Annotated in this window: 103 protein-coding genes, 5 tRNA genes and 2 pseudogenes (2 of these 110 running past the window's edge); 82 read left to right on the forward strand and 28 right to left on the reverse strand. The window is 74.4% G+C overall.

Annotated features, from left to right (window positions below; translation table 11 throughout):
* The 23 genes and pseudogenes from dnaK to ACOQFB_RS09905 all read left to right on the forward strand — a co-directional run.
* Nucleotides 1-321, forward strand: the 3' end of a protein-coding gene (gene dnaK / locus ACOQFB_RS09795) for a molecular chaperone DnaK (protein WP_059437766.1). Its footprint begins 1578 nt before the window's first position; only the last 321 of its 1899 coding nucleotides appear in the window; the start codon falls outside the window, past its left edge; its stop codon occupies nt 319-321.
* A 120-nt stretch (nt 322-441) separates the two neighbouring features.
* Nucleotides 442-1383, forward strand: a complete 942-nt coding sequence (locus ACOQFB_RS09800) for an ATP-grasp domain-containing protein (protein ID WP_059437765.1) — start codon at nt 442-444, stop codon at nt 1381-1383.
* Between the two features lie 42 nt (nt 1384-1425).
* A complete protein-coding gene (locus tag ACOQFB_RS09805) occupies nt 1426-1851 on the forward strand; it encodes a hypothetical protein (RefSeq protein ID WP_421610932.1) in 426 nt (141 codons plus the stop codon).
* Between the two features lie 5 nt (nt 1852-1856).
* Complete coding sequence (gene rlmB, locus ACOQFB_RS09810) at nt 1857-2627, forward strand: 23S rRNA (guanosine(2251)-2'-O)-methyltransferase RlmB (protein WP_059439631.1); 771 nt, start codon at nt 1857-1859, stop codon at nt 2625-2627.
* 104 nt (nt 2628-2731) lie between these two features.
* A tRNA-Thr gene (locus tag ACOQFB_RS09815) sits at nt 2732-2804 on the forward strand.
* Nucleotides 2805-2850: 46 nt separating this feature from the next.
* A tRNA-Tyr gene (locus ACOQFB_RS09820) sits at nt 2851-2933 on the forward strand.
* A 63-nt stretch (nt 2934-2996) separates the two neighbouring features.
* Nucleotides 2997-3072: transfer RNA gene (locus ACOQFB_RS09825), tRNA-Gly, on the forward strand.
* 22 nt (nt 3073-3094) lie between these two features.
* Nucleotides 3095-3167: transfer RNA gene (locus ACOQFB_RS09830), tRNA-Thr, on the forward strand.
* Between the two features lie 65 nt (nt 3168-3232).
* Nucleotides 3233-4423 (forward strand): elongation factor Tu, encoded by a 1191-nt coding sequence (tuf, locus tag ACOQFB_RS09835; RefSeq protein ID WP_494492550.1) that lies wholly within the window; start codon nt 3233-3235, stop codon nt 4421-4423.
* Nucleotides 4424-4438: 15 nt separating this feature from the next.
* Nucleotides 4439-4597 carry a 50S ribosomal protein L33 gene (rpmG, locus tag ACOQFB_RS09840; RefSeq protein WP_011420641.1) on the forward strand — a complete coding sequence of 53 codons (159 nt, stop codon included), beginning with the start codon at nt 4439-4441 and terminating at the stop codon, nt 4595-4597.
* 15 nt (nt 4598-4612) lie between these two features.
* Nucleotides 4613-4688 (forward strand) — tRNA-Trp (locus tag ACOQFB_RS09845).
* 63 nt (nt 4689-4751) lie between these two features.
* A complete protein-coding gene (gene secE / locus ACOQFB_RS09850) occupies nt 4752-5144 on the forward strand; it encodes a preprotein translocase subunit SecE (RefSeq protein WP_421610982.1) in 393 nt (130 codons plus the stop codon).
* Between the two features lie 110 nt (nt 5145-5254).
* On the forward strand, nt 5255-5794 hold the full coding sequence (nusG, locus tag ACOQFB_RS09855; RefSeq protein ID WP_059438151.1) for a transcription termination/antitermination protein NusG: 540 nt from the start codon (nt 5255-5257) through the stop codon (nt 5792-5794).
* An 86-nt stretch (nt 5795-5880) separates the two neighbouring features.
* Nucleotides 5881-6327 (forward strand): 50S ribosomal protein L11, encoded by a 447-nt coding sequence (gene rplK / locus ACOQFB_RS09860; protein ID WP_059438152.1) that lies wholly within the window; start codon nt 5881-5883, stop codon nt 6325-6327.
* Nucleotides 6328-6343: 16 nt separating this feature from the next.
* Entirely contained in the window at nt 6344-7048 is a 705-nt protein-coding gene (gene rplA, locus ACOQFB_RS09865) for a 50S ribosomal protein L1 (protein ID WP_059438153.1), read from the forward strand.
* Nucleotides 7049-7318: 270 nt separating this feature from the next.
* On the forward strand, nt 7319-7843 hold the full coding sequence (rplJ, locus tag ACOQFB_RS09870) for a 50S ribosomal protein L10 (protein ID WP_059438154.1): 525 nt from the start codon (nt 7319-7321) through the stop codon (nt 7841-7843).
* A gap of 92 nt (nt 7844-7935) precedes the next feature.
* A complete protein-coding gene (rplL, locus tag ACOQFB_RS09875; protein WP_059438155.1) occupies nt 7936-8310 on the forward strand; it encodes a 50S ribosomal protein L7/L12 in 375 nt (124 codons plus the stop codon).
* Nucleotides 8311-8533: 223 nt separating this feature from the next.
* Nucleotides 8534-12800, forward strand: a pseudogene (gene rpoB / locus ACOQFB_RS09880) (DNA-directed RNA polymerase subunit beta).
* A 100-nt stretch (nt 12801-12900) separates the two neighbouring features.
* Nucleotides 12901-17085 (forward strand): DNA-directed RNA polymerase subunit beta', encoded by a 4185-nt coding sequence (rpoC, locus tag ACOQFB_RS09885; RefSeq protein ID WP_059438157.1) that lies wholly within the window; start codon nt 12901-12903, stop codon nt 17083-17085.
* A 428-nt stretch (nt 17086-17513) separates the two neighbouring features.
* Nucleotides 17514-18239 (forward strand): sigma-70 family RNA polymerase sigma factor, encoded by a 726-nt coding sequence (locus ACOQFB_RS09890; RefSeq protein ID WP_011420650.1) that lies wholly within the window; start codon nt 17514-17516, stop codon nt 18237-18239.
* A 178-nt stretch (nt 18240-18417) separates the two neighbouring features.
* A complete protein-coding gene (locus ACOQFB_RS09895) occupies nt 18418-19020 on the forward strand; it encodes a FliH/SctL family protein (protein WP_421610981.1) in 603 nt (200 codons plus the stop codon).
* Complete coding sequence (locus tag ACOQFB_RS09900) at nt 19017-20324, forward strand: FliI/YscN family ATPase (protein WP_421610980.1); 1308 nt, start codon at nt 19017-19019, stop codon at nt 20322-20324. The genes ACOQFB_RS09895 and ACOQFB_RS09900 overlap by 4 nt, the downstream gene beginning before the upstream one ends.
* Entirely contained in the window at nt 20321-20797 is a 477-nt protein-coding gene (locus ACOQFB_RS09905; RefSeq protein ID WP_494492551.1) for a hypothetical protein, read from the forward strand. The genes ACOQFB_RS09900 and ACOQFB_RS09905 overlap by 4 nt, the downstream gene beginning before the upstream one ends.
* A 17-nt stretch (nt 20798-20814) precedes the next feature.
* Here the strand turns inward: ACOQFB_RS09905 and ACOQFB_RS09910 are convergent, their stop codons facing one another.
* The 3 genes from ACOQFB_RS09910 to ACOQFB_RS09920 all read right to left on the reverse strand — a co-directional run bounded on the left by ACOQFB_RS09910 (nt 20815) and on the right by ACOQFB_RS09920 (nt 22332).
* Entirely contained in the window at nt 20815-21177 is a 363-nt protein-coding gene (locus tag ACOQFB_RS09910; RefSeq protein ID WP_421611020.1) for a response regulator transcription factor, read from the reverse strand.
* Nucleotides 21178-21182: 5 nt separating this feature from the next.
* On the reverse strand, nt 21183-21656 hold the full coding sequence (locus tag ACOQFB_RS09915; RefSeq protein WP_421611019.1) for a hypothetical protein: 474 nt from the start codon (nt 21654-21656) through the stop codon (nt 21183-21185).
* 64 nt (nt 21657-21720) lie between these two features.
* Nucleotides 21721-22332, reverse strand: a complete 612-nt coding sequence (locus ACOQFB_RS09920; RefSeq protein ID WP_494492552.1) for a 1-acylglycerol-3-phosphate O-acyltransferase — start codon at nt 22330-22332, stop codon at nt 21721-21723.
* On the opposite strand from ACOQFB_RS09920, the gene ACOQFB_RS09925 reads away from it, so the two are divergent.
* From ACOQFB_RS09925 to ACOQFB_RS09935, 3 genes are all read left to right on the forward strand, one after another.
* Nucleotides 22324-22449 carry a hypothetical protein gene (locus ACOQFB_RS09925; RefSeq protein WP_494492553.1) on the forward strand — a complete coding sequence of 42 codons (126 nt, stop codon included), beginning with the start codon at nt 22324-22326 and terminating at the stop codon, nt 22447-22449. The two genes, ACOQFB_RS09920 and ACOQFB_RS09925, sit on opposite strands and share 9 nt — an antisense overlap.
* A gap of 129 nt (nt 22450-22578) precedes the next feature.
* The gene (locus ACOQFB_RS09930) at nt 22579-23511 is read left to right on the forward strand and encodes a pseudouridine-5'-phosphate glycosidase (RefSeq protein WP_421611018.1); all 933 of its coding nucleotides are present in this window, start codon (nt 22579-22581) and stop codon (nt 23509-23511) included.
* Between the two features lie 58 nt (nt 23512-23569).
* The gene (locus tag ACOQFB_RS09935; RefSeq protein ID WP_059439484.1) at nt 23570-24436 is read left to right on the forward strand and encodes a ribonuclease D; all 867 of its coding nucleotides are present in this window, start codon (nt 23570-23572) and stop codon (nt 24434-24436) included.
* A 9-nt stretch (nt 24437-24445) separates the two neighbouring features.
* Here ACOQFB_RS09935 and ACOQFB_RS09940 read toward each other — a convergent pair whose 3' ends face one another.
* A complete protein-coding gene (locus ACOQFB_RS09940) occupies nt 24446-26737 on the reverse strand; it encodes a lytic transglycosylase domain-containing protein (protein ID WP_421611017.1) in 2292 nt (763 codons plus the stop codon).
* A 184-nt stretch (nt 26738-26921) separates the two neighbouring features.
* Between ACOQFB_RS09940 and ACOQFB_RS09945 the strand changes: the two genes are divergently transcribed.
* Nucleotides 26922-27146, forward strand: a complete 225-nt coding sequence (locus ACOQFB_RS09945) for a hypothetical protein (RefSeq protein WP_041453424.1) — start codon at nt 26922-26924, stop codon at nt 27144-27146.
* Between the two features lie 4 nt (nt 27147-27150).
* Here ACOQFB_RS09945 and ACOQFB_RS09950 read toward each other — a convergent pair whose 3' ends face one another.
* A complete protein-coding gene (locus ACOQFB_RS09950; RefSeq protein WP_494492554.1) occupies nt 27151-28806 on the reverse strand; it encodes a CAP domain-containing protein in 1656 nt (551 codons plus the stop codon).
* Between the two features lie 5 nt (nt 28807-28811).
* Entirely contained in the window at nt 28812-29144 is a 333-nt protein-coding gene (locus ACOQFB_RS09955; RefSeq protein ID WP_494492555.1) for a DciA family protein, read from the reverse strand.
* Between the two features lie 95 nt (nt 29145-29239).
* Here ACOQFB_RS09955 and ACOQFB_RS09960 point away from each other — a divergent pair, with 95 nt between their 5' ends.
* The 3 genes from ACOQFB_RS09960 to trxA all read left to right on the forward strand — a co-directional run bounded on the left by ACOQFB_RS09960 (nt 29240) and on the right by trxA (nt 31695).
* On the forward strand, nt 29240-30598 hold the full coding sequence (locus ACOQFB_RS09960; protein WP_059439493.1) for an ATP-binding protein: 1359 nt from the start codon (nt 29240-29242) through the stop codon (nt 30596-30598).
* Nucleotides 30595-31152 carry a response regulator transcription factor gene (locus ACOQFB_RS09965; RefSeq protein ID WP_011420663.1) on the forward strand — a complete coding sequence of 186 codons (558 nt, stop codon included), beginning with the start codon at nt 30595-30597 and terminating at the stop codon, nt 31150-31152. The genes ACOQFB_RS09960 and ACOQFB_RS09965 overlap by 4 nt, the downstream gene beginning before the upstream one ends.
* 147 nt (nt 31153-31299) lie before the next feature.
* Nucleotides 31300-31695, forward strand: coding sequence for a thioredoxin (gene trxA / locus ACOQFB_RS09970; RefSeq protein ID WP_059439492.1), 396 nt, complete (start codon nt 31300-31302; stop codon nt 31693-31695).
* Between the two features lie 82 nt (nt 31696-31777).
* On the opposite strand, the gene ACOQFB_RS09975 is transcribed toward trxA, so the two are convergent.
* Nucleotides 31778-32548, reverse strand: a complete 771-nt coding sequence (locus tag ACOQFB_RS09975) for a hypothetical protein (protein WP_494492556.1) — start codon at nt 32546-32548, stop codon at nt 31778-31780.
* A 274-nt stretch (nt 32549-32822) separates the two neighbouring features.
* Here ACOQFB_RS09975 and ACOQFB_RS09980 point away from each other — a divergent pair, with 274 nt between their 5' ends.
* From ACOQFB_RS09980 to ACOQFB_RS09990, 3 genes are read left to right on the forward strand one after another with little or no spacing between them, the layout of a single operon-like run.
* Entirely contained in the window at nt 32823-33521 is a 699-nt protein-coding gene (locus tag ACOQFB_RS09980; protein WP_421611027.1) for a hypothetical protein, read from the forward strand.
* Entirely contained in the window at nt 33511-35199 is a 1689-nt protein-coding gene (locus ACOQFB_RS09985) for a Y-family DNA polymerase (RefSeq protein ID WP_494492557.1), read from the forward strand. Before ACOQFB_RS09980 ends, ACOQFB_RS09985 begins: the two co-directional genes overlap by 11 nt.
* A 15-nt stretch (nt 35200-35214) precedes the next feature.
* Nucleotides 35215-38622 (forward strand): error-prone DNA polymerase, encoded by a 3408-nt coding sequence (locus tag ACOQFB_RS09990; RefSeq protein WP_059437203.1) that lies wholly within the window; start codon nt 35215-35217, stop codon nt 38620-38622.
* 326 nt (nt 38623-38948) lie between these two features.
* On the opposite strand, the gene ACOQFB_RS09995 is transcribed toward ACOQFB_RS09990, so the two are convergent.
* A complete protein-coding gene (locus ACOQFB_RS09995) occupies nt 38949-41726 on the reverse strand; it encodes a vitamin B12-dependent ribonucleotide reductase (RefSeq protein ID WP_082100178.1) in 2778 nt (925 codons plus the stop codon).
* 481 nt (nt 41727-42207) lie between these two features.
* Between ACOQFB_RS09995 and lepA the strand changes: the two are divergent.
* The 8 genes and pseudogenes from lepA (at nt 42208) to ACOQFB_RS10035 (ending at nt 50161) form a co-directional block, all read left to right on the forward strand.
* Nucleotides 42208-44011 (forward strand): annotated as a pseudogene (gene lepA / locus ACOQFB_RS10000) (translation elongation factor 4).
* A 7-nt stretch (nt 44012-44018) separates the two neighbouring features.
* Nucleotides 44019-45038 carry a signal peptidase I gene (gene lepB, locus ACOQFB_RS10005; protein ID WP_059437205.1) on the forward strand — a complete coding sequence of 340 codons (1020 nt, stop codon included), beginning with the start codon at nt 44019-44021 and terminating at the stop codon, nt 45036-45038.
* A gap of 18 nt (nt 45039-45056) precedes the next feature.
* A complete protein-coding gene (locus ACOQFB_RS10010; RefSeq protein WP_059437206.1) occupies nt 45057-45530 on the forward strand; it encodes a hypothetical protein in 474 nt (157 codons plus the stop codon).
* 8 nt (nt 45531-45538) lie between these two features.
* Complete coding sequence (gene pyrR / locus ACOQFB_RS10015) at nt 45539-46075, forward strand: bifunctional pyr operon transcriptional regulator/uracil phosphoribosyltransferase PyrR (RefSeq protein ID WP_059437207.1); 537 nt, start codon at nt 45539-45541, stop codon at nt 46073-46075.
* Nucleotides 46072-47013: an aspartate carbamoyltransferase catalytic subunit gene (locus tag ACOQFB_RS10020; protein WP_082100179.1), complete on the forward strand. Its 942-nt coding sequence runs from the start codon at nt 46072-46074 to the stop codon at nt 47011-47013. The genes pyrR and ACOQFB_RS10020 overlap by 4 nt, the downstream gene beginning before the upstream one ends.
* Nucleotides 47014-47043: 30 nt before the next feature.
* On the forward strand, nt 47044-48345 hold the full coding sequence (locus ACOQFB_RS10025; protein WP_059437208.1) for a dihydroorotase: 1302 nt from the start codon (nt 47044-47046) through the stop codon (nt 48343-48345).
* Nucleotides 48342-49463, forward strand: coding sequence for a glutamine-hydrolyzing carbamoyl-phosphate synthase small subunit (gene carA / locus ACOQFB_RS10030; protein WP_421610554.1), 1122 nt, complete (start codon nt 48342-48344; stop codon nt 49461-49463). The genes ACOQFB_RS10025 and carA overlap by 4 nt, the downstream gene beginning before the upstream one ends.
* On the forward strand, nt 49460-50161 hold the full coding sequence (locus tag ACOQFB_RS10035) for a DUF7986 domain-containing protein (RefSeq protein WP_059437210.1): 702 nt from the start codon (nt 49460-49462) through the stop codon (nt 50159-50161). The genes carA and ACOQFB_RS10035 overlap by 4 nt, the downstream gene beginning before the upstream one ends.
* 8 nt (nt 50162-50169) lie before the next feature.
* Here ACOQFB_RS10035 and ACOQFB_RS10040 read toward each other — a convergent pair whose 3' ends face one another.
* The gene (locus ACOQFB_RS10040; protein ID WP_421610553.1) at nt 50170-50709 is read right to left on the reverse strand and encodes a bifunctional nuclease family protein; all 540 of its coding nucleotides are present in this window, start codon (nt 50707-50709) and stop codon (nt 50170-50172) included.
* A 145-nt stretch (nt 50710-50854) separates the two neighbouring features.
* Here ACOQFB_RS10040 and ACOQFB_RS10045 point away from each other — a divergent pair, with 145 nt between their 5' ends.
* The 11 genes from ACOQFB_RS10045 to ACOQFB_RS10095 all read left to right on the forward strand — a co-directional run bounded on the left by ACOQFB_RS10045 (nt 50855) and on the right by ACOQFB_RS10095 (nt 62451).
* Nucleotides 50855-51982 carry a PAS domain-containing sensor histidine kinase gene (locus tag ACOQFB_RS10045; RefSeq protein ID WP_421610552.1) on the forward strand — a complete coding sequence of 376 codons (1128 nt, stop codon included), beginning with the start codon at nt 50855-50857 and terminating at the stop codon, nt 51980-51982.
* A gap of 63 nt (nt 51983-52045) precedes the next feature.
* Nucleotides 52046-52720, forward strand: a complete 675-nt coding sequence (locus tag ACOQFB_RS10050) for a carbohydrate deacetylase (protein WP_059437213.1) — start codon at nt 52046-52048, stop codon at nt 52718-52720.
* A gap of 145 nt (nt 52721-52865) precedes the next feature.
* Nucleotides 52866-54179, forward strand: coding sequence for an NADP-dependent isocitrate dehydrogenase (icd, locus tag ACOQFB_RS10055; protein WP_421610551.1), 1314 nt, complete (start codon nt 52866-52868; stop codon nt 54177-54179).
* A 31-nt stretch (nt 54180-54210) separates the two neighbouring features.
* Nucleotides 54211-55149 (forward strand): malate dehydrogenase, encoded by a 939-nt coding sequence (gene mdh, locus ACOQFB_RS10060; protein WP_011420682.1) that lies wholly within the window; start codon nt 54211-54213, stop codon nt 55147-55149.
* Nucleotides 55150-55226: 77 nt separating this feature from the next.
* Nucleotides 55227-56393 (forward strand): ADP-forming succinate--CoA ligase subunit beta, encoded by a 1167-nt coding sequence (sucC, locus tag ACOQFB_RS10065; RefSeq protein WP_059437215.1) that lies wholly within the window; start codon nt 55227-55229, stop codon nt 56391-56393.
* Between the two features lie 42 nt (nt 56394-56435).
* The gene (gene sucD / locus ACOQFB_RS10070) at nt 56436-57464 is read left to right on the forward strand and encodes a succinate--CoA ligase subunit alpha (protein ID WP_059437216.1); all 1029 of its coding nucleotides are present in this window, start codon (nt 56436-56438) and stop codon (nt 57462-57464) included.
* 103 nt (nt 57465-57567) lie between these two features.
* Nucleotides 57568-58011: a nucleoside-diphosphate kinase gene (ndk, locus tag ACOQFB_RS10075; protein ID WP_059437217.1), complete on the forward strand. Its 444-nt coding sequence runs from the start codon at nt 57568-57570 to the stop codon at nt 58009-58011.
* A gap of 174 nt (nt 58012-58185) precedes the next feature.
* On the forward strand, nt 58186-59544 hold the full coding sequence (locus ACOQFB_RS10080; RefSeq protein ID WP_237757879.1) for a hemolysin family protein: 1359 nt from the start codon (nt 58186-58188) through the stop codon (nt 59542-59544).
* A gap of 12 nt (nt 59545-59556) precedes the next feature.
* Nucleotides 59557-60675: a dual-specificity RNA methyltransferase RlmN gene (gene rlmN / locus ACOQFB_RS10085; RefSeq protein ID WP_059437219.1), complete on the forward strand. Its 1119-nt coding sequence runs from the start codon at nt 59557-59559 to the stop codon at nt 60673-60675.
* A 47-nt stretch (nt 60676-60722) separates the two neighbouring features.
* Complete coding sequence (locus ACOQFB_RS10090) at nt 60723-61667, forward strand: PfkB family carbohydrate kinase (protein WP_059437220.1); 945 nt, start codon at nt 60723-60725, stop codon at nt 61665-61667.
* 49 nt (nt 61668-61716) lie between these two features.
* Nucleotides 61717-62451 (forward strand): metallophosphoesterase family protein, encoded by a 735-nt coding sequence (locus ACOQFB_RS10095; RefSeq protein WP_059437221.1) that lies wholly within the window; start codon nt 61717-61719, stop codon nt 62449-62451.
* A 21-nt stretch (nt 62452-62472) separates the two neighbouring features.
* Here the strand turns inward: ACOQFB_RS10095 and ACOQFB_RS10100 are convergent, their stop codons facing one another.
* Nucleotides 62473-64707 carry an outer membrane protein assembly factor BamB family protein gene (locus tag ACOQFB_RS10100; protein WP_421610550.1) on the reverse strand — a complete coding sequence of 745 codons (2235 nt, stop codon included), beginning with the start codon at nt 64705-64707 and terminating at the stop codon, nt 62473-62475.
* A gap of 138 nt (nt 64708-64845) precedes the next feature.
* Between ACOQFB_RS10100 and ACOQFB_RS10105 the strand changes: the two genes are divergently transcribed.
* The 11 genes from ACOQFB_RS10105 to thiC all read left to right on the forward strand — a co-directional run bounded on the left by ACOQFB_RS10105 (nt 64846) and on the right by thiC (nt 75088).
* Nucleotides 64846-66750 carry an HTH domain-containing protein gene (locus ACOQFB_RS10105; protein WP_421610549.1) on the forward strand — a complete coding sequence of 635 codons (1905 nt, stop codon included), beginning with the start codon at nt 64846-64848 and terminating at the stop codon, nt 66748-66750.
* 38 nt (nt 66751-66788) lie between these two features.
* A complete protein-coding gene (locus tag ACOQFB_RS10110; protein ID WP_421610548.1) occupies nt 66789-67655 on the forward strand; it encodes a HEAT repeat domain-containing protein in 867 nt (288 codons plus the stop codon).
* Between the two features lie 54 nt (nt 67656-67709).
* Complete coding sequence (locus tag ACOQFB_RS10115) at nt 67710-68297, forward strand: hypothetical protein (RefSeq protein ID WP_421610547.1); 588 nt, start codon at nt 67710-67712, stop codon at nt 68295-68297.
* Complete coding sequence (locus ACOQFB_RS10120) at nt 68297-69622, forward strand: homoserine dehydrogenase (protein ID WP_421610546.1); 1326 nt, start codon at nt 68297-68299, stop codon at nt 69620-69622. The genes ACOQFB_RS10115 and ACOQFB_RS10120 overlap by 1 nt, the downstream gene beginning before the upstream one ends.
* 66 nt (nt 69623-69688) lie before the next feature.
* Nucleotides 69689-70111, forward strand: coding sequence for an acyl-CoA thioesterase (locus ACOQFB_RS10125; RefSeq protein ID WP_059437611.1), 423 nt, complete (start codon nt 69689-69691; stop codon nt 70109-70111).
* 3 nt (nt 70112-70114) lie between these two features.
* Entirely contained in the window at nt 70115-71080 is a 966-nt protein-coding gene (glpX, locus tag ACOQFB_RS10130) for a class II fructose-bisphosphatase (protein ID WP_059437610.1), read from the forward strand.
* A 16-nt stretch (nt 71081-71096) separates the two neighbouring features.
* Nucleotides 71097-71540, forward strand: a complete 444-nt coding sequence (locus tag ACOQFB_RS10135; protein WP_059437609.1) for a type II toxin-antitoxin system RatA family toxin — start codon at nt 71097-71099, stop codon at nt 71538-71540.
* A 261-nt stretch (nt 71541-71801) separates the two neighbouring features.
* Nucleotides 71802-71981, forward strand: a complete 180-nt coding sequence (locus tag ACOQFB_RS10140; RefSeq protein WP_059437608.1) for a hypothetical protein — start codon at nt 71802-71804, stop codon at nt 71979-71981.
* A gap of 1 nt (nt 71982) precedes the next feature.
* Complete coding sequence (locus ACOQFB_RS10145; protein ID WP_272946348.1) at nt 71983-72108, forward strand: hypothetical protein; 126 nt, start codon at nt 71983-71985, stop codon at nt 72106-72108.
* An 88-nt stretch (nt 72109-72196) separates the two neighbouring features.
* A complete protein-coding gene (gene eno / locus ACOQFB_RS10150) occupies nt 72197-73486 on the forward strand; it encodes a phosphopyruvate hydratase (RefSeq protein ID WP_421610545.1) in 1290 nt (429 codons plus the stop codon).
* Between the two features lie 198 nt (nt 73487-73684).
* The gene (gene thiC / locus ACOQFB_RS10155; RefSeq protein ID WP_421610557.1) at nt 73685-75088 is read left to right on the forward strand and encodes a phosphomethylpyrimidine synthase ThiC; all 1404 of its coding nucleotides are present in this window, start codon (nt 73685-73687) and stop codon (nt 75086-75088) included.
* Between the two features lie 169 nt (nt 75089-75257).
* On the opposite strand, the gene ACOQFB_RS10160 is transcribed toward thiC, so the two are convergent.
* Nucleotides 75258-75542: a rhodanese-like domain-containing protein gene (locus ACOQFB_RS10160; protein WP_059437614.1), complete on the reverse strand. Its 285-nt coding sequence runs from the start codon at nt 75540-75542 to the stop codon at nt 75258-75260.
* 130 nt (nt 75543-75672) lie between these two features.
* Between ACOQFB_RS10160 and ACOQFB_RS10165 the strand changes: the two genes are divergently transcribed.
* The 14 genes from ACOQFB_RS10165 (at nt 75673) to ACOQFB_RS10230 (ending at nt 89779) form a co-directional block, all read left to right on the forward strand.
* Nucleotides 75673-76599, forward strand: a complete 927-nt coding sequence (locus tag ACOQFB_RS10165; RefSeq protein ID WP_421610544.1) for a hydroxymethylglutaryl-CoA lyase — start codon at nt 75673-75675, stop codon at nt 76597-76599.
* Nucleotide 76600: 1 nt separating this feature from the next.
* Nucleotides 76601-77374 (forward strand): enoyl-CoA hydratase-related protein, encoded by a 774-nt coding sequence (locus ACOQFB_RS10170; protein WP_059437605.1) that lies wholly within the window; start codon nt 76601-76603, stop codon nt 77372-77374.
* A 50-nt stretch (nt 77375-77424) separates the two neighbouring features.
* Entirely contained in the window at nt 77425-78999 is a 1575-nt protein-coding gene (locus ACOQFB_RS10175) for an acyl-CoA carboxylase subunit beta (RefSeq protein WP_421610543.1), read from the forward strand.
* An 8-nt stretch (nt 79000-79007) separates the two neighbouring features.
* A complete protein-coding gene (locus ACOQFB_RS10180; RefSeq protein WP_421610542.1) occupies nt 79008-80147 on the forward strand; it encodes an acyl-CoA dehydrogenase family protein in 1140 nt (379 codons plus the stop codon).
* 66 nt (nt 80148-80213) lie between these two features.
* Nucleotides 80214-81527 carry a hypothetical protein gene (locus tag ACOQFB_RS10185; protein ID WP_421610541.1) on the forward strand — a complete coding sequence of 438 codons (1314 nt, stop codon included), beginning with the start codon at nt 80214-80216 and terminating at the stop codon, nt 81525-81527.
* Complete coding sequence (gene meaB / locus ACOQFB_RS10190) at nt 81527-82561, forward strand: methylmalonyl Co-A mutase-associated GTPase MeaB (RefSeq protein WP_421610540.1); 1035 nt, start codon at nt 81527-81529, stop codon at nt 82559-82561. The genes ACOQFB_RS10185 and meaB overlap by 1 nt, the downstream gene beginning before the upstream one ends.
* Nucleotides 82562-82576: 15 nt before the next feature.
* Nucleotides 82577-83734, forward strand: a complete 1158-nt coding sequence (rnc, locus tag ACOQFB_RS10195; protein ID WP_421610539.1) for a ribonuclease III — start codon at nt 82577-82579, stop codon at nt 83732-83734.
* Between the two features lie 55 nt (nt 83735-83789).
* Nucleotides 83790-84482: a peptidylprolyl isomerase gene (locus tag ACOQFB_RS10200; RefSeq protein ID WP_421610538.1), complete on the forward strand. Its 693-nt coding sequence runs from the start codon at nt 83790-83792 to the stop codon at nt 84480-84482.
* A gap of 59 nt (nt 84483-84541) precedes the next feature.
* Nucleotides 84542-85048 carry a peptidylprolyl isomerase gene (locus tag ACOQFB_RS10205; RefSeq protein WP_421610537.1) on the forward strand — a complete coding sequence of 169 codons (507 nt, stop codon included), beginning with the start codon at nt 84542-84544 and terminating at the stop codon, nt 85046-85048.
* 77 nt (nt 85049-85125) lie between these two features.
* Complete coding sequence (gene era / locus ACOQFB_RS10210) at nt 85126-86058, forward strand: GTPase Era (protein ID WP_059437597.1); 933 nt, start codon at nt 85126-85128, stop codon at nt 86056-86058.
* Nucleotides 86055-87452, forward strand: a complete 1398-nt coding sequence (der, locus tag ACOQFB_RS10215; protein WP_059437596.1) for a ribosome biogenesis GTPase Der — start codon at nt 86055-86057, stop codon at nt 87450-87452. Before era ends, der begins: the two co-directional genes overlap by 4 nt.
* 112 nt (nt 87453-87564) lie before the next feature.
* A complete protein-coding gene (locus ACOQFB_RS10220; protein ID WP_421610536.1) occupies nt 87565-88296 on the forward strand; it encodes a tetratricopeptide repeat protein in 732 nt (243 codons plus the stop codon).
* The gene (locus ACOQFB_RS10225) at nt 88293-89384 is read left to right on the forward strand and encodes an outer membrane protein assembly factor BamB family protein (RefSeq protein WP_421610535.1); all 1092 of its coding nucleotides are present in this window, start codon (nt 88293-88295) and stop codon (nt 89382-89384) included. The genes ACOQFB_RS10220 and ACOQFB_RS10225 overlap by 4 nt, the downstream gene beginning before the upstream one ends.
* Complete coding sequence (locus tag ACOQFB_RS10230; RefSeq protein WP_421610534.1) at nt 89381-89779, forward strand: (deoxy)nucleoside triphosphate pyrophosphohydrolase; 399 nt, start codon at nt 89381-89383, stop codon at nt 89777-89779. Before ACOQFB_RS10225 ends, ACOQFB_RS10230 begins: the two co-directional genes overlap by 4 nt.
* Nucleotides 89780-89786: 7 nt before the next feature.
* Here the strand turns inward: ACOQFB_RS10230 and ACOQFB_RS10235 are convergent, their stop codons facing one another.
* Together ACOQFB_RS10235 and ACOQFB_RS10240 are read right to left on the reverse strand one after the other, a co-directional pair.
* Nucleotides 89787-90443, reverse strand: a complete 657-nt coding sequence (locus ACOQFB_RS10235) for a hypothetical protein (RefSeq protein ID WP_421610533.1) — start codon at nt 90441-90443, stop codon at nt 89787-89789.
* A gap of 80 nt (nt 90444-90523) precedes the next feature.
* Complete coding sequence (locus ACOQFB_RS10240) at nt 90524-91930, reverse strand: cytochrome c3 family protein (RefSeq protein ID WP_421610532.1); 1407 nt, start codon at nt 91928-91930, stop codon at nt 90524-90526.
* Between the two features lie 195 nt (nt 91931-92125).
* On the opposite strand from ACOQFB_RS10240, the gene ACOQFB_RS10245 reads away from it, so the two are divergent.
* Entirely contained in the window at nt 92126-94030 is a 1905-nt protein-coding gene (locus ACOQFB_RS10245; protein ID WP_421610531.1) for a hypothetical protein, read from the forward strand.
* A 17-nt stretch (nt 94031-94047) separates the two neighbouring features.
* Here ACOQFB_RS10245 and ACOQFB_RS10250 read toward each other — a convergent pair whose 3' ends face one another.
* The 3 genes from ACOQFB_RS10250 to ACOQFB_RS10260 all read right to left on the reverse strand — a co-directional run bounded on the left by ACOQFB_RS10250 (nt 94048) and on the right by ACOQFB_RS10260 (nt 96098).
* Nucleotides 94048-94284 (reverse strand): hypothetical protein, encoded by a 237-nt coding sequence (locus tag ACOQFB_RS10250; RefSeq protein WP_059438352.1) that lies wholly within the window; start codon nt 94282-94284, stop codon nt 94048-94050.
* Nucleotides 94285-94557: 273 nt separating this feature from the next.
* Nucleotides 94558-94920 carry an NAD(+)--rifampin ADP-ribosyltransferase gene (gene arr, locus ACOQFB_RS10255; protein ID WP_494492579.1) on the reverse strand — a complete coding sequence of 121 codons (363 nt, stop codon included), beginning with the start codon at nt 94918-94920 and terminating at the stop codon, nt 94558-94560.
* A gap of 488 nt (nt 94921-95408) precedes the next feature.
* Complete coding sequence (locus ACOQFB_RS10260) at nt 95409-96098, reverse strand: helix-turn-helix domain-containing protein (RefSeq protein ID WP_421610530.1); 690 nt, start codon at nt 96096-96098, stop codon at nt 95409-95411.
* A 166-nt stretch (nt 96099-96264) separates the two neighbouring features.
* Between ACOQFB_RS10260 and ribA the strand changes: the two genes are divergently transcribed.
* On the forward strand, nt 96265-96939 hold the full coding sequence (ribA, locus tag ACOQFB_RS10265) for a GTP cyclohydrolase II (protein WP_082100273.1): 675 nt from the start codon (nt 96265-96267) through the stop codon (nt 96937-96939).
* 24 nt (nt 96940-96963) lie between these two features.
* Here the strand turns inward: ribA and ACOQFB_RS10270 are convergent, their stop codons facing one another.
* From ACOQFB_RS10270 to ACOQFB_RS10285, 4 genes are all read right to left on the reverse strand, one after another.
* Nucleotides 96964-98124 (reverse strand): acyl-CoA dehydrogenase family protein, encoded by a 1161-nt coding sequence (locus ACOQFB_RS10270; protein WP_421610529.1) that lies wholly within the window; start codon nt 98122-98124, stop codon nt 96964-96966.
* An 80-nt stretch (nt 98125-98204) separates the two neighbouring features.
* Complete coding sequence (locus tag ACOQFB_RS10275; RefSeq protein WP_421610528.1) at nt 98205-99347, reverse strand: acyl-CoA dehydrogenase; 1143 nt, start codon at nt 99345-99347, stop codon at nt 98205-98207.
* Between the two features lie 73 nt (nt 99348-99420).
* Entirely contained in the window at nt 99421-100203 is a 783-nt protein-coding gene (locus ACOQFB_RS10280) for an enoyl-CoA hydratase-related protein (protein WP_059438357.1), read from the reverse strand.
* Nucleotides 100204-100215: 12 nt separating this feature from the next.
* On the reverse strand, nt 100216-101073 hold the full coding sequence (locus tag ACOQFB_RS10285) for a 3-hydroxyacyl-CoA dehydrogenase family protein (protein ID WP_059438358.1): 858 nt from the start codon (nt 101071-101073) through the stop codon (nt 100216-100218).
* Between the two features lie 213 nt (nt 101074-101286).
* Here ACOQFB_RS10285 and ACOQFB_RS10290 point away from each other — a divergent pair, with 213 nt between their 5' ends.
* Nucleotides 101287-103404, forward strand: a complete 2118-nt coding sequence (locus tag ACOQFB_RS10290; protein WP_421610527.1) for an ATP-binding protein — start codon at nt 101287-101289, stop codon at nt 103402-103404.
* A gap of 102 nt (nt 103405-103506) precedes the next feature.
* On the opposite strand, the gene ACOQFB_RS10295 is transcribed toward ACOQFB_RS10290, so the two are convergent.
* The 7 genes from ACOQFB_RS10295 to ACOQFB_RS10325 form a co-directional block, all read right to left on the reverse strand.
* On the reverse strand, nt 103507-104070 hold the full coding sequence (locus tag ACOQFB_RS10295) for an outer membrane beta-barrel protein (protein ID WP_059438359.1): 564 nt from the start codon (nt 104068-104070) through the stop codon (nt 103507-103509).
* 204 nt (nt 104071-104274) lie between these two features.
* Nucleotides 104275-106038: a hypothetical protein gene (locus ACOQFB_RS10300; protein ID WP_421610526.1), complete on the reverse strand. Its 1764-nt coding sequence runs from the start codon at nt 106036-106038 to the stop codon at nt 104275-104277.
* Between the two features lie 2 nt (nt 106039-106040).
* Nucleotides 106041-106610 (reverse strand): protein-tyrosine phosphatase family protein, encoded by a 570-nt coding sequence (locus ACOQFB_RS10305; RefSeq protein ID WP_421610525.1) that lies wholly within the window; start codon nt 106608-106610, stop codon nt 106041-106043.
* Nucleotides 106611-106689: 79 nt separating this feature from the next.
* Nucleotides 106690-107034 (reverse strand): hypothetical protein, encoded by a 345-nt coding sequence (locus ACOQFB_RS10310; protein ID WP_059438913.1) that lies wholly within the window; start codon nt 107032-107034, stop codon nt 106690-106692.
* On the reverse strand, nt 107031-107522 hold the full coding sequence (locus ACOQFB_RS10315; protein ID WP_059438914.1) for a hypothetical protein: 492 nt from the start codon (nt 107520-107522) through the stop codon (nt 107031-107033). Before ACOQFB_RS10315 ends, ACOQFB_RS10310 begins: the two co-directional genes overlap by 4 nt.
* Before the next feature lie 15 nt (nt 107523-107537).
* Nucleotides 107538-108623 (reverse strand): Mrp/NBP35 family ATP-binding protein, encoded by a 1086-nt coding sequence (locus ACOQFB_RS10320; RefSeq protein ID WP_059438915.1) that lies wholly within the window; start codon nt 108621-108623, stop codon nt 107538-107540.
* A 54-nt stretch (nt 108624-108677) separates the two neighbouring features.
* Nucleotides 108678-109079, reverse strand: a complete 402-nt coding sequence (locus ACOQFB_RS10325) for a hypothetical protein (protein WP_421610524.1) — start codon at nt 109077-109079, stop codon at nt 108678-108680.
* 76 nt (nt 109080-109155) lie between these two features.
* Between ACOQFB_RS10325 and ACOQFB_RS10330 the strand changes: the two genes are divergently transcribed.
* Nucleotides 109156-110100 (forward strand): magnesium transporter CorA family protein, encoded by a 945-nt coding sequence (locus tag ACOQFB_RS10330; protein WP_059438917.1) that lies wholly within the window; start codon nt 109156-109158, stop codon nt 110098-110100.
* A gap of 6 nt (nt 110101-110106) precedes the next feature.
* On the opposite strand, the gene rtcA is transcribed toward ACOQFB_RS10330, so the two are convergent.
* Nucleotides 110107-111222 carry an RNA 3'-terminal phosphate cyclase gene (gene rtcA / locus ACOQFB_RS10335; protein ID WP_059438918.1) on the reverse strand — a complete coding sequence of 372 codons (1116 nt, stop codon included), beginning with the start codon at nt 111220-111222 and terminating at the stop codon, nt 110107-110109.
* Nucleotides 111223-111310: 88 nt separating this feature from the next.
* Between rtcA and ACOQFB_RS10340 the strand changes: the two genes are divergently transcribed.
* Nucleotides 111311-112039, forward strand: the 5' portion of a protein-coding gene (locus tag ACOQFB_RS10340) for an ArsB/NhaD family transporter (protein ID WP_421610523.1). 513 nt of this gene lie beyond the right edge of the window; the window shows 729 of its 1242 coding nt (coding positions 1-729); it begins with the start codon at nt 111311-111313; its stop codon lies off the right edge, out of view.

Below are 112039 nucleotides of genomic sequence, written 5' to 3' on the forward strand. Positions count from 1 at the left end.
GAGCAGCGGAACCGGGCGGAGAACCTCGCCTACCAGATGGAGAAGCTGCTCAAGGAGAACAAGGAGAAGCTCGCGGCCGCCACCGTGAAGGAGATCGAGGAGGCGGTGCAGGAGGTCCACAAGGTCCGCGAGAAGGGCACCGCGGCCGAGGTGAAGGCGGCCATGGAGCGCCTGGAGAAGGCCAGCCACAAGGCGGCCGAGGAGCTCTACAAGACCGCCGCGCCGGGCGGTCCGGCCGAGGGCGCGCCGCCCCCGGGCGGCCCCGGGGCCGAGGAGAAGCCGAAGGACAACGTGGTGGACGCGGAGTTCAAGCAGGTCTAGCGGGGGCCACCGCCCCGCGGAGACGGGCCGCCTGGCGCAGCCGGGCGGCCCGTCGTGCGTCCGGCGTCCGCGCCCCGGCGCGCCTCGCTTTTCGGGCGCCCCCGCCTTAATCTCGCGCCCGTGCACCTCACGGTCCTGTCGCGCTCGAGCGAGATCTACACCACGCGCCGCCTGGTCGAGGCGGCGGGCGCCCGCGGGGTCCGCGCGCGCGTCGTCGATCCGCTCGAGGTGGAGATGGGGCTGTTCGACGAGGCGCCGCAGGCCTACTGGCGCGGCAAGCGCTTCCCCCGCACCGACGTGGTCGTGCCGCGGATCGGCCTGTCCATCCACCAGTACGGCCTCTCGGTGGTGAACCAGCTCGAGCTGCTCGGCATCCCCGCGCTGAACGGCGCCTACGGCATCGCCGCCAGCCGCAACAAGATGCGCAGCCTGCAGATGCTCTCGGCCGCCGGCGTGCCGGTGCCGCGCACCGTCATGGCGAGCGACCCCTCCGGGCTGAAGGACATGGCGCGGCTGGTGGGCGGCGTCCCGGTGCTCGTGAAGCTGCTCTCCACCAGCGAGAAGTCGGGCGTGATGATCTGCGAGACGCTCCAGTCGCTGGAGGCGGCCCTGGAGGCGATCCTGGGCCTCGGGCAGAACATCGTGGTGCAGCAGTACCTGAAGGGCGCGAAGGGGCGGGACCTGCGCGCGCTGGTGGTGGGCGGCGAGGTCGTCGCGGCGATGCGCCGCCGGCCGCCGGTCGGGCGCTTCTCGCGCAACCTGCGGCGCGGCGCGCAGTTCGAGCAGGTGAGCCTGCCGCCCGCGTACGCGCGGGCCGCCGCGCAGGCCGCCCGGGTGCTCCAGCTCGAGGTCTGCGCGGTGGACATGCTCGACGTGAAGGGCACGCCGCGGGTGTTCGAGGTGAACTCCTCGCCGTCCATCCGCGAGGCGGAGAGCGCGTGCGGCGTGGACGCCGCGGGGCGGATCGTGGAGCGCGCCATGGCGCTGGTGCGCCGGGGGCGCGCCCCGGCGGGCGCGGGGCGGCGCCGCCGCGACGGCGCGGCCGCGGCGGCGCGGCCCTGAATGCGTGGCCGGCCCCGGCCGTCCCTGGTATAGAGCCCGACCATGCGCACCCTCGCACTCGCCCTCGCGCTCCTGCTCGCCCCCCTGGCGTCGCGCGCCGACGCGGCCGCCGACGCCGCCGCGAAGAGCTACCGGATCGACACCGAGGGCACCACGCGCTCGATGAAGGCCGGCGCGGCCGGCAAGCTGGTGATCTCGATCGTCCCGGTGGCGGGCACGCACGTGCACCCGCAGGCGCCGCTCAAGATCACCCTCTCGGCGACGCCGGGGCTGACGCTGTCGAAGGACAAGCTCGGCCACAAGGACGCGGTGGACCCGAAGGCCGAGGGGCCGCGCTTCGAGGTGCCGTTCACCGCCGCCCAGGCCGGCGCCCAGGAGGCGCGGGCGAGGGTGGACTTCTTCATCTGCTCCGACCAGTGGTGCGTGAAGCAGGCGCGCGACGTGTCGGTCCCGGTCAAGGTCGAGTAGGCGCGATGCGCGTCGTCTACGGCGTGAACCCGGTGCGCGAGCTGCTCCGCGCCGGGGGCGGCGACGTCGCCGAGCTGTGGCTGGCCGAGGGCGGCACGCGCGGCGCGGCGTTCGCGGAGCTGGAGCGGCTCGGGCGAGGGGCGGGCGCCAAGGTGCGCGCGGCGCCCCGCGCCAAGCTCGACCGGCTGGCCGGCACCGACCGGCACCAGGGCATCGTCGCGGTAGTGGCCGACTTCCGCTACGCGGAGCTCGAGGAGCTGCTCGCGCGCGCGCAGGCCGGCGGGCGCCCGCCGCTCCTGGTGGTGCTCGACGGCGTCGAGGACCCGCACAACCTCGGGGCCATCATCCGTTCGGCCCACGCGCTCGGCGCGCACGGCGTCGTCATCCCGCGCGACCGCGCGGTGGGCGTCACGCCGGCGGTGGCCAAGGCCTCGGCCGGCGCGGTGGAGCGCTGCCCGGTGGCGCGCGTCACCAACGTGGCGAAGACGCTCGAGCGCCTGAAGGAGGCGGGCATCTGGTCGGTGGCGTTCGCGGCGGACGGCGAGCGCCCCCTCGGCGAGGTCGATCTGAAGGGGCCGACCGCGCTCGTCCTGGGCAGCGAGGGGGAGGGGCTGCGGCCGCTGGTGCGCCGCACCTGCGACCTCTCCGCGCGGATCCCCATGTCGGGTGATCTCGACAGCTTGTCGGTGTCCGCGTCGGCCGCGGTCGCCCTGTACGAGGCCGCGCGGCAGCGCGCGGGCGCGCCGTCGAAATCAGCGGTCGAAATGCGTCCTTGACAAGATGGGGCCACTCATTTTAAAGACCGCGCTCCACAACGGACGGCGGTGGTTCGCCCGAGCCGTGCCCGAGGGATGGCGGTCGTGGATTCGGGAAGGATTTTGCTGGCGTAGCTCAGCTGGTAGAGCAGCTGCCTTGTAAGCAGCAGGTCGCGGGTTCGAATCCCACCGCCAGCTCAGCGCGCCGTGGGGTTCACGCAGCGTCATCGAGGTGAAGACATCAGGAGGGGTTCCCGAGCGGCCAAAGGGAGCAGACTGTAAATCTGCCGGCTTACGCCTTCGGTGGTTCGAATCCACCCCCCTCCACTGAGCAGCACCGGTAGCAGCGGCCCGCTGGGCGAGAAGCGAAGAAGAGGTTCGGGAAAACTTGCGGGAATAGCTCAGTTGGTAGAGCGTCAGCCTTCCAAGCTGAATGTCGCGGGTTCGAATCCCGTTTCCCGCTCCAGTGAGGTCGGATCAAAGGAATTGCCCTCGTAGCTCAGTCGGTAGAGCGCGTCCTTGGTAAGGACGAGGTCTCCAGTTCAATCCTGGACGAGGGCTCTCAGTCACTCCGTCGCGGTAGCCGAGTCATCCGGCGCACGCGCCAACAGCAGGGAGCGTACCCAATGGCCAAGGAGAAGTTCGAGCGCAGCAAGCCGCACGTGAACGTCGGGACGATCGGGCACGTGGACCACGGCAAGACGACGCTGACGGCGGCGATCACGAAGGTGCTGGCGCAGAAGGGCGGGGCGCAGTTCCTGGCGTACGACCAGATCGACAAGGCGCCGGAGGAGCGGGAGCGCGGGATCACGATCGCGACGGCGCACGTGGAGTACCAGACGGAGAAGCGGCACTACGCGCACGTCGACTGCCCGGGCCACGCGGACTACGTGAAGAACATGATCACCGGGGCGGCGCAGATGGACGGCGCGATCCTGGTGGTGTCGGCGGCGGACGGTCCGATGCCGCAGACGCGCGAGCACATCCTGCTGGCCCGCCAGGTGGGCGTGCCGTACATCGTGGTCTTCCTGAACAAGGTGGACATGGTGGACGACAAGGAGCTGCTGGACCTGGTGGAGCTGGAGGTCCGGGAGCTGCTGAGCGAGTACGACTTCCCGGGCAACGAGATCCCGATCGTGAAGGGGTCTGCGCTGAAGGCGCTCGAGGGCGACAAGGGCGAGCTGGGAGAGCAGGCGATCTTCAAGCTGATGGAGGCGGTGGACGCCTACATCCCGACGCCGCAGCGCGCGACGGACAAGCCGTTCCTGATGCCGGTCGAGGACGTGTTCTCGATCTCGGGCCGCGGGACGGTGGCGACGGGGCGCGTGGAGCGCGGGATCATCAAGGTCGGCGAGGAGGTCGAGGTCGTCGGGCTGAAGGCGACGGCGAAGACGGTGGTGACCGGCGTCGAGATGTTCCGCAAGCTGCTGGACGAGGGGCGTGCGGGCGACAACATCGGGGCGCTGCTGCGCGGCCTGAAGCGCGAGGAGGTCGAGCGCGGGCAGGTGCTGGCGAAGCCGGGGTCGATCACGCCGCACACGAAGTTCAAGGCCGAGGTGTACGTGCTGACGAAGGAGGAGGGTGGCCGTCACACCCCGTTCTTCAACGGCTACCGGCCGCAGTTCTACTTCCGGACGACGGACGTGACGGGGTCGGTGCAGCTGCCGCAGGGAGTCGAGATGGTGATGCCGGGCGACAACATCGGGATGGAGGTGGAGCTGATCACCCCCATCGCGATGGAGAAGGAGCTCCGCTTCGCCATCCGCGAGGGCGGCCGCACGGTCGGCGCGGGCGTGGTCGCCGAGGTCATCCAGTAAGGAAAGAAGGACGTCATGGCCGGCAATCGCAGCATCATCACGCTCGAGTGCAAGACCTGCAAAGAGCGGAACTACACGACCACCAAGAACAAGAAGAAGACGCAGGACAAGCTCACGCTCTCCAAGTACTGCCCGCGCTGCCGCAAGCACGTGGAGCACAAGGAGACGAAGTAGCCGCGAGCGGTACCTAGGCCAGTAGCTCGAACGGTAGAGCAGCGGTCTCCAAAACCGCGGGTTGGGGGTTCGAATCCCTCCTGGCCTGCCAGACAGAACGGGGCGGGGCCGTCTGCGGGCGGCCCCGCCCTCCAGAAGCCGAAGGTCGAGGGTCATGGACAACGTCGGCGGGGTCGATCAGCCGAAGCGCGTCGTAGCGATCTTCTACGTGCTCGCGGCCATCGCGCTGGGGATCTTCCTGGAGAAGGTCCTCGAGCTGGCGCTCGGGTACGCGGGCGTCAACGACTTCGCGGTGTTCAGCGACTGGACGCTGTCCACGGTGGTGGGCTTCGCGCTCGCCATCGCGACCGCGGTGGTGGTCTGGCGGATCCCGAAGACGCAGCAGGTGTCGCTGGAGGTGGCGCTCGAGCTCCGGCGGGTCACCTGGCCGACCATGCGCGAGACGCGCGCCGCCACCGTGGCGGTGATCGTCGCGTCCACCGTGGCGGCGGTCATCCTCGGTCTCTTCGACCTCGTCTGGAGCTGGCTGAGCTCGAAGATCTACTGAGGTCCCCGCGTTCTTCGCGGCCGGGACGGAGCCGCGGCGGTTGGGGGCCGCCAGCACGGCTCCATCGGCGTTTTCTGGAATCGACGCGCGGGCGACGGAACGGAGCGGTCATGGCGAAGAAGTGGTACGTCGTCCACACCTACTCGGGGTTCGAGAACAAGGTGAAGAAGTCGCTCGACGAGCGCATCCGGCAGCACGCGCTGCAGGAGTCGTTCGGCGAGGTGCTCATCCCGATGGAGGTGGTCCAGGAGATGGTGAAGGGGGAGAAGAAGACCTCCAAGCGGAAGTTCTTCCCCGGCTACATCCTGGTGAACATGGAGATGAACCTGCAGACCTGGCACCTCGTGAAGGGGACGCCGAAGGTCACCGGGTTCGTGGGCAACGCCAAGACGCCGGACCAGGTCCCGGCGGTGTCGGACCTCGAGGTGCAGCGCCTCACCACGCAGATCTCCGAGGGCTCGCTCAAGCCGAAGCCCAAGGTGCAGTTCGAGGAGGGCGACTCGGTCCGCGTGACCGACGGCCCGTTCTCGAACTTCAACGGCACCGTCGAGGAGGTCAAGCCGGACAAGGGCAAGCTCCGGGTGCTGGTCTCGATCTTCGGCCGCGCCACGCCGGTCGAGCTCGACTTCATGCAGGTGGAGAAGACCTAGCCTTTGCAGGGCCCGCGGCGTCCGCCGCGGGGGGAACGACGGCGTGGGAGAGCGATGAGCTCGCTTGCACCACGCGAGGAGCAACGATGAAGAAGGTCACGGGACAGATCAAGCTGCAGCTCCCCGCCGGAAAGGCGAACCCGGCCCCGCCCGTGGGCCCGGCGCTCGGCCAGCACGGCGTCAACATCATGGAGTTCTGCAAGCAGTTCAACGCGGCGACGCAGGCTCAGGCGAAGGAAGCCCTCATCATCCCGGTCATCATCACGGTGTACCAGGACCGGTCCTTCACCTTCCAGCTGAAGACCCCGCCCGCCGCGATCCTCCTCAAGAAGGCGGCCGGCCTCCACACGGAGAAGAAGAAGGGCTCCGGCGCGCACAAGCCCGGCAAGGAGAAGGTCGGGCAGGTGACGCGCAAGCAGGTGGAGCAGATCGCGAAGACCAAGATGCAGGACATGACGGCGGGCACCCTGGAGGCCGCGATGCGGACCGTCGAGGGGACCGCCCTGTCCATGGGCATCGAGATCGTCGGCTAGCCGGGAGGACACGCACATGGCTCACGTTGCGAAGAAGTACAAGGCGGCCGCCGAGAAGGTGGATCGCACCAAGCGCTACAAGCTCGACGAGGCGATGAGCCTCGTGAAGCAGACCGCCACCAAGAAGTTCGACGAGACGGTGGACGCGTCCATCAACCTGGGCGTGGACCCGAAGCACGCCGACCAGGTGGTCCGCGGCGCCGTCGTGCTGCCGCACGGCATGGGCAAGACCGTCCGCCTGGCGGTGTTCGCGAAGGGCGACAAGGCCAAGGAGGCCCAGGAGGCCGGCGCGGACATCGTCGGCGCCGAGGACCTGGCCGAGAAGATCCAGGGCGGCTTCATGGACTTCGACAAGCTCATCGCCACCCCGGACATGATGGGCGTGGTCGGCCGCCTCGGTAAGATCCTCGGGCCCCGCGGCCTGATGCCGAACCCGAAGGTCGGCACCGTCACGATGGACCTCGCCCGCGCCGTGAAGGAGCAGAAGGCCGGCAAGGTCGAGTTCCGCGTCGAGAAGGCGGGCATCGTGCACGTGCCGTTCGGGAAGGCCTCCTTCGATCCGGACAAGCTGAAGGCGAACTTCAGCGCGATCATGGAGGTCATCTACAAGGCGAAGCCGCAGACGGCGAAGGGCGTGTACGTCAAGAACGTCACGCTGAGCACCACCATGGGCCCCGGCATCAAGCTGGACCTGGCGGAGCTCGCCGCGCAGCACGCGTAAGCGCTTCAGGAGTTCCCGGCGGCAATCTCGCCGCCGGGGTTCTGGTCCAAGACAGCGGGCCCGCTGCCACCGCTCCGGTGCGAGCGCAGTTCGGAGCGGACAGCGGCCAAGCGGATCCTCGCGGATCCGACCCGCCGAGACGGGAACTGCGATTCACCGCAGCGTCCCCTGCTTGGCCAGGGGGTTTTCGTACCGGACGTCCGGTCCGAGACCCGAACGACGCCGAGCCCGGCGCGACGCGCCGGCCGGCCGGAGAGGTGGTGAGTCAACTTGAACCGGACGGAAAAAGAGCAGGTCATCGGTGAGCTCCACGAGAAGATGGCGAAGGCGAAGGCGGCCATCGTCGCGGAGCCGAAGGGGCTGAACGTCGCGGTGGTCACGGATCTTCGCAAGAAGCTCCGCGACGCGAAGATCGACTACCGCATCGTGAAGAACACCCTCGCCGCGCGCGCCGCCAAGGGCACGCCGGTGGAGCCGGTGGCGGATCGGTTCGTGGGGCCGACGGCCCTCGTCATGTCGTACGACGACGTCGTCACCCCGGCGAAGCTCCTCGCGGACTTCATGAAGGACCGCGAGAACTTCGTCATCAGGACCGCGATCGTCGATGGCAAGATCATCGACGCGAAGGGCGTTCAGGCCCTCGCGAAGCTGCCGGGGCTGAAGGAGCTCCGCGGCCAGATCGCCGCCATGATCGCGCAGCCCGCGACCAAGCTCGCGCGCCTCGTCGGCACCCCTGGCCAGCAGCTGGCCCGGGTGGTCGGCGCGCGCCGCGAGCAGCTCGAGAAGCAGGGTTAAACGGTACGTGAACCGCCCGCGCGCGGTGCGCGGGCCAAAGAGACGCATCGGGCCGTCAGGGACGGTCCAGCGGAGAGAAGAGGAAGAAGCACATGGCCGATCTGAATGCGATCGTTGAGCAGCTCTCGGGCCTCACCATCCTGGAGGCCGCGGAGCTGGTGAAGCAGCTCGAGGAGAAGTGGGGCGTGTCCGCCGCCGCCGCGCCGGTGATGATGGCCGGTGGCCCCGCCGCCGCCGCCGCGCCGGTCGAGGAGAAGACCGAGTTCACGGTGGTCCTCGCCGACGCCGGCGCGAACAAGATCAACGTGATCAAGGAGGTCCGCGCGATCACGGGCCTCGGCCTCAAGGAGGCCAAGGACCTGGTCGAGGGCGCGCCGAAGGAGGTCAAGGCCGGCGTCGCCAAGGCGGAGGCCGAGGAGCTCAAGAAGAAGCTCGAGGCCGCTGGCGCCAAGGTCGAGGTCAAGTAGGACCGTTCGCCGTTGCTGGGCACGGCGGGGCGGGGTTGCAAGCCGCCCCGCCGTGACCCACGTTGGAATCTTTGACGGGCGAGGGTCGAGCCGTTACAAACCCCCATCCCATCAACGATTCCTGGATTTCCGGCCGCTCGGCCGGGCGACGCAGGATAGCCGGCCCGGCGGCCGGCTAGACCCTTTTGTGGCGGGTCTCGTTGGGGAAAGAGGACCGAAATCGATGGCGACGACGATTCAGAACAACTTCCGGATCCGGCGGAACTTCGGGAAGATCAACAAGATCGCCGAGATCCCCAACCTCATCGCCATCCAGAAATTCTCCTACGACAAGTTCTTGCAGGCCGACGTCCCGCCGGAGAAGCGGGACGATACCGGCCTCCAGGGGGTCTTCAAGTCCGTCTTCCCCATCAAGGACTTCAACGAGACCAGCTCGCTCGAGTTCGTGAGCTACCACCTCGAGAAGCCCAAGTACGACGTGGACGAGTGCCACCAGCGCGGGATGACCTACTCCGCGCCGATCAAGGTGGTCGTCCGCCTGGTCGTCTGGGACAAGGACGAGGAGACGGGCGCGCAGTCCATCCGCGACGTCAAGGAGCAGGAGGTCTACTTCGGCGAGATCCCGCTCATGACGGAGAACGGGACCTTCATCATCAACGGGACCGAGCGCGTCGTCGTCAGCCAGCTCCACCGCTCCCCGGGCGCGTTCTTCGACCACGACAAGGGCAAGAGCCACTCGTCCGGCAAGCTGCTCTACAACGCCCGGATCATCCCGTACCGCGGCTCGTGGATCGACTTCGAGTTCGACCACAAGGACATCCTCTACGTCCGCATCGACCGGCGCCGCAAGCTGCCGGCCACGGTGCTGCTGCGCGCGCTCGGCGCGACGCCGGACACGGCCAAGAAGGACCCGGTGGAGTTCCACGGGTCGGCCGAGGAGATCCTCAAGTACTACTACGACACCGAGACCATCCGGATCGAGGGCAAGGGCAAGTACGAGAAGGACCTCGTGCCCGACCTGCTCAAGGGCCAGCGCGCCACGCGCGACATCCGCGATCCGAAGACGAACGAGGTGATCGTCAAGAAGAACCGCAAGTACACCGAGAGCGCGATCAAGAAGCTGGTCGCGGCCAAGATGAAGTCGCTCCCGGTGGAGCCGGAGGAGGTCTACACCAAGATCTCCGCCGAGGACGTGGTGGACGAGACCACGGGCGAGGTGCTCCTCGAGGTGAACGAGGAGGTCACCGAGGCCAAGGTCGAGGAGCTGCGCAAGCGGAACATCGGCGAGTTCAAGGTCCTCTTCATCGACAACCTGAACATCCTGCCCGCGCTCCGCGACACGCTCATGCAGGACAAGATCTCCACGCCCGAGGAGGCGATCATGGAGATCTACCGCCGCCTCCGCCCCGGCGACCCGCCGACGCCGGAGACCGCGACGAACCTCTTCGTCAACCTGTTCTTCAACGCCGAGCGCTACGACCTGTCGAAGGTCGGCCGCCTCAAGCTGAACTACAAGTTCGGCATCGAGGAGCCGCTCGAGAACACCGTCCTCACCAAGCGCGACATCCTCGAGGTCGTCCGCTTCCTCATCGACCTCAAGAACGGCAAGCCGAACAAGGACGTCGACGACATCGACCACCTCGGCAACCGCCGCGTCCGCGCGGTGGGCGAGCTGCTCGAGAACCAGTACCGCATCGGCCTGGTGCGCATGGAGCGGGCGATCAAGGAGCGCATGAGCCTCCAGGAGATCGAGACGCTCATGCCGCACGACCTGATCAACGCGAAGCCGGTGACCGCGGTGATCAAGGAGTTCTTCGGGTCGAGCCAGCTCTCGCAGTTCATGGACCAGACGAACCCGCTCTCCGAGGTCACGCACAAGCGGCGCCTCTCGGCCCTCGGGCCGGGCGGCCTGACCCGCGAGCGCGCCGGCTTCGAGGTGCGCGACGTCCACTCCACGCACTACGGCCGCATCTGCCCCATCGAGACGCCGGAAGGCCCGAACATCGGCCTCATCGCGTCGCTGTCCACCTACGCCCGCGTGAACGAGTACGGCTTCGTCGAGACGCCGTACCGGAAGGTCGAGAAGGGCCGGGTGACCGACGAGGTGACCTTCTACTCCGCGCTCGAGGAGGAGAAGCACATCATCGCCCAGGCGAACGCGCCGGTGGACAAGAAGGGCAACTTCACCGAGGCGAAGGTCTGGTGCCGCAAGGAGGGCGAGTACATCTACGTCCGCCCGGACGAGGTGGACCTGATGGACGTGAGCCCGAACCAGCTCGTGTCCGTGGCCGCCTCGCTGGTGCCGTTCCTCGAGAACGACGACGCGAACCGCGCGCTGATGGGCTCGAACATGCAGCGCCAGGCGGTGCCGCTGCTCCGCACCCAGGCGCCGCTGGTGGGCACCGGCATCGAGGCCATCGTGGCCCGCGACTCCGGCGTGACCACGGTCGCGAAGCGCGACGGCGTGGTGCAGTCGGTGGACGCCTCGCGCATCGTGGTGAAGGCCGACGTGCCGACCTCGGCGACCGACGTCGCCAACGAGGTCGACATCTACAACCTCATCAAGTACCAGCGCTCCAACCAGAACACCTGCATCAACCAGAAGCCCATCGTGAAGCCGGGCGAGCGGGTGAGGAAGGGCGACGTCATCGCCGACGGCCCGGCCACCGAGATGGGCGAGCTCGCGCTCGGCCAGAACGTGGTGGTCGCGTTCATGCCGTGGCAGGGCTACAACTTCGAGGACTCCATCCTCCTCTCCGAGCGCCTCATCAAGGAGGACGTGTTCACGTCGGTGCACATCGAGGAGTTCGAGTGCGTCGCGCGCGACACCAAGCTCGGCAAGGAGGAGATCACCCGGGACATCCCGAACGTCGGCGAGGAGGCCCTCAAGGACCTCGACGAGTCCGGCATCATCCGCATCGGCGCGGAGGTGAAGCCCGGTGACATCCTGGTCGGCAAGATCACGCCGAAGGGCGAGACCCAGCTCTCGCCGGAGGAAGCTCCTCCGCGCCATCTTCGGCGAGAAGGCCGGCGACGTCCGCGACAGCTCGCTGCGCGTGCCGCCGGGCGTCTCCGGCACGGTGATCAACGCCAAGGTGTTCAGCCGCAAGGGCGTCGAGAAGGACGAGCGCGCCAAGGCCATCGAGGAGATGGAGGAGGCGAAGCTCCTCAAGGACCAGAACGACGAGATCCGCATCATCCAGGACTCGGCGTTCCAGAAGATCCGCCGCCTGCTCCTCGGCAAGGAGGTCACGGCCCGCCTGGTGGACGACAAGGGCGAGCAGCTCCTGAAGAAGGGCGACGTCCTCGACGACGCGCTGCTCGACACCGTCCCGCAGCGCTACTGGGGCGAGATCGCCGTCGCCGGCGACGTGCAGGACCTGGCGCGGAAGATCATCGAGAACTTCGAGGAGCAGAAGGAGCTCGTGAAGCTGCTCTTCGGCGAGAAGATCGGCCGCCTGAAGAAGGGCGACGAGCTGCCGCCGGGCGTCATCAAGATGGTGAAGGTGTACGTCGCCATCAAGCGCAAGCTGGCCGTCGGCGACAAGATGGCCGGCCGCCACGGCAACAAGGGCGTGGTCTCGCGCGTGCTGCCCGAGGAGGACCTGCCGTACCTCGAGGACGGCACCCCGGTCGACATCGTGCTCAACCCGCTCGGCGTGCCGTCGCGCATGAACGTCGGGCAGATCCTCGAGACGCACCTGGGCTGGGCCGCGCGCAACGTCGGCCTCCGGCTGCAGGAGATGATCGAGAAGCAGTACGGTCCCGAGCAGCTGCGCAAGAAGCTCCGCGCCGCGTTCGCCGGCACCGAGGGCGGCCCCGCCAGCGAGCGGCTCGCCGCGCTCATCGACGACGTGCCCGAGAAGGAGCTGCCGAAGCTCGCGCAGAAGCTCCGCCGCGGCATGCACGTCGCCACCCCGGTGTTCGACGGCGCCCGCGAGGACGAGATGAAGGCCCTCATGGAGGAGGGCTCCGCGACGCTGCAGTCCATCCTGTTCGACGGCCGCACCGGCGAGCCCTTCGACCAGGACGTGACGGTGGGCGTCATGTACATGCTGAAGCTGCACCACCTCGTGGACGAGAAGATCCACGCCCGGAGCATCGGGCCGTACTCGCTCGTCACGCAGCAGCCGCTGGGCGGCAAGGCCCAGTTCGGCGGCCAGCGCCTGGGCGAGATGGAGGTCTGGGCGATGGAGGCCTACGGCGCGGCCTACTCGCTCCAGGAGTTCCTCACGGTGAAGTCCGACGACGTGGTCGGCCGCACCCGCATGTACGAGGCCATCGTCAAGGGCGAGAACACGCTCGAGTCCGGGCTGCCCGAGTCGTTCAACGTGCTCATCAAGGAGCTCCAGAGCCTCGCGCTCGACGTGGAGCTGCTCGAGACGCCGGAGGCGCAGGCGGCGCGCGAGGCCGCCGAGCGCGACCTCGGCGGCGGCCCGCTGGGCGCGCCGCGCGGCGCGGTCGCGTCGGGGGAGAAGAGCAGCGCGTAGCGCGCGCGTCCGGGGCCGCGCCCTCCCTCTCCCCGCACGGGCGGGGAGGGGGCCGGCGCGAGGGTGCTGATCAGGTTTCCCAGCTTTCCAGGGAGTCGACGTGAAGGACATCTTCAATTTCTTCGAGAAGCCGAAGGACCCGCTCTCGTTCTCGGCCATCCGGATCTCGCTCGCGAGCCCGGACAAGATCCGGCAGTGGTCGCACGGCGAGGTGAAGAAGCCGGAGACCATCAACTACCGGACGTTCAAGCCGGAGCGGGACGGCCTCTTCTGCGCGAAGATCTTCGGCCCGGTGAAGGACTACGAGTGCAACTGCGGCAAGTACAAGCGCATGAAGCACCGGGGCGTGGTCTGCGAGAAGTGCGGCGTCGAGGTGATCCAGTCCAAGGTGCGCCGTGAGCGGCTCGGCCACATCACGCTGGCCACGCCGGTCGCGCACATCTGGTTCCTCAAGTCGCTGCCCAGCCGCATCGGCAACCTGCTCGACATCACGCTGAAGGACCTGGAGAAGGTCCTCTACTGCGAGTCGTACATCGTCATCGACCCGAAGGAGACCACCTTCCAGCGCGGCGAGCTCCTCTCCGAGGACCGCTACCAGAAGGCGCTCGACGAGTTCGGCGACGACGCGTTCTCCGCCGGCATGGGCGGCGAGGCGGTGCTCGGCCTGCTCCGCGGCGTCGGCCCGGTGAGCAAGGAGCACGGCGAGGGCATCCCCGGCCTCGGCAACGAGCTGCGCGCGGAGATGAAGGAGGCCACCAGCGACGCGAAGCGGAAGAAGATCGCCAAGCGCCTGAAGGTGGTGGAGGCGTTCGTCGCCTCCGGCAACAAGCCGGAGTGGATGATGCTGGAGGTCATCCCGGTGATCCCGCCGGACCTCCGCCCGCTGGTCCCGCTCGACGGCGGCCGCTTCGCGACCTCCGACCTGAACGACCTGTACCGGCGCGTCATCAACCGCAACAACCGCCTGAAGCGGCTCCAGGAGCTGAACGCCCCCGACATCATCATCCGCAACGAGAAGCGGATGCTGCAGGAGGCGGTGGACGCGCTGTTCGACAACGGCCGGCGCGGCAAGACCATCACCGGCCCGAACAAGCGGCCGCTGAAGTCGCTCTCCGACATGCTGAAGGGCAAGCAGGGCCGGTTCCGCCAGAACCTGCTCGGCAAGCGCGTGGACTACTCCGGCCGCTCGGTGATCGTGGTCGGCCCGGAGCTCAAGCTCCACCAGTGCGGCCTGCCCAAGATCATGGCGCTCGAGCTGTTCAAGCCGTTCATCTACAACAAGCTCGAGGAGAAGGGGTACGTCACCACCATCAAGAGCGCGAAGAAGATGGTGGAGAAGGAGCGCCCCGAGGTCTGGGACATCCTCGACGAGGTGATCCGCGAGCACCCGGTGCTCCTCAACCGCGCCCCCACGCTCCACCGCCTCGGCATCCAGGCGTTCGAGCCGGTGCTGATCGAGGGCAAGGCCATCCAGCTCCACCCGCTGGTCTGCACCGCCTTCAACGCCGACTTCGACGGCGACCAGATGGCCGTGCACGTGCCGCTCTCCATCGAGGCGCAGATGGAGGCCCGCGTGCTCATGATGAGCACGAACAACATCCTGTCCCCGGCGCACGGCAAGCCGATCATCGTGCCGTCGCAGGACATCGTGCTCGGCATCTACTACATGACCCGCGAGCGCGCGTTCGCGCGCGGCGAGGGCAAGGTGTTCGCGAGCCCGGAGGAGGTCCGCGCCGCGTACGACCAGGGCGAGGTGGACCTGCAGGCGAAGGTCTGGGTCCGCATGGACGGCAAGCGGGTCGAGACCACCGTCGGCCGCGTGCTGCTCTACGACATCGTCCCGCGCCGGCTGTCCTTCGACTCCATCAACAAGGTGATGGACAAGAAGCAGCTGCAGGGCCTCATCGACCTGACCTACCGCCTCTGCGGCGAGAAGGAGACCGTCCTCCTCGCCGACCGCGTCCGGTCGATGGGCTACGGGAACGCCACCCGGGCCGGCATCTCGATCGCGCTCGACAACATGGTGATCCCGCGGAAGAAGGTCGACCTGCTCGAGCGCGCCACGCGCGAGGTGGACGACATCCAGGCCCAGTACACCGAGGGCCTCATCACCATCGGCGAGCGGTACAACAAGGTCATCGACATCTGGGCCCAGGTCACCGAGGAGGTGGCGCAGGAGATGATGGGCGAGATCGGGACCGAGACCGCGGTGGGGACGGGCAAGGACGGCAAGCGCGAGGAGCGCCGGCAGCCGTCGTTCAACCCGATCTACATCATGGCCGACTCGGGCGCCCGCGGCTCCGCCCAGCAGATCCGGCAGCTCGCCGGCATGCGCGGCCTGATGGCCAAGCCCTCGGGCGAGATCATCGAGACCCCGATCACGGCGAACTTCCGCGAGGGCCTCAACGTCCTCCAGTACTTCATCTCGACGCACGGCGCCCGCAAGGGCCTCGCCGACACGGCGCTCAAGACCGCGAACTCCGGCTACCTGACCCGCCGCCTGGTGGACGTGGCCCAGGACGCGATCATCACCGAGTACGACTGCGGCGCGATGGACGGCATCACCCTCGGCGCGCTGGTCGAGGGCGGCGAGATCATCGAGCCGATGGGCGAGCGCATCCTCGGCCGCGTCGCGCTCGACGACATCCTCGACGCGTTCTCCGGCAACGTGCTGGTGAAGGCGAACGAGGAGATCGACGAGGGCAAGGTCAAGCTCATCGAGAACTCGGGCATCGACAAGGTGAAGATCCGCTCGGTGCTCACCTGCCAGGCGCGGCGCGGCATCTGCGTCGAGTGCTACGGGCGCGATCTCGCCCGCGGCCGCAAGGTGAACATCGGCGAGGCGGTCGGCGTCATCGCCGCCCAGTCGATCGGCGAGCCGGGCACCCAGCTGACGATGCGGACGTTCCACATCGGCGGCGCGGCGTCGCGGCGGGCCGAGCAGTCCACCATCGAGAACCGCAACGCCGGCCTCATCAAGTTCCACAACGTGAGCGTGGCCAAGAAGCACGACGGCACGCTCATCGTGATGAACCGGAACGGCGAGATCGTCGTCACCGACGACCAGGGCCGCGAGCGCGAGCGCTACGGCGTGGTGTACGGCGCCAAGCTGCTGGTCCGCGAGGGCCAGAAGGTCGAGGCGAACCAGCTGCTGGCCGAGTGGGATCCCTACTCGATGCCGATCATCACCGAGGTGGCCGGCCGCGTGAAGTACGGCGACCTCGTCGACGGCGTCACCATCAGCGAGCAGGTGGACGAGATCACCGGCCTGGCCCGCAAGGCGGTCATCGCCTCCAAGGACCCGGACGCCCGGCCGCGCATCTCGATCAAGGACGAGGAGGGCAAGACCAAGAAGCTCGCCAACTCCGACGCCGACGCCCGCTACATGCTGCCGGAGGGCGCGAACCTGGTGGTGAACGACGGCGACGAGGTGGACGCCGGCGACGTCATCGCCAAGATGCCCCGCGAGACCACCAAGACCAAGGACATCACCGGCGGTCTCCCGCGCGTCGCCGAGCTCTTCGAGGCCCGCAAGCCCAAGGAGCACGCGGTCATCTCCGAGATCGACGGCGTGGTGGCGTTCGGCAAGGACACCAAGGGCAAGCGCAAGGTGGTCATCACGCCCGAGGTGGACGGCAAGCTCCGGCCCGATCTCGCGAAGGAGTACCTGATCGGCAAGGGCAAGCACATCTCCGTCCACACCGGCGACCGCGTCCGCGCGGGCGAGGCGCTCATGGACGGCGCCGCGAACCCGCACGACATCCTGCGGGTGCTCGGGGAGAAGGAGCTCGCGCGCTGGCTGGTGGACGAGGTGCAGGAGGTCTACCGGCTCCAGGGCGTGAAGATCAACGACAAGCACATCGAGACGATCGTGCGGCAGATGCTGCGCCGCGTGCGGATCGTGGACGTGGGCGACACCGAGTTCCTGGCGGACGAGCAGGTCGAGAAGTTCGCGTTCGAGGAGGAGAACGAGCGCGTGCTGAAGGCCGGCGGCCGCGCCGCCCAGGGCGAGCCGCTGCTGCTCGGCATCACCAAGGCGTCGCTCTCGACCGAGTCCTTCATCTCGGCCTCGTCGTTCCAGGAGACCACGAAGGTGCTGACCGAGGCCGCCATCAGCGGCAAGGTCGACTACCTGCGCGGCCTGAAGGAGAACGTCATCATGGGCCGCCTGGTGCCCGCCGGCACCGGCCTCGGGGCCTACAAGCACCTCGACATCGAGGTGGAGACCCCGGTGGACGCGGTCGAGGAGGCGGAGGAGGCCCTGGCCGTCGGGGCGGAGGAGTAGCGAGCCGCCCGGCGAACGCCTCGCCGCGACCAAGGGTCCGGTCCCAGAAGGGGCCGGGCCCTTTCCTTTTTGATCCGGCGCATGAAGTTGTCCGGGCAGTAAGCACCCGCTTAACGGCTGTGGTTGGCTGCCGCGCCTCGGCCGCCCCGATCGGAGTTCGGTTTCGACTTGATCTGCCGCAAGCCCAGTGGTTTGACGTGGGACAGGCGGGCGCTCGCATGGGACCGGAATGCGGAATTCCGGCTCATGTTCATATTGGCGGAATCCGGAGGCGGCGGCGCAGCGGCAGAGGAGGGGACGGCGAAGAACCCCGTCCTGTCGGTCGGTTCCGGGCTACTTGACTGATTCGGTCCATTAATCTAACCTGACGTTACGTAACCTCCCCGAGATGGATTGACGCAGGACAGGACAGGTAGAGAGGCAACGGAATGAGGACGGCGAGCACGCAGAGAGGCAGCAAGGAGTTCGATGAGCTGGCCCCCTACCTCAAGGCGGTCCGCGACTTCCCGCCGCTCACCCGCGAGGATGAGCACGCGCTCGCCATCCGCGCGCGCAAGGGCGAGGTGTCCGCGAAGCAGAAGCTGGTCCGCCACAACCTCGCGTTCGTGGTCGCGATCGCGCGCAAGCAGCGCCGCGGCACGGTGCGGCTGGACGACCTGATCCAGGAAGGCAACGTCGGCCTGATGCGCGCCGTCGAGAAGTTCGACCCGCACGCCGGGACGCGCTTCTCGACGTACGCGGTGTGGTGGATCCGCGCCTACATCGGGAAGTACCTCAAGGAGGCGCGCTCCACGGTGCGGCCGCAGAGCGGCACCGTCGCGCAGCCGGACCTGTCGCTCGACAGCGCCATCGACGAGGAGGGGGACGCCACCCACCTCGAGCGCATCGAGGACGACGGCCCCGGGCCGGAGGACACCTACCTCTCCGGCGAGGGCGACCGCGAGGTCCGCGACGCGCTCGGCAAGGTCCGCAAGCGGATCGGCGAGCTGGGCTGGGACATCGTGCACAACCGGCTCGAGCAGGACCAGCCGCGCACGCTCGAGGAGATCGGCAAGCGCTGGGGCGTGTCGCGCGAGCGCGTCCGCCAGGTCGAGCTGAAGACGAAGCAGTTCCTGCACCGGTACCTCCAGCCGGTCGAGCGCGACGCCGCCTAGCGCCGCGCGAACCTTCCGCGCCGCGTCCCCGGCGCACCAGAGGCCCGCCCCCGCTCCGGAGGCGGGCCTCGTCGCGTCCGGGGCCCGCGGCGCGCCCGGCGGCGCGACGGCGCCCCTTCGCGCACGGTGCGGGTCCGGGCCTCACGCGTAGTAGAATCGCCCCCGGCGCGGAGGGCGCATGTCGAGGGTGCTCAAGGACGGGCCGGGCGGCCGGCGCATCGAGGGGGCGATCTACGAGGCGGGCGCCCGGGCACGCGCGCTCGTGGACGACGCGCGCGCCGAGGCCGCGCGGCTCGTCGAGGCGGCCGCGGCGGAGCGGGAGGCGATCCGCGCCGAGGCGGTGCGCGAGGGCCGCGAGGAGGGGATGGCCCGCGCCGCGGCGGCGCTGGCGACCGCCGGGGAGGCCCGCGCGGCCCGCCTCGCCGGGCTGGAGCGCGAGGTGGCGCGCCTGGCGCTCGACGTGGCCCGCCAGCTGCTCGGGCGCGAGCTGGCGGCGGCGCCGGAGGCGGTGGCCGACCTCGCCGCCCGCGCGCTGGCGCGGGCGAAGGACTGCCGCGAGCTGGTGCTCCGGGCGAGCCCGGCGGACGCGGCGCTGCTGCGCGCCGAGCCGGCCCGCTCGCGACTGGCCGCGCTGCTCGCGCGGCCCGAGGGGCCGGCGCTGCGCGAGGACCCGGCCCTCCCGCCGGGCGCGGTGGTGGTGGAGACCGAGGCCGGGCGCATCGACGCGCGCGTGGAGGCCCAGCTCGCCGCGCTGGAGCGCGCGCTGGAGGAGGCGCCGTGACGGTGGACCTGGGGCGGGTGCGCGCCGCGCTCGGGGAGGCCGCGCCGCTCCCGCTGCGCGGGCGGGTGACGCGGCTCACCGGCCTGGTGCTCGAGGCGGCGGTGGGCGGCGTCCGGCAGGGCGAGGCGGTGGAGATCCGCGCGCCCGGGCGCGAGCCGCTGCTGGCGGAGGTGGTCGGGCTCCGCGACGACCGCGCGGTGCTGGTGCCGTTCGGCGAGCTCGCCGGCGTCGGGCTCGACGCGGAGGTCGTCCCCACCGGCCGGCCCCACGCCATCCGCGCCGGGCCTGGGCTGCTGGGGCGGGTGCTGGACGGCCTGGGCCGGCCGCTCGACGGCGCGCCGCTCCCGGCCGGGCTGGAGGAGTGGGCGGTGGACCGGCCCGCGCCGAACCCGCTCGCGCGTCGCCCGGTGGCGGCGCCGCTCCCGCTCGGCGTGCGGGTGCTCGACGGCCTCCTCACCGCCGGGGAGGGGCAGCGGATCGGGCTGTTCGCCGGCTCGGGCGTGGGCAAGTCCACGCTGCTCGGCCAGCTCGCCCGCGGGGCGCGCGCCGACCTGTGCGTGGTGTGCCTCGTCGGCGAGCGCGGGCGCGAGGTGCGCGAGTTCCTGGAGGGCCCGCTGGGCGCGGAGGGGCTGGCGCGCAGCGTGGTGGTGGCGGCCACCAGCGACGCGCCGGCGCTGGTCCGCCTCAAGGCCGCGCACGTGGCCACCGCGGTTGCGGAGTGGTTCGCGGAGCGGGGCGACCGGGTGCTCCTGCTGGTGGACTCGGTGACGCGCTACGCCCGCGCGCTCCGCGAGGTGGGGCTGGCCGCGGGTGAGCCGCCGGCGCGGCAGGGCTACCCGCCGTCGGTGTTCGCGGCGCTGCCGCGGCTGCTGGAGCGGGCCGGCAACCGCGCCCGCGGCGGCATCACCGCGGTGTACACGGTGCTGGTGGCGGGCGGCGACCTCGAGGAGCCCGTCGCCGACGAGGTCCGGGGCATCCTCGACGGCCACGTGGTGCTCGACCGCGCCGTGGCGGCCGGCGGCCGCTTCCCGGCGGTGGACCCGCTCCAGAGCCTCTCCCGCGTCATGCCCGCGGTGGCGGGCCCGGGGCACCTGGCGGCGGCCGGCCGGGTGCGGGCGCTGCTCGCGGCGCACGCGCGGGTGCGCGACCTGGTGGCGCTCGGCGCCTACCGCGCCGGCGCGGATCCCGAGGCGGACCTGGCCCTGGCGCGGCTGCCGGCGATCGAGGCGTTCCTCCGGCAGCCGCTCGGCGAGCCGGCGCCGTTCGAGGAGACGCTCCGGCGGCTGGAGGCGCTGGCCGGGTGAGCGGCGAGGCCTTCCCGCTCGCCGCGCTGGAGGCGCTCCGGCGGCGCGAGGAGGACGCGGCGCGGGCGGCGGTCGCCGCCGCCCGGGCAGCGCTCGAGGCCGCGGAGTCCGGGCGGGCGCGCCGCGCGGCGGCGCTCGAGCTCGCGCGCGGCGCGGCCGCGGCGACGGGGCGGGCGGTGCCGGCCCCGGGCTCCGCGGCGGCGCTCGCCGCGGGCGCCCGCCACGCGGCGCGGCTGCGCGACGAGGCCGAGGCGCTCGCGGCCGCGCACCGGGGCGCGGAGGCGGAGGTGGCCGCGCGGGCAGGGGCGCTCGAGGACGCCCTGGCCGCGCTCGCGGCCGCGTCGCGCGCCCGCGAGGTGCTGGAGCGGCGGCGCGCCGCCTGGGAGGCCGACCGGCGGCGGCGGGCGGACCGGGCGGCGGAGGCGGAGCAGGACGACCGCGGCCCCGCCGGGCGGCCCGGCGGCGAGGCGTGACCGGCGGTCCGGACGGCTCAGGCGGCGGCGAGCAGGCCGCGCAGGCAGTCGATCAGCTCGGCGTTGTCGAACGGCTTGCGGACGAAGCCGCTCGCGCCCGCCTCGACCGCCTTGCGCGGCAGGTCCGGGCCGGGCCGCGCCGAGACGACCAGGATCGGCCCGCCGAACCCGGCCGCGCGCATGCGCCGGCACAGCTCGAGCCCGTCCACGCCCGGCATGGCCACGTCGAGGAGCACCGCGTCCGCGTCCGCCAGCGCGCCGAGCGCCTCCTGCGCGCCCGGCGCGATGCGGGGCAGGAGCCCCTCCAGCTCGAGCAACGTGGCGAGGAACTCGCAGATGGCGGCGTCGTCGTCGACGAGCAGGACGCGGGGCGTGGGCACGCGCGTCACCTCTGCGCCAGCGGCGCGTCCAGCTTGCCCTCGCTGCACTCCACCCGGAGCGAGCGCGGCTTCAGGTGCGTCGGGGCGGGCGCGCCGTCCTTCTCGAAGCGGCTGGTGGCGACGACCAGCTTCTGCCCGTCGCGCACGGTGGGCGTGCGGTAGCTCCAGCCGCCCTCCAGCGTGAGCACCACGTCGGTCCAGATCCGGTCCGACGCGTTCCACACCATGATCTGCGTGCCGATGACCTCGTCGCTCATCCGCACCTCGGCGCCGAGCGCGTTGCGCGGGCCGGAGGACGGGCACGCCACCCACACCGTGCCGAGCGAGAGGAGCGCCCACGAGGCGACCACCGCGGCGCGCAGCCGGAAGCCGCGGGTGGACTTGCGGTAGCCGTCGGCGACGTCCTGGGCCAGGTCGCGCGCGAGGTGCGTCACGCGCTGCGCGGCGGCGACCGGGTCGGGGCGGAGCGTCTCCTTCATGGCGGGCGAGCCTACCGCCCGCCGCCGCGGCCCGACAAGCGGGTAGGCCCGCGTCCGCCGTGTCTCACACGCCCTCCATCCCCACCGTGGCGACCGCCGTGGCCTCGTCGCCGCCGGCGCCGCCGATCCGCCGGTGCAGCGCGATCACGCGCCGGCGCACCTCGGTGAGCAGCGCGGTCCGGTCGGGGAAGTCGGCCGGGCTGACCGGCTCGCCCACCGCGACGCGGATCGGCCCGGGCCAGATGGCGATGATGCGCTTCGGCGTCACCTTGCCGCTGCCGGAGATGGCCACCGGCACCACCGGCACGCCGGCCTCCATCGCGACCACGAACGGCCCCTTCTTGAACGGGTGGACGCGGCAGTCCAGCGAGCGCGTACCCTCGGGGAAGACGATGAGCGAGGTCCCGGCGCGCACCACCTCGCCGGCCTGGCGGAGCGACTGCACCGCCTGCCCGTGGTTGCGGCGGTCCACCGGCACGTGGCCGCCGAGCCGCATGTACGCGCCGAACACCGGGAGGCGGAACAGCTCGGCCTTGGCGATGAACCGCACGCTGCGCGGGAGGACCTTGAACAGCACCCAGATGTCGAGCGCGCTCTCGTGGTTGGACGCGAAGATGAGCGGCCCGTCGGGCAGCGGCGGGAGCGGCTCAGGTGCACGCGGGAGCCGGTGAGCCACAGGCACGAGGGCGACCAGGCGAACCGCGCGAACCAGATGGGCAGGTCCCCCGAGCCGGTGAGGAGCATCACCGGCAGGCTGACGAAGAAGAAGAACGCCATCGAGATGGCGCAGTAGACGAGGACGACGAAGCCGCGGGCGCGCGCCAGCATGGGTGCCTCTCGAGACCGGGGCCCGGCCGGGCGGGGCGGGGCGGGGGGTATATAGCACGCGCCCGGCCCCCTTCCGCGGCGCTAGACTGTGGCGGTGAACCCTCCCCTGAGGCTGGCCGAGGAGGTCCGCGCGGCGCTCGCCGCCGGCGGTCCGGTGGTGGCGCTGGAGACGAGCGTGGTGGCCCAGGGCCTCCCGCCCCCGCACAACCTGGAGGCGGCCCGCCGCTGCGCCGCCGCGGTGCGGGCCGCGGGCGCGGTGCCGGCCGCCGTCGCGGTGGTCGCGGGCGAGGTCGTGGTCGGCGCCGACGACGCCGCGCTGGAGCGCCTCGCGGATCCGGCGCGGCGGCCGGCCAAGGCGTCGCCGCGCGACCTCGCCGCGCTCTGCGCCGCCGGGCGGGACGCGGGCACCACCGTGGCCGCGACCGTCGCGGTGGCCGCGCTCGCGGGCATCCGCGTCTTCGCGACCGGCGGCATCGGCGGGGTGCACCGGCTCGCGCCCGGGGAGCCCGCCGCCGGCGCGGCGGACGTCTCGGCCGATCTCGCCGAGCTGGCGCGGGCGCCGGTGTGCGTGGTCTCCGCCGGGCCGAAGGCCATCCTCGACCTGGCCGCCACCGCCGAGGCGCTCGAGACGCTGGGCGTGCCGGTGCTGGGCTGGCGCACCTCGGAGCTGCCGGCGTTCTACTCGGACGGGAGCGGCATCGCGCTCGAGCACCGCGTGGAGGACGCCGCCGCGGCGGCGCGGGTGCTGCGGCTGCACTGGGACGCGCTGCGCCGGCGCGAGGGCGTGCTGCTCGCGGTCCCGCCGCCCGAGGCGGTGGCGCGCGAGGTGGTGGAGGCGGCCATCGCCGCGGCGCTCGAGGACGCGCGCGCGCGGGGGATCCGCGGCAAGGCGGTGACCCCGTTCCTGCTGGAGGCGGTCTCCCGGGCCACCCGCGGCCGCGCGCGCGCCGCCAACCTGGCGCTCCTGGAGCGGAACGCCGCCGTCGCCGGGGAGGTGGCCGTGGCGCTGGCGGCCGCCGCCGGCTGAGGATTTCGGGGCGAATCGCGAGCCGCGCAGGCCGCGCTCCTCTAGAATGCCGCGTCCGATGTCCGCCGCCCCACGCCCCAGCCCCGTCTTCGTCTCCGATCCCGACGCGCTCTCCCGGCTGCTCGACGCGCTGGCGGGCGAGCGGGTGCTCGCGCTCGACACCGAGTCCAACAGCTTCCACGTCTACCGCGAGCGGGTGTGCCTGCTGCAGCTCTCCACCCGGGCGCAGGACTTCGTGGTGGACCCCATCTCGGTGGACGTCCGCCCGCTCGGGGAGATCCTGTGCGACGGGCGCGAGGTGGTGCTGCACGGCGCCGACTACGACGTCCGCTGCCTGCACCGCGAGTACGGCTGGCGCATCCCCCGGCTGTTCGACACCATGGTGGCGGCGCGGCGGCTGGGACGGCCCGGCCTCGGCCTGTCGGCGCTGGTGGAGTCGCACTTCGGCGTGCGGCTCTCGAAGGCGTTCCAGCGGTCCGACTGGGGCCGGCGGCCGCTCACCCCGGACCAGCTCGCCTACGCCGCGCTGGACACGCACTTCCTGCTGCCGCTGTTCGACCTGCTCACCGGCGAGCTGGCCGCGCGCGGCGCGCTCGAGGAGGCGTGGAAGGAGTCGCAGCGCATCGCCTCGGTCGTGGCGCGCGAGCGCGTGTTCGACCCGGAGGGCTGGCGGCGCATCAAGGGGGCCCGCGAGCTCGACGCGCCCGGCAAGGCGGTGCTGCGCGCGCTCTGGATCGCCCGCGAGGACCGCGCCCGCGCCTCGGACCGGCCGCCGTTCAAGGTGCTCGGCGAGCCCGCGATGCTGGAGATCGCCCGGCGGCGCCCGGCCACGCGCGAGGCGCTCGCGGCCATCCCGGGCGTCACGCCGTCGGTGCTCGGGCGCATGGGCGAGACCATCGCCGCCGCGCTGAAGGCGGCCGGCTAGGCGAGCCCGCTAGAACCCGACGCCCTGCGCCGGCGCCGCCACCGCCCGCGCCGGGTCGATGGGCGCGGGGGCGCCGCCGGAGAGCCGGCGGTACACGTCCCAGTCGGACAGCACGACCTTCACGTACTGGCGCGTCTCGCGGTACGGAATGCACTCGACCCACGCGTCGAGCGGCATGCCGGCGCGCGCCCGGGCCCACTCCGACGCCGGCCCCGGGCCGGCGTTGTAGGCCGCGAGCACCACCGCCGGGTCCGTGAAGCGGGCGCCGAGCAGGCCGAGGTAGTGCGCCCCGAGCGCCACGTTCACCTCGGGCCGGTCGAGCCGGTCGCCGACGCCGCCGGGCACGCCCAGCAGCGCCGCCAGCCGCTCGGCGGTAACGGGCCGGAGCTGCAGCAGCCCCTCGGCCCCGGCGCCGCTCCGCACCGCGCGGCGGAAGCTCGACTCGCGCCGCATCACCGCCAGCACGAGCGCCGGATCCACGCCGAACGCCCGGGCGCGGGCGGGGAGCAGCTCCGGGTACGGCTCGGGGTGCGACCAGCGCAGCGTGCGCGCGCTCTGGCCGAGGAAGTCGCGGGCCATGCGGAACGGCAGCTCCGCGTCGCCCGCGTGGGCCGCGAGCTGCGCCACGAGCGGCGCGGCCGCGCGGGCGGCGCCGCCCCGGGCGAGCTGCCGGAGCTCGTCGAGCCCCGCGTCCTCGAGCCCGAGCCCCATCAGCTCGGCCGCGACGGCGAGCTGCCCCGCGGCGGCGGCGGGCGCGGCGTCGGGCAGCGGCCGCGGCGGCGCGGCGGGCGGCGGCGGTGACGCGATCCCGTCCGCCTCGAGCCGGGCCCGCGCGAGCAGCGCGTACCAGGGGTCGGCGCCTGCCGCCGCCGCGCGCAGCAGGCGGGCGCGGCGGCGCGGGTCCTTCGCCAGGCGGCCCTGCCAGTAGGCGGCCGCGTCGGCGAACGGCCCGCGCGACAGGCGGGCGAGGGCGCGCGCGGCGTCGGCGGGGCGGCCGAGCCGGTAGCGCGACCAGGCCGCGAACCAGAGCGCCTCGTCCACGCGCCGCGAGGTCCGGCGGTAGGCGCGCGCGAACGCGTCCAGCTCCGAAGCCGCGCGGCGGTAGTCGCCCGCGTCGTAGTGGAGCCAGGCCGCCAGGTAGGCGGCCTCGTCGCCCAGGTCCCGCTGGCGCCAGTCGGGCAGGCCGGCGATGGGCGCGTCGGATGCGGCCACCTCGCGGTAGCGCCGGCTGGCCTCGTCCACGCGGCCGGCGCGCGCCGCGGCCCGCGCCAGCGCCAGGCGCGCCGAGCGCTGCACCCGCGGGTCGGGATCGTCCGCGAACGGCGCCGCCACCCGCGCGGCCTCGGCGTGCCGCCCGAGGCCGACGAGCGCCGCCGCGCGCAGCACCTCGACGCGGCCCGCCGGCACCTCCGGGTCCGCCTCCCGCGCCGCGGCGAGCTCCTGGAGCGCGTCCTCGGGCCGGGCGGTCGCCACCAGCCGCTCGGCGCGCGCCAGGTGGTCGTCCGCGGAGGCGAGCGGCACCGGGCCGCCCGCGGCGCGCCAGGCCGCGAGCAGCTCGCCCGCGCTCCGAGCCTGCGGCAGGTCTGCCTCGAGCCAGAGCGCGCGCCAGCTCTCCACCGCGCGCGCCTCGTCGTCCGCGGCGCGCAGCGCGCGGCCGAGCGCGAGCCGCGCGGCCGGGGCGGCGGGATCCGAGGGCCAGGCGCGCAGCGCCGCGTCGAGCGTGGCCACCGCCTCGGCGGCGAGCCCCGCCTCGACCAGCGCCTCGCCGGCGAGGAAGCGGGCGCGCCGCGCCACCGCGAGGCGCGGGTCGGCGCCGGCCTCCTCGAGCAGGCGCGCCGCCGCGTGCGGCTCCCCGGAGGCGAGCAGCGCCTGGCCGCGGAGGAACGCGAGGTGCGGCCGCGCCGGCGCGATCGCCGGGGCGAGCGCCACCTCCAGCGCCTCGGCCGCCTCCGAGGGCTGGCCGCCGTCGGCGAGCGCGAGGCCGAGCGCCGCCTGCGCGCGCGCGCCGGCCGCGCCGCGGGGCCGCGCCGAGAACGCCCGGCGCGCCGCCGCGGCGGACGCGTCGGCCTGCCCGCCGGCGAGCGCCTGGGCCGCGTCGCCGATCCCGGCGAGCCAGTCGGTGAGGGGCTCGGGGACGGTCCGGGCCGCGCAGGCGGGCCCGGCCGCCAGCAGCAGGGCGCAGGCCAGGAGCGCCCGTCCACCGCGCCCGCCGGCCGGGTAAGCCCAGGGCCTACGGATGCTTTCCGGGGAGGTGGGAAGAGGGACCCCTAGGGGGGATGTGGGGGCCTTGACGGGCTGCATCGGGGAGCGCGATATAGCGCGCGCAGCCTGGCCGCCTGTCGGCCGGGCGAGAGCTTCGAGTCTTTCAACTTCGGAAGGCGGCGCGCCATGCCTCGGGGAGGGGCCCTGGCGCTGGACGGGTGGCGGTCTCGGCGCCCCGTCGCGTCGCCGGGGGCCGGCCGCGGGGCCGGTCAGAGGAGTCCACGTGCTCGCCAAGCCTTGTCCCACCGAGCTCACCGCACCCATCAACCCCGATCGCGGCGTCGAAGGCCACCGGAACCTGTTCTGCAACTTCTACGACAGCTGCCTCGACGAGGCGGTGAAGCGCGGCTGGAACAGCTGGACCTGCACGCGCTGCCAGCTCCACGCCGTCGAGCCGGAGGTCGAGGGCGGCATCGAGAGCTACGCCACCCAGCGCCGCCTCGTCTGATCCCTCAGTCCGTGTAGATCACCGCGACGAACAGCCGCCCCGGCCCGAAGCGGCGGCTGTCGCCCTGGACCGCGCCGACGCCCACGCGGGCGAAGCGCGCGTCGCCCACGTTCGCGGACCGGGCCGCCTCGCCCGGACCGCTCACCACGAACACGTCCACCGCGGCGATGCGGCGCCCGAGCCGCAGCGCGCGCACCTCGACGTCGCCCGGATCGGTCTCGTCGCGGGCGCGCATGCCGACCGCGGCCTCGCGCGCGAGCGCGTCGAGGCGCAGGTCGGCGGTGAGCGGCGTCCGCCCCAGGCGCGCGCGCTCGGCCCAGATCGCCTCCCGCACCCGCGCGTCCGGCGTGAGCCGCGAGCCGGCGCCGTCGTCGGGCGGCTCGACCAGGATCTCGGTGAGGTAGACGGTCGGGTCGCCGGACGACAGGCGGCCGCGCGCGATCCCGACGCCCACCCGCGAGACGCCCGGCTGGAGCAGGTTCCCGAGGTGCGCGGGGCTCTCCTCCGCGGCCTCGTGCGCCTCCAGCGCGGTCGAGGCGCGGGCCACGTTCTCGTACGCGCGCCGGTAGGCGATGCGCGCGCGGGAGAGGCGCTGGACCAGCTCACCGGTGCCCGGGAGCACGTGCGCCACCTTGCCCTGCGCGAGCATGTTCGCGCTGTGCGCGCGGGCCGCCTCGGTGAGCTGCGGCGCGGCGGTCACGGGCTGCAGGCCGCGGGCGGCGCGGAGCGCGTTGATGGCGCGCACCACGCCCGCCTCGGCGGCGGCGGCGTCGCCGGGCTCGGGCGCGGGCCGGCGCGCGGGCACCGGCTGCGCGGCCGGGACCGCGGCGGCGCCGGCCTGGACCTCGAGCAGCGCCGCGACCTCCGGCCCGCCGCGGCCGTGCCCGAGCACCTCGACCACGTGGCGCCCGGCGGCGGCGAACGCGACGCGCGCCCGGAAGCCGTCCGGGCCCCCGGAGACCGCCTCCTCGTGGACGGCGCCGGCGGGCGAGGTGACGAAGACGCGCGGGCGCGACAGCCCGCCCAGCAGCTCTCCGGCGATCACCGTCGAGGCGCCCTCGGCCACGCGGCGGGGCACCGGCTCGAGGTGGGCCTTGCGGTCCGACGCCAGGACCGCGACGAACACCGACCCGTCCGCTTGCGCCGCGCCCGCGCCCACGTGCGTGGCGGCGCCGCGCGGGATGACGTCGGCGAGGGCCGCGGCCGCGCGGTCGGGCGCGGCGCGCACCAGGTAGGCCGCCGGGGCGGGGTCGTAGGCGCCGGCGCGCGCCAGCGCGGCCCGGAGGTGCTCGCGGGCGAGCGGCTCCTCCGCGCCGGAGGCGGCGAGCGCGGCGAGGTCGCGCGCGGCGAGCGAGAGGGCCGCCGAGGTGCGCGGCGCGCCGCGCGCGGAGAGGCGCTCCCCGGCGGCGCGGAGCGCGTCGGCCTCGACCCGGGTGGCCTGCACGGCGGGCTCGCGGCCGTAGGCGGTGCCGGGCGCCTCGGCGACCGGGGGCGCGGGCGACGGGGCAGCGGCGCGCGGTGCGGACGGAGGCGCGGGCGGCGGCACCGCGCCGGGCGTGGGCGCGCGCGCCGGCCCCGCGCAGGCGCCCAGCGCGGCCGCCAGCGCGGCGGCGAGCGCGGCGCGCGCGAGGGGCGGGCGGGCGGGGCGGGCTCGCCGCATCCGGCTCAGCGCTCCGGCCCGATCCGGATCTCGAGGCCGAGCGCCACCGCCCGGCCCATGCGCGCGTTCACGCGCTCGCACAGCGCCGCTGCCAGCTCGTTGACCTGGGTCGCCCATTCGGGGGAACTTACCAGCACCAGGAGGCGGCCGTCGCGGAGACGTCCGCGCATCGAGACCTCGCGGGAGAGCCGGGGCCCGCAGGCCTCGGCGAAGGCCGCGGCGAGCGCGGCGGACTGCGCCTCCGGGCGCCGCGCGAGGGCTTCCGCCAGGGCGGCGGCGACGGTGCGGCGGCGGCCACGCATGGCGGCGACGTTAGGGGGATGCTTGGGCGCCGTCAAGCCGTGGTGCGACACCGGGCCGCGCCGTGCTCCGGCGGGGACCCCCTGTGCTAACCTCTCGTCGTTCTCGGGGGATTGCCGTGGCGCAAGGAGAGATGGCAGCGGGGGACCTGGGGGCGGCGGCCGGGACGGCGCCGCACCCGAACCGGGCCCCTGCGCGCAGCGCCGCCGGCGACGAGCGCGGCCGACTGAACCTGTCGTGGCTCGTCCAGCTTCACTGGTGGGCGATCCTCGGCCAGGCCACCATCGTGGTGGGCGCGCAGTCCTGGACCCACATCGGCCTGCCCATGGGCACGCTGGTGGCGGTGATGGTCCTGGAGGTCATCGCGAACATCGTGCTGGGCGCCTGGGCGCGCCGCGCGCAGGTGACCGACCGCGACATCGCGCTGGTGATGCTGATCGACGCGGCGGTCCTGACCGTCCTGCTCGACCTGACCGGGGGCGCGTCCAACCCGTTCTCGACGCTCTACCTCGTCAACGTGGCGCTCGCCGCGGTGCTGCTGCCGGCCGCCTGGTCCTGGCTGCTCATGGCGGCGAGCCTGGCGGGCTTCGCGTCGCTGTTCGTGCACGAGCACTTCGCCGGCGTGAGCCACCACATCCGCACCCACATGGACCACGCGCAGACCATGGCCGCGCACCTGCGCGGCATGTGGGTCGCGTTCGCGCTGGCCGCGGTGTTCGTGGTGTTCTTCGTCCAGCGGGTCACGCGCGCGCTCGCCGCGCGGGAGGGTGAGCTCCAGGCCGCGCGCTTCCAGGCGCAGCGGCGCGAGAAGCTCGCCTCGCTGGCCACGCTCGCCGCGGGTGCGGCGCACGAGCTCTCCACCCCGCTCTCCACCATCGCGGTGGTCGCGAAGGAGCTGCAGCGCGCCATCCCGGCCGACGCCTCGAGCGAGCTCCACGACGACCTGCAGCTCGTGCGCGACCAGGTGGCGCGGTGCCGCGAGATCCTCGACCGGATGGCGGCGCACGCGGGCGAGAACGTGGGGGAGCCGTTCGCGCAGATGCGCGCGCGCGACTGGGTGGACGCCGCGCTGGACGGGTTCCGCTGGCCGCAGCGCGTGGACGTGCGGATCGACCCGAGCGCCGAGGCCGCCTCGCTGGTGGGCCCTCAGCGCGGGCTCGCCGAGGCGCTGCGCGGCCTGCTCAAGAACGCGGTCCAGGCGTCGCCGCCCGACGCTAGCGTCACGCTCCTCGTCACCGCGCCGCCCGGCCGCATCCAGGTCACGGTGCGCGACCGGGGCCGCGGCATGACGCCCGACGTGCTGTCGCGCGTGGGCGAGCCGTTCTTCACCACGAAGGTCCCCGGGGAGGGGATGGGGCTGGGCCTCTTCCTCACCCGGGCGCTCGCCGAGCAGCTCGGCGGCGAGTTCAACATCACCTCCACCCCGGGGGACGGGACGGAGGCGCGTATCGAGCTGCCGGTGTCGACGGCCGGCGAGAGGAGCAGCCCATGAACACGATGACGCCCGAAGTGACCCGCGAGTCCTTGCCGAGCATCCTGCTGGTGGACGACGACGAGGTGCTGCGCGAGCGGCTCGCCACCGCCATCCGCGCCCGCGGGTACGAGGTCCGGACCGCAGGCTCCGCCGAGGAGGCGATGCGCGAGGCGACCCGCGACTCGCCGGAGATGGCGGTGCTCGACCTGCGCATGCCCGGCGGCTCGGGCCTGGAGATCCTGCGCGAGCTGCGCCGCCAGGACCCGTCCACCCGCGTGCTCATGCTCACCGGCTACGGGAGCATCGCGACGGCGGTCGAGGCGGTGCGCGAAGGCGCGGTGGGCTACCTGCCCAAGCCCGCCGACGCGGACGAGATCCTGGCCGCGCTGAACGGCACCAACACCGCCAAGGAGAAGGGCATCGAGACGCCCTCGCTCGCCCGGGCGGAGTGGGAGCACATCCAGCGCGTGCTCACCGACTGCGGCGGCAACATCTCCGAGGCGGCGCGGCGGCTCGGCATCCACCGCCGCTCGCTCCAGCGGAAGCTGCACAAGTACCCGCCGGCGAGGTAGCCGCCTCGCCCGCCGAGGCCGGCCCACCGCGCGCCCTCCCGTCAGGGCGGGGGCGCGCGGCGAACCCTTTTCCCCTCGGCGGGGTCGAACTCCGTGTCAGGCGCCCCGGAGGCCGATGGACGGCGGGGGGCGGAGAGGCACGGAGACATGGCGCACGCGACGGTCGAGATCACCTCGCAGAACTTCAAGGACGTGGTCGAGAAGGACGGCATCGTCCTCGTCGACTGGTGGGCGCCCTGGTGCGGCCCGTGCCGGTCGTTCGCCCCGACGTACGAGAAGGTCGCGGGCAAGCACCCGGACCTCACCTTCGGGAAGGTGAACACCGAGGAGCAGCAGGAGCTCGCGGCGGCGTTCGACATCCGGTCGATCCCCACGCTGATGATCCTGCGCGACAAGGTCCTGCTGTTCTCGCAGGCCGGCGCGCTGCCCGAGGCCGCGCTGGAGGACCTCATCCGCCAGGTGCGCGCGCTCGACATGGACAAGGTCCGCGCCGACGTCGCCGCGCAGGAGGCGGAGGCGGCGAAGCGCACCGCGTCGGCCTGAGCGCCTTCCCCGGCGCCCGCGCAAAGAGAAGGGCGGATGGCCGCGAGGCCACCCGCCCTTCGAGCCTCCGGGCCCCGCGGGGCTACTTCGTCCCGCCGGTGCTCGGGGTGCTGCTGCCCGAGGTCCCGCCGCCGGAGCCGGCCGCGCCGGTGCCGGAGGTGTCGGTCGAGGAGCCCGAGCCGGTCGAGCTGCCGGAGCCGGTCGAGCTGCCCGAGCCCATGTCCGTGCTCGAGCCGGAGCCCGTGGTGCCGGAGCCGGTGGAGCTGCCGGACCCGCTGGTGCTGCCGGAGCCGTAGCTCGAGGAGCCGCTGCTGCCCGATGACCCGGCGCTCATCACCTCGAGCGTCTTCACGGTGACCGTGTCGCCCGCTCCCGAGAAGCTGGCGCGGACCTGATCGCCCTCCTGGATGTCGGTCAGCGTGGCCATCTGGCCGTCCTTCGTGACCTTGGTCTCGTCGCTGATCCGGAGCTTCCTGTCGGAGTTCGCGAGCGTCAGCTCCTTCGTGTCCTTGTCGAACTTCTGGACCGTCCCGGTGAGCTGGTGCGTGCGCTTCGCGCTGCCCATGGTGGACGCCGACGAGCCGGTGCCCGACGACGAGGTGTCGCTCGAGACCCGGTGCCGTAGCTCGAGCTGCCGGAGCCCGTGCTGCCCGAGGTGGCGCTGTCGCTCGAGCCGCTGCCGGTCGTGCCGGAGCTGCCCGTCCCCATGCTGCCGCTGCCGGTCGAAGCGCCGGTGCGATCGCGATCGCTGGTCGAGCCCGACGTCGTCGAGCCGCCCGTGGCTCCCTGCGCGCTCGCCGGCTGCGCCGCGACGAGCAGCCCGGCCATGCCGAGGCCGGCCACCGTACCCCATCCGAAATACCTCATTGGATCTCCCTCTCTGCTCTGGTTCGGAGCCCGGCGGTCGCCGTGGCTCTCGTGTTGGCTTCCGATACGGTAGTGCCGGGGCACCTGTGCGGAAGGGTTGCGCCCCCGGTTGAAGGCGCAGGAAGTGCCGTGCGCACGGGCAGTTGCGCAGGGCCCAGGCCCTCGCCCCCCGCACCGCGCGCCGCCCGCCGGCCCCCGTGTCAGACCGCCTTGCTACCTGAACACGCGAGCAGCTAAGTTGCGGGCAGGAGCCGCCGGCCATGTCGCAGCCCAGGGAACGCCACCTCGTCCTCGCGCACCTGCGCGACGAGATCCGCCGCATCGAGCGCCGCCCGGCGCGGCGGGAGGGCTGCGTCCCGAGCGGCCTGGCGGAGGTGGACGCGGCGCTGCCGGGCGGCGGGTTCCCGCGCGGCGCGCTGTGCGAGCTCGCGGGCGGGCCCGCCAGCGGCAAGACGGCGGTCGCCCTGTCGCTGCTCGCCGGCCTCGGCCCGGAGGCGCTGTCCGCGTGGGTGGACGTCCGGGGGGATCTCTACCCGCCCGCCGCAGCGGCGCGCGGGGTGGACCTCGCGCGCCTGCTCGTGGTGCGGCCCGGGTTGCCCGCGGGGTCGAGCACGGCGTCGGGCGCGGGGGCCGGGCCGGCCCGGGACGGCGACGCCGCGCGCGCGCCGGCGGTCACGGCGCTGTGGGCGGCCGAGGCGCTGCTCGCCTCGGGCGCGTTCGCGGCGGTGGTGGTGGACGTGCCGGCGGCGCGGCTGGCGCACGGCGCGGACGCGATGGCGCGGCGGCTCCAGGCCGCGGCGGAGAAGGGCGGGGCCGTGGGCCTCTGGCTCGCGCCCCGCCGCGCCGCCCTGCGGGTGCCGGCCGCGCTCCGGCTCGAGCTCTCGTCCGAGGGCGGCCGCGTGGTGGCCCGCCGGGCGGTGGGCGGCGCGGTGGCGGGGAGGGCGGGCCATGCCGCGTGAGCCGGCCGCGCCGCGCGTGGTGGCGCTGCAGCTGCCCGACCTCCCGCTCCAGCGGGTCCTGCGCGGGCGCGAGCGCTCCGCCGGCGGCGGGCCCGCGGCGCCCCTCGCCGCCCTCGCAGTTCTCGACGACGGGCGGGTGGTGTGCTGCACGCCGGCGGCGCGCGCCGCGGGCGTGCGGCCAGGCCAGTCCGCGGCCGAGGCGCTCGCCGCCTGCGGCCGGCTGGAGGCGGTGGTGCGGGACGCCGCCGCCGACCTGGCCGCGCTGCGGGCGCTCGCGGAGGTCCTGCTCGGGATCGCGCCCGCCGTCGAGGTGGCGGCGCCGGACGTGCTGCTGCTGGACGCCGGCGCCGCGCGCCTGCTCGCGGCCGGCGCCGGCGCGCCGGCGCCCGGCGGGGCGTTCGGGCCGGGCGAGGAGCGGCTGGCGCGCCGGGCGGTGCAGGCCGCCGCGGACATGGGCTACGCCGCGCGCGCGGTGGTGGCGACCGGGCGCGGGCCGGCGGCGGCCCTGGCGCGGCACGGGCGCTTCGACGGCGCCGTCCATGGCGTCGCGCCCGGGGGCGCCGCGGCGGCGGCCGCGCTGGCGGGCCTCCCGCTCGCGGCGCTCGGCCTCGCGCCGGCGGTCGCAGGCCGGCTGGCCGCGGTGGGGGTGGCGGACGCGGGCGCGCTCGCGCGGCTGCCGGAGGGGACGCTCGCGCACCGGCTCGGGCCGGAGGGCGTGCGCGCCGCGCGGCTGGCCCGCGGCGAGGACGCGTCGCCGCTCGTGCCGCACGTGCCGGAGACGCTCCCCCAGGAGTCGCTGGAGCTGGAGGCGCCGGCGGAGGGCGCCGAGCCGCTGCTGTTCGGGCTGAAGCGGCTCGCGGATCGCGTGGCGGCGCGGCTGGCCGGGCGGGGCCTCGGGGCGACGCGCCTGCGCCTCGTGCTCGCGCTCGACCCGCGCGGCGAGGAGCGGATCCAGGTGCCGCTCTCGCAGCCCAGCGCCTCGGCGGCGCGCTGGCTCGTCCCGGTGAAGGAGCACCTCTTCACGCTCCGGCTGCCCGGCGCGGTCACGGCGCTGCGGCTCGTGGCCGCCGAGGTGGCGCCGGTGGCCGCCGAGCAGCTCGCGTTCGGAGACCGGCCCGAGGCGGTCGCCGCGCTGGAGGGCGTGCTGGCGCGCCTCGCGGTGCGGCTCGGGGACGGCGCGCTGTTCGCGGCGGAGCCGGTGGCGCGCTACCGCCCGGAGGGCGCATACCGGCCGGTGCCGTTCCGGCCGCGCGCGTCGAGCGGTCCGGGGCGAGGGGCGCGCGCGCCCGCTCGCCCTTCGACGGGCGCGGGGCGATCCCTCGACGGGCTCGGGGAGCGCGGGGCCTCCGATCCGCTCGGGGTGAGCCCGTCGAACCCCGAGCCGGGGACCGGCGCGAGCGGGCACGACCAGGAGGGCGCGTTCCGGCCCACCCGGCTGCTCGCCGCGCCGGAGCTGGTGGTCGCCGAGGGCGAGGGCGGCCGGCTCACCGCGCTGCGGGTGGGCGGGCGCGACCGCGCGGTGCTCGCGCTGGAGGGCCCGGAGCGGCTGCGCGGCGAGTGGTGGTCCGGCGGGTTCGACCGCGACTACTACCGCGTCCGGCTCGAGGACCTCGGCGACTGCTGGGTGTACCGCGACGGCGCCGACGGCCGGCTGTGGCTGCACGGGTTCTTCGACTGATCGCCGAGGCGCGCCATGTCCCACGCTCCCCGCTACGCCGAGCTCCGCTGCAAGTCCTGCTTCTCCTTCCTGGAGGGCGCGAGCCACCCCGAGGAGCTGGTGGGGCGCGCGGCCGAGCTCGGGCTCTCCGGGCTCGCGCTCGCCGACGTGAACGGGCTGTACGGCATCGTCCGGGCGCACGCCGAGGCGAAGCGCCAGGGCTTCCCGCTCATCGTGGGCGCGGAGCTGGTGGTGGCCGGGCTCGCGCCGGGGCGCCCGGCGCGGCTGGTGCTGCTCGCCCAGGATCGCGAGGGGTACGCGGGGCTGTGCCGGCTGGTGACGCGGGCGCACTGCGGCGAGGGCTGGACCGGCGCGCCGCCGCGCCGCGAGCGGGACGCGGTCGCGGTGCCGTTCGAGGCGGTGGCGGCCGGCGCGCGGGGGCTGTTCGCGCTGTACCCCGGCGCCGACGGCGACGCGGTCGCGCGGCTGAAGGACGCGTTCGGCCGGCGGGCGGCGCTCGCGGTGGCGCGCCACCGGGTGGCCGGCGAGGAGGCGCGCGTGCTCGCCGCCCGCTCCGCGGGGCGGCGGCTCGGGGTGCCGGTGGCGGTGACGAACGACGTCCACACGCACGCGCGCGCCCGGCAGGTGCTGCAGGACGTGCTCACCTGCGTGCGCCACGGCACCACCGTCGATCGGGCCGGGCGGCGCCTGTTCCCGAACGCCGAGCGGACGCTGAAGGGCCCCGAGGAGCTGGCGCGGCTGTGGAGCGACTTCCCCGAGGGGCTCGCGGCCGCCGCCGACATCGCCGACCAGTGCCGCTTCCGCATGGAGGAGATCCGCGGCGAGCACCCGCTGCCGCCGGTGGTGGTGGAGCGCGGCGCGCTCGCCGGCGGCGTCGAGGTCGCCACCTCCAGCCCGGCGCAGGCGGCGCGGGACGGCGCGCGGACCGCCACCCCGAGCCTCGCGCTCCGGGCCTCGCTCCCGGCGGACCGCCCGGCCGGGCCCGAGCCCGCGGCCGAGCCCGGAGCTCCCGCCGTCCCCGCCGTCCCCGGCCTGCCCGCCGCCGCGGTCGCCGCCGGGGACGCCGGCGCGGATCGGGACGGGGCGCTCGCGGGGATGGCGCTGCTGCGCGAGCTGGTGCGCGAGGGCGCGCGCTGGCGCTACGGCGGCGAGCCGCCGGAGGACGTGGCCCGGCAGCTCGCCCGGGAGCTCGACCTCGTCGAGTCGCTCGGGTACGCGAGCTACTTCCTCACGGTCTGGGACGTGGTCCGGTTCGCGCGCTCGCGCGGGATCCTCTGCCAGGGGCGCGGCAGCGCGGCCAACTCCGCCGTCTGCTACGTGCTCGGCATCACCTCCATCGACCCCGTGCGCATGGGGCTCCTGTTCGAGCGGTTCATCTCCGCCGAGCGCGGCGAGCCGCCCGACATCGACGTGGACTTCGAGCACGAGCGCCGCGAGGAGGTGCTCCAGTACGTCTACCAGCGCTACGGCCGCGACCGCGCCGGGATGGTCTGCGAGGTGATCACCTACCGGGGCAAGTCGGCGCTCCGCGACGTGGGGAAGGCGCTCGGGCTCTCGCTCGGCCAGGTGGACCGGCTCGCGAAGCTGGTGGGCAGCTACGAGGACCTGGGGCAGGTGGGGCCGGCGCTCCTCGCGCAGGCCGGTCTCGACGCGGCGGACTCGGAGCGGGTGCGGATGACGCTCGCGCTCGCGCGCGAGCTGCAGGGCTTCCCGCGCCACCTCTCCATCCACGTGGGCGGCTTCGTCATCACGCGGCGGCCGCTCTGCGAGACGGTGCCCATCGAGCCCGCCGCCATGCCCGGCCGCACCATCGTCCAGTGGGACAAGGACGATCTCGCCGAGCTGGACCTGCTCAAGGTGGACCTGCTCGGCCTGGGCATGCTCACCGCGCTCTCCCGGGCGCTGGCGCTGCTCGCGCGCCACCGGCCCGCGCCGGCCTCGCCCACCCCGGTGCCGCACCCCGACGCGCTCGCCACCATCCCGGCCGAGGATCCGGAGGTCTACGAGATGCTCGGGCGCGCCGACTCCATCGGCGTGTTCCAGGTGGAGTCGCGCGCGCAGATGTCGCTCGCCCCGCGGCTGCGCCCGCGCAACTTCTACGACCTCGTCATCTCGGTCGCGATCATCCGGCCCGGGCCGATCCAGGGCGGCATGATCCACCCCTACCTGCGCCGCCGCGACGGCAAGGAGCAGGTCCGCTACCCGTACGCGCCGCTCGAGCCGGTGCTGGCCCGCACGCTGGGCGTCCCGCTGTTCCAGGAGCAGGCCATGCGCCTCGCGGTGGTGGCGGCCGGGTTCACGCCGGGCGAGGCGGACGAGCTGCGCCGGGTGATGACGCACCGCCGCTCGCACGAGAAGCTCGCCGCCATGAAGGCGCGGCTGGTGGCGGGCATGGCGGAGCGGGGCATCTCCGGCGCGGACGCGGAGGAGATCTTCAAGCAGCTGCTCGGGTTCGCCGGGTACGGCTTCCCGGAGTCGCACGCGGCCTCGTTCGCGCTGCTGGTCTACGCCTCGGCCTGGCTGAAGCGCTACCACCCGGCCGCGTTCGCCTGCGCGCTCCTGAACAGCCAGCCCATGGGGTTCTACGCGCCGCACACGCTGGTGGAGGACGCGAAGCGGCACGGCGTGGAGGTGCGCGGGGTGGACGTCGGCTGCAGCGGCTGGGAGAGCAGCCTGGAGGGCGCCGTGCCCGGGCGGCCGGCCGCGCCGGGCGAGGCGGCGGTGCTGCGCGTGGGGCTGCACGCCATCCGCGGCCTCCCGCGCGCGGTGGGGGAGGCCATCCTCGAGGCGCGGGCGGCCGGCCCATTCGGCTCGGTGGCGGAGCTGGTCCGCCGCGCCCGGCTCTCCCGCGCCTGGCTGGTGCGGCTGGCCGAGGCGGGCGCGCTCGGCGCGCTCGCGCCCGACCGCCGCGGCGCGGTCTGGCGCAGCCTGGCGGTGGAGGCGGACGGCGGCGACCTGTTCGCGGGGCTGGCGCCGCCGGAGCCCGAGGCGGCGCTCCCCGCGGCCTCCGCCGCCGACGAGGTCTCGGCCGACTTCACCACCACCGGCCTGTCGGTGCGCGGCCACCCCATGGCGCTGGTGCGGCCCGGGCTGGGCGGCGACCGGATCCGCACCGCCCGCGAGCTGGGGCGCCTCCCGGATCGCGCGCCGGTCGAGGTGGCGGGGCTGGTCATCGTCCGGCAGCGGCCGGAGACCGCCCGCGGCATCGTCTTCGTGAGCCTGGAGGACGAGACCGGGATCGCGAACCTGGTGGTGATGCCCGACGTGTACGAGCGCTTCCGGCCGGTGGTCCGCGGCGCGCCGTTCCTGCTGGCGCGCGGCCGGGTGGAGCGGAGCGGGAAGGTGGTGAACGTGCGGGTGGACTCGGTGGCCCCGCTCGCGCTCGCGCCCTCCATGGACGCGCGCGCGCGGGACTTCCACTGAGGCGCCCACCGTTGCTGCGCCCCGGGCCTCCTCGCGATCCCGTCCCTCGACTCCGCGCGGCCGTCCCTCGACTCCGCGCCGCTGCGCGGCGCTACGCTCGGGATGAGCGGACGGAGTCGAAGGGTCGGGATGAGCGGACGGAGTCGAAGGGTCGGGATGAGCGGGCGGATGCGATGATCCGCTCACCTGTCCCTCGACTCCGCGCGGCCGTCCCTCGACTCCGCGCCGCTGCGCGGCGCTACGCTCGGGATGAGCGGACGGAGTCGAAGGAACGGGATGAGCGGACGAGTCGAAGGGACCGGATGAGCGGATCGGGGTCGAGGGACCTAGCTGCAGCCCGTGGTCGAGCCGCAGTTCACGCACTTGTAGCAGGCGCCGTTCCGCACCGTGATCGACCCGCAGGTCGGGCAGGGCGGGGCGTCGGTGTCGGTGACGTGCGCGCCGTTGACGCCGTTCGACCCGTTCATCGCGCCGTTCGTCGCGGGCAGCGACCTCACCACCACGGTCTGCTCCGACGAGCCGTGGCGCGCCGGCGCCTGGCCGGGCGTCATGAGCGGCGGCGGCGACACCACCGAGCCCTCCTCGCTGGGCAGGAACTTCAGCGCCAGCCAGCGGAAGATGTAGTCGGTGACCGACTTCGCGATGGGGATGTCCGGGTTGCCGGTGAAGCCGGACGGCTCGTAGCGCGTGTGGCTGAACTTGTCGCAGAGCACCTTCAGCGGCACGCCGTACTGCAGCGCCATCGAGATGCCGGTGGCGAAGCTGTCCATCAGGCCCGAGACCACCGAGCCCTCCTTCGCCATGGTGATGAACACCTCGCCGGGCGCCCCGTCGTCGTACATGCCGACGGTCATGTAGCCCTCGTGGCCGCCGATCGAGAACTTGTGCGTGATCGAGCGGCGCTCGTCCGGCAGGCGGCGGCGGGCGAGGCGCGGCTCCGTCGCGTCCTTCTTCTCCTCCTCCTCCTTGCCGGTGTTGAGCGGCTGGCTCCGCTTGCAGCCGTCGCGGTAGATGGCGACCGCCTTCAGGCCGAGCTTCCAGGACTCGAGGTAGGCGTTCTCGATGTCCTGCGGCGTCGCGGAGGTCGGCATGTTGACCGTCTTCGAGATCGCCCCGGACAGGAACGGCTGGACCGCGCCCATCATGCGGATGTGGCCCATGTAGTGGATCGAGCGGGTGCCGTTCCGCGCCTTGAAGGCGCAGTCGAACACCGCGGCGTGCTCGGGGCGGAGCCCGGGGGCGCCCTCGATCGTCTCCACCTCGTCGATGAACTGCAGGACGGAGGTGATCTCCTCGGAGGAGTAGCCGAGCTTCTGCAGCGCGAGCGGGACCGTGTTGTTCACGATCTTGAGCATCCCGCCGCCCACCAGCTTCTTGTACTTCACGAGCGCGATGTCGGGCTCGATGCCGGTGGTGTCGCAGTCCATCATGAAGCCGATGGTGCCGGTGGGCGCGAGCACGGTGACCTGGCCGTTGCGGTAGCCGCTCTCCATGCCCTGGCGGAGCGCGTCGCCCCAGGCGTCGCGCGCGGCCGCGAGCAGGCCGGGCTCGACCAGCGTCGGGTCGACGAGGTCGACGTGCTGCGCGTGCTTTCGGATCACGCCGAGGAACGGGTCGCGGTTCTTCTCGTACCCGGCGAACGGGCCCATCCGGTCGGCGATGCGGGCGCTCATCGCGTACGCCTCGCCGGTCATGAGCGCGGTGATGGCCGCGGCGCAGGCCCGGCCCCCGTCGGAGTCGTAGGGCAGGCCGCTCGCCATGAGGAGGGCGCCGAGGTTCGCGTAGCCGAGCCCGAGCGGCCGGTACTCCTCGCTGTTCTTGCCGATGGCCGGGGTGGGGTACTTGGCGTTCGAGACCAGGATCTCCTGCGCCAGGATGGTGAGGTCCACCGCCCGCTTGAACGACTCGACGTCGAAGCCGCCCTCGATCGAGCGGAAGTGCATCAGGTTCAGCGACGCCAGGTTGCAGGCCGAGTCGTCGAGGAACATGTACTCCGAGCACGGGTTGGACGCGTTGATGCGGTCCGTGTTCGGGCAGGGGTGCCAGGCGTTGATGGTGGTGTCGAACTGCATGCCCGGGTCGCCGCAGAGCCAGGCGGCCTCGGTGATCTGGCGCATCAGGTCGCGGGCGCGGATCGTCTCGAGCGCCTCGCCGTCGGTGCGGGCGGTGAGCTTCCACTCGCGGTCCTCGAGCACCGCGCGCATGAACGCGTCGGTGACGCGGACCGAGTGGTTGGCGTTCTGGAAGAAGACCGAGTCGTAGGCGCCGCCGCGCACGTTGAAGCCGCCGTCGTAGCCGGCCTCGATGAGCGCCCAGGCCTTCTTCTCCTCGTCGGCCTTGCAGTTCACGAACTCGACCACGTCCGGGTGATCCACGTCGAGGATCACCATCTTGGCGGCGCGGCGGGTCTTGCCCCCCGACTTGATGACGCCGGCGAAGGCGTCGAAGCCGCGCATGAACGAGACCGGGCCGGACGCCTCGCCGCCGCCGGACAGCCGCTCCTTGGAGGAGCGGATCTTGGAGAGGTTGGAGCCGGTGCCGGACCCGTACTTGAAGAGCATGCCCTCGGTGTGGGCGAGCTTCAGGATCGAGTCCATCGAGTCGCCGACCGCGTTGATGAAGCACGCGGAGCACTGCGGGTGCTCCTCCACGCCGACGTTGAACCACACCGGCGAGTTGAAGCTCATCTTCTGCCGGTAGATGAGGTGCGCGAGCTCGGCCTCGAACGCCACGGCGTCGCCCTCGGTCGCGAAGTAGCCGTCCTTGCGGCCCCAGGCGCCGATGGTCTGGACCACCCGGGAGACCAGCTGGCGGACCGAGCGCTCGCGCGCCGGGGTGCCGAGCTGGCCGCGGAAGTACTTGGAGGCGACGACGTTCGTCGCGAGGAGGGACCAGCTCTTCGGGACCTCGACGTCCTTCTGCTCGAAGATGGTCGCGCCGCCCTCGCCGGTGATCGCGGCGGTCCGCGTCTCCCAGGCGAGCTCCTCGGCCGGATCGACGCCGGGGGTGGTGAAGTACCGCTCGACCGAGAGGCCCTTCTTCGCGAGCTTCTTGGCGGACTTGGACGCCCGCGGCCTGTGACCCGTGACTTCGCGCTCCATCATCGCTTTCCACCTCCCGCTCGAGACCGTCCCCCGGTCCGAGGCAAACGCCTTCCCCATACGGGTGCCGATATCGGCGCCCGCTCATGACCTTTCCTCCGGCCGGCCCGCGTCAGTGAACCGGAGGTCTACCTAATCGCGATGGTCTGACATGAACGCCGGCTTCGCCCCCAAGCCGGCAGAAGGATTGCTTGTTCTTCGCACCCACCCCGCCACCATCCCGCCCGTCCTTCCCGCTCCGCGCCCCCGCGGAACGAGAAGACATGCTAGCAAGCGCCGGCCGAGTGTCAACGCCTGACCACAACATATGGTGGGGTACATGTATATCAACACAAGATACGGATATTTCTGAGCCGAAGTCCCAGGAGGGTGTCCAACGGTTGGTGAAGGCCCGGGCCGATATCGCCCGGAAGCGGGAGGTGCCGGCGCGGGGACCGCCGCCGTGGTCCCCCCGGCGCCGCCGTGTTAAAAGCCTGCCGCCCCGATGGCCGAAAAGAACTCACACATCCGCAACTTCTCCATCATCGCCCACATCGATCACGGGAAGTCCACGCTCGCCGATCGCCTGCTCGAGCACACCGGGACCGTCACCAAGCGCGAGGCCCAGGCCCAGTTCCTCGACAACATGGAGCTGGAGCGGGAGCGCGGGATCACGATCAAGGCCCAGACCGTCCGCATGAAGTACCGGGCGAACGACGGCCGCGACTACGAGCTGAACCTGATCGACACCCCCGGCCACGTGGACTTCGCGTACGAGGTCTCGCGCTCGATGGCCGCCTGCGAGGGCGCCATCCTGGTGGTGGACGCGACGCAGGGCGTGGAGGCGCAGACGCTCGCGAACGTCTACCAGGCGCTCGACCACGACCTGGAGATCGTCCCGGTCATCAACAAGATCGACCTCCCGTCCGCCGACGTGGAGGGCGTCCGCCACGAGATCGAGGAGGTCATCGGCCTCGACGCGAAGGACGCGGTGCCCGCCTCGGCCAAGGAGGGCGTCGGCATCGGCGAGATCCTCGAGCAGATCGTGCACCGGGTGCCGCCGCCGGAGGGCGACCCCGAGGCGCCGCTGAAGGCGATCGTGTTCGACTCCTGGTACGACTCCTACCGCGGCGTGGTCATGCTGGTACGGGTGTTCGAGGGCACCGTCCGCCCCAAGCAGAAGATCCGGCTCTGGTCGAACCGCAAGGAGTTCGAGGTCCAGGAGCTGGGCGTCTTCGCGCCGTTCGCGAAGGCCGTCGGCGAGCTGCAGGCCGGCGAGGTGGGCGTGGTGGTCGCGAACGTGAAGGACGTCCACGACGCCAAGGTGGGCGACACCATCACCGACGCGGCCCGGCCGACGGAGGAGCCGTTCCCCGGCTTCAAGGTCGTGAAGCCGATGGTGTTCTCCGGCGTCTTCCCCATCGAGGCGGCCGACTACGAGCAGCTCCGCGACGCGCTGGAGAAGCTCTCGCTCAACGACTCGGCCTTCACCTACGAGCCGGAGACCTCGCAGGCGCTCGGCTTCGGGTTCCGCTGCGGCTACCTCGGGCTGCTGCACATGGAGATCGTGCAGGAGCGGCTCGAGCGCGAGTACCAGCTCGCTCATCACCACCGCGCCGTCGGTGGTGTACCGGGTGACCGACACCACCGGCGCGGTGGAGGAGATCGACAACCCCGCCAAGCTGCCGCCGGTGCAGAAGATCGCGAAGCTGGAGGAGCCGCACCTCACCTGCCACATCCACGCCCGCACCGAGGACGTGGGCGCCATCCTGAAGCTGTGCCAGGAGCGGCGGGGCGTGCAGCGCGACCTGAAGTACCTCGGCACCAAGCGCGTCCAGATCACCTACGACATCCCGCTCGCCGAGGTGGTGTTCGACTTCTTCGACAAGCTGAAGAGCGTCTCGCGCGGCTACGCCTCGCTCGACTACGAGCTGAAGGGCTACGAGGAGGCGGACCTCGTCAAGCTCGACATCCTCATCAACGGCGAGCCGGTGGACGCGCTCTCGGTCATCGTCCACCGCGAGCGCGCGTACCAGCGCGGGCGCGACCTCTGCCAGCGGCTGCGCGAGGTGATCCCGAAGCAGATGTACGAGGTGGCCATACAGGCGGCCATCGGCGCCAAGGTGATCGCCCGTGAGACGGTGAAGGCCTTCCGCAAGAACGTCCTCGCGAAGTGCTACGGTGGCGACATCTCGCGCAAGCGCAAGCTCCTCGAGAAGCAGAAGGAGGGCAAGAAGCGCATGAAGCAGGTGGGCTCCGTGGAGATCCCGCAGGAGGCGTTCCTCGCGGTCCTGAAGGTGGAGGAGTAGGGCCGCCGTGGCGGACGCCGCCCGCCTCGCGCGCGCGCGCCGCGACGCGCTCCGCTTCGCGCGCGACGCCCGCCGGCTGGCCGCCCGGCACCGCCGCGTCCTGGGCGACGCGCGCGGCGCCGTGGACGCGGCCGCCGGCGAGGTGACCGCCGCCGCGCGAGGCGGCGAGCCGGAGGCGCTCTCCGCCGCGCTCCGCAGGCTGGACGCGCTCTGGGAGGAGCACCTGGCCGCCCGGGTGAAGCCCTGGTGGCGCGAGTACGCGGAGTCCATCGCGCTCGCGGTGGTCCTGGCGCTCCTGGTCCGCGCGTTCGTCCTCGACGCGTTCCGGATCCCGTCCGGCTCGATGGTCCCGACGCTGGTGGTCGGCGACTACATCTTCGTCTCCAAGGTCGCCTACGCGGTGCGGCTCCCGTTCACGCACCTGCGCCTGGTCGAGACCGGCGCGCCGCGGCGCGGGGACGTCATCGTCTTCGAGAACCCGCGCGACCCGACCAGCGACTACGTGAAGCGGGTGGTGGGCGTCCCGGGCGACGTCATCGAGATCCGGGAGCAGGTCCTGTTCGTGAACGGCGTGCCGCAGCCGCGCGCGGCGGCCGGCGAGTACGCCTACGCCGAGCGGAGCCCGTCCACCGGCGAGCCGCTCGCCGAGAGCTGCCGGCGCTACCGCGAGGCGCTCGCCAAGGGGCCCATCCTCCCGCCCCGGGGCGATCTCCCCGGCGACGCCGAGACGAGCTGGCAGGCGGCCGCCGCCGACGGCGTGGCGAGCTACGACGTCCTCCAGTGCCGGCGGGCGCGGCTCGCCTCGCGCGAGGGGCCGTTCGAGGTGGTCCGGCCCGGGCACGTGTTCGTGATGGGCGACAACCGCGATCTCTCGGCCGACAGCCGGGGGATGGGCGGGTGGCAGGTCCCGGTCGGCCACATCCGCGGCCGCGCCGCGCTGGTCTTCTGGAGCTGGGGGGACGGGGGCCTGTGGCCGCGGGGCGCAGGCGGGCTCCGGCTCGACCGGCTTTTCAAACCCATCGACTAGCGCTAGAAACACCCCCTGATGCCCAGCCTCTCCCCGTCCTCCCTGCCGCGCTCCGCGCGCGGGCAGATCACGTGGGTCACGGCCGCGATCCTCGCCGCGCTGCTCGGCGGCGGCTACCTGGCGTGGGTCTGGGTGCCCGTCTACATCGTGGACTTCCAGGCGCGCCAGGTGGTGCGCGACTTCATGAACCGCGCCGTCAAGGACCGGAACGACGACCGGCTGCGCGCCGACATGATCCGGCGCCTGGAGATGCTCGCCACCGACCAGATCGTGGACGAGCGCGGCGAGCCGGCCACGGTGCCGGCGGTGACGGTCGCGCCCGCCGACCTGGTCTGGGAGCGCGACACCAGCGGCGCGGCGCCCACGCTGCACGTGGCGTTCGAGTACGTGCGCCTGGTGGAGCTGCCGTACCTGGATCGCACCGTGGAGAAGACGTTCACGGTGGACTTCACGCAGGACATCTCCATCCCGGACTGGGGACCATCGCGGTAGGGGGGCGCATGAACGCTGCGGAGATCGAACGAGCGGTACGACGCCTGGGCCGCGACATCGCGGAGCGCGCCCGCGCGGCGGGGGCGGCCGGCGACGTCGCCATCGTGGGCATCCGGCGGGGCGGGGTGCACCTCGCCCAGCGGCTCCGCCGCGAGCTGGCGCGGGAGCTCGGCGCCGAGCCGCCGCTCGGGACGCTGGACATCGCGCTCTACCGCGACGACCTCGCCGAGAAGGGCGCGGCCCCGGTGATCGGCCCGACCGACGTGCGCTTCCCGGTGCAGGGCAAGACCCTGGTGCTGGTGGACGACGTGCTCTACACCGGCCGCACGGTGCGCGCGGCGCTCGACGAGATCGTCGACTTCGGCCGCCCGCGCCGCGTCTGGCTGGCGGTGCTGGTGGACCGCGGCGGCCGCGAGCTGCCCATCTCGGCCGACTTCGCCGGCGCGCGGCTGGAGGTCTCGGATCAGGACGACGTGCAGGTGCGCCTGGTGGAGTCGGGCGCGCCCGAGGACGCGGTGGTGGTCAAGCCGAGGAGGGCGCCGTGATCGGTCGACACAAGCACTGCATCGCGCTGGAGGACTTCTCCCGCGAGGAGATCCTCGAGGTCATCGACCTCGCCGTCTCCATGAAGGAGGTCCTGCAGCGGCCCATCAAGAAGGTCCCGAGCCTGCGCGGCAAGATGGTGGTGAACCTGTTCTTCGAGGCGTCCACCCGGACCCGCAGCTCCTTCGAGACGGCCGCCAAGATCCTGTCCGCCGACGCGCTCAACTGGACCTCGTCGTCCTCCTCGGTCACCAAGGGCGAGACGCTGGTGGACACGGCGAAGAACCTCGAGGCGATGCGCCCCGACGTGCTGGTGATCCGGCACTCGGCCGGCGGCGCGCCCAGGCTCGTGGCCGAGCACGTCGGCTGCTCGGTGGTCTCCGCCGGCGACGGCGCGCACGAGCACCCGAGCCAGGGGCTCCTCGACTGCTTCACGCTGCGGGAGAAGCTCGGCACGCTGGAGGGCAAGACCGTCGCCATCGTGGGCGACGTCAGCCACTCGCGCGTGGCCCGCTCCGACCTGCACGCGTTCCCGAAGCTGGGCGCGAAGGTCCGGCTGTGCGGGCCGCCCACCATGATGCCGGCCGGCGTCGAGCGGCTGGGCGCCACCGTCCACACCGACCTGAAGGAGGCGGTGGACGGCGCGGACGCGGTCATCATGCTGCGCATCCAGCACGAGCGCATCGGCGACCCGCTCATCCCGGGGACGCGCGAGTACTCGAAGGTCTGGGGCCTGAACGCGAAGAAGGCGGCCGACTGGCTGAAGCCCTCCTGCGTGATCCTGCACCCCGGCCCCATCAACCGCGGGGTGGAGCTCTCCCCCGAGGTGGCGGACGGGCCCCGCTCGGTGATCCTGGACCAGGTGCAGAACGGGGTGGCGGTCCGGATGGCGATCCTGTACCTGCTCGCGGGCGGCGCGGGCGAGGAGGCCAGGGCGTGACGGCGCGGCTCGGGACGGGAGGCAGGCGCGATGTCTGACGTGCTCTTCATCGAGGGCGGGCGGGTCATCGACCCGGCGAGCGGCGTGGACGGCGTCCGCACCGTGGTGATCCGCGACGGCAAGGTGGCCGAGGTGGCGGAGCGGGTGGAGCGCCCGCGCGACGCCCGCGCCGTCGACGCGCGGAACCGGTGGGTCACCCCGGGCTTCGTGGACCTGCACGTCCACCTGCGCGAGCCGGGGCAGGAGTACAAGGAGACCGTCGCGACCGGCGCGCGGGCGGCGGTGGCGGGCGGCTTCACGGCCGTCTGCGCCATGCCGAACACGAAGCCGGTGAACGACTGCGCCGCGGTGACCGAGCTCGTGCTCGCGCGCGCCGCGGCGGCCGGGCTGGCGCGCGTCTACCCGGTGGGCGCCATCTCCAAGGGCTCGAACGGCGAGGAGCTGGCCGAGTACGGCGAGCTGAAGGCCTCGGGCTGCGTGGCGCTCTCGGACGACGGGCGGCCGGTGATGTCGTCGGCGCTCATGCGCCGCGCGCTCGAGTACGCGCGCGCCTTCGGCCTGCCGCTCACCGTGCACGAGGAGGACCTGCACCTCGTCGGCAAGGGCGTGATGCACGAGGGCGCCGCCGCGACGCGGCTCGGCCTGAAGGGCATCCCGTCCCAGGCCGAGGACGTGATGGTGCTCCGCGACATCGCGCTGGTGGAGCTCACCGGCGGGCGGCTGCACGTCGCCCACGTCAGCACCGCCGGCGCGGTCCGCGCCATCCGCGAGGCGAAGCGCCGCGGGCTGCCGGTGACCGGCGAGGTCACCCCGCACCACCTCGCGCTCAGCGACGAGGACGTGGCCGCGTCCGGCTACTCGACCGACTTCAAGATGAACCCGCCGCTCCGCGCGGCGGAGGACGTCCGCGCCTGCCGCGAGGGGCTCGCCGACGGCACGCTCGACGCCATCGCCACCGATCACGCGCCGCACTCGGCCGTGGAGAAGGACGTGGAGTTCGACGCCGCCGCGAACGGCATCGTCGGGCTCGAGACCGCGTTCTCGGTGTGCCTGGGCCTGGTGCGGGAGGGCGCGCTGACCGAGCGCCGGCTCGTCGAGGCGCTCACCGCGGGGCCGGCCAGGGTCTTCGGGCTGCCCGGTGGCACGCTGGCGCGCGGCGCCGCCGCGGACGTGGCGGTGCTCGACCCCGCCGCCGAGTGGACGCTGGACCCGGCGCGGCTGCAGTCGAAGGGCCGCAACACGCCGTGGAAGGGAAGGCGGCTCGCCGGGCGTTGCACGCACACGATCGTGGGTGGCCGGATCGTCCACGAGGAGGGCAAGGCAGACCGATGAAGCAGGCGATCCTGGCGCTGGCGGACGGCACCACCTTCGAGGGGTTCTCGCTCGGCGCGACCGGCGAGGCCACGGGGGAGGTCGTCTTCAACACCTCCATGACCGGATACCAGGAGATCCTGACCGACCCGTCGTACGTCGATCAGATGATCTGCATGACGTATCCGGAGCAGGGGAACTACGGCGTGAACCGCGCCGACGAGGAGTCCGCGCGCCCGCACGCCACCGGCTTCATCGTCCGCCACGCCGCCGAGGAGCCGTCGAGCTTCCGCGCGGAGCAGAGCCTGCACGGCTACCTCGCGGCGCACGGCATCGTCGGGATCACCGGCATCGACACCCGGCGGCTCACGCGGCACATCCGCACCGCCGGCGCGCAGATGGGCGTCATCGCCACCGAGGGGAGCGCCCGGGCGCTGGTGGAGCGGGCGCGCGCGCTGCCCGGGATGGAGGGGCAGGACCTCGCCACCCGCATCTCCACCGCGGCGCCGTACGAGTGGACCGAGCAGGGCGCCGACTGCTGGACCGACGCCGAGCGCGCGCCGCTCGAGAAGGCGCGCTTCCACGTGGTCGCGTACGACTGGGGCCTGAAGCGGGCCATGCTCCGGCTGCTCGCCCAGGCCGGCTGCCGCGTCACGGTGGTGCCGTCGCGCACCAGCGCGGCCGAGGCGCTGGCGCTCCGCCCGGACGGCGTGTTCCTCACCAACGGCCCGGGCGACCCGGCCGCCGTGACCGGCGCGCGCGAGACGGTGGCGGCGCTGCTCGGCAAGGTGCCGGTGTTCGGCATCTGCCTCGGCCACCAGATCCTGGCGCTCGCCATCGGGGCGCGCACCTACAAGCTCAAGTTCGGCCACCGCGGCGCGAACCAGCCGGTGAAGGAGCTCGACACGGGCAAGGTGGACATCACCGCCCAGAACCACGGCTTCGCCGTGGACGACGCCAGCCTGGGCAAGCGCGCCCGCGTCACCCACGTGAACCTGAACGACGGGACGGTGGAGGGCATCGAGGTGCTCGACGCGCCCGCCTTCAGCGTCCAGTACCACCCGGAGTCGTCGCCCGGGCCGCACGACGCGCGCCCGCTGTTCGCGCGCTTCGTGGCGATGATGGAGCGGTCTCGATGACGCTGCAGCTGCTGCACGAGCGCCTGCTCGCCTGGGCCACCGACGGGGCGCGCAAGGAGGAGCTCCTCGCCGCGCGCCGGTTCCACTTCGACCGGTACGGCGAGCCGCACGAGGAGGATCGCACCTACGAGCCCCGGCTGAACGGGATGCTCGACTACTACCTCTACGACCACCGGCCCGCGGGCGGCACCGGCACCACCATCGAGCGGTTCATCGAGGCCGAGGGCCCCTCGCTCTCGCCCGAGGAGCTGGCCGCCTACCAGGACCTGGCGCGCAACGTCCACGGGCTGTTCGAGGTCCGCAAGATCCGCGACGGCCTGCTGCGGCTCCGGGACGTGTTCACCGCAGGTGACTACGACGTCACCGAGCGGCGCCACGTGGCCGGGCTGGACAAGGGCGACGTGCTGGAGGCGCGGCTGCTCCCGTTCCAGGGCGCGCTCTACTTCTCCGGCGCGTTCCTGTACCACCCGCGCGAGGCGCACAAGGCGATCCACGCCGAGGTGAAGCGCCTGCGCAAGGCGGCCGGCAAGGGCGGCACGGTGGACGTGAAGGAGTTCCTGGCGACGCTCTCGCGCATGGCGTTCAAGCTGGAGCGCTACCGGAACGTCCGGCTCGAGTCGATCTACGACTTCGCCGCGGAGTCGCGCCTGCCCACGCCGCGCCCGGCGCGCCCGCCCGGCGAGCCGAGCGCCCAGTAGCGCGGCCGCTACATCCGCTGCGGCTCCCCGCCCTCGCGCGCGGCCGCCCGCTGGCGCGCCCGGTCCACCTCGTCCGGCGACAGGCCGGACTCGTCCATCACCCGGCGGCTGGTGAAGATGGGCGCGCCGGCCGAGACCGCCAGCGCCACCGACTCCGAGGCCGCGCCGGGGAGCTCGAGGCGGCGGGCGCCCTGCGTCAGCCGAACCCGCGCGCCGCCCGGGCCCTCGTCCGCCGACGCGATCTCCACCTCGCGCACCCGCCCGCCCAGCGCCCGGATCGTCTCGGCGAGCAGGCCCGGGGCCGCGTCGGCGCGCAGGCGCCGGCCGAGATCCTGGTCCTGCGCGCCCGGCACCACCAGCGGCAGCAGGTTCTTCGCCCCCTTCTCGCGCAGCACCAGGATCGAGGCGGCGCCCTCCGGCATCGGCAGCACGCCCGCCACCTCCAGCTCGACGCGCGCCGAGGGCGGCGCCGCCGCGTGGGCGGAGATCCCGGCCAGGCCCGTCATGAGCACGAGCCACGGGATGGAGAGAGAGGCGCTGACTCGCATGGACGCTCCCGGTCCGCCGCGGGACCACCTTGAAGGTGGGCTCCGGCGGTCCGCGCGGGCACCGGGGCAGGCGAGGGAGCGGGCTGGCACCGGGAGGGCGCGGGACTTCACGGAGCGCGCCGGAGGCCGCATCTCAGAGGGCGGCGTGGACTTCTCGCTGCTCGACTCGGCGCCCGACGCCATGGTGATCGCCGACGACGCCGGCGCGATCGTCTTCGTGAACGCCCACGCCGAGCGCCTCTTCGGCTACCGGAGCGAGGAGCTGGTGGGCAGGCCGGTGGAGGTGCTGCTCCCGGCGCGCTACCGGACCATGCACCAGGTCCACCGCTCCGCGTACCAGGCCGCGCCGCGCACGCGGCCCATGGGGCTGGGCCTCGACCTGTCCGGGCTGCGTCACGACGGGGCCGAGTTCCCGGCCGAGATCAGCCTGTCGCCGATCCAGGTGGACGGGCGGAGCTGCGTGATGGCGGCGGTGCGCGACGCCACCGAGCGGCGGAAGATCGAGGAGCGCGCCCGGCTCTGGCGGAAGGCGCAGGAGGAGGTGCGCGAGCGCGACGAGTTCCTGTCGGTGGCCTCGCACGAGCTGCGCACGCCGGTCACCGCGCTCCAGCTGCAGCTGCAGCTGCTCCACCGGGCCGCGCTGCGCTCGGGCGAGGGCCTGCCGGCGCCGGTGGTGGAGCGGCTGGAGACGCTCGAGCGGCCGCTGGTGGGCGAGCTGCTCGACGTCTCGCGCATGCGCCTCGGCAAGATCGAGCTCCGGCGCGAGCCGCTCGACCTCGCCGAGGTGGCGCGCGACGCGGCCGGCCACGCCGAGGGCGACCTGGCGCGCTCCGGGTCGAGGCTCGCGCTCGACCTGCAGCCGGTGACCGGCGCCTGGGACCGGACCCGGCTCGAGCAGGTGATCTCGAACCTGCTGGTGAACGCCGCCAAGTTCGGGCAGGGGCGGCCCATCGCGCTGCACGTCGCCGGCGACGACGGCACCGCCCGCGTGCGCGTCAGCGACCAGGGCATCGGCATCGCGCCGGAGCAGCAAGCGCGGGTGTTCGACCGCTTCGCGCGCGCGGTGCCGGCCCAGAACTTCGGCGGGCTCGGGCTGGGGCTCTACATCGCGCGGCAGATCGTGGAGGCGCACGGCGGCACCATCGCGGTGACGAGCGCGCCCGGCGCCGGGGCGACGTTCACGGTGGACCTGCCGCGCCAGCCGCCGGCGCGCGGCCCCGAGGCCCGGCCCGACGCCGGCGCGGAGGAGCCGGAGCCCGGCCAGCTCCACTAGCGCTCCGGCGCGCGCCCGCGCTTGACTCGGCGGACCCGGCGCGCGACGGTCGCGGGCGCCGCCATGCGATGGCTGATCGTGAACGCCGACGACCTCGGCTACGACCCGGAGATCGACCGGGGCATCCTCGAGGCGCACGCGCGCGGGCTGGTCACCAGCGCCACCGCCATGGTCGAGACGCCGTTCGCGGCCGCGGCGCTGGCCCGCGCGCCGCGCTCGCTCGGGATCGGCCTGCACGCCGTCGTCGACCCGGGCGCCGGGCGGGCCGAGGCGGAGGCGGCGCTGCGGCGGCAGCTCGAGCGCTTCGAGGCGCTGCGCGGCGGCGCGCCCACGCACCTCGACAGCCACAAGCACGCGCACGCCGCGCCGGCGGTGCGGGAGGCGTTCTGCGCGGTGGCGGCGGAGCGTGGGCTGCCGCTGCGGTCGCTCGACGCGCCCATGCGCGCGGCGCTCCGCGCGGCGGGGGTGGCGACCGCCGACGCGTTCCTCGGCGACGCGGCACGGCGCCCGGCCTGGACCGAGGACGCGCTCCTCGCGGCGCTCGACGAGGTGGGGGAGGGCGTGACCGAGCTGATGGCGCACCCGGGCCACACCCCGAGCCACGCCCGGACCTCGTTCGGGGCCGAGCGCGAGATCGAGCTCGCGGCGCTCTGCAGCCCCCGCGCACGCGCGCGCGTCGCTGCGCGAAACCTCCGTCTCTGCGGCTGGTCAGCCGTCGGACGCCCTTCTCAGGGGTGACCCGTGGGCGGTCCAACATCGACCGCCATGGTCGTTGTAAAGTGCCGCGAATTCCGAATGTTGGAGCGGTCAGCGCCTTTACACCCCACGCGGCGCGATGCTAAGACCCCGGCTCCACCTCTCCCCACACGCGAGGAAGCTCGTCATGGCGGATGCGAAGCCGGTGGTCCCGAAGGATGGGGCGAAGATCTCGCTCGTCGACGGGAAGCTGAGCGTTCCCGACCGGCCCATCCTGCCGTTCATCGAGGGTGACGGCACCGGCCGCGACATCTGGCGCGCCAGCGTCCGGGTGCTCGACGCGGCGGTGGAGAAGGCCTACCGCGGCCGCCGGAAGATCGCCTGGACCGAGGTCTACGCGGGCGAGAAGGCGTTCACCAAGTTCAACAACTGGCTGCCCGACGAGACGATCCAGGCGTTCCGCGAGTACCTCATCGGCATCAAGGGGCCGCTCACCACGCCCATCGGCGGCGGCATCCGCTCGCTCAACGTCGCGCTGCGCCAGCTCCTCGATCTCTACGTCTGCCTCCGCCCGGTGCGCTGGTTCCGGGGCGTGCCCTCGCCGGTGAAGCGCCCGGAGAAGGTCAACATGGTGATCTTCCGGGAGAACACGGAGGACATCTACGCCGGGATCGAGTGGGAGGCGGGCTCGGAGCAGGCGAAGAAGCTGCTCGCGTTCCTCGAGCAGGAGTTCCCGAAGGAGTACCGGAAGATCCGATTCCCGGCGACGTCCGGGGTGGGCGTGAAGCCGGTCTCGCGCGAGGGGACGGAGCGGCTGGTCCGCGCGGCGCTCGAGTACGCCGTCCGCGAGAAGCGCCGGAGCGTCACCTTCGTGCACAAGGGCAACATCATGAAGTTCACGGAGGGTGCGTTCCGGAACTGGGGCTACGCGCTCGCCGAGCGGGAGTTCGCCGACCGCGTGTACACCTGGGAGCAGTGGGAGCGCACCAAGGCCTCGCGCGGCGAGGAGGCCGCCGCCGCCGAGCAGAAGGCCGCCGTCGCCGAGGGGCGCATCCTGGTCAAGGACGCCATCGCCGACATCACGCTGCAGCAGGTGCTGACCCGGCCCGAGGACTTCGACGTGGTCGCCACGCTCAACCTGAACGGCGACTACCTCTCCGACGCGCTCGCCGCGCAGGTGGGCGGCATCGGCATCGCGCCGGGCGGCAACGCCAACTACGTCACCGGCCACGCCATCTTCGAGGCCACCCACGGCACCGCGCCGAAGTACGCGGACCTCGACAAGGTGAACCCGGGCTCGGTGATCCTCTCCGGCGAGATGATGTTCCGGCACCTCGGCTGGAACGAGGCGGCCGACCTCATCGTCAAGGGCATGGACGGCGCCATCGCCGGCCACCGCGTCACCTACGACTTCGCGCGCCTGATGAAGGCCGAGGGCGTCGCGGACGCGGTCGAGGTGAAGTGCTCCGAGTTCGGCGACGAGATCATCAAGCACATGTAGCGTAGCGGCTTCCCAACCCCGGAGAGACCACATGGCCCAGCGGAAGAAGATCGCGCTCATCGGCGCGGGACAGATCGGCGGCACGCTCGCGCTCCTGGCCGGGCAGAAGGAGCTCGGCGACGTCGTCCTGGTGGACATCATGGAGGGCGTCGCCAAGGGCAAGGCGCTCGACCTGCAGGAGACGCGCGGCGTCGGCAAGTGGGACGTGGACGTGACCGGGGGCGGCACCACCGACTACTCGGTCATCCGCGACGCCGACGTCTGCATCGTGACCGCCGGCGTGCCGCGCAAGCCGGGCATGAGCCGCGAGGATCTCCTGAAGGTGAACCTCGACGCGATCACCAAGGTCGCGCACGGCATCAAGCAGTACGCGCCGAACGCGTTCGTCATCGTCATCACGAACCCGCTCGATTCGATGGTCTACGCCATGTACAAGGTCACCGGCTTCCCCAAGAACCGGGTGGTCGGCATGGCCGGCGTGCTCGACACCGCGCGCTTCCAGTACTTCGTGGGCGACGCGGCCGGGGTCTCGCCGCAGGACGTCCAGGCGATGGTGCTCGGCGGCCACGGCGACGACATGGTCCCGCTGCTCCGCTACTCGTCGGTGGCCGGCGTGCCGCTCACCCGGCTGCTCGACAAGGCCAAGCTCGACGCGATCGTGGAGCGCACGCGCAAGGGCGGGGGAGAGATCGTCGCGCTGCTCGGCACCGGCTCGGCCTTCTACGCGCCGGCCGCCTCGGCGATCGCCATGGCGGAGTCGTACCTGCGCGACAAGAAGCGGGTGCTGCCCTGCTCGGCGCTGCTGGAGGGCCAGTACGGGGTGAAGGGCCTGTTCGTCGGCGTCCCGGTGGTGATCGGCGCCGGCGGCGTGGAGCGGGTGCTCGAGCTCGAGCTGAACGACGACGAGCGCGCCATGCTCCAGCGGTCGGTGGACAGCGTGAAGAAGTCCGTCGCCGAGACCAAGCTGTAGTAGGTTTCTCGGGCCGGTCGTTCGCCCCATCCGGGGACGACCGGCCTTCGTCGTCACCACGAGAGAGCGAGCTCGGCTTGAAGATCCACGAGTACCAGGCGAAGGAAATCCTGCGGAAGTTCGGCGTGGCGGTGCCCCGCGGCTACCTCGCGGTCACGCCGCTCGAGGCGGAGGGCGCGGCGCGCCAGCTCGGCGGCGGCATCAGCGCGGTGAAGGCGCAGATCCACGCGGGCGGCCGCGGCAAGGGCGGCGGCGTGAAGCTGGCCCGCTCGCCGGACGAGGCCCGCCAGCACGCCGAGGCCATGCTCGGCATGATGCTGAAGACCCCGCAGACCGGGCCGGAGGGGCAGGAGGTCCGCAAGGTCTACGTCGAGGAGGGCTGCCGGATCGCCCGCGAGCTGTACCTCGGGATGACGCTGGACCGCGAGATCGGGCGCCTGGCGGTGATGGCCTCGGTCGAGGGCGGCGTGGACATCGAGGAGGTGGCGGCGAAGCACCCCGACAAGATCCTGCGGGAGTGGATCTCGCCGCTGACCGGCCTCATGCCGTTCCAGGCCCGCCGGCTCGCGTTCGGCCTCGGCCTCACCGGCGACTCGGTCACCGCGTTCGTGCGCTTCGCCACCGGCCTGTACAACGCCTACGTGGCCACCGACGCCTCGCTCGCCGAGATCAACCCGCTCGTCATCACGGTGGGCGGCGAGGTGCTCGCGCTCGACGCGAAGATGAACTTCGACGACAACGCGCTCTACCGGCACCCGGACATCGCGGCCATGCGCGATCCGGACGAGGAGGATCCGAAGGAGACGCAGGCCAAGGAGTACGACCTCTCGTACATCGCGCTGGACGGCGACATCGGCTGCATGGTGAACGGCGCCGGCCTGGCCATGGCCACCATGGACGTCATCAAGCTGTCCGGCGGCCAGCCGGCCAACTTCCTCGACGTGGGCGGCGGCGCCGACGAGGACAAGGTCACCGCGGCCTTCAAGATCATCCTCTCCGACCCGCACGTGAAGGCGGTGCTGGTCAACATCTTCGGCGGCATCATGAAGTGCGACGTGATCGCGAACGGCATCGTCGCCGCCGCCAAGCAGGTGGGGCTCTCGATCCCGCTGGTGGTCCGGCTCGAGGGCACCAACGTCGAGCTGGGCAAGGAGATCCTCGCCCACAGCGAGCTGAAGATCATCCCCGCCGACGATCTCGGCGAAGCAGCCCGGAAGGCCGTCCAGGCCGCGCGGGCCGCCTAGATCCAGGTCCATTCGTCGCGCGAGCGGCGGGAGGCACACGCCTTGAGCATCCTCGTAGATCGCAACACCCGGGTCCTCGTCCAGGGCATCACCGGCTCGGCCGGCAGCTTCCACACCGAGCAGATGCTCGCCTACGGCACGAACGTCGTGGCGGGCGTGACGCCCAACCGCGGCGGCACCCGGTTCCAGGGGACGGTCCCGATCTTCCACACGGTCGCGGCGGCGGTGAAGGAGACCGGCGCGAACGCGGCGGCCATCTTCGTGCCGCCCCCGTTCGCCGCCGACGCCATCATCGAGGCGGCCGAGTCGGACATCGAGCTCATCGTGGCGATCACCGAGGGCATCCCGGTGCTCGACATGGTCCGGGTGCGCCGCTACGTCGAGAGCCGCCCGAGGACCCGGCTCGTGGGGCCGAACTGCCCCGGCGTGATCACGCCCGGCCAGTGCAAGATCGGCATCATGCCCGGCCACGTGCACCGGCCCGGCCGCATCGGCGTGGTCTCGCGCTCCGGCACGCTCAACTACGAGGCGGTGAAGCAGCTCAGCGACCTCGGCCTCGGCCAGTCCACCTCGGTGGGCATCGGCGGCGACCCGGTCCACGGCACCGACTTCGTGCAGGCGCTGCAGCTGTTCGAGGACGATCCCGAGACCGACGCGGTCATCATGATCGGCGAGATCGGCGGCGGCGAGGAGGAGAAGGGCGCCGCGTTCGTGCGCGAGCACATGACGAAGCCGGTGGTCGGCTTCATCGCCGGCCGCACCGCGCCGCCGGGCAAGCGCATGGGCCACGCCGGCGCGGTGATCTCGGGCGGCGCCGGCACCGCCGACGCGAAGATGGCGGCCATGCGCGAGGCCGGCATCGTGGTGGTGGACGGGCCGCACCTGCTCGGCCGGGCCATGAAGGACGCGCTGTCGCGGCGCGCCCGTCCCAAGCCCGTCAAGGCGCCGCCCGCCGGCAAGCGGCCGGCCGCCCCCGCGCCCGGCAAGAAGGGCGCCGGCGCGCGCAGCGCCGCGCCGTCGCAGCGCGGCGGCAAGGCGCTCAAGAAGGCTGCCAAGGGGGAGCGCGACTAGCGCGCCCCCGAGGATCCAGGGACGCTCGCGCCCCCGTGCTCACGGTGAGCCGGGGGCGCGGCTTTCCCGCAACCCGGAACACGGAACGAACGGAGAGCATCACATGGCGATCGAGCGCACGCTGTCCATCATCAAGCCCGACGGCGTCGAGAAGGGCATCATCGGGAAGATCATCGGCCGCTTCGAGGAGAAGGGCCTGAAGCCGGTGGCGATCCGGCTGACCCAGCTGTCGAAGGCCGAGGCCGAGGGCTTCTACGCGGTGCACAAGGCCCGGCCGTTCTTCGCCGACCTCGTGAAGTTCATGACCAGCGGCCCGGTGGTCCTGATGGTGCTCGAGGGCGAGAACGCGGTCGCGCGGAACCGCGAGATCATGGGCGCCACCGACCCCAAGAAGGCCGACGCCGGCACGATCCGCAAGGACTTCGCCACCGACATCGAGAAGAACACGGTCCACGGGTCGGACAGCGCCGAGAACGCGAAGATCGAGGTCTCGTACTTCTTCCCCGAGGTGCAGGTCCACGCCTACGAGTGGAAGAAGCTCGGCTAACCGGCGGATCTTCCTGCACTCCTGGGGGCGTTCCCCCGCTCGGCCGGGCGCGCCGCGCCCGGTTCGGGCTAGAATGCACGGACCCGTCCCGCCCCAGGGACGGGTTTCGTCGTTTCAGGGGAACAGGAGAGCCGCAGTTTGGACGCAGTACCGACATGGAAATGGTTGCTGGGGGTGGCGTTCCTCGCCGCCTCCGCCTTCTGCTCAGGGACCGAGACGGCGCTGACCGCGCTGGGCGAGCCCCGGGCCCGGCAGCTCCGCGAGACCGGCGGCCGGCGGGCCCGCCTGCTGGGGCTGTGGATCGAGCACCCGGAGCGCGTGCTCTCGACCCTGCTCATCGGCAACACGCTGGTGAACGTGGGCGCGGGCGCGCTGGCCGGCTCGGTGGGCGCGGACCTCGCCGCCGGCGGCGGCTGGGCCCACGGGACGCTGGTCGCGATCGCCACCGGGGTGACCACGGTGGTGATCCTGTTCGCGGGCGAGATCGTCCCGAAGACGCTCGCCAAGCGCCACCCGGCGCCGGTCGCGCTCTGGGCCATGCCCATGGTCCAGGCGCTGTGCCTGGCCATGTGGCCGCTGTCGGCGGCGGTGACCCGGCTCACCGGCTCGGTGGTCGGGCTGCTCGGCGGCGGCAGGGCGCCCACGCCGGCGGTCACGAGCGAGGAGATCGAGTACCTCATCGAGATGGGCACGCGCGAGGGCGTGCTCGACGAGGTGAAGGAGGAGCTGCTCAACAGCGTGCTCGAGTTCGCCGACCGCGTCGCGAAGGAGGTCATGATCCCCCGCACGCGCATGGTCGCGGTGGACCGCGCGGTGGAGCCGGACGAGCTGGTGCGGATCGTCACCGAGAACCCGTACAGCCGCATGCCGGTGTACGAGGGCTCGATCGACAACGTGGTGGGCATCCTGCTGGTGCGCGACATCATCCAGGAGCTCCGGCACGGGCCGCTGCGGCGCATCGCGCTGGACCGCTACCTGAAGCCGGCGTTCTTCGTCCCGGAGCAGATGAAGATCTCGCGGCTGCTGAAGGAGATGCAGCGGCGGCGGACGCACCTCGCGGTGGTGGTGGACGAGTTCGGCGGCACGAGCGGCCTCGTCACCATGGAGGACGTCATCGAGGAGATCGTCGGCGAGATCCAGGACGAGGCGGACGTGGAGGCCGCGCCGGTGAAGGCGGTCGCGCCGGGCGTGTGGCTGGCGGACGCCGCCATCCCGCTCCACGACCTGCAGGCGTTCCTGAACGAGCAGCGGGACGAGCCCGCCCCGCGCCCCGCCGGCGAGGACGCCCCCGAGCCCGAGGAGGGCGAGCCGCCGCCGGAGGTCCGCTTCCCGGAGCAGGGCGACTACGAGACGCTGGGCGGGTTCGTCACCGCCACCGCCGGCCGGGTGCCGCCGGTGGGGGCCATGCTGGCCTGGGACGGCCTCACGTTCACGGTGCGCGCCGGCGACGAGCGGCGGGTCACCCGCGTCGAGATCGCGCGGCGGGGCGACGCCCCCGCGCCCGAGGTCGCGCCGGCCGCCGCCCGGTCTTAGGAAGACGCCCGCATGGACGTCCTGCACGACGACACCCCCGACCTCCGCTCGCTCCCGCAGGAGCGGCTCGCCGCCCTGATCGCCGGCCTGGGCGAGAAGCCCTTCCGCGCCCGCCAGGTCTACCGGTGGCTGCACCTTCGCGGCGCCGCCTCGCTCGACGAGATGACCGACGTCCCCCGCGCGCTGCGCGAGCGGCTGGCGGAGGGCACCCGCCTCACCACCCTCGAGCGCGCCACCGAGCAGCGCTCCGCCGACGGCACCATCAAGTGGACCTGGCGCACGCGCGACGGGAAGCTGGTGGAGTCGGTCTACATGCCGGAGACCGACCGCAAGACGCTGTGCGTCTCCACGCAGGTGGGCTGCGCGGTGGGCTGCACGTTCTGCATGACCGGCACCATGGGCCTCGCCCGCAACCTCACGCCGGGCGAGATCGTGGACCAGGTGCACCGCGCCAACCGCCGGCTGATCGAGCTGGGGGAGGGGGAGGGGCCGCGGCCGCTCACCAACCTCGTGTTCATGGGCATGGGCGAGCCGCTCGCGAACTACCGCAGCCTGAAGATCGCGCTCGACCTGCTCCTGTCCGAGGACGGCCCCAACTTCTCGCACCGCCACGTGACCGTCTCGACCTCCGGGCTCGTGCCGGTGATGCGGCGGCTCGGCGAGGAGACGCAGGTGAAGCTGGCGGTGTCGCTGAACGCCACCACCGACGCGCAGCGCGACGCGATCATGCCCATCAACCGGCGCTACCCGCTGGCCGAGCTGCTCCGCGCCTGCCGCGAGTTCCCCATGAAGCAGGGGCGGCGGATCACGTTCGAGTACGTGATGCTGGGCGGCGTGAACGACGCGCCGGAGGACGCCGAGCGGCTGGCGCGCCTGCTGCGCGGCATCCCGGCCAAGGTGAACCTCATCCCGTACAACGAGAACCCGGGCCTCGGGTTCGCCGCCCCGGCGCCCGGCGCGGTGGACCGGTTCCGCGACCTGCTCGTCGCGCGCAACGTGACCGCGGTGGTCCGCAGGAACCGCGGCACCGACATCGCCGCCGCCTGCGGCCAGCTCGCCGCGGAGGGCGGCCCCGGCGATCCGCGCCGGCGCGCCGCCGCGCCGTTGACCGGGACGCCCGCGGCGGGCTAGGTACGGGGCGCCCGCGGCTCCCGGCGGGCGGAAAGGCACGATCCCGGATGGCCCTGCTCGTCGTCGGCTCCGTCGCGCTCGACTCGCTCGAGACCCCCTTCGGCCGGCGCGAGGACGTGCTGGGCGGCTCCGCGTCCTACTTCTCGGCCTGCTCGAGCTTCTTCGGCCCGACGCGGCTGGTGGCCGTGGTGGGGGAGGACTTCCCGGAGGAGCACGTGCGCTTCCTGGCCGGGCGCGGCGTGGACCTGGCCGGCCTCTCGCGCGAGCCGGGCAGGACCTTCCGCTGGAAGGGGCGCTACGAGTTCGACCTCAACACCGCGCACACGCTCGACACGCAGCTCAACGTGTTCGCCGGGTTCCGGCCCGTGCTCCCGCCGACCTTCCGCGGCTCGGAGTTCGTGTTCCTCGGCAACATCGACCCGGACCTGCAGCGCGCGGTCCTCGACCAGGTGGAGCGGCCCCGCTTCGTGGGCTGCGACACCATGAACTACTGGATCACCTCGAAGCGCGCGAGCCTGCTCGAGACGCTGAAGCGCGTGGACATGCTGTTCGTCAACGACGCGGAGGCGCGCCAGCTCGCCGGCGAGCACAACGTGGTGAAGGCGGCGCGCGCCATCCTCTCGCTCGGGCCGAAGGCGCTGGTGGTGAAGCGCGGCGAGTACGGGGCGCTGTTCTTCTCCGGCGACGAGGTGTTCGCCGCCTCGGCCTTCCCGCTGCCCGAGGTGTTCGACCCCACCGGCGCGGGCGACAGCTTCGCGGGCGGGTTCATGGGCTACCTCGCGCACCGCGGGCGCGCCGACGCCCCCACCATGCGGCGGGCCATCGTGCTCGGGAGCGTGCTGGCGAGCTTCGCGGTGGAGCAGTTCTCGCTCGACCGGCTCCGCACGCTGCGCCCCGAGGAGATCCGCGCCCGCTACGCCGAGGCGCGCGGCCTGGCGCACTTCGACGACCTGGAAAACGATCTCTTCAACGGCGTCGGAACCCCGGGTTGACCTCCGATCCGCGCGGCGGCTACCATGCGCCGCCCGGCACGGGTCGAGCATGCGCATCGGGATCATCTCCGACATCCACTCGAACCTCGAGGCCTTGAGCGAGTCGCTGGCCGCGCTGGAGCGCCTGCGCCCGGATCGCATCTACTGCCTGGGCGACGTGGTCGGCTACGGCGCGAGCGTGAACGAGTGCTGCGCGCTGGTGCGCAAGGTGGCCGAGGTGACGCTGCTCGGCAACCACGACGCCGCGGTGGCCGGGCGGATGGACTACAGCTTCTACTACGACGCCGCCCGCCACGCGCTGGACTGGACCGCGGCGCGCATCGACCCGGACCACCTCGAGTGGCTGCGGGCGCTGCCGTACACGCACCGGCTCCCCGGCGTGGGGCTCAGCCACGGCAACCCGGCCGCGCCGCAGGCGTACGAGTACGTGTTCGCGAAGGAGCAGGCGAAGGACCTCGTCCCGCACCTCGACGGGCTCGAGGACGTGAACTTCGTGGGCCACTCCCACCTGTGCAAGTCGTTCGCGATCCACCCCTCCGGCGACGTGAACGAGGTGGTGGCGACGCGGTTCGGCCTGCGCCGCGGCTACAAGTACGTGATCTCGGTGGGCTCGGTGGGGCAGCCGCGCGACTGCGACAACCGCGCCTGCTTCGTCACGTACGACACCGAGGAGCGCGTGGTGGAGTTTCACCGCGTGCCCTACGACATCGAGACCGCGGCGCAGAAGATCTTCGACGCCGACCTCGCCCTGAACTTCGGCAAGCGGCTGTTCCTGGGCGTCTGATCCCACGGATCCGCCCGCCGCTCACACCACGCTGAGGTGGGTGGCGAGCCGGAACCCGGTGGTCAGGCCGTCGAGGTCCATGGCGGCGACGCGCAGCGCGCCGTCGAGCGCCAGCCGGGCCGGGGCGACCGCCGGGATGGCGCCCACCGGCTCCCCGGTGCGCAGCGCCAGGCAGGCGATCCCCTCGCCCGGCACGAGCAGCGTCCCGCGCGCCACCGCGGGCGCGGCCGCGCCCGGCGGCAGGTGGCCCGGCGGCGCCGCGCGGCTCCAGCGCACGGCGCCGTCGCGCCCGAGCGCCACCAGCGCGCCGGCGGCGTCGCGGAGCACGAGCAGCGGGCCGGCGGCGGCGGCCGCGGGCGCGCCGGTGAGCGGCGGGGCGTCGGTCCAGTCCGCGCTGCCGTCGCCGCGCAGCGCGGTGACCGCCGGGTCGCCGCCCACGGTCCCGACCACGGCGAGGCGCGGGCCCCACGCGATGGGCGGGCCCGCCGGGACGAGGTCGAGCGGCGCCTCCCAGCGGCGCGCGCCGGTGGACGGGTCGAGCGCGAGGAGCGCCGTCCCGGCGCCGGCCTCGGCCAGCACCAGGCAGGCGCCGCCGCCGGAGGAGGGCGCGCAGCAGGGCGCGCCGGGCGCGCGGACGCGCCAGGCCAGCCGCCCCGCCGCGTCCACCGCGTAGACGAAGCCGGTGTCGGACGCGGCCACCGCCACGCCGCCGAACGCGGCGGCCCGCAGGCGCGGCCGGCCCGGCAGCTCGAGGCGCCACAGCGTGCGGCCGGTCGCGGCCTCGAGCCCGGTGAGCGCCCCCGGCTCCACCAGCACGAGCGGCCCGCCGGCCAGCGCGACCGCGCCGTCCGGCTCCGCGCCGGGCGGCGTGCGGGCCCAGCGCGCCCGCCCGGTGCGGAGCGCGAGCGCCTCCAGGCGCCCGGGCCCGATCACGAGCACCGCGCCGGGGAGCGGCGCCGCGCGGAGGCCGCCGGCGGCGCGCCAGGCCACCTCGCCGCGCGCGCGGTCCACCGCCACCACCGCCTCGGCGCCGGCGGCGAGGGTGAGCGCCCCGGCGTTCCACAGGCCCGGGCCGGCCGGCGCGCCCACGTCCACCGACCAGGCGCGGCGGAACGAGAGGCGCCGCAGCTGCCCGGGGCCGAGCGGGGCGCCGGCGGCCGTCGCGGTGCCGCGCGCCCGCGCCTGCCCGGCGGAGGCGCCGGCGGAGAGATCGCCGCCGGCCAGCTCCTCGACCTGCGCCAGCCGCTCCGCCGCGGCCGCCTCCAGCTCGGCCAGGTACGCGTTCTCCGACTGCCGCGGGTTGCGCGCGCGGGCGAGCCGGCAGAGGTCGAGCGCGGCCTCGGCGACCGCCCGCGCCACCGCCAGCGGCGGCGCCGGCCGCGCCACGCCGCCCGCGCGCACCTGCCCGGCCGCGAGGTCCAGCTCCAGCGTGCGCGCCGGCGCACGGCCCGCCCGCGAGAGCGGGACCTCCAGCGCCGGCTCGCGCCGCCGGACGGCCCCCACGATCGCGCCCGCGGCCGCGACCAGGTCTCGCAGCGCCAGGAACGGGAACCCCTGCAGCGCCAGCAGCTCGGCGCCGTCCTCGGCCACCAGCCGCACCGCCCCCGGCGCGAGCAGCGAGCCGAGATCCGGCCGGCCGCCCGGGTAGGCGAGGAGGACGCCCTCGTCGTCCGCGAGGTCCACCGTGCAGGCGACGCGGCCGGGGCGCGGGGGCGGGCCGGGCCGGCGGGCCCGCACCGGCGGGCGCGGCCCGGGGGCGGGCGCCGCCTCCGTCCGGCGCAGGTCCCGCGCGGCGGCGCGCAGGCGGCCCGCGTCGCGGGCGGCCGCCGGGGCGGCCTCGGCCAGCTCCCGGCACAGCTCGGCGGCCGCCTCCAGGGCCGCCGCGGCCAGCGCCTCGAGGTCCACCTCCACGTCCCGGGCGAGGACGCGCGAGGGCCGGGCCAGCGACACGAGGGTGAGGAGCGCGCAGCCGCCCCGGCGCCGGAGCACCAGCTCCAGGGCCCCCTCGTGGAACGCCACCGCCGCGTGCGGGGCGCCCCCCACCACCCGCGCCACCGCGCGCAGCAGCGCCTCGAGCGAGGGGAGGAGCGGGCCCTCGGCCCGGCCCCCGGCGATGTCGATGCCGTCCACCTCGATGGCCAGGGCGTCCACGATGGCGCGGGTGGCGGCCGTGCGCGCCGGCCCCGCGGCGCGCCGGAGCGCGGCCGTCAGGTCGGGGTCGAGGCGCCAGCTGGTACCCGTGCGGATCCGGATCATGGAACCGGAAGAATCATCGCGGAATCAGGCACTTTCAACGTTGACAGGCCCGGTCCACGGCACGAAGATGAAGGTTCCGATGCGGCCGCCCGCCTGCTGGCGGCCCCGACAGCTCGAGACCTCCGTCCAAGGACGTACATGACCTTCACCGAAGCCGCCATCGAGGTGCTGCGGCGCGAGGGGAAGCCTCTCCACTTCAGGAAGATCGCCGAGATCGCCATCCGGGAGAACCTGCTCGACCACGTCGGCAAGATCCCGGAGGAAACCCTGGCCGATCAGCTCGCCGCGCACTGCCGGCTCCCCCACTCCGATCGCCGCATGCTGCCGGTGCAACCCGGCACGTTCGCCCTCTCGGAGTGGGGCCTGGACGAGGATCCCCACGGCCTCGAGAACCTGATCGAGCCGCCGCCCGAGAACGAGCTGCCGTACCGCGGCCGGGAGCGGCACCCGGCGCCCTCGCGCGAGATGGCGCGGGCCACCGGGCGCGGCGAGGCGGGCCGCGGCCGCCGCCGCGAGGAGGAGGAGCGCCGCGCGCGCCGCTTCCCGCCGCCCGCCGAGGTCGCCTACGAGATCCTGGCCGGCGCCGGCCGCGCGCTCACGCTGGCCGAGATCGCCCTCCAGGGCACCGAGCGGATGCTCATGCCCGACGCGTTCGTCCGCGACACGGCGTCGCTGTCCGCCGCGCTCGCCGAGGACAACCGCCGGCGCGAGGCGTCCGGCCGCCGCCCGCTGTTCCAGGTGGAGGGCGAGGCCGTCACCCTCATCGCCCAGCCGGAGCCCGGCGAGCGTCCCGCCGCCCCGGCGCCGCGCCCGGCGGCCGCCGCGCCCGGCGACCTGCGCCGCGCCGCCCTGGCCGCCCTCCGGCGCCGGCTGCGCGAGTGCGAGCCGCCCACCGTCGAGCACGTCGCCATCCGGATGCTCGAGAAGCTGGGCTACCGCGAGGTGAAGGTCGCCAAGCGCGGCCGCGAGCACGTGGTCTGCACCGCGCGCAGGCGCATGGGCCTCGCCGACCTGCGGCACGCGGTCCGCATCGTGCGCACCGGCGCCGAGGCGTCGCGCCGCGACGTGACCGAGCTGCGCCGCGACCTGGTCCACTACGGCGCGCAGCTCGGCGTCGTGGTCACCGCGGGCGACGCGGCGCGCGACGCGCGCGGCGAGGCGTCCGCCGCCGGCCAGCTCCCGGTGATCCTGCTCTGCGGCGAGGGCTTCGCCGAGGCGATGACCGAGGCCGGCCTGGGCTGCGTGCCGGTGGTGGTCCCGGAGGTGGACGACGCGTTCTTCCAGGCCGCCGCCGAGGCCGCGGCGGCCGAGGAGTCGGCCCGCCTGGCGCGGCGCGAGGAGCGCGACCGCCGCGAGGAGCGCGGCGAGCGCGGCGAGCGCGACCGGCGCCGGGACGAGCGGCGCGAGCCGCGGCGCGACGAGCGCCCGCGCCCCGCGGCGGAGGGTCTCGCCCTCGAGGCGTCCTCGGCCCAGGTGCCCGAGGCGGTCGAGCCCGCGGTCGCGGCCGGCGCGCGCGTGGTCGAGGTCCCGGCCGAGCTGGCGGCGGAGGAGCTCCCCGCAGCGCTCCCGCCCGGCGCCGGACCGATCGAGGACGAGGACGAGGGAGGCGAGGACGAGGGGCCGGAGGGCGCCGAGGGGCCCGAGGGCGAGGAGGAGCCGGCGGAGGTCGCCGCGAACGGCGCCGCGGGCGAGCCCGGCGCCGGCGAGCGCCGTCGCCGTCGTCGCCGCCGCCGCCGCCGGGGCGGCCGCGGGCGCAACCGCGAGGGCGCCGGCCCGCAGGCCGCGGGCGCGCCGGGGGAGGGCGCTGCGCCCGCCGCCGGACCCGCCGCCGCCGCGGACGAGCCGGCCTGGCCCCGCGCGGTGCCGGAGTCCGCGCCGCGGGCCACGCCGCCCCCCCTGCCTTCCGAGCCGCAGCCCGCCGCCGAGCAGCCAGCCCCGGCCGCCGCGCCGGTGGCCGCGGCCCCGGCCGCCGAGCCCGAGCCCGAGCGCGAGCGCACCGCGGAGCCGCCGCCCGAGCCCGGCCGCGGCGACCCCGAGGCCTGACGCACGGCGGGACGATGCCCGGACCGGCGCGACGGCGGATGGCGGTGGGGATCGCGGCGGGCGCGCTCCTCGTCGCCTCGGCCTGCCGGCCGGGGACGCCCCCGGTGCACGTGGTGTCGATCCGCGCCGAGCCGGGCGCGCTGGCCGGCCCGCTGGTGGAGGCCGGCCTGGATGCCGCCGCGCTCGAGTCGGCCGCGCGCGACGCCCTCGCCGGCGCCGGCTTCCGGCTGGGCGAGGGGAAGCGCCCGCACCAGGCCCGCGTGGACGTGGTGGGCATCCGCTTCGTGCCCGGCCCGCCCGGCGGCGTGGCGCGCGTCGAGACCGCGGTGCAGCTCGAGCTGGTCCCCGCGGACGGGACCGAGGGCACCGCCGTGCGCGAGACCGCGACCGGCGCCGCCACGCTCGCGGCCGGGCCCGCCGGCGCGTGGCGGGCCGCGCTGGCCATCGCCGCGCGCGGCGCCGCCGACGCGCTCGCGCTGGCGTCGGCCGAGGACGCGAAGTCCACGGCCGCGGTGGTGCGCGACCTCGGCTCCGACGACGCGCGGGTGCGGCGGCACGCGGTGCGGGTGGCGGCCGAGCGCCGCGCGCGCGAGGCGGTGCCGGCGCTCGTCGAGCGCCTGCGCGATCCGGAGCCCGAGGTGGCGCACCTCGCGGTGGGCGCGCTCGGCCAGCTCCGCGACCCGCGGGCGGTGGGCCCGCTCATCGACCTCTCGCAGCGCGGCGACGGCGGCATGGCGCTGGCGCTGGTGCGCATCATCGGCGACATCGGCGGGCCCGAGGCGGAGGGCTACCTGCTCACGCTCGAGGCCGGCCACCCGGAGCCGCGGGTGCGCGCCGCGGCCCGCGACGCGCTCGCCGAGCTGCGGGCCCGCGAGGCCGAGGCCGGCCGCGTGGCGGGCAAGTAGCCGCGCGGCGGCGGAGGCCACCTCGCGCCGGCTTTCCGCTAAGATGCGACCCTCATGACGCCCCGCACCCTGGTCCCGATCCTCGCGCTCGCGCTCGCCTGCGCGCGCGCCCCGGCGCCCGCCGCGCCCCGCGCGGCCGCGGCCTCGCCGGCCGAGTTCTTCCCGCTCGCGGTCGGGAACGCCTGGACGTACGTGGACGAGTCGCCGGCGCTGCCGCCGGAGCGGCGCGGCGCCACCCGCACCGTGCGGATCCTGGAGCGGACCGCCGACGGCTACTTCCGCGACAGCGATCGCGGCGAGCTGCGCGTGGACGGCGCCTGCGTGCACGACCGGCTGCGCCGGCTGCTCTGCGCGCCGCTCGCCCAGGGCCAGCAGTGGTCGTCGGTGGTCTCGGCCAGCTCCACCGAGCGGTACGAGATCGCCGCGGTGGGCGAGACGGCGGAGACGCCGGCGGGCCGGTTCGAGGGCTGCGTGCGCGTCCGCGCGCACAACCGGGCCGGACCGACCACCGACAACGTGCTCGAGATCACCTACGCGCCGGGCGTCGGGCCGGTGCGGATCGAGACGTGGGCGGTGGTGGAGGGGAACGTGGCGCCCCAGGTGCGGGCGGTGCTCGGCTCGTACCGGGTCGGAGGCAAGTGATGCGCGAGGTCGGGATCGGGATCGCCGGGTTCGGCGTGGTGGGCGGCGGGGTGCTGTCCATCCTGCGCCAGCACGCGGAGGACATCGAGGCGCGGCTGGGCGGGCGGATCGTGGTCCGGCGCGTGGCGCTGCGCGACCTGGACAAGGAGCGCTCCATCGACGTCGATCCCGCGCTGCTCACCACGCGGCTCGAGGACCTGCTCGACGACCCGGCCATCCAGGTGGTGGTCGAGCTGATCGGCGGCGTGGACCAGGCGTTCGAGCTGGTCTGCGGGGCGCTGGAGCGCGGCAAGCACGTGGTCACCGCCAACAAGGCGCTGCTGGCGGCGCGCGGCGACGAGATCTTCCGCCTCGCCCGCGCGCGCGGCGTGGACGTCTACTACGAGGCCGCGGTCTGCGGCGGCGTGCCCATCATCCGCACGCTGCGCGAGGCGCTCGCCTCCGACCGGATCACCGCGCTGCACGGCATCGTCAACGGCACCACCAACTTCATCCTCACCGCCATGGCCGAGAAGGGCGAGCCCATCGAGCGGGCGCTGGCCGAGGCGCAGCGGCTGGGCTACGCCGAGGCCGACCCCACGCTCGACGTGTCCGGCGGCGACGCGGCGCAGAAGCTGTGCGTGCTCGCCCAGCTCGCGTTCGGGGCGGCGCTCCGGCCCGAGGACGTGCTCACCGAGGGCATCATGGCGCTGAAGCCGGAGGACTTCCGGTGGGCGCGCGAGTTCGGCTACGCGCTGAAGCTGCTGGCGGTGGCCCGGCGCTGCGGCCCGGCCGAGGGCGCCGCGCCCGGCGCGCAGGACCAGCTCGAGGCCCGCGTGCACCCCGCCTTCATCCCGGCCGGCTCGCTGCTCGCCGGCGTCCGCGGCGCCATGAACGCGGTGGTGCTGCACTCCGAGGCGCTGGGCGCCTCCATGCTGTACGGGCAGGGCGCCGGCGCGATGCCCACCGGCAGCGCGGTGGTCTCGGACATCATCGACCTCACCCGCAACATCCTGGCCGGCAGCCCCGGGCGCGTGCCCCTGCCGCCCGCCGAGCCGCTGGTCTCGGTGCGGCCGCACGCCGAGGTGCGCTGCGCCTACTACCTGAACTTCTCGGTGCAGGACGCGCCCGGCGTGCTCGCGCGCATCGCCTCGCAGCTCGCCGCGCGCCACATCTCCATCGCGGCGGTGCAGCAGCGCGAGCAGAACGACCAGGGCCAGCCGGTCCCGCTGGTGATCGTGACGCACGTGGCCCGGGAGGCGGACCTGCGCGCCGCCATCGCCGACATCGACCGCGACCCGACCACGCTCGCGCCGACGCGCCTCATCCGCATCGAGAACGTCTGACCCCGCGCCGCGCGGCCGCCGCGTCCGGCCCCGCGCCGGCCGCCGCGGCGCGCCCGAGGTGAACGCATGGTGAGGACGGAGCTCCGGGTGATCTACGGCGACACCGACCAGATGGGCGTCGTCTACTACGGCAACTACCTGCGCTTCTTCGAGGCGGGCCGGAACGAGTTCATCCGCGCCAAGGGGCTCCGCTACCGCGACTTCGAGGAGGCCTACCTGCTCCGGCTGCCGGTGGTGGACGCGCAGGTGAGCTACCGCAGCCCGGCCCGCTACGACGACCTCGTCGCGGTGGAGACCTCGCTCGCCGAGGTGCGCCGCGCCTCGGCCCGCTTCGAGTACCGCATCGTCCGGGACGGCGAGCTGCTCGCCACCGGCTCCACGGTCCACGCCTGCGTGGACCTCGACGGGCGCGTGCGGCGCATGCCCCCGGAGCTGCTGGCGCGGCTCTCGGTGGGCGAGGCGCCCGGCGGCCCGGGGAAGGGAGGCTGAGCCATGGATCGGAACCTCGCGCTCGAGGTGGTCCGCGTCACCGAGGCCGCCGCGCTGGCCTCCGCCCGCCTGATGGGCCGCGGCGATCGCAACGGCGCCGACCAGGCCGCGGTCGAGGCCATGCGCAAGGCGTTCAACGACATCGCCATCCGCGGGGAGGTGGTGATCGGGGAGGGCGAGCGCGACGAGGCGCCGATGCTCTACATCGGCGAGAAGGTGGGGCGCTGCCGCGACGGCGACGCCGAGATGGAGATCGCGGTGGATCCGCTGGAGGGCACGAACCTGTGCGCCACCGGGGCGCCCAACGCGCTCAGCGTCATCGCCATGGGCGAGAAGGGCCGGCTGCTGCGCGCGCCCGACACGTACATGGAGAAGATCGCGGTCGGGCCGCGCGCCCGCGGGGCGGTGGACCTGCGCCGCACGCCCACCGAGAACCTGCGCCGGGTCGCGGACGCGCTCGGCAAGTACGTCGAGGACCTCACCGTGGTGATCCTCGACCGGCCGCGCCACGCGAAGCTGGTCCGCGAGGTCCGCGAGGCCGGCGCCCGCATCAAGCTCATCGGCGACGGCGACGTGGCCGGCGCGCTCAACACCTGCTTCCCGGACACCGGCGTGGACGTGCTGATGGGCATCGGCGGCGCGCCCGAGGGCGTGATCGCCGCCGCGGCGCTCCGCTGCGTGGGCGGCGACCTGCAGGGCCGGCTGGTGTTCCGCAACGACGCCGAGCGCGAGCGCGCCCGCGGGTACGGGCTGAAGGACCTGGACCGGGTCATGGGCGCGGAGGAGCTGGCCGGCGGCAACGTCATGTTCGCCGCCACCGGCGTCACCCACGGCGACTTCCTCAAGGGCGTGCGCTTCACCGGCGACGGCGCCCGGACGCACTCCGTCGTGATGCGGTCGCGGACCGGGACGATCCGCTACATCGAGACCGAGCACCACTTCACCCGCAGCCCGGACTACGGCTGGTAGCCCTCAGGAGGCCCCGATGTCGGTCGTCACGCAGGAGGTCTTCATCGACGCGCCCATCGACCGCGTCTACGACGTGATCGTGGACTACGCGCGCTACCCGGAGTTCGTGCCGGGCATCAGGGGCTGCCGCGTGCTCGCCGGCGGGCCGGGCAGGCGGGTGGAGTACGAGCTCGACCTCGGCATCAAGCGGTTCAAGTACGTGCTGCGGCACGAGGAGGAGCGCCCGCGGAAGGTGACCTGGTCGCTCCAGTCTGGCGAGCTCATGAAGGTCTCGAACGGCTCCTGGGAGCTCCACGCCGAGGGCGACCGCACCCGCGCGCACTACTCCGTCGAGATCCTGATCTCCAAGCCGCCGCTCGTCCCGCAGGCCGTCATCGACAAGATCAGCGAGGAGCTCACCAAGGTGAACCTCCCCCGCAACCTGCAGGCCTTCAAGGCGCGGGCGGAGTCGCTGCGCTGAGATCCGGCAGGCGGTGTCGCCGCGGCAACGTTTGCACCGGGAGGCGCGGCCTGCGCGCCGGCGCGCACATCCTGCCGCGCGCAGTTGACCCCCGTATGGGACGGGTGCTTTACTGAACGGGGCCCTGCGGGGGCGAAGTGAATTGGCGCGAGGGGGCCGTGCGTCATTAAAGAAGTGCGAACCGCGCCACGGAGGAGGGGAACGAGGTCGCGAGGAACGCGACTTGCAGCTGCAGCGAGGACGATGGCCCGGAGACCCGCCATGCTGGACGCCTACGTCATCGAGGAGATCAAGCGGCGTGAGCGCGAGCAGCGCCGCGAGGACCGTCCGTCGGTCGAGCTGCCGTTGCCCTCCTATCCGGACGAGGGGCCGCGCGGTCACGACGACCGCGAGCCCGGCGACCGCGATCGCGGCGTCGTGATCATCGACTACTCCGGGTGAGATGATCCGGGACGAGCGGGCGCTCGCCAGCGGCGAAGCGCTCGATCGAGAGGGCGCGGACCGGCCGGTCTCGCGCCCGTCGTTTTCCCGGGCGCGCGCGCGTTCCCTCGCCGGGAAAACCGATTGACCCATCGGCTGCGCGCGGGCACATTCGCGGGCCTGCGAGCGGATCCCTGGGCGCGGCGACCGCGCCGGGCGCTCGGGGAGACCAGCGGATGACCGAGATCATCAACGTGACCGCGCGGGAGATCCTCGATTCCCGCGGCAACCCCACGGTCGAGGTCGAGGTGGCGGTCGGGACCGGCGACGTGGGCCGGGCGGCGGTGCCCTCCGGCGCGTCCACCGGCGAGCACGAGGCGCTCGAGCTGCGCGACGGCGACACGGGTCGCTACCTGGGCAAGGGCGTCCGCAAGGCCGTCGCGAACGTGATCGACGAGATCGCGCCCGCGGTCGTCGGCCTCGACGCGTCCGACCAGGCCACCCTCGACGCGCGGATGCTCGCGCTCGACGGCACGCCCACCAAGTCGAAGCTGGGCGCGAACGCCGTCCTGGGCGTGTCGCTGGCCGCGGCCAAGGCCGCCGCCACCGCGCACGGCCTGCCGCTGTACCGGTACGTGGGCGGGGCGGGGGCGCGGACGCTGCCGGTGCCGCTCATGAACATCCTGAACGGCGGCGCGCACGCCGACTCCAACGTGGACATCCAGGAGTTCATGGTCGTGCCGCTCGGCCTGCCCACGTTCGCCGAGGCGCTCCGCTGCGGCGCCGAGATCTTCCACGCGCTGAAGAAGGTGCTGAAGGGCAAGGGCGCGGCGACCGGCGTGGGCGACGAGGGCGGCTACGCGCCGAGCCTCGCCTCGAACGAGGAGGCGCTCGCGGTGATCATGGAGGCCATCGGCCAGGCCGGCTACGAGCCCGGCAAGCAGGTGGCGCTCGCGCTCGACTGCGCGGCCAGCGAGTTCTACGACAAGAAGGCCGGCAAGTACGAGCTGGAGGGCGAGGGGAAGAGCTTCGACGGCAAGGGGCTGGTCGAGTACTACGCCCAGCTCGCCGCCAAGTACCCCATCGTCTCGATCGAGGACGGCTGCGACGAGGACGACTGGGCGACCTGGAAGCTCCTGACCGAGCGCCTGGGCGGGAAGCTGCAGCTCGTCGGCGACGACCTGTTCGTCACCAACGTGACCCGCCTGTCCCGCGGCATCGAGCAGGGCGTGGCGAACTCGATCCTGGTGAAGGTGAACCAGATCGGCTCGCTCACCGAGACGCTCGAGGCGGTCCGCATGGCGCACCGCGCGGGCTACACCAGCGTGATGAGCCACCGCTCGGGCGAGACCGAGGACACCACCATCGCCGACCTGGCGGTCGCCTGCGACTGCGGGCAGATCAAGACCGGCTCGGCGTCCCGCACCGACCGCATCGCGAAGTACAACCAGCTCCTCCGCATCGAGGAGGAGCTGGGCACGTCCGGCCGGTACGCCGGCCGCGGCGCGTTCAAGGCCCTCCGCTGAGCCTCCCGGCGAGCGGGCCCCGGACCTCGCGCCGGGGCCCGCCACGCCGCGCCCGAGCGACCCGCCACACGCGCCCCGGGTGCGGGCGCAACCCCGCGCCCGGCCACACGGATTTCCGGGCGCGGCGCATTGACACGCCCGCGGCCGCTCGCTAGCTTCACGTCCCTTGCATCGACCCTCCCGTCACAGGTGAAGAGCATGCGCGCCGACTGGATCGCGAAGCGTCGTGGGCAGGCCAACGTCAGCCAGATGCACTACGCCCGGAACGGCGTGGTCACCGAGGAGATGGCGTTCGTGGCGGCGCGCGAGCGCCTCGAGGCCGAGCTGGTCCGCGCCGAGGTGGCCCGCGGCCGGATGGTGATCCCGGCGAACGTCCGCCACCCCGAGCTCGAGCCGCTCGCCATCGGCATCTCGGCCTGCTGCAAGATCAACGCGAACATCGGCAACAGCGCGGTCACCTCGAACATCGACGAGGAGCTGGCCAAGCTGCGGGTGTGCCTGAAGTACGGCGCCGACACGGTGATGGACCTCTCCACCGGCGGCGACATCCCGCAGATCCGCGAGGCCATCCTGCGCGCCAGCCCGATCCCGGTGGGCACGGTGCCCATCTACGAGTGCCTGGCCCACGTGAAGGACGTGGCCGACCTCACGCCCGAGCTGATGCTCGAGATCATCGAGGCGCAGGCGGCGCAGGGCGTGGACTACATGACCATCCACGCCGGCGTCCTGCGGGACTTCATCCCGCTCGCGGCGCACCGGATCACCGGCATCGTCTCGCGCGGCGGCGCCCTCATGGCGCAGTGGATGCTCGCGAACAAGGCGGAGAACCCGTTCTTCACGCACTTCGAGCAGATCTGCGAGATCTTCAAGCGCTACGACGTGACGTTCTCGCTGGGCGACGGGCTGCGCCCGGGCTGCCTCGCCGACGCGTCCGACGCGGCGCAGTTCGCGGAGCTGAAGGCGCTCGGCGACCTGACGCGCAAGGCGTGGGAGCACGGGGTGCAGGTGATGGTCGAGGGCCCGGGCCACGTCCCGCTCGACCAGATCCCCATGAACATGGAGAAGGAGCGGGAGCTCTGCAGCGAGGCCCCGTTCTACGTGCTCGGGCCGCTCGTCACCGACATCGCGCCCGGCTACGACCACATCACCAGCGCCATCGGCGCGGCGGTGGCGGCGCAGCACGGCGCGGCCATGCTCTGCTACGTCACGCCGGCCGAGCACCTCGGCCTGCCGGACATCGACGACGTCCGCGAGGGCATCGTCGCCTACAAGATCGCGGCCCACGCGGCCGACGTGGCGCGCCACCGGCCGGGCGCCCGCGACCGCGACGACGCGCTCTCCCGCGCGCGCTACGCGTTCGACTGGAACAAGCAGTTCGAGCTGTCGCTCGACCCGGACACCGCGCGCGCCAAGCACGACGAGACGCTGCCGCACGAGGCGTTCAAGTCGGCCGAGTTCTGCTCGATGTGCGGGCCGAAGTTCTGCTCGATGAAGATCCACGGCCACCTCGCCGAGGCCGCCGCCGCCCAGGACGCGGCGGCGAACGGCGCGGCGAACGGCGCGGCCGAGAAGCCGGCCGGCGGCCTCCAGGTCCTCCCGTAGGCGGGCCTGGAGGCGCGAGCCTCACGCGGACCTCACCTCACCGCCCCTGGGGCGGCCCCTTCTCCACCGGCCTGCCGGCGGCCACCCAGCCGTCGATGCCGGCCGGCATCACGTACACGTTGCGGTGCCCGAAGCTGGCCGCCCGCCGGGCGGCCTCGTGGCTCGCGCTTCAACGCGTGTTCTTGCAGTAGAAGACCAGCGGCGCGTCCTTGTCCGCCGGCAGCTCCCGCGCCTCGTAGGTGCGGTACGCGACGAGCGTGGCGCCGGGCAGGTGGGCCTTCGCGTAGGTCTCCGGGCCGTTCGCGTCGAAGGCGCGGGCGCCGGGCGTGGCGAGGAGCCTCGCCACCTCGTCCACCGTGGCCTCGCGGTACGGCGCGCCCTCGGCGCGCGCGGTGCCGGCGCCGGCGGCGAGGGCCGCCGCGGCGAGCACGGTGAGACGCAGGATCCGGTTCATGTTCACCTCTCGTGGGGTTCTCGGGGTCCGGGGAGGTGAGCTAACCGGGGGCACCGGCGGCGGCATCGCCCCGCGCGGACCCACGCGGGATCACCGGTCCGGCTCGGACCTGGGCCTTAATATCCGCCACATGGCCCACCGGGTGACGGTGTACGAGGTCGGCCCGCGGGACGGGCTCCAGAACGAGGCGCGCACCGTCCCGACCGCGGACAAGCTGGCGCTCATCGGGGCGCTCGCGGCCGCGGGGCTGCGGCGCATCGAGGCGTCGAGCTTCGTCTCGCCGCGCTGGATCCCGCAGCTCGCCGACGCGGCGGAGGTGACGGCGGCGCTCCCCGCGGCGGACGGGACCTCGTACGTGGTGCTGGTGCCGAACGCGAAGGGGCTGGACCGCCTCGCGGTCGCGCTGTCCCGCGCGGGCGAGGGGCACCCGCCGGTGGAGGCCGCCGTGTTCCTCTCCGCGTCCGAGACGCACAACCGCAAGAACCTGAACCGCACCGTGGCCGAGACGCTCGGCGAGCTGGAGGCGCTCGTCCCGGCGGCGCTCGCCCGCGGGCTCCGCGTGCGCGGGTACGTCTCCACGGTGTGGGGCTGTCCGTACGAGGGCCCGGTCGATCCCGGGCGCGCCGCCGACATCGTCGAGCGGCTGCTGGCGCTCGGCTGCCACCAGGTGTCGCTCGGCGACACCATCGGCGTGGGCACGCCCAACCAGACCCGCCGCATCCTGGCGCTGCTGCGCGCCCGCGCCCGGCCGGAGCAGATCGCGCTGCACATGCACGACACGCGCGGCACCGCGCTCGCGAACGTGCTGGCAGGGCTGGAGGAGGGCGTCACCACCTTCGACGCGTCGATCGGCGGCCTGGGCGGCTGCCCGTACGCGCCGGGCGCCTCCGGCAACCTCGCCACCGAGGACCTCGTCTACATGCTCGACGGGATGGGGCTCGAGACCGGGGTGGACTTCCGGAAGCTGGTGGCCGCCGGCGCGCTGGCGCAGCGGCTGGTGGGGCGGACCTTGCCGGGCAAGGCGCTGCAGGCGGAGCTGGCGCGGGCGGGAGGCTGACATGGATCTCCGGGTCGAGCGCAGGGACGCGGTCGAGGTGTGGACCATCGACGGCGCCTCGCGCCGGAACTCGATCACCACGGGGCTGCTGCGCGCGCTGCGCGAGCAGCTCGCGCGCGCCGGGGCCGACCGGGCGCTGCGGTGCGTGGTGATCACCGGCGACGGCGACAAGGCGTTCTGCGCCGGCGCCGATCTCAAGGAGCGCGCCGGGATGTCCGCCGACGACGTGCACCGCTTCCACGAGGGGCTGCGCGACGCGCTCCGCGGCATCGAGCAGGCGCCGCAGCCGTTCGTGGCCGCGCTGAACGGCGCGGCGCTGGGCGGCGGCCTGGAGCTGGCGCTCGCCTGCGACCTGCGCATCGCCGCCGACTCGGCCCAGCTCGGGCTGCCGGAGGTGGCGCTCGGCATCATCCCCGGCGGCGGCGGCACGCAGCGGCTGGCGCGGCTGGTGGGCGTGGCGCGGGCGAAGGACCTCGTGCTGACGGCCCGGCGGATCGGCGCCGCCGAGGCGCTCGCCATGGGGCTCGTCACGCAGATCGCGCCGCCCGGCCGGCTCCTGGACGAGGCGCTCGCGCTCGCCGGGCGCATCGCGCGGAACGCGCCGGTCTCGCTGCGCCAGGCGAAGCGCGCCATCGACGGCGGGTTCCACCTGCCGCTCGAGGAGGCGCTCGCGCTCGAGCACCGGATGTACCAGGACTGCCTCGGCACCCGCGACCGGCGCGAGGCGCTGGCCGCGTTCGCCGAGAAGCGCGCGCCGGTGTTCACCGGCGAGTGAGCGAGCCGGGGCGCGCAGCGCACCGCGAGGACACGACGGGGGAAGGCATCATGGACGCGGACGGAACGCCCGGAGGTGGCGCAGTGGCCCGAGACGAGTCGCCGGACGCGCGCATCGCGCGGGAGCTGCGGCGGGTGGAGCAGGGCGGCGCGGCGAAGTACCACGCCAAGAACGCCGAGCAGGGCAAGCGCTTCGCGCGGGAGCGGATCGCGCTCCTGCTCGACCCGGGGAGCTTCGTGGAGGACGGCGCGCTCGCGAACGCGCTCGACCCGGAGCTGCCCGCGGACGGCGTCGTCACCGGCATGGGCCGGATGGACGGCCGGCCGGTGTGCGTGATGGCGAACGACTCCACCGTGAAGGCGGGGAGCTGGGGCGCGCGGACGGTCGAGAAGATCCTGCGCATCCAGGAGGTCGCGGCGGCGCAGCGGCTGCCGCTCTTCTACCTGGTGGACTCGGCCGGCGCGCGGATCACCGACCAGGTGGAGATGTTCCCGGGCCGGCGCGGCGCCGGGCGCATCTTCCACAACGAGGTGCACCTCTCCGGCGTGGTGCCCCAGGTGTGCCTGCTGTTCGGCCCGTCGGCCGCCGGCGGCGCGTACATCCCGGCGTTCTGCGACGTGGTCATCATGGTCGAGGGGAACGCGTCCATGTACCTGGGCTCGCCGCGGATGGCCGAGATGGTCATCGGCGAGAAGGTCTCGCTGGAGGAGCTGGGCGGCGCGCGCATGCACTGCTCGGTGTCCGGCTGCGGCGACTTCCTGGTCAAGACCGAGGAGGAGGCCATCGCGCTGGCGCGCCGCTGGCTCTCGTACCTGCCCTCCAGCCACCGCGCGCTGCCGCCCGAGGCGCCGGCCCGGCCGCCGCGCCCCGGCGCCCGCGCGCCCGCCGACATCGTGCCGCGCGACCAGAACAAGCCGTTCGACATGCTCGAGCTGGTCGGGGCGATCGTGGACGAGGGCTCGTTCCTGGAGGTGAAGCGGCTCTGGGCCGGCGAGCTCGTCACCGGGCTCGCGCGCATCGACGGCCAGGTGGTCGGGATCGTCGCGAACCAGCCGAAGGTGAAGGGCGGGGTGCTGTTCGTGGACTCCGCCGACAAGGCCACCCGCTTCATCTGGCTGTGCGACGCGTTCAACGTGCCGCTGCTGTACCTCGCCGACGTGCCCGGGTTCATGATCGGCACGAAGGTCGAGCGGGCCGGCATCATCCGGGCCGGGGCGAAGATGATCAGCGCGGTGTCGGAGGCGACCGTCCCGCGCATCTGCGTGGTGGTGCGCAAGGCCTACGGCGCCGGGCTCTACGCCATGGACGGCCCGGCGTTCGGCCCGTCCGCCACGCTGGCGCTGCCCGAGGCCATGATCGCCGTGATGGGGCCGGAGGCCGCGGTGAACGCGGTCTTCTTCAACAAGATCCAGGAGAAGCCGGAGGCCGAGCGGGCCGCCTACGTGGAGGCCCTGCGCGAGGAGTACCGCGCCGACATCGACCTGTTGAAGCTGGCGAGCGAGCTGGTGGTGGACGCGGTGGTGCCCGGCGAGCGGCTGCGCGAGGAGCTCTCCCGCCGGTTCCGGATCTACGCCGCCGGCCACGAGCCGCCCCGCGAGCGCAAGCGCGGCGTCCTCCCGGTCTAGGAGCCCACATGGACTTCGAACTCCCCGAGGAGCTGGTCGAGATCCAGCGGACCGTCCGCGCGTTCTGCGAGGCGGAGGTGAGGCCGCACGCGGCCGCGTGGGACGCGAGCGAGACCTTCCCGCGCGAGGTGGTGGCGAAGCTCGGCGCCATGGGGCTGCTCGGCATCACCGTCCCGGAGCGGTACGGCGGGGCCGGGATGGGGGCGCTCGCGGTGGCCGTGGTGGTGGAGGAGCTGGCGCGCCACGACGGCTCGCTCGCGCTCACCGTGGCGAGCCACAACGGGCTCGGCACGGGCCACATCGCGCGCTTCGGCACCGAGGCGCAGAAGGAGCGCTACCTGCCGGCGCTCGCGACGGGCGAGCGGCTGGCCGCCTGGGCGCTCACCGAGCCGGGGAGCGGCTCGGACGCGTCGGCGATGCGCACCACCGCGGCGCGCCGCGGCGACGGCTGGGTGCTCTCCGGCTCGAAGACGTTCATCACCCAGGGCACGGTGGGCGGCAGCTTCGTGGTCCTCGCCCGCACCGACCCGGGGCGGCGCCACCACGGGATCACCGCGTTCATCCTCGAGCCGGGCATGAAGGGGTTCAGCCAGCGCGCCATCCACGGCAAGCTCGGGATGCGCAGCTCCGACACCGCGCAGCTGTTCCTCGACGAGGTCGAGGTCCCGGACGCGCAGCGGCTCGGCGAGGTGGACCACGGCTTCATCGACACGCTGCAGATCCTCGACCGCGGCCGGATCACCATCGGCGCGCTGGCGGTGGGGCTCGGCCGCGGCGCGCTGGAGGAGTCCCGGGCGTACGCGAAGGAGCGCCAGGCGTTCGGGAGGCCCATCGCCGAGTTCCAGGCGATCGGCTTCATGCTCGCCGACATGGCCACCGAGCTCGACGCGGCGCGGCTGCTGGTCCGGCGGGCGGCCGCGATGTGCGACGCGGGCCAGCCGTTCGGCGCGCCGGCCTCCATGGCGAAGCTCTACGCCAGCGAGGCGGCCATGCGCGCCACCTCCCGCGCCATCCAGATCCACGGCGGCTACGGCTACACCCGCGACTTCCCGGTGGAGCGCCACTTCCGCGACGCCAAGCTGACCGAGATCGGCGAGGGGACGAGCGAGGTGCAGCGGATGGTCATCTCGCGGGAGATTCTGAGGTAGTCTCTCGCGCGGAAGGGGAGCGAGCCGGACGGGCGGGAGCGCCCGCGCCCCGCGCGCGTGGGACACATGGGCGAAGGCGAACACACCATCATCGGAAAGATCCCGCGCGAGCGCCTGAACCAGATCGCCTCGCGCAAGCTGTCCGCGCTCGGGATCCCCGTCCGCCTCGGCGCCGACCGCGAGACGCTCGAGGGCGAGCTCGCGTTCGCCGGGCGGGTCCAGCACCCCGTCACCGGCCAGACGATCCCCCGCGGCCGCTTCGTCGTCACCGGCCACGACCACCTCCGGTTCCTGGACGCGCCGCTCTCCGCGCTCGGCGAGGTGAACTTCTACGAGCACGAGCGGGCCACCGGCCTGGAGGTCTCGGTCGCGCAGGCGCTCGGGCGCCGCACCGCGGCGCTCCAGGACCTCGCCGCCCGGATGCGCTCGCTGCGGCTCGAGACGGCGCTCGACCCGGAGCGCCTGGCGGTCCGCGCCCTGGTGAAGACCGCCACCCACGCGTTCGAGGTGCTGGGCGGGCCGGAGTCGGTGCGGGTCTCGCGCGTGGCGCCGGTGGGCGGGCGGCCGTTCGAGGTCGCGCCGGACTTCCCCACGCTCGACCTCTCCGACTTCGCCAGCCCCACCGACCTCGAGATCTACCTGGTCGCCTCGGTGTCGCGGATGCGCCCCGCCGCCGCCGCGCCCGCGCTCACCCCGGCCCCGACCGCGGCGCCCACGCTCGCGGCCACGCCCGCGCCGCGCAACGCGCTCACGCTGGCGGCGCTGGCGCAGGTCTTCGGCGACGACGCGATGCTCGCGCCCAACGCCATGGTCGAGCTGGTGAAGGAGTTCGCCTACGGCAACACCCGCTACCGCTTCGTGGCCAGCCGCGAGATGGGCACCCGGTTCAAGGGGCGGGTGATCGGCCCGAACGGCGACGTCTGGTCGGACCGCTTCGACCTGGCCAGCTTCCCGGGGACGGCCAAGGTGGTGGCGCTCGCGCTGGGCGCGGCGGATCCCGGCGCGGACCCGGGGCCGCCGCCCGCGCCGGCCCCGGCCGCGCCCTCCGAGGTGCCGAGCCACCTCATGCCGCACCCCGGCGAGATCTGGGTGATGAGCGTGGTGGTGGAGGAGGCCGGGCCGGACGAGGTCCGCTACGTCGGCACCGACATCGACGGCCGGCCCTACGGCGCCGCGCGCGTCCTGAAGCGCTCGGACTTCGAGGCGGTGTTCGCCCAGGACCGCGGCGGCTGGCGCCTGCTCATCCAGATCGACCAGGTGCAGGACGGCAGCGTGATCTACCGGCAGCTCGATCGCCAGCGGCAGCCCATGGGCGCGCCGCGCAAGATGTCCAGCGCGATCCTCGTCGCGAACTTCGTCCCCGAGGCGGCGGCCTACTGATGTCATCCCCATCCATCGCAGAGCGCGTGCTCGCGGGCGAGGTCCGCGCCGCCGCCCGCCTGATGCGCGACCTCGACGACCGGCTCCCGGAGGCCGAGGCGACGCTGCGGGCGCTGTTCCCGCGGACCGGCCGGGCCTACGTGGTGGGCCTCACCGGCGCGCCCGGCGCGGGCAAGTCCTCGCTCACCGACCGCCTCATCGGCCACTACCGCCGGCTGGGCAAGACCGTCGGCGTGATCGCCGTGGACCCGACCAGCCCGTTCTCCGGCGGCGCCATCCTGGGCGACCGGATCCGGATGCAGGATCACGCGCTCGACGAGGGCGTGTTCATCCGCTCGCTCGGCACCCGCGGCCACCTGGGCGGCCTCTCGCGCTCCACCTCCGACCTCGTCCAGGTGATGGACGCCATGGGCAAGGACGTCATCCTGGTGGAGACGGTCGGCGTCGGGCAGGACGAGATCGAGGTCGCCACGCTGGCGCACACCGTGGTGGTGGTGGCGGTGCCGGGGCTGGGCGACGACGTCCAGGCCATCAAGGCGGGCGTGCTCGAGATCGCCGACGTGTTCGCGGTGAACAAGGCCGACCGGGAGGGCGCCGACCGGACCGTGCGCGACCTGCAGACCATGCTGGAGCTGCGCCGCACGGTCATGGGCCTCGGGCCCGCGCCGGCCGACCACGACGCGGCGCACCGCTTCACCGGCGGCCCCGTGCCGCCCTCCGGGCCGGCGCAGGCGGCCTGGGAGCCGCCCATCGTCCGCACCGTGGCGGTGCGCGACGAGGGCGTGGCGGAGCTGATCGCGGCGGTGGACGCGCACCGCGCCCACCTGGAGGCCACCGGCGGGCGCCGCGCGCGCGAGGTGGCCCGGGCCCGCGCCGCGTTCGTGGCGGTGCTGCGGGAGCGGCTGCTGGCCGGGGCGCTGGCGCGCCTCGAGGCGGAGAAGGGGCGGCTCGACGCCGTGGCCGAGCGGATCGCGGCCCGGAGCGCCGATCCGTACCAGCTCGCGGACGAGCTGGCCGCGCTGCTGCGGGCCTGAGCGGGAGAGCCGACGATGGGCGAGGATCGAGGACCAGCGCAGGAGCCCGCGGGCGCGCCGCCGGAGCCGGACCCGGCGCTCGACCCGGTGGGCGCGCTGGAGGCGCGGCTCGGCATCGCGGTCACCGACCGCCAGGCCGCGCTGGCCGCGCTCACGCACAAGTCCTACGTGAACGAGCACCGCGAGGACGGGCTGCAGGACAACGAGCGGCTGGAGTTCCTGGGCGACGCGGTGATCGACCTGGCCGTGTCGCACCGGCTCATGGAGCGCTTCCCGTCGGCGCGCGAGGGCGACCTCTCGAAGATGCGCGCGGCGGTGGTGGACGAGCAGGGGCTGGCCGAGCTGGCCCGCACGCTCGACCTCGGCCCGCTGCTTCGCCTCGGGCGCGGCGAGGAGCTGACCGGCGGCCGGCAGAAGTCGTCGCTGCTCGCCGACGCCATGGAGGCCGTGATCGCGGCCATCTACCACGGGCAGGGGCTCCCGGCGGTGCTCTCCTTCGTGGACCGCTTCCTGGGCGAGGCGTTCGCGCGCGCCGCGGCCGGCACGCTGGACCGCGACTTCAAGACGCAGCTCCAGGAGCTCTCGCAGAGCCGGCTGCGCGCCACCCCGCGCTACCGCGTGGTCGCCGAGCACGGCCCGGACCACTCGAAGACGTTCGAGGTCGAGACCGACCTGCGCGGCGAGGTGCTGGGGCGCGGCGCCGGGCGATCGAAGAAGGACGCGGAGCAGGCGGCGGCGCGGCTCGCGCTCGACGCGCTCGGCCGCCGCCTGGCGCTGGAGGCCGGCCAGGCCGGGGCGGAGCCCGCCGCGTCCCCGTCCGCCGCGGCGGCGCCGGCCGAGGTCCCGGAGGCGCCCGCCGTCCCGGCAGCGGCCGCCGAGGCGGAGGCGGAGCCCGCGCGGCCCGCGCCGCCGCCGGAGGCGGTCGCGCCCGCGCCGGAGCCGGAAGGCCCTCGGACCGAGCGCGACCCGGCCGGCGTGGAGGCGCCCGCGCCCGAGCACCCGCCGCACGCCGCGGCCCCCCGGCGCCGCCGCGCCGCCCCGGCCGGCGGGCGGAAGGCCGCCGCCCCGGCCCGCCCTCGCAAGGCCGCCGCGACGCGGAAGGCCACCGCGGCAGGGAAGGGCGCCAAGGTCACCGCCAAGGGAGCCCGCAAGGGGGCGCGCCCCCGGCGCTGAGGGGCGCCGTCTTTCCATTTGCCGGGGCCCCCACCCGCGACTAGCATCCCGCCGCATGACGCGCTCCTCCCTTCTGGTGATTTCACTGTTCGTGTCGCTGGCCCTCCCGCCGTCCGCCCGCGCGCAGGCCCCCGCGGCCGCCCCGGCCAAGGGCAAGGACCTGTACGCCGTGTTCGAGACCTCGCGCGGCAAGATCGGCGTGAAGCTCCTGCCGGCCGAGGCGCCGAAGACGGTCGAGAACTTCGTCCAGCTCGCCGAGGGCAAGAAGCCCTTCACCGACCCGCTCACCGGCCAGCAGCGCAAGGCGCCGTACTACGACGGCCTGCTGTTCCACCGGGTGATCCCGGGCTTCATGATCCAGGGCGGCGACCCCGCCACGCGCGGCGCGCCCCTCGGGAGCTCCGCGCAGAAGGACCTCCCGTTCGGCGTCTCCGGGCCGGGCTACAAGTTCGACGACGAGCTGCCGGCGCCCGGGACGAAGCTGTTCGAGAAGCCGTGCGTCCTCGCCATGGCGAACGCGGGCCCGAACACGAACGGCTCGCAGTTCTTCATCACCGAGGGCGCCGGGGACCGCGTGCCGCAGCTCGAGCCGCGGGCCTGCGACTCGAAGTCCGGCGTGTGCGGCTACACGCGGTTCGGGCAGGGCGTGTGCGGCTGCGACCTGGTGGGCGGGATCGCCCGCGCCGGCAACTCTCAGACGCGGCTGGTGAAGGTCACCATCACCGCCGAGCGCCCCACCTGCAAGTAGGGACAACCCGGGCCCGCGCGCGGGCCCGCCACCCGGCGGCGCGCCGGGAGAGGTGAAGCATGGCCGAGCAGATCTACGCGACGTTCCAGACGTCGATGGGCGACCTCGTGGTCAAGCTGCTGCCGGAGAAGGCGCCCAAGACCGTGAAGAACTTCGTCGAGCTGGCGGAGGGCACGCGCGAGTGGACCGACCCGCGCACCGGCCAGAAGGTGACGAAGCCGCTCTACGACGGCACCGTGTTCCACCGCGTCATCCCGGACTTCATGATCCAGGGCGGCGATCCGCTCGGCACCGGCACCGGCGGCCCGGGGTACCGGTTCGAGGACGAGATCGGCCCGGACAACGTGTTCTCGAAGCCCGGCCTGCTCGCCATGGCGAACGCCGGCCCGAACACGAACGGCTCGCAGTTCTTCATCACCGAGGTGGAGACGCCCTGGCTGAACAAGGGGCACACCATCTTCGGCGAGGTGGTCAAGGGCGGGGACCTCGTCCCGAAGATCACCCGCGCCGGCAACGCCAAGGTCAAGCTCGAGAAGGTCACCATCACCCGCGGCGCGCAGCCCTAGGGCGGCGCCACACCGAAGGAACCCGGGCGCCCGCGTCCCTCCGCCTCGGCGGACGGGCCGCGGGCGCGATCACCTCCATGGCCAGCAAGAAGAAGACCCCGTTCCGCGCCGGCTTCGTCGCCATCGTCGGCCGGCCGAACGTGGGGAAGTCCACGCTCCTCAACCGCGTGCTCGGCGAGCACGTGGCCATCGTCAGCCCCCGCCCGCAGACCACCCGCACCCGCATCCTGGGCGTCCACAACGTCCCGGGCGCGCAGGTGGCGTTCTTCGACACCCCCGGCCTGCACAAGGCCAAGGGCGCGCTCAACCGGCGCATGGTCGAGACCGCGCTCTCCACGCTCTCGGAGGTGGACGCGGTGCTCATGCTCATCGAGGCCGGCACCGGCCCGGAGGGCCGCGTCGAGGTGGGCGAGTCCACCCGCTGGGCCATCGAGGAGGTCCGGCGCGCCCGGAAGCCGGCGGTGCTGGGCGTCAACAAGATGGACCGCGCGCCCCGCGCCACGCTGCTGCCCGTCATCGACGCCTACCGCGGGCTGCACGACTGGGCCGACGTGGTCCCGTTCTCGGCGCTCACCGGCGAGAACGTGGACACGCTGGTGCAGGCGCTCGTCCGGCTGCTGCCCGAGTCCGACGCCCCGCTGTTCCCGCCCGACGTGCTCACCGACCAGGCCGAGCGCGCGCTGGCGGCGGAGTACGTGCGCGAGCAGGTGATGCTGCAGACGCGGCAGGAGATCCCGTACTCGGCCGCCGTCGAGGTGGAGGAGTTCGACGAGTCCGACCGGCGCGAGCGCGGCGGGCTGGTCCGCATCTCGGCGCTGGTGGTGGTCGAGCGCGACTCGCAGAAGGCCATCGTGATCGGCAAGCAGGGCGCGATGCTGAAGAAGATCGGCACGCGGGCGCGCGAGGGGCTGGAGCGGCTGCTCGGGTGCAAGGTGTTCCTGTCGCTCACGGTGAAGGTGGACGAGCGCTGGAGCGAGCGCGAGGGCGCGCTGAAGAGGTTCGGCCTGTGAGCCCGCCCCGTCCCGTGGTGGCGCTGGTGGGCCGCCCCAACGTCGGCAAGTCCACCCTGTTCAACCGGCTGGCCGGCCGGCGCGTCGCCATCGTGGAGGACGTGCCCGGCGTCACCCGCGACCGCAACTACGCCGACGTGATCTGGGAGGGCCGCGCGGTCTCGGTGGTGGACACCGGCGGCTTCGAGCCCGAGTCGCGCGACCGGCTCATGTCGCAGGTGCGCGAGCAGGCCCAGCTCGCGGTGGACGAGGCCTCGGTGGTCGTGCTGGTGGTGGACGGCCGCGACGGCCTCACCGCGCTCGACCGCGCCGTGGCGGACCTGCTCCGGCGCGCCGGCAAGCCGCTGTTCGTGGCGGTGAACAAGGTGGACACCGCCCGCACCGAGGAGGACGTGCCGCTCGCCGAGTTCTACGGGCTCGGCTTCGGCGAGGTGCACGCCGTCTCCGCCGAGCACGGGCGCGGCGTGTCCGGGCTGGTGGACGCGATCGTCGAGAAGCTCGCGCTCCCGCCGCTCCCGCCGCCGCCCGAGGAGGCCGACGAGCCGCAGGAGGTCTCCGAGGAGGCGCGGCCGGTGGGCGACATCCGGCTCGCCATCGTGGGCCGGCCCAACGTGGGCAAGAGCACCTTCGTGAACGCGCTGCTCGGCGAGGAGCGCTTCGTGGTCTCCGACGTGCCCGGCACCACCCGCGACGCGATCGACTCGCTGGTCGAGCACAAGGGGCGGCGCTTCGTGGTCACCGACACGGCCGGCATCCGGCGCAAGCGCTCCATCGCGCAGAAGGTCGAGTCGTTCTCGGTGGTCCGCGCCATGAAGGCGATGGACCAGGCCGAGGTGGTGGCGTGCCTCCTCGACGCGACCGAGGCCGGCGTGGAGCAGGACGCGCGGCTCCTCGGCCTGGTGGCCGAGAAGGGCAAGGCGCTCGTCGTCGTGGTGAACAAGTGGGACATCGCCGAGCGCGAGGGCGCCACGCAGGACTGGTACCGCAAGGAGCTCACCAAGCGGCTGCCGTTCGTGGCCTTCGCGCCGATGCTGTTCGTGTCGGCGAAGGAGCGGCGCGGGGTCCACCGCGTGCTGGAGAAGGCGGCGCGGCTGGTGGAGCAGTACCGGGCGCGCTTCCCGACCCCGCAGCTCAACGAGCTCCTCGAGGCGCTCCAGGACGAGCACCCGGCCCCCGTCGCCCGCGGGCGCCGCGTGAAGCTCTACTACGTCGCCCAGGTGGCCTACGCCCCGCCCACGTTCGTGATCCAGGCCAACCACCCGGACGGCCTGACCGACCACTACCGCCGCTACATCGAGAACCGCTTCCGGGACGCGTTCGGGCTGGAGGTTCCGATGCGCCTCGTGTTCAAGGAGCGCCAGCACCGCTCGCGGCCGCGCCGGCCGCGCGAGTAGGGCGGTGGGGCCGGCCCGGCGGGGCGGGCTTTCGCTTGACGCCCCCCGGGTACCCGCCTAGATTGGCCCGGTTTTCCTCACATTTTCGCCGAGCACGCACCCGAGAGGCGCCATGTCGAAGGACACCGTGATCACCCGGAAGGACATGAAGGAGCCGGACAAGTTCCAGGTCGCCGCGACGCAGGCCGCGAGCTGGGCCGCCTCCCGGAAGAAGCACCTCGTCATCGCGGGTGGCGCGGTGGTGGCGGTGCTGGTGATCGTCGCGGCCGTCTCGGCGCTGCGCGCGCAGCGCGAGCAGGCCGCCGGCGCGGCCGCCTCGGCGCTGCTCGCGGCCATCGGCGGCGAGGTGTCGAGCGTGCCGCTCCCCGGCGTGCCCGGGCCGTTCTTCCCGACGCAGGAGGCCAAGCAGCGCGCGATCATCGCCGAGGCCGAGAAGGTGATCGCGGCGCACGCCGGCACCGGCCCCGCGCTCATGGCCGAGCTGGCCCGCGGCGACGCGCAGTACAAGCTGGGCGAGTGGGACGCCGCGCTCGCGTCCTACGAGCGCTACCTGAAGGACGCCCCCGCCGACGACTCGTTCCGCTTCGGCGCGCTCGAGGGCGTCGGGCTGGTCCGGGAGGCGAAGGGCGACCTCGCCGGCGCGGCGCAGGCCTACGAGCGGCTGGCCGCGGAGGCGCCGAAGATGGCCGATCGCGCCGACCTGGAGCGCGCCCGCGTGCTCGCGGCCGCGGGCAAGGCGTCGGAGGCCAGGGCGCTGCTGGCCGGCTTCGCGGAGAAGCACAAGGACTCGCTGCTCACGCCCGAGGCGTCCGAGCGGCTCGCGCGGCTGGGTGGCAAGGAGTGACGGCGCTCGCGCTGGCGCTCGCCCTGGCGGCGGGGCCGGGCGTGTCGTCGCGCCTGCCGGCCGGCCCGCTGGATCTCTACCGCATCGCCTGGATGCGCCCGGTGGTCGGGCCGCAGGCGATGGAGTCGCGCCCGCTCGAGCCGGGCGGCGTCGCGGTGGACCCGGAGACCGGGTACGCGGTGTTCGGCACGCGCGACGGCTGGGTCCACGCGCTCCGCCCGGACGGCACGGTCGCCTGGGAGCTGCGCACCGCCGGGAGCTTCTGGGCGCCGCCCGCCATCGACCACGGCGTCGCCTACGTCGGCTGCACCGACGGGCGGCTCTACGCGCTGGCGATGGCCACCGGCAAGGAGCTGTGGCGGTACGACGCGAAGGAGGAGCTGGGCACGCGCCCGGCCGTCGCGGGCGGCACCGTCTTCGTGATGAGCCTGCAGGACACGCTCTTCGCGGTGGACGCGAAGACCGGCGCCTGGAAGTGGCACCACCGGCGCGAGGCGCGCGCCGGGTTCACGGTCCGCGGCGCCGCCTGGCCGGTCGTCCGCGGCGACACGGTGTGGGCCGGCTACTCCGACGGATGGGTGGCGGCGCTCGACGTGGCGAACGGCGCGGCGCGCTGGGAGCGCACGGTGGCCCCGGCCGGCGACTACCTCGACGTGGACGCGATCCAGCTCGACGGCAGGCAGCTGTACGCGACCGCGTTCTCCGGCGCGGTGCTGGCGATGGACGCCGCCACCGGCGATCCGATCTGGGCCTTTCGCGCCCCCGGCGCGGCGCGGCTGGTGCTCGGGCGCGGGGCGCTGTTCGCGGTCACCTCCAGCTCGGTCCACGCGCTCGATCCGGCGGCCGGCAGCGTCCTCTGGACGGCGCCGCTGGGGGGCGCGCCCGGCGGCGGCGCGCCGGTGATCGCCGGGCCCTGGGTGCTCGTGCCCGCCGGGCAGGGCGGGCTCCGTTTCCTGGAGGCCTCGAGCGGGCGCACGCTGCGCGTGCTCGACCCCGGGACCGGCATCTCCTCCACCCCGGGCGTCGGCGGCGAGCGCGTCTACGTGCTCTCCAACGGCGGCGACCTGCTCGCGCTCGACCTGCGGTGAAGCGGATCCGCGTGGTCGCGGCCGTCGTCCGCCGGGGCGACGCCATCCTCGTCACCCGCCGGCCCGACCGCGACGGCGAGCGAGGCCAGTGGGAGTTCCCCGGCGGCAAGGTCGAGGCGGGCGAGTCCGAGCCCGACGCGCTCCGGCGCGAGATCCGCGAGGAGCTGGGCTGCGAGCTCGAGGTGGGCGCGCTCCTGCTCCGGCACGAGCACCGGTACCCCACGCTCGAGGTCGAGCTGGCGTTCTACGCCGGCGCGCTCGCGCCGGGGGCGACGCCCCGCGCCATCGGCGTGGCCGAGATCGCCTGGGCGCCCGCCGGCACGCTGGCCGCCTACGACTTCCTCGAGGCGGACCGCGCCGTCCTGGGCGAGCTCGAGCGCCTCTCGCGGAGCTGATCCGGCGTCACCGCGCCCGGCGCTTGCGCTTCGCGGGCTGCGGCTTCGGCTCGGGCGGCGGCGGGGTCCCCGCGACGAGCACGGCGAGACCGGCCGGCGCGTAGGCCTTGCCGGCCGCGTCGTGGAACTCGCGCGTGCTGGCGCCGTCGAGCCGCAGGGTGTAGCGGCTGCCCGGCCGCAGCGGCTCGGAGGGCGACAGGGTCAGCCGCGTGGTGGTGCCCACGTCGTGCGTGCCGGCCGCCGCCACCGCCGCGTCGTTCGCGTCGAGCAGGACCAGCCGCGCGTCGGCGCTGGCGACGGTGAGGTCGAGGCGGAAGTGCGCGCCGGGGTCCACCACCGTCTCGGCCTGGAGCGCGAGCGGCAGCGTGGCGCCGCCCGGCTCGAGCGCGACCGGGTCGCGGAGCACGGTGAAGGCGCCGGCGGGGCCCGGCGCGGCCGCTGGGGCGGCCGGCTGCGCGGGGGAGGGCGCGTCCGCGGCGGCGGGCGCCGGGGCGCCGGGCGCGTCGGGGGAAGCGGCCGGCGCGGCCGCCGGGGGTGGCGCGGGCGCCGCGGCGGGCGGCGTGGGCTCCGCCGGCGCGCCGGCGGCGGGCTGCGGTGAGCGCTCGCACCCTGCGGACAGCAGGGCGGCGAGCGCGGTGGCGAGCACGGCTCGGGGCATCGGCATGGCGGCCAACGCTATCACGCGTGCCGCCGGGGCGGGAGCGGAAGCGCGCGCCGGCGAGGACGCTTTGGCCTCCAACGTTCTCACGGGGCGAGCAGCTTCAGGATGGGCGGGTCCTTCTCCTCCTGCGCCAGGAGCTCGTGGCACAGGTCGCAGTCCGCGCGGATGGCGCGGCCGTCCTCGGTCTCGTGGTCGCCGTCGTGGCAGCGGAAGCACCCGGGCGCGGCCTCGTGGCCGAGGAGCGACGGGTAGGTCCCCCAGCCGATCCGCATCGAGGGCCAGACGTTGCGCGCCCAGGCGTCGCCGAGCTCCTGGGCCGCGCGCTCCACCGCCTCGCGCGGCGCGCCGCCGCCCTCGGGCCCGGCGTAGAACGCGCCGAGCGCCGCGGCGATCCCCGCCCGCGCCGCCTCGTGGGACGGGTACTCGGCGCGCAGCGCCTTCAGCGCCTCGCGCCGCGCGAACGGGAGCGCCGCCGCGTCGATGCGCCCCGCCGCCAGCGCGGCGTCCACCTCGTCCTCCGGCGACCGGTACACGTGGGTGGGCCGGTTGTGGCAGTCCACGCAGTCCATCTCCCGCCAGCCTGCCTCGCCGGCGGACGCCTTCGAGCGGAAGGTGGCGCGCGCGCCGTCCGGGCCGGTCAGCTCGACGGTGCCGATCGCGTCGCGCTTCTCGTCGGCGAGGTAGCGGATGCGCACCCCGGGATCCACGTGCCAGTGGATGCCGCGGGTCCGCGCCCCGAGCCCCTGCGCCCCGCCCACGTGCACCACCAGCACGGTCCGGAGCGGCGTGCTGGCGGCGTCGCCCGCGTGCCGCGTGATCACCTTCAGCCGGTCGCCGACCAGCTTGGTGGGCCAGTGGCACTGCTCGCACGTGTCGCGCGCCGGGCGCAGGTTCTGGACCGGCGTGGGGATGGGCCGCGGGTAGAGGTCGAGCGCGACCGACACCACCTGCCAGGCGCCGGAGAGCTTGGACTTCACGAACCAGCTCGCGCCCGGCCCGATGTGGCACTCGACGCAGGCGACCCGCGCGTGCGCCGAGCGCCGGTGCGCGGAGGCCTCCGGGTCCATCACGCTGTGGCACGACCCGCAGAACGCCGGCGAGTCCATCACCTCGAGCCCCTTGTACGAGGCGATGCCGAGCACGAGGAGGTTCACGGTGGTGAGCCCCAGGAACACCAGCAGCCGCCGGCGGGTGCGCGGCTGGTTCAGGTCCATCACCGGCAGCGGCGGCTCCGGCGCGCCCCGGGCCGCGAGGCGCACCAGCCGGCGGCGCTCCAGGGCCGCGCCCACCGGCACGAGGAGCAGCCCCAGCACCAGGAGCCCCGGCAGCAGCAGGTACGCCAGGATGCCCAGGTACGGGCCACCCTCCAGACCGAGCAGGCTGGCGGCGAACAGCACCACCACGAGGACGCCCGAGACCGTGGCCAGCCCGGCGCCGGCGAGGCTCACCGGGTGACGCAGCCAGTCGGTGCCGCGATGGGACGAGGGCATGAGGCGCTCCTGCGCCGCGCGGAATCCGCTGCGCGCGCGCCACTCTAGCGCCGGGCAGGGGCGGGAGGCGCCGCCGGGAGCGCGCCTGCGTCGCTCGGCCGCGGGGCTGCCCCCGTGCTCCCTCGCGGGGCCGTACCGCACTCCAGGTTAACTTCCGGGGGCCGGGCAGGGTACTCAGGGGGAGGAGGGTTCACCATGAGGCCGTCCGCCGCGTCCGCCGTGCGCGCGGCGCCGCTCGCCTTGCTGCTGGCGGCGTGCGCCGGATCGAAGCTCCCCATGACCGCCGCCGGCCTCGCCGAGACCGGATCCCCGGAGGCGCTCGTCGCGTACCTCGGCCAGCCCGGCGCCGACGGACGGGTGTGCGCCCGCGGCGGCGCGGTCCCGGAGGACGTGCGCAGGTCCCGGCGGACGCCCGGCGCGCTCGTGGCCGCGCTCCGCGCCGGCACGGTGCCCGCGCCGCGGTGGGCCGACTGCGTGGAGGCGCTGCTGCCGGCCATGCCCGGCGACCGCGCCTCCGACCTGGTGGACCGGATCCTGGGCGCCGAGGCGGACCTCGTCGAGTCGCCCGAGGTCGAGCGGGACGCGGCGCTCCAGGCGCAGCTGGAGGCGCTGCACCGGATCGCCCTCGAGCGCGCGCCGGACCTGGCCGGCTCGCGGCAGGTCCGCGCGTCCGTGCGGACCGAGCTGCGGCCGCTGCTGGCGGGCGATCGGCTCGGCCCGGTGGCGCGCCCGCGGGCCGAGGCCCTCGCGGCGGCGCTCGAGGCCGAGGAGGGCGAGTGGCAGGGCCGGCCCGTGGACCCGGCCCGGCTCGCGGCGCTGGCCGGGTCGCAGGACGAGGCCGCGCTGCGGCTCCTCGCGCGCCGGCTGCGGGATCCGGGCGCGCGCGCCGGGGCGGAGCGCGCCCTGGTGCAGGTACGGATCGCCGCGTCGCCGTTCCCCGAGGTGAAGGCCCGGGCGGCCGAGGTCGAGGCGGCCGTGCTCCGCGACGGCGCGTACCGGATCTCGCCGCAGGACCACCGGCCGCTCCGCGCGGCGCTCCAGGCGGACCGGATCCCGGCGGCGACGATCCTGGCGCGGCAGTCGCCCGCGGACGGCGCCGCGACGCTGCTCGCCCTGGACGACGGCGGCAGGCCCGGGGTGCTCCCGCCGGTGCACCTCGCCGCTGCGCTCACGGTCGAGGTCGCGGGCCTCTCGCGCCCCATCCGCCCGTGCGCCCCCGGGCGCCCCCTGGATCCCACGCCGTGCCTCGATCCCGCCGCGCTCGCGGTGGACTCACCGTACGCGGCGCTGCGCGGCGCCGACCTGGTGGTGCTCGAGCGCCCGGGGCTCCCGGCGCTGGCCGCGCTCGCCCGGAGCGGCTCCCGGCTCGAGGTGCCGGTCCGGGCCGGCGGCGCGCTCGCCGGGACCGTGAGCTGGCCGGTGCGGTTCGAGCGGCCCGGCGCGTGGGTGCTGGAGGGCCCGAAACCCGGGGCGCCCGGTCCGGACGTGGCCGTGGAGCTCGAGCGCGTGGACGCCGACCGGCTGGTGATCGCCGCGACGTTCCCCGGCGGGCGACGCCTGGCGGTGCTCGAGCGCGCCGACGCGGCGGCGTTCCGCGTGGTGACCCGCGGGGCCTCCGGGTGGGCGGGCCGCGCCGGCAGCCCGGGCCAGGACGGCACCCCCGGCACGCGCGGCCAGGACGCCTCGTGCCTGGGCGACTCCGCCGGGACCTCCGGCGGTCCCGGCGGGCCGGGCGAGGACGGGGACGCGGGCGGCGCCGGCCAGCCCGGCGGCCGCGGCGGCGCGGTGCACGTCGCCGTCCGCGCGCCGCGCGCGCTCCTCGCCGACACGCTCGCGCTCGCGGGCCAGATCGCGGTGAGCGAGGGCGGCCGCGGGGGACGCGGCGGCCGGGGCGGCGCGGGCGGGCGGGGTGGCGACGGGGGCGCGGGCGGGCGCCCCGCCTCGATGTGCTCGGAGCGCAACCGGAACTACCGCCTGTCCGGCGGGTCCGACGGCCCGAGCGGCCCGAACGGCGCGGCCGGGCCCGACGGGCCCTGGGGGTCGGACGGGCAGCCCGGGCCGGTGCGGATCGAGCCGGCCGCATCGGCGTCGGTGGACTGAAGGTGCCGCGGACGTGATCAGGCCTGCGGCTGGAAGGGCCGGCCGTTCACGATCAGCTCGTCGATCTCCAGCCGGTGGATCCGCGCGCGCTTCACCGCGAGCCGCCGGATCACCAGCGCGCCGACCGCGACAGCGCCGAGCGCCAGCGCGCCGACGCTGGTGGCCGCGAGCGCGGTGCCGATGCGGGCGAGCGCCAGCTGCCGGCGCGGCCGCTCGAGCGGCGGGATCCACGAGGTCCTCGAGAGCTTCGCCATGGCGGTCGTCCTCCGGTCGGGGTCGGCTCGAAGGTGAGGCGGCGGGCGCGGGGTGGCAACCGCGCGAAGCGACCGTCCCCCGGCGGACGTCCGGCGCTGGCTGGGGATCGGCCCAGGCTGGAAATCGAATGGGCAGCCGAAGACGATCGCATCTTCGTCCGGCGACCAGGGCGCCACACGGCCACATGGAAACACGCCGGAGTCCGCGCGAGTCCGATCCCCGCAGGACGGCCGAGACTGAGCCGATCGGGACGGCCGGCGGACGGGTGCGGCTCAATCGTCGATGATCGCGGCGCCGCCCCGGTTCAGCGCCACGAGACCGTCCTTCATCGCCTCGATCTGCTCGGGTGAGTGCCCGCGCCAGGTCGCGAGCTCACCAACGATGCGGAGGGGGGCTCTCGACCGATACGAGCGTGTGGGATTCCCGGGGAACTTCTTGTTGGTCAGGTTCGGATCGTCCTCGAAAGGCCCCGTGGGCTCGACGACGAAGATCCGGCCACGACCGTCGCCGCGCGCCAACTCTGCGCCCCAGGTCGCCGCATCGAGCGTGCCCGCGAAGTACACGTGGTTCGCCGTGCGGCCGACGTCACCAAAGTTGGCCGCGCGACCTGGCTCGATGAGGTCGCCGGGCTTCAAGTCGGCCTTCGTGCCGTGGAGAAACGTGGCAACTCCCGTGGCGCGGCATGCGCCGCAGGCCTGCGCCGCCGCCGTCTGTCCCTGTCCGTTGCAGGCCGGACACTGATGCAGGACCACGAACGGGCGCGGGCTGTCGGTGGGCTCGCTCGTGTCGGCGGGGGATGACATGGAACTCCCGATCCTAGGCGGTGGTTCGCACGGACGCACGCGAAGTCGATCGGGATTGCGGACTTGCCCGATATCCTGGCCAGGAACCCGCAGCATCAGCGAAGCGCCTGCAGCCCAGCGGATCCAGCGAATCCCGCGATCCCCGCAGGACGTCCGATAATATGGATTATGGTAACTAGACGCGGGACCGGGTCGGCGGCCGCGGCGTCGCCTCACACCCGGTGGGCGCGACGCCGTGGAGCTTGGAAGCCATGAGGATCATCGCGCCCCTGCCCGGCGCGGAAGCGCCGGGCATCGAACGGGACCGGAGCGCGGAGCCGTCAGAGATCGGCGCCGCGCTTGGCGGCGGGACGGAGCAGCGGATCGGCGGCGGGATCGTCGTGCTGAGGGTGCGCCGCGACGGCCAGCCCGGGCAGCGGGACATGGGCGTCGCGGGCGTCGCGGGCGTCGCGGGCGTCGCGGGCGTCGCGGGCGTCCCCGGCGCCGAGCGGCCGCGCGGTCCCGTCCACGGCGGCGTCGTGCGCGTGGTGGTGCTCGGGGTGCTTGCAGCACCCCTCCTGCCGCGCGAGGACCTTCACGATGCGCGGCGCCCGCGCGGCCTCGGCCACGGCGCACGGGCACTGCTCGGCGCCCTCCGACGACAGCCGCTCCTGGATGCTCGCCAGCGCGTCGAGCAGCTCCTTCTTCACCCGCCGCATCCGCTCGAGCCGGCGCTGCGCCTGCTCCAGGTGGCCGGCGAGCACCTGCTGGAACCGGATGGCGAACTCGGCCGCGGTGACGCAGCCGCTGCGCAGCTCCAGCAGCGTGCGGATCTCGCCCAGCGCCAGGCCCAGCTCCCTCAGGTCGGTGATGAGCCGCAGCCGCTCCAGCTCGTCCTCGGTGTACCGCCGGTGCCCCCCGTCGCTGATCTCCGCCGGGCGCAGCAGGCCCTCTTCCTCGTAGAAGCGGATGGTCCGGACGGTGTTCCCCGTCGCTCGGGCGAGGTCCCCTGACGAGAGGTCGGCACTCATGGCGCGAGTCACCTAACCGCGCGAATCGACGATGTCAATGCGCTCACCCGCGCACCTGCCGCACCCCGATTTCGGGAGCGCGTTCGCCTTGACCGGGGTCGCCGCCGGCCATTAAGTGCACCCCCGCTGGCGCACCGTTTCGGCGCGACCCTGAGGAGCATCCGAGATGAGCAACCTGGTGGCGGTCGCCGGCCGCAAGGCGCGCGGGGCCCACGAGGCGACTTCCACGACCGTCGAGCTGTACGCGGACGCCCCGCTGCCCACGGCGCGGGGCCTGTTCCGCGCGGTGGTGTTCCGCGAGCGCCGCAGCGGCGTCGAGCACGTCGCGATGGTGATGGGCGACGTGGCCGGCGAGGCGGTCGCGGTGCGCGTCCACTCGGAGTGCCTCACGAGCGAGGTGCTCGGCTCGCTGAAGTGCGACTGCCGCGCCCAGCTCGACCGCGCGCTCGACCTCATCGCGGCGCGCGGCCGCGGCGCGCTCCTGTACCTGCGCCAGGAAGGCCGCGGCATCGGGCTCGGCAACAAGATCCGCGCCTACGCCCTCCAGGCCCAGGGGCACGACACCTACGAGGCGAACCGGCTGCTCGGGTTCCCCGACGACCTGCGCCGGTACGACGTCGCCGCCGAGATGCTCCGGCTGCTGGGCGTCCGCTCGGTGGAGCTCATCACCAACAACCCGCAGAAGCTCTCCGGGCTGGCCGAGGCCGGCGTCCCGGTGCGCGGCCGGATCCAGCTGCCCTCCCCGGCCAACCCGTTCAACGTGGAGTACCTGCGGGTGAAGCGCGAGCGGACCGGGCACCTCATCCAGACCGACGACGACGGCGCCGCGCGCACCGCCTGATCTCCCGCCCGGCGGCGCGGCGAGCTAGCCGCGCGACGTCCCGTCCTTCAGGAGCTCGCGCGCGATCACCAGCCGCTGGATCTCGCTCGTGCCCTCGTAGATCGTCTGCACCCGCGCGTCGCGGAAGTAGCGCGCCACCGGGAAGTCCTCGGTGTAGCCGACCCCGCCGTGGATCTGCACCGCGCGGCCCACCGCGCGCTGCGCGGCCTCCGAGGCCCACAGCTTCGCCATCGACGCCTCGCGCGTGAACGGCCGCCCGGCCTCCTTGAGCGCCGCCGCGCGGAGCGCCAGCAGCCGCGCCGTGTCGTGCTCCACCGCCATGTCCGCGAGCATGAACGCGACCGCCTGGTGCTCGGCGATCGGGACCCCGAACGCCTGCCGGTCGCGCGCGTAGCGCACGCTCGCGTCGAGCGCGGCGCGGATGGTGCCGGTCGCCTGCGAGGCGATGCCGATGCGCCCGCCGTCCAGGGCCGCGAACGCCACCCGCAGCCCCTGGCCCACCTCGCCGAGCCGCGCCGAGTCCGGGACCTCGCACCCGTCGAACGAGAGCGCCACGGTGGAGCTGGCCCGGATCCCGAGCTTGTCCTCGTGCCGGCCCACCTGCATCCCGGGGGTGCCCTGCTCGACCAGGAACGCCGTCACCCCGCCCCCGCCGCCGTCGGCCGGCCCGGTGCGCGCCCAGACCACCAGGACCCCGGCCACGTCGCCGCTCGTGATCCACTGCTTGGCGCCGTCGATCACCCAGCGGTCCCCGCGGCGGACCGCCCGCGTGCGCATGGCCGCCGCGTCGCTGCCGGCCTGCGGCTCGGAGAGCGCGAACGCGCCGGCCAGCACCTCGGCGGCGGCGAGCCGCGGCAGGTGCCGCCGCTTCTGCTCCTCGGTGCCGAAGCGCGCGACGAGCTCGCCCACCATGTTCGTGACCGCCATGGTCACGGCGGTGGCGCAGTCGGCCGCGGCGATCTCCATGATCGCGAGCGCGTACGCCACCGCGCCGGCCTCCGAGCCGCCGTAGGCGGCGGGGACGTTCACCGCGAGCAGCCCCAGCTCGCCCAGCCCGCGGATCAGGTCCGCCGGGAAGCGCCGCAGCCGGTCGTTCTCGGCCGCGGCCGGCGCGACCCGCTCGCGGGCGAACGCGCGCGCCGTGTCCTGGATCGCACGCTGGGTGTCGTCGAGCTCGAAGTCCATGCAGGGTCCGGATGTGGCTCCGCCCGGCGCGCCCGCGGCGGGCGGGCTGCCGGCGGCGCGCTCGGTCGGGGTGCGGGCGGCTAGCCCTTCAGCACCGAGGCGGAGATCACGAGCCGCTGGATCTCGCTGGTGCCCTCGTAGATCTCGGTGATGCGGCTGTCGCGCCAGTGGCGCTCCACGTCGAACTCCTTCACGTACCCATAGCCGCCGTGGATCTGGATCGCCTTGGAGGTGACGCGCTCGCTCATCTCGGAGGCGAAGAGCTTCGCCATGGCGCTCTCGGCGCTGTGGCGCACGCCGCGGTCCTTGGCGGCGGCGGCGCGGAGCACGAGCAGCCGGGCAGCGTCGATCTCGGTGGCCATGTCGGCGAGCATGAACTGGATGGCCTGGAACTGGGTGATGGGCTGGCCGAACGCCTTGCGCTCCTTCGCGTAGGCGACCGCCTCCTCGAACGCCGCCACCGCGATACCGAGCGCCTGGCCGGCGATGCCGATCCGGCCGCCGTCGAGCGTGCCCATGGCGATCTTGAAGCCGTCGCCCTCCTCGCCGAGCCGGCAGCGCGCCGGGATGGCGCAGCCCTCGAAGAACAGCGAGCAGGAGCCGGAGGCGCGGATGCCCACCTTCTCGTCCGGCTTGCCGCGGCTGAACCCGCGCGCGTCGGTCGGCACCAGGAACGCGCTGATGCCCTTGTGCCGCTTCGCCTTGTCGGTCATGGCGAACACGAGCGCCACGTCCGCCTGCGGCCCGTTGGTGATGAAGTTCTTGGTCCCGTCGAGCACGTACTCGTCGCCGCGCCGGACCGCCACGGTGCGCATCTCGGCCGCGTCCGAGCCGCTCATGGGCTCGGTGAGCGCGAAGCAGCCGAGCTTCTCGCCGCGCGCGAACGGCTCCAGGAACTCCTTCCGCTGCGCGTCGGTGCCGTACTTCAGCACCGGGTCGCAGTAGAGCGAGTTCGACACGCTCATGATGACGCCGGTGCCGGCGCAGCCGCGGGAGATCTCCTCCATCGCCAGCGCGTAGGACACGTTGTCCATCCCGGCCCCGCCCCACTCCGCCGGCACGGCCACGCCCATGAGCCCCATCTCGCCGAGCTGCTTCACGGCGGCGGCGGGGAACTCGTGGTCGCGGTCCCAGCGCCGCGCGTTGGGCCTGAGCTCGCGATCGGCGAACTCCCGGCAGAGATCACGGACCTGGCGCTGCTCCTCGGTGAGCTGGATGTCCATGGAACGTCCTTTCTGGAAGGTGCAGCCTCGGCGCGCAGCGTCTCAGGCCACGGCGCCCCGCGTCAACGGTCGGTCAACGCCCGCTCCACTGCGCCGGCCGCTTCTCCAGGAACGCGCGCATGCCCTCCTTCGCGTCCTCGCCGCCGAACAGCGCCGCGAACCCCTGCCGCTCGAGCGCGTTCGCCTCGGAGAGCGCCAGGTCGGCGCCCTGCTGCATCACCTTCTTCGCCTGGGCCACGGCCGCGGGGCCGCGCGAGGCCACCGCCCGCGCCCTGGCCCGCGCGTGCTCGAGCAGCGCCGCCGGCGCCACGACGTCGAGCGCCAGGCCGATGGCCCTGGCGGCGGCGGCGTCCACGCTCTCGCCGGTGAGCACGAGCTCCTTCGCGCGCATCAGCCCCACCCGCCGCGTGAGCCGCTGGGTGCCGCCGAACCCCGGGATGAGCCCGAGGTTCACCTCGGGCTGGCCGAACTTCGCCCGCTCGCTCGCGTAGACGAGGTCGCACGCCAGCGTCAGCTCGCAGCCGCCGCCCAGCGCGAACCCGTTCACCGCCGCGATCGTCACCACCGGCAGCGCCTCGAGCTGCGCGAACACCCGGTGGCCGAGCGCCGCGAACTCCCGCGCCTCCGACGGCCCCATCACCGCCATGGCGGCGATGTCGGCGCCGGCCACGAACGCCTTCTCGCCGGCGCCGGTCACCACCACCGCGCGCACCGCCGGATCCCGGGCGGCCTCGTCCAGCGCCGCGCCCAGCTCCTGCAGCGTGCGCTGGTCGAGCGCGTTGAGCTGCTTCGGGCGGTTCACGGTGAGGGTGCCGATCCCGTCGGCCACCTCCCAGAGCACGTTCTCGTAGGCCATGGCGTCCTCGCGCTAGCCGTAGGTGTAGAAGCCGCGCCCGCTCTTGCGGCCGTTCCAGCCCGCCGCCACGTAGTTCCGCAGCAGCGGCGCGGGCCGGTACTTGTCGTCGCCCAGCTCGCGGTGGAGCACCTCGGCGATGAACAGGCAGGTGTCGAGGCCGATGAAGTCGGCCAGGGTGAGCGGGCCCATGGGGTGGTTCAGGCCGAGCTTCACCGCGGTGTCGATGTCCTCTGGCGAGGCGAGCCCCTCCTGCAGCGCGAAGCAGGCCTCGTTGAGGAGCGGGATCAGGATCCGGTTCACGATGAAGCCGGGCGAGTCCTTGGACGTGACGGTGGTCTTCCCGAAGCGCTTCGCGAGCGCCATCACCGCCTGGTAGGTCTCGTCCGAGGTCTGCAGGCCGCGGATGACCTCGATGAGCTGCATGACCGGCGGCGGGTTCATGAAGTGCATCCCCACGAACCGATCCGGGCGGCGCGTCCCGGCGGCGAGCTTGGTGATCGAGATCGAGCTGGTGTTGGACGCGAGGATGGCCCCCGGCGCCAGCACCGCGTCGAGCCGGCGGAAGAGGTCGGCCTTCACCGCCTCCTGCTCCACCACCGCCTCGATGGCGAGGTCGGCGCCGGCGCAGTCCTCGATCCGGTCCACCGCGCGGATCCGGCCCAGCACCGCCTCGCGCTCGGCCGCCTGGAGCTTCCCCTTCTCCACCAGCTTCGCCAGCGCCGCGCCGAGCCGCTCCACCGCGCGCCGGGCCAGCTCGGGCGTGGCGTCCGCCACCTGCACCGAGAGCCCGGCCTGGGCCGCCACCTGCGCGATGCCCGAGCCCATCTGCCCCGCGCCCACCACCGCCAGCCGCTCGATCCCGCTGCCCATGCTCCCTCCGTCGCTCGGGTGTGGTCCGGCGGTCCTGCGCCGTCGCGGCGCGACCATGCCGGGCTTGTCAGCGAACGTTCGAGCGTGTGACGATCCGGCGCCGAGCGCGAGATCCCAACCGGGGTGCGCGCCGCTTTCATGCTCAGGATCCACCGGGAGATCGCGCGGGACGCGGCTCGGGCCGCCGGGGTTCCCCTGGCCCAGCTCGTGGCCGTGGCGGCTGGGAAGGACGCCGAGGCGGTCACGCTGGCGGTCGAGGGACCTGCCCTCTCCTCCCGAACCCTTCGGGGTCGGATCGCCGCCCTCCTCGCCGCCGCGCCGGGGCACCTGGCGGCGGCGCCGCTCCTCGCCGCGCCCCGGGCGTTCCGGCTGACCGCGCCCTGCGAGGCGGCGCTGGCGCGCGCGCTCTGGCCGGACCACGGCCAGCCGCCGGCCGCGACGTCGGTGTTCTTCCGCCTCCAGGCCGGGCCCGGCGAGGCGGTCCTCCTGCGCCTGGTCGCGGCCGGCCGGCTCGACGCGGGCGAGCTGCGCGCGCTCGACGCGGTGGCGCGGCTGGCGGCGGGCCGGCTGGCGGGCGAGAGCTACCGCCGCGAGGCGGCCGGGCGGCGCGCCGCGTACCGCGTCTACCAGGAGGCCGCGGGCGAGCCGATCCTGGTCCTCGACGCGGAGACCGGGCGGCTGCTGGAGGCGAACCAGCGGCTGTCCCAGCTCACCGGCTGGGGCCGCCAGGAGCTGCGCCGCCTCACGCTCGGGCGGCTCCTCGAGCACCCGGCGCTCGACGCGGGCGCGCTGCTGGAGACGCTGTCGGCGGCCGCCACGGCCTCGGTGGACGACGCCCGGCTGCGGCGCCGCCGCGGCGAGCCGGTGCCGGTGGCGCTCACCAGCGCGCGCATCGAGCTGGACGGGCGCCCGGTGCTCCACCTCATCGCCCGCGACGTGAGCCGGGAGCGGCGCGCGCTGGCCGAGCAGCGGGAGGCGCGCGAGCTGCTCGCGGCGCTGCACCTCGCCGGCGCGCACCTCAGCGTCGAGACCGACGAGGAGGCGGTGTACGGCGTGCTGGCGCGCGAGCTCGCGCGGCTCGGCTTCCACTGCGGCGTGCTCGCGCCCGCGCCGGACGGCCCGCCCGCGCTCGCGTGGCGGTTCCTGTCCTTCCCGCTGCCGCTCCGGCGCGCGCTGGACCACGCGCTCGGGACGCCGCTCGCGGAGGTCCGGGTGGATCCGATGGAGGCGCCGCTGCTCCGGCGCTGCCTGGCGGAGCGCCGGACCGTGCACACCGATCGCCCGCGCCGCGCCGCCGCCGGGCTGCTCGGCGCCGCGACGCCGCTCCACGTCCGGCGGCTGGCGCGGCTCGTCGCCATCCGGCGGGTGATCCTGGCGCCGCTCCTGCGCGAGGGGCGCGCCGCGGCGGCGCTGGTGGTGGCGGCGCCGCGGGTCCGGCGCAGCGACCCCGAGGCCATCGACGCGTTCGCGCTCCAGGCCTCCATCGCGCTCGACAAGGCGCGCCTGGTGGGCGCGCTCCGCGACGAGCGCGCCCGGCTGGAGAGCGAGGTGGAGCGCCGCACCGCCGAGCTGCGCCGGGCGGTCGCGGCGCTGGAGGCGGCGGACCGGCGGAAGGACAACTTCCTCGCCAACGTCTCGCACGAGCTGCGCACGCCGCTCGTCACCGTGCTCGGGTACGCCGACCTGCTGCTGGCCGACAAGCTGGGCCCGCTCGCGCCGCGCCAGCGGACGGCGCTGCAGGTGGTGGCGAGCAGCGGCCGGCGGCTGCGCGCCTTCATCGAGGAGCTGCTGGAGCTGTCCCGCCACGAGCTGGCGCGGCCGGCCGAGCCGTTCGCGCCCTTCCCGCTCGTGGACGTGATCACGCAGGCGGTGGTGGCGCTCGCGCCGCGCTTCGCAGAGCGCGGGCTGCGGGTCCGGGCGCGGGTGGCGCGGGGGACGCCCGCCGCGCTGGGCCAGCGCGAGCGCGTGCTGCAGGTGCTCGTCAACCTGCTCGGGAACGCCGAGCGCTACGCGCCGGAGGGCTCGGCCATCCACCTCGCGGCCGCGGCGGTCGGGGACCGGGTGGCCGTCTCGGTCACCGACCGCGGGCCCGGCATCCCGGAGGAGCACCAGGCGCTCATCTTCGAGCGCCTGTACCAGGTCCGCGACGACCGCGCCCCGCGCCGCGAGGGCGGCGCGCTCGGGATCGGGCTCGCCATCGCGAAGGGGATCGTGGAGGCGCACGGCGGGGAGATCCGGGTCCGGTCGCGCGTCGGCTGGGGCACGCGCTTCCGCGTCACCCTCCCCGCCGCCGCGGCCGCGCCCGGCGGGCGCGAGCTCGACGCCCCGTGAGCCCCAGGGGCCAGGGAGAAAAGACGGCGCCCGCGCGCTCCCTGGAACGCGCGGGCGCCGGGCTGCGGCGCGGGGGGGAATGCGCCGCCGCCTGAGCCGTGGCTAGAAGCGCACGCCGACGTGACCGGCCAGCTGGAGGTCGATCCGGGTGGTCGAGTCGCGCTCGCCGGCGAGGCCGTCGTACGCGCTCATGGTGTCGCGGGCGGTGACGCCGACGACGATCGGGCCGCGCTCCACGTTCGCGCCGAGCTCGCTGTACCAGACGAAGTCGGTCTCGGAGTCCACGTTCAGATCGCGGAACTCGTAGGTGCGGGCGCCGAGGCCGACGCCGACGAACGGCTTCAGCGTCCAGTCGGCCGTGATCGCGATGGGGTACTGGCCCTGCAGGCCGACGTCGTACTGGAACAGGTCGAGCTTGGCGTCGCCGTACTGCTTCGCCTCGGTGGGCGACCACGCGAACGAGCCGACCACGGCGACGTACGGGTGGACGTCGTACTTGAGCTTGAGGCCGAGCAGGAACGCGTCCTTGAGCGTGTCGCGCTGGTCGCCCAGGCCCAGGTAGGCGCCGGCGTACGGCGAGATCTCGAACCGGCGCGTGGGCTCCTGCGCCTGCGCGGTGCCTGCGATGCCGACGAGGGCGGCGACGACGATGAGCAGCTTCTTCATGGTGATCTTCCTTCCTTGAGAGACGCTGGCCGGGCCGGGCCCTCCGTGGGCGGGCCGCGCCGGCGCGTCCTCCCACATTGCATCCGTCGCGCCGAGCCGGATCCGCGCGGAATGCCGCGATCTCCGGCGCCAGAGCCGCCCGACGCGTCGGGGGACGGACAGCGCCCTGTCGGCGCGCTGAACAGGCCGGCTCCGCGCGCGCGATCAGGCGCCGGCGAGCGCGCGCCGGAGCGCGGCCTCGGCGCCGGCGCGCGCGCCGTTCCGCCGCACCCGCTCCTCCGCGTCGAGCGCGCCGTCGTCCGCGGCGAGCGACCAGCGCGCCAGCTCCAGCGCCGCGCGGCACACCCGGTAGAACGGCAGCAGCCCCGGCGGCGCGCCCGGCGCAGCGGCCCGCACCCGCTCCGCCAGCGCCTGGCCCTCGGACGGCGCGAGGCCGAGCGCGAGCTCGGCGCCGGCGACGTCCCAGAGCGCGTCCTGGCAGCCGGCCAGGCCGTGGTCCGCGTGGTGGTCGAGCGCGTCCGCCTTCACCAGCGCGCCCTCGCGGCACACCAGCCAGTCCCAGGCGTCGGCGGTCCCGTCCACCGCGACCGGCCGCGCCGCCCGCGCCACCTCCGGCAGCCGCGCCGCCGCCGCCTCCAGCCCGCGCCGCGCCTCGCCCCCGAGCGCCTCGAGCGCGTTCGCGCGGGCCGCCTCGAGCAGCGCCCCCGGCCCGGCGCCGTCCTCCGGCGCGGCGGGGAACGCCCGCGCCACGAACGCGAGGTGCCGCCCCACCGCGTCGAGGAGCACCGGTCGCGGCGGCGGCGGGCGCGCCGCCGGCAGCGGCACCGCGTCCTCCAGCCAGGGCAGGAACAGGAAGCCGTGGCGCAGGGCCGCCGGCGCGGGCCCCAGCCCCGCGCCCGCCAGCGCCCGGGCGCGCGCGAGGGCCGCCTCCCCGGCCTCGCCCAGCCCCGCGAACCGCGCCAGCCAGGCGCGCCCGCCCGCGCGCAGCAGGTACTTCCGCCGCTCCCGCCACCCCTGCGACGGCGGCCACCCGCCCCGCTCCCCCGGCGCGAACGCGTGGCGCCGCCACGCGCCCGCGGAGAGGTCGGCCGGCGGCGCGTCGGCCGGCCCGACCGCGTCCTCGGCCGCGCGGTGAAGGGCCAGCGGGTGGTCCGCGAGCAGGAGCGCCTCGAACGGCACGTGGTGGCGCGGCGCGCGCGCCCAGCGGTCGAGGATCTCCGCCCCGGCCTCCGGGCCCGGCCCGCCGGCGTGGCTGGGGAACAGGTGCACCCGCTCCGCGGGGACGCCGAGCGCCTCCAGCGCGGCGACCGCGGCGGCGAGGCTGCTCCCCGACCGCCCCGGCCCCTCGTCCGCGATCGCGAACACGCCGCGCCGCGCGGCCGCGAGGCGGGCCGCGAGCGCGGGGCCGAGGCGCACCTCGCGCCGGAACGGCGGGCCGACGGGGCGCACCGTGGCGAGCGGCGTGGCCAGGCCCGCGCCCGCGGCCACCGCCGCGGCGAGGCCGGGCCCGATCGAGCGGATCCCGAGGACCACCGCGTCGGAGCCCGCCAGCGGCCGCGCGGCGGCGGCATGGCACTCCGGGTACACCGCGTAGAGCGCGTGCCCCTCCGCCCTGCGCAGGCGGACGGCGTCGGGGAGCCGCAGCCGCTCCAGCGGCGCGAGCAACTCCGGCCCGGGCGGCGCGGCGCGCCCGCCGGCGCGCCAGGAGGCCCACAGCGCGCGCGCCAGCGCCGCCAGCACGCCCAGCGCGGCGCGATCGACCGGGCCACCGTCGTCGGCGCCCGCCGCCTCGCGCTCGACGTCCGCCAGCCCCTGCGCGAGCGCGGAGGCCTCCACCAGCGCGCCCGCGAGCAGGCCGTGGCGCTCCGCCCCGGGCGCCGCGGCCGCCGCGCCGTCCAGGCGCGTCCGGAGCGCGGCGAGCGCCGCGCCGGGCTCCGCCTCGCGCTCCCGGTCGCCGAACCAGCGCACGCTCAGGCCTGCGTCGACGCCTGCCGCGCCGCCTCCGCCGTCGGCCCCGCCCCGCGCCCGTCGTGGAGGTGGCGCCAGGCGATGGCCCCGAGCGCCTCCAGCGTCGGCACCGGCCAGGCCGCCCCGGCCTCGCCGCGCACGTGCGCGGCGAACGCCACGAACGCCTCCAGCTGCTCGGGGCTGGGCGAGATCACCGGCCGGGCGTCCTTCGCCTGCGCCAGCGCCTCGAGCGGCGGGACGCCCCGGGCCACCAGCACGCACAGCGCCACCAGCGCGCTGCGGCCGATGCCGTACTGGCAGTGCACGAGCACGCGCTCGCCCCGCGCCAGCCCCTCGCACGCGAAGGCCACGCCCTCGCGCAGCCGCTCCTGCGGCACCGCGCACGTGTCGCGGGTGGGCAGGTGCAGCAGCCGGATCCCGCACGCGCCCAGCGCCTCGGCGTCGTCGCAGGCCTCGCCGCGGACGTCCAGCACCCGCTGGATCCCGTGCTCGCGGGCGAGCCGCAGCGCGGCCTCCGCCGGGAAGCAGGCCCCCACCGCCAGGCCGGGCGCGACGAAGTGAAGGTCGATCACCCCGGAACGTTGCACCCGCCGGCGCGCCGCGGCACGGGCGCGAGCCCCGGCAGCGGCCGGCGCCCGCCGGCGCGCGCGCTCAGCGGCCGAGCGGCAGGACCACCGTCCCGGCCTCGCGGACCTCGAGCGGCCGCTCGATCGCCACCGCGCCCTCGGGGGACTCGACGCGGATGTCGAGCCGGTAGGCGCCGTCGGGGAGCCGGACCGGGTGGTGCACCAGCGCCTGCCCGGCCGGCACCCGCAGCTCCGCCCGGCGCATGAGCTCGGCGCCGCGCCGCACCTCGACCTCGAGGCCGGTCGCGCCCGGGATGCCGCGCACGTCGTAGACCAGCTCCACGTCGCGCGGCGCCGCCCGGAACAGGAGCGCGCCGACGCCGATCGCGCCGGCGAGGAGGAGCAGCCGCAGGAGCGGCCTCCGCGTCACGCCCGGTCCTTCCTCGGCCGGCGTCCGCGCGCCGGCCCGGGGCGCCGCGCCTTCACCTCGGCCTTCACCTCCGGCCGCGGCGTCCCGCCGTCGGCCGCGGGCTTCAGGCGGATCTCCGCCTTCACCTCGATGGCCATGGAGGAGAGCGCCTTCAGGAACTCGCGCCGGACCGCCTCCGACTCGAGGAAGCGGCGGACCTCGTCGGAGAACACCCGCAGGACCTCGCCCTTGGCGCCCTGCGCCTGCTGCCCGATGAACGCGATGACGTCCTTCGGCAGCTTCCAGTCGCGCGCCAGGCGCCGGGCGCCCTCCTCGGTCATGAAGAGCGCGCCCACGCCGGCGAGCAGCGCCTTCTTGACGGTGTCGGGGATGAGCCCCCGCACGCCCGGGCCGGCCGCGACGTCCGGCTCCAGCCCGGCGTCCTCGAGCGCGTCGTCCGGCTCGCCCGCCGGCACCTCGTCGTCGTCGAACGGCGGCCGCCCCTCCACGGCGCCCTCCTCGCGTCAGGCGCGCGGCTGCGCGCCGATGACCGGCAGGCGCGGCGCCTTCAGCACCTGCGTGCTGACCGCGCCGGCCACGTTGCGTGCCACGCTCAGGAACGCCTCGGCCTGCGGGCTGTCGGGCGCGCCCGCGACCACCGGGACGCCCTTGTCGCCGCCCTCGCGGATGGCGAGGTCGATCGGCACCGCGCCCAGGAAGCGCACGCCCATCTTCTCCGCCGCGGCCTGCGCGCCGCCCTTGTCGAAGATGGCCGTCTCGTGCCGGCAGTGCGGGCACACGAACGCGGACATGTTCTCCACCAGGCCGAGCACCGGGATGGAGACCTTGTCGAACATGAGCTTCGCGCGGATGACGTCGGCGAGCGCCACGTCCTGCGGCGTCGAGACCAGCACCACGCCGGCCGCGCGCACGTTCTGGGCGAGCGTGAGCGGGACGTCGCCGGTGCCCGGCGGCAGGTCGAGCACGAGGTAGTCCAGCTCGCCCCAGTTCACGTCCCGCAGCAGCTGCACCAGCGCGCCGGTGACCATCGGCCCGCGCCAGATCAGCGCCTGCTCGGGGTCGATCAGGAAGCCGATCGACATGACCTTGATGCCGTGCGCCTCGAGCGGATCGAGCTTCTGCCCGTCGCGCGAGGTGGGCTTCTGGTCGAGGCCGGTGAGGATGGGCACCGACGGTCCGTAGATGTCCGCGTCGAGGATGCCGACCTTGGCGCCCTGGCGGGCGAGGCCCACCGCGAGGTTGATGGCGACGGTGCTCTTGCCCACGCCGCCCTTGCCCGCGCCGACCAGCACGATGTTCTTCACGCCCGGGGTGAGCGACGACTGCGCCACGCCCGGCGCGGAGCGGACCTGCGCGCCCCAGTGGATCTCGACGCGCGCGAAGCCGGCGCGCCGCAGCGCGCCCTCCACGTCGCGGCCGATGGTGTCCTTGAGCGGGCAGGCCGGGGTGGTGAGCTCCACCTTGAGGCGCACGGCGTCGCCCTCGACCACGAGATCCTTGACCATCCCGAGGGAGACGAGGTCCCGGTGCAGCTCCGGGTCCATGACCTTCTTCAGGGCTTCGAGCGCGGCGGCGTTGTCGAGCGGCATGGTCGGCCTTTATAGCGGGGCGCCCCCGCCTTCTCAATCTCCACGGGGCGCCGCTCACTCCAGCGCGTCCACCCGCCACCGCCCGCCCTCGGCGACCAGCACCGCGCGCCGTCCCCCGCCCACGTCCAGCACGCGGGCGCCCCCCACGTCTCGCAGCGACGCCCCCTGGCCGAGCAGCGCGCGCACGCGCTCGGCCGCCTCCTTCCCGGCCGGCCCGGCGCCGGCGGCGTCGGTGGCGAGGCGCGCCGGGGTGTAGGCCCCCTGCCAGCGCGCCGACAGGAGCGCGAGCGCGTCCGGCCAGCGCCGCTCGCCGAGCGCGTCGGAGAAGCGCCGCAGCACCTCGCGGGCGGCCGCCTCGTCGAGGCCGGCCGGGGGCGGCGCCGGGGCGCGGGCCCCCGGCCCGGCGCAGGCGAGCGCGGCGCAGAGGCACAGCGGGGCGATCCGGCGGCGGCGCACCGCCGACCGATACCACCCCGGCCTGCGTCGCGCCACGGCGCCACGCCGGGGCGGCCCCCGGTGATACGCTCCGGGGATGCGGGTGCTCCGGTTCGAGGGCGGGCAGGTGCGGTCCGGCGGCGAGGAGCTGGCCGGGCCCGGCGCGCCGGTGTGGATCGACCTCGCCCCCACCCCGGAGAACATGGCGTTCCTGGCGGCGCGGTTCCGGTTCCACCCGCTCGCGCTCGAGGACGCGGCCCACGAGGACCAGCGGGTCAAGCTGGAGCAGTACTCGGACAACCTGTTCACGGTGGTCCACCGCATCTCGCCCGCGCCGGACGACTCCGAGCTCGTCACCTACGAGGTGGACGCCTTCCTCACCGCCGAGGCGCTGGTCACGGTGCACTCCGCGCGCATCGCCGAGGTGGACCGGGTGTTCGAGCGGTGCGCCTCCGAGCCGGAGCTGCTCGGGCGCGGCGTGGACTTCGCGCTGTACCTCGTCCACGACGCCATCACCGACGCGCACTTCACGCTGGTGGACGCGCTCACCGCGGACGTGGAGGAGCTGGCCGAGGCGGTGCTCGCGGAGCGGCGCGGCGAGAGCGACGAGGAGCTGCTCGACCGGATCCTGACCGCGCGGCGGCAGCACGTGCTGCTCCGCAAGCGCTTCGCCCCGCAGCGCGAGGTGTTCGCCACGCTGGCGCGGCCGGGCCAGGCGCTGGTGCGCGACCAGACCGCCATCTACTTCCGCGACGTGGTGGACCACGCGGTGCGGCTCACCGAGGAGATCGACACCGGGCGCGACCTGCTCGCCTCGGCGATGGACGCCTACCTCTCGTCCACCAACAACCGGCTCTCCTCGGTGATGACGCGCCTCACGCTCATCTCGACCATCTTCCTGCCCCTCAACTTCATCGGCACGTTCTTCGGCATGAACCTCGACATCCTGCCGCCGCGGGTGGCGGTGCCGCTGGTGCTGCTGTCGATGGTGGCGATGCCGGTCGCGATGTACGCGGTGTTCCGGCGCAAGCGCTGGCTGTAGCCCTTCTCACCGACCGATGGGCACGACCTCGCCGCGGGCGCCGGGCGGCTGGACCCGCACCTCGCCCTCCTGGTCCTCGCGCCCCTCCACCGCGATCTCGACGTCGAGGAACCTGCGGACCACCTCGGCGTTGGTGGTGAGGTGCCGCGTGACCGCGGCGACGGTGTAGCGGGTCACCGGCACGACGCCGGGGGCGGCGGGCAGGATCCCGGCCGCCGCCAGCGCGGCCGGCAGGAGCAGCTGGTCGCCGAGGTGCAGGTCCACCGCGGCGCCGCCGCGGAGGTGATCCCGGAGCCCCTCCACCGCGAGGTCCGCGACCTCCTCCGGCGTCCGCTCGCGCGCGCTGACCGCGCCGTGGCCGGCGCGGGTCCGCTCGAACGTGGAAACCAGCAGCACGTGCCCGCCGCGCGAGGCGCGCGAGGGCACCGGCACCCGCTCGGCCTCCGCGGAGATCCCCGCGTCGCGCAGGCCGCGCAGCGCGCGCGCCGCCTGCCGCTCCGCGACCTCGAAGCCGAGCCCGCCCACCATCGACACCACCTCGACGTCCTGCAGCGTGCCGCGGTGGCGCAGGTCGAGCGGTGGCATGGGGTGCGCCGGCTCGATGCGGGCCGTCATCTCGCCCCCGCCCTCCGGGTAGAACCCGGCCGCCTGCAGCTCCAGGCCGAAGCGGAAGCCGAGCCGCGCCACCGCCGGCGCCCACACCAGCGCCAGGTAGTGGAACGTGGGCGCGTGGTCCTGGTGCGTGCCGCCGCGCAGCGTGAGCGTGGACGGCGCGCCCGCCAGCGCGAGCGGCCAGCACACGGTCTGGAACAGGAGCGGCGTCGAGCCGGCCGTGCCGATGTCGAACGCCCAGTCGCCCGCGCGCGGCGCGTGGCGCGGCCGGAACTCGAGCGCGCTCGAGCCGACCTCGTCCCCGGCGAGCTCCGCCTCCACGATGCGCGCGGTGGCGCGCGCCGCCTCGCGGTGCTGCGGGCGCAGGCCCGGCTTGATCCGGTGCTGGCGGATGCGCTCGATGGTGAACGGCCGCCCGGTGACCGCCGACAGCGCGAGCGCGGTGCGCAGGATCTGGCCCCCGCCCTCGCCGGCGCTGCCGTCCAGCACGATGGGAAGATCCGCCGGCATCGGCGCAATGTAGTCCGGCGGGGCGGCCGCGTTAAGCGCGCGTTGGCCCCCAGGGCGCCCCCTCCCCGGGGCGTGCTACAAGGCGCGGGTGATCGCCGCCGTCGCCGTCTTCGCCCTCACCTACGTGGCCGTCGCCGCCGGCCGCTTCCCGTACCTGTCGCTCGATCGCCCCGCGGCCGCCCTGCTCGGCGCGGTGCTGATGGTCGCCCTCGGCGTGCTCACGCCGGCGGAGGGCGGCGCGGCGGTGAACGGCGAGACGCTCGGCCTGCTCCTCGGGATGATGGTCCTGACCGCCTACCTGGGCGAGGCGGGCTTCTTCCGCTGGGCGAGCTGGAGGGTGCTGCGCGCGGCCGGGACGCCGCGGACGCTCCTCTGGGGCGTGGTGTTCACCGCGGGTGCGCTGTCGGCGCTGCTGGTGAACGACACCGTGTGCCTGATGATGACCCCGCTCGTGCTCCGGATGGTGGACGACGCGGACCTGCCGCCGCTGCCGTACCTGCTGGCGGTCGCGTTCGGGTCGAACGCGGGCTCGGCGGCCACGCTCACCGGCAACCCGCAGAACATGATCGTCGGGACGCTGTCCGGGATCTCCTACGCGCACTTCACCGCCGCGCTGGCGCTGCCGGCGCTCGCCTCGCTCCTGCTGGTCGCGGCGCTGCTCCACGCGCTGTTCCGCCGCGCGCTGCCCCGCGGCCCGCTCGCCGGCGGCCGCCCCGCGGCGCCCGAGGTGGACCGGGCGCTGCTCGCGAAGGCGCTCGGCGCGCTGGCGCTGGCGGTGGCCGGCTTCCTGCTCGGCCTCGAGCTCGCCTGGACCGCG

It is taken from the genome of Anaeromyxobacter sp. Red801, assembly GCF_049201065.2.
GTDB lineage: Bacteria > Myxococcota > Myxococcia > Myxococcales > Anaeromyxobacteraceae > Anaeromyxobacter.

Excerpts from the sequence above, each read along its gene's own strand:
- ACOQFB_RS09805 (WP_421610932.1), top strand. The coding sequence starts at position 1,426 with ATGCGCACCCTCGCACTCGCCCTCGCGCTCCTGCTCGCCCCCCTGGCG.
- rlmB (WP_059439631.1), top strand. The coding sequence starts at position 1,857 with ATGCGCGTCGTCTACGGCGTGAACCCGGTGCGCGAGCTGCTCCGCGCC.
- tuf (WP_494492550.1), top strand. The coding sequence starts at position 3,233 with ATGGCCAAGGAGAAGTTCGAGCGCAGCAAGCCGCACGTGAACGTCGGG.
- rpmG (WP_011420641.1), top strand. The coding sequence starts at position 4,439 with ATGGCCGGCAATCGCAGCATCATCACGCTCGAGTGCAAGACCTGCAAA.
- secE (WP_421610982.1), top strand. The coding sequence starts at position 4,752 with ATGGACAACGTCGGCGGGGTCGATCAGCCGAAGCGCGTCGTAGCGATC.
- nusG (WP_059438151.1), top strand. The coding sequence starts at position 5,255 with ATGGCGAAGAAGTGGTACGTCGTCCACACCTACTCGGGGTTCGAGAAC.
- rplK (WP_059438152.1), top strand. The coding sequence starts at position 5,881 with ATGAAGAAGGTCACGGGACAGATCAAGCTGCAGCTCCCCGCCGGAAAG.
- rplA (WP_059438153.1), top strand. The coding sequence starts at position 6,344 with ATGGCTCACGTTGCGAAGAAGTACAAGGCGGCCGCCGAGAAGGTGGAT.
- rplL (WP_059438155.1), top strand. The coding sequence starts at position 7,936 with ATGGCCGATCTGAATGCGATCGTTGAGCAGCTCTCGGGCCTCACCATC.
- ACOQFB_RS09890 (WP_011420650.1), top strand. The coding sequence starts at position 17,514 with ATGAGGACGGCGAGCACGCAGAGAGGCAGCAAGGAGTTCGATGAGCTG.
- ACOQFB_RS09895 (WP_421610981.1), top strand. The coding sequence starts at position 18,418 with ATGTCGAGGGTGCTCAAGGACGGGCCGGGCGGCCGGCGCATCGAGGGG.
- ACOQFB_RS09915 (WP_421611019.1), bottom strand. The coding sequence starts at position 21,656 with ATGAAGGAGACGCTCCGCCCCGACCCGGTCGCCGCCGCGCAGCGCGTG.
- ACOQFB_RS09935 (WP_059439484.1), top strand. The coding sequence starts at position 23,570 with ATGTCCGCCGCCCCACGCCCCAGCCCCGTCTTCGTCTCCGATCCCGAC.
- ACOQFB_RS09940 (WP_421611017.1), bottom strand. The coding sequence starts at position 26,737 with ATGCAGCCCGTCAAGGCCCCCACATCCCCCCTAGGGGTCCCTCTTCCC.
- ACOQFB_RS09950 (WP_494492554.1), bottom strand. The coding sequence starts at position 28,806 with ATGCGGCGAGCCCGCCCCGCCCGCCCGCCCCTCGCGCGCGCCGCGCTC.
- ACOQFB_RS09960 (WP_059439493.1), top strand. The coding sequence starts at position 29,240 with ATGGCAGCGGGGGACCTGGGGGCGGCGGCCGGGACGGCGCCGCACCCG.
- ACOQFB_RS09965 (WP_011420663.1), top strand. The coding sequence starts at position 30,595 with ATGAACACGATGACGCCCGAAGTGACCCGCGAGTCCTTGCCGAGCATC.
- trxA (WP_059439492.1), top strand. The coding sequence starts at position 31,300 with ATGGCGCACGCGACGGTCGAGATCACCTCGCAGAACTTCAAGGACGTG.
- ACOQFB_RS09975 (WP_494492556.1), bottom strand. The coding sequence starts at position 32,548 with ATGGGGTACGGTGGCCGGCCTCGGCATGGCCGGGCTGCTCGTCGCGGC.
- ACOQFB_RS09980 (WP_421611027.1), top strand. The coding sequence starts at position 32,823 with ATGTCGCAGCCCAGGGAACGCCACCTCGTCCTCGCGCACCTGCGCGAC.
- ACOQFB_RS09985 (WP_494492557.1), top strand. The coding sequence starts at position 33,511 with ATGCCGCGTGAGCCGGCCGCGCCGCGCGTGGTGGCGCTGCAGCTGCCC.
- ACOQFB_RS09990 (WP_059437203.1), top strand. The coding sequence starts at position 35,215 with ATGTCCCACGCTCCCCGCTACGCCGAGCTCCGCTGCAAGTCCTGCTTC.
- ACOQFB_RS09995 (WP_082100178.1), bottom strand. The coding sequence starts at position 41,726 with ATGATGGAGCGCGAAGTCACGGGTCACAGGCCGCGGGCGTCCAAGTCC.
- ACOQFB_RS10010 (WP_059437206.1), top strand. The coding sequence starts at position 45,057 with ATGCCCAGCCTCTCCCCGTCCTCCCTGCCGCGCTCCGCGCGCGGGCAG.
- pyrR (WP_059437207.1), top strand. The coding sequence starts at position 45,539 with ATGAACGCTGCGGAGATCGAACGAGCGGTACGACGCCTGGGCCGCGAC.
- ACOQFB_RS10025 (WP_059437208.1), top strand. The coding sequence starts at position 47,044 with ATGTCTGACGTGCTCTTCATCGAGGGCGGGCGGGTCATCGACCCGGCG.
- carA (WP_421610554.1), top strand. The coding sequence starts at position 48,342 with ATGAAGCAGGCGATCCTGGCGCTGGCGGACGGCACCACCTTCGAGGGG.
- ACOQFB_RS10035 (WP_059437210.1), top strand. The coding sequence starts at position 49,460 with ATGACGCTGCAGCTGCTGCACGAGCGCCTGCTCGCCTGGGCCACCGAC.
- ACOQFB_RS10040 (WP_421610553.1), bottom strand. The coding sequence starts at position 50,709 with ATGCGAGTCAGCGCCTCTCTCTCCATCCCGTGGCTCGTGCTCATGACG.
- ACOQFB_RS10050 (WP_059437213.1), top strand. The coding sequence starts at position 52,046 with ATGCGATGGCTGATCGTGAACGCCGACGACCTCGGCTACGACCCGGAG.
- icd (WP_421610551.1), top strand. The coding sequence starts at position 52,866 with ATGGCGGATGCGAAGCCGGTGGTCCCGAAGGATGGGGCGAAGATCTCG.
- mdh (WP_011420682.1), top strand. The coding sequence starts at position 54,211 with ATGGCCCAGCGGAAGAAGATCGCGCTCATCGGCGCGGGACAGATCGGC.
- ndk (WP_059437217.1), top strand. The coding sequence starts at position 57,568 with ATGGCGATCGAGCGCACGCTGTCCATCATCAAGCCCGACGGCGTCGAG.
- rlmN (WP_059437219.1), top strand. The coding sequence starts at position 59,557 with ATGGACGTCCTGCACGACGACACCCCCGACCTCCGCTCGCTCCCGCAG.
- ACOQFB_RS10090 (WP_059437220.1), top strand. The coding sequence starts at position 60,723 with ATGGCCCTGCTCGTCGTCGGCTCCGTCGCGCTCGACTCGCTCGAGACC.
- ACOQFB_RS10095 (WP_059437221.1), top strand. The coding sequence starts at position 61,717 with ATGCGCATCGGGATCATCTCCGACATCCACTCGAACCTCGAGGCCTTG.
- ACOQFB_RS10100 (WP_421610550.1), bottom strand. The coding sequence starts at position 64,707 with ATGATCCGGATCCGCACGGGTACCAGCTGGCGCCTCGACCCCGACCTG.
- ACOQFB_RS10105 (WP_421610549.1), top strand. The coding sequence starts at position 64,846 with ATGACCTTCACCGAAGCCGCCATCGAGGTGCTGCGGCGCGAGGGGAAG.
- ACOQFB_RS10110 (WP_421610548.1), top strand. The coding sequence starts at position 66,789 with ATGGCGGTGGGGATCGCGGCGGGCGCGCTCCTCGTCGCCTCGGCCTGC.
- ACOQFB_RS10115 (WP_421610547.1), top strand. The coding sequence starts at position 67,710 with ATGACGCCCCGCACCCTGGTCCCGATCCTCGCGCTCGCGCTCGCCTGC.
- ACOQFB_RS10120 (WP_421610546.1), top strand. The coding sequence starts at position 68,297 with ATGCGCGAGGTCGGGATCGGGATCGCCGGGTTCGGCGTGGTGGGCGGC.
- ACOQFB_RS10125 (WP_059437611.1), top strand. The coding sequence starts at position 69,689 with ATGGTGAGGACGGAGCTCCGGGTGATCTACGGCGACACCGACCAGATG.
- glpX (WP_059437610.1), top strand. The coding sequence starts at position 70,115 with ATGGATCGGAACCTCGCGCTCGAGGTGGTCCGCGTCACCGAGGCCGCC.
- ACOQFB_RS10135 (WP_059437609.1), top strand. The coding sequence starts at position 71,097 with ATGTCGGTCGTCACGCAGGAGGTCTTCATCGACGCGCCCATCGACCGC.
- ACOQFB_RS10140 (WP_059437608.1), top strand. The coding sequence starts at position 71,802 with ATGCTGGACGCCTACGTCATCGAGGAGATCAAGCGGCGTGAGCGCGAG.
- ACOQFB_RS10145 (WP_272946348.1), top strand. The coding sequence starts at position 71,983 with ATGATCCGGGACGAGCGGGCGCTCGCCAGCGGCGAAGCGCTCGATCGA.
- eno (WP_421610545.1), top strand. The coding sequence starts at position 72,197 with ATGACCGAGATCATCAACGTGACCGCGCGGGAGATCCTCGATTCCCGC.
- thiC (WP_421610557.1), top strand. The coding sequence starts at position 73,685 with ATGCGCGCCGACTGGATCGCGAAGCGTCGTGGGCAGGCCAACGTCAGC.
- ACOQFB_RS10160 (WP_059437614.1), bottom strand. The coding sequence starts at position 75,542 with ATGAACCGGATCCTGCGTCTCACCGTGCTCGCCGCGGCGGCCCTCGCC.
- ACOQFB_RS10165 (WP_421610544.1), top strand. The coding sequence starts at position 75,673 with ATGGCCCACCGGGTGACGGTGTACGAGGTCGGCCCGCGGGACGGGCTC.
- ACOQFB_RS10170 (WP_059437605.1), top strand. The coding sequence starts at position 76,601 with ATGGATCTCCGGGTCGAGCGCAGGGACGCGGTCGAGGTGTGGACCATC.
- ACOQFB_RS10175 (WP_421610543.1), top strand. The coding sequence starts at position 77,425 with ATGGACGCGGACGGAACGCCCGGAGGTGGCGCAGTGGCCCGAGACGAG.
- ACOQFB_RS10180 (WP_421610542.1), top strand. The coding sequence starts at position 79,008 with ATGGACTTCGAACTCCCCGAGGAGCTGGTCGAGATCCAGCGGACCGTC.
- ACOQFB_RS10185 (WP_421610541.1), top strand. The coding sequence starts at position 80,214 with ATGGGCGAAGGCGAACACACCATCATCGGAAAGATCCCGCGCGAGCGC.
- meaB (WP_421610540.1), top strand. The coding sequence starts at position 81,527 with ATGTCATCCCCATCCATCGCAGAGCGCGTGCTCGCGGGCGAGGTCCGC.
- rnc (WP_421610539.1), top strand. The coding sequence starts at position 82,577 with ATGGGCGAGGATCGAGGACCAGCGCAGGAGCCCGCGGGCGCGCCGCCG.
- ACOQFB_RS10200 (WP_421610538.1), top strand. The coding sequence starts at position 83,790 with ATGACGCGCTCCTCCCTTCTGGTGATTTCACTGTTCGTGTCGCTGGCC.
- ACOQFB_RS10205 (WP_421610537.1), top strand. The coding sequence starts at position 84,542 with ATGGCCGAGCAGATCTACGCGACGTTCCAGACGTCGATGGGCGACCTC.
- era (WP_059437597.1), top strand. The coding sequence starts at position 85,126 with ATGGCCAGCAAGAAGAAGACCCCGTTCCGCGCCGGCTTCGTCGCCATC.
- ACOQFB_RS10220 (WP_421610536.1), top strand. The coding sequence starts at position 87,565 with ATGTCGAAGGACACCGTGATCACCCGGAAGGACATGAAGGAGCCGGAC.
- ACOQFB_RS10235 (WP_421610533.1), bottom strand. The coding sequence starts at position 90,443 with ATGCCGATGCCCCGAGCCGTGCTCGCCACCGCGCTCGCCGCCCTGCTG.
- ACOQFB_RS10240 (WP_421610532.1), bottom strand. The coding sequence starts at position 91,930 with ATGCCCTCGTCCCATCGCGGCACCGACTGGCTGCGTCACCCGGTGAGC.
- ACOQFB_RS10245 (WP_421610531.1), top strand. The coding sequence starts at position 92,126 with ATGAGGCCGTCCGCCGCGTCCGCCGTGCGCGCGGCGCCGCTCGCCTTG.
- ACOQFB_RS10250 (WP_059438352.1), bottom strand. The coding sequence starts at position 94,284 with ATGGCGAAGCTCTCGAGGACCTCGTGGATCCCGCCGCTCGAGCGGCCG.
- ACOQFB_RS10260 (WP_421610530.1), bottom strand. The coding sequence starts at position 96,098 with ATGAGTGCCGACCTCTCGTCAGGGGACCTCGCCCGAGCGACGGGGAAC.
- ribA (WP_082100273.1), top strand. The coding sequence starts at position 96,265 with ATGAGCAACCTGGTGGCGGTCGCCGGCCGCAAGGCGCGCGGGGCCCAC.
- ACOQFB_RS10270 (WP_421610529.1), bottom strand. The coding sequence starts at position 98,124 with ATGGACTTCGAGCTCGACGACACCCAGCGTGCGATCCAGGACACGGCG.
- ACOQFB_RS10275 (WP_421610528.1), bottom strand. The coding sequence starts at position 99,347 with ATGGACATCCAGCTCACCGAGGAGCAGCGCCAGGTCCGTGATCTCTGC.
- ACOQFB_RS10280 (WP_059438357.1), bottom strand. The coding sequence starts at position 100,203 with ATGGCCTACGAGAACGTGCTCTGGGAGGTGGCCGACGGGATCGGCACC.
- ACOQFB_RS10285 (WP_059438358.1), bottom strand. The coding sequence starts at position 101,073 with ATGGGCAGCGGGATCGAGCGGCTGGCGGTGGTGGGCGCGGGGCAGATG.
- ACOQFB_RS10295 (WP_059438359.1), bottom strand. The coding sequence starts at position 104,070 with ATGAAGAAGCTGCTCATCGTCGTCGCCGCCCTCGTCGGCATCGCAGGC.
- ACOQFB_RS10320 (WP_059438915.1), bottom strand. The coding sequence starts at position 108,623 with ATGCCGCTCGACAACGCCGCCGCGCTCGAAGCCCTGAAGAAGGTCATG.
- ACOQFB_RS10330 (WP_059438917.1), top strand. The coding sequence starts at position 109,156 with ATGCGGGTGCTCCGGTTCGAGGGCGGGCAGGTGCGGTCCGGCGGCGAG.
- rtcA (WP_059438918.1), bottom strand. The coding sequence starts at position 111,222 with ATGCCGGCGGATCTTCCCATCGTGCTGGACGGCAGCGCCGGCGAGGGC.